The organism is Chryseobacterium sp. T20, from assembly GCF_047345655.1.
GTDB lineage: Bacteria > Bacteroidota > Bacteroidia > Flavobacteriales > Weeksellaceae > Chryseobacterium.
Genome location: NZ_JBLFDU010000002.1, coordinates 288,356 through 403,698, shown reverse-complemented (window position 1 = coordinate 403,698; position 115,343 = coordinate 288,356). Strand labels below are relative to the sequence as shown.

The 115,343-nt window shown below is 35.7% G+C and carries 108 protein-coding genes and 1 riboswitch (1 of these 109 cut by a window edge); of the genes, 64 read left to right on the top strand and 44 right to left on the bottom strand.

What is annotated here, in order from left to right; translation table 11 throughout:
* From ACMA47_RS07205 to namA, 4 genes are all read right to left on the bottom strand, one after another.
* Positions 1-374, bottom strand: partial view of a type VI secretion system Vgr family protein gene (locus ACMA47_RS07205; protein ID WP_413929255.1) — the 5' end (the start) only. It extends 1,558 nt beyond the left edge of the window; 374 of the gene's 1,932 nt are visible here — the first part of the coding sequence; its start codon is at positions 372-374; its stop codon lies off the left edge, out of view.
* Between the two features lie 147 nt (positions 375-521).
* Positions 522-926, bottom strand: a complete 405-nt coding sequence (gene tssD, locus ACMA47_RS07200) for a type VI secretion system tube protein TssD (RefSeq protein ID WP_034695070.1) — start codon at positions 924-926, stop codon at positions 522-524.
* Positions 927-1,216: 290 nt separating this feature from the next.
* The gene (locus ACMA47_RS07195) at positions 1,217-1,495 is read right to left on the bottom strand and encodes a DUF2752 domain-containing protein (RefSeq protein WP_413929254.1); all 279 of its coding nucleotides are present in this window, start codon (positions 1,493-1,495) and stop codon (positions 1,217-1,219) included.
* Positions 1,496-1,526: 31 nt separating this feature from the next.
* The gene (namA, locus tag ACMA47_RS07190; RefSeq protein WP_413929253.1) at positions 1,527-2,579 is read right to left on the bottom strand and encodes an NADPH dehydrogenase NamA; all 1,053 of its coding nucleotides are present in this window, start codon (positions 2,577-2,579) and stop codon (positions 1,527-1,529) included.
* A 100-nt stretch (positions 2,580-2,679) separates the two neighbouring features.
* Between namA and ACMA47_RS07185 the strand changes: the two genes are divergently transcribed.
* Positions 2,680-3,162, top strand: a complete 483-nt coding sequence (locus ACMA47_RS07185; RefSeq protein WP_413929252.1) for a cytidine deaminase — start codon at positions 2,680-2,682, stop codon at positions 3,160-3,162.
* Between the two features lie 498 nt (positions 3,163-3,660).
* Here the strand turns inward: ACMA47_RS07185 and ACMA47_RS07180 are convergent, their stop codons facing one another.
* The 9 genes from ACMA47_RS07180 to ACMA47_RS07140 all read right to left on the bottom strand — a co-directional run bounded on the left by ACMA47_RS07180 (position 3,661) and on the right by ACMA47_RS07140 (position 8,624).
* Positions 3,661-3,975: a barstar family protein gene (locus tag ACMA47_RS07180; protein WP_413929251.1), complete on the bottom strand. Its 315-nt coding sequence runs from the start codon at positions 3,973-3,975 to the stop codon at positions 3,661-3,663.
* The gene (locus ACMA47_RS07175; RefSeq protein ID WP_413929250.1) at positions 3,972-4,595 is read right to left on the bottom strand and encodes a Zn-dependent protease; all 624 of its coding nucleotides are present in this window, start codon (positions 4,593-4,595) and stop codon (positions 3,972-3,974) included. The genes ACMA47_RS07180 and ACMA47_RS07175 overlap by 4 nt, the downstream gene beginning before the upstream one ends.
* Positions 4,596-4,667: 72 nt before the next feature.
* Positions 4,668-4,976: a GIY-YIG nuclease family protein gene (locus ACMA47_RS07170; RefSeq protein WP_413929249.1), complete on the bottom strand. Its 309-nt coding sequence runs from the start codon at positions 4,974-4,976 to the stop codon at positions 4,668-4,670.
* A 51-nt stretch (positions 4,977-5,027) separates the two neighbouring features.
* The gene (locus ACMA47_RS07165; protein ID WP_413929248.1) at positions 5,028-5,531 is read right to left on the bottom strand and encodes a ribonuclease domain-containing protein; all 504 of its coding nucleotides are present in this window, start codon (positions 5,529-5,531) and stop codon (positions 5,028-5,030) included.
* 25 nt (positions 5,532-5,556) lie between these two features.
* Complete coding sequence (gene nadE / locus ACMA47_RS07160) at positions 5,557-6,348, bottom strand: NAD(+) synthase (RefSeq protein ID WP_413929247.1); 792 nt, start codon at positions 6,346-6,348, stop codon at positions 5,557-5,559.
* Positions 6,349-6,359: 11 nt separating this feature from the next.
* Positions 6,360-6,893: a GNAT family N-acetyltransferase gene (locus ACMA47_RS07155; RefSeq protein WP_413929246.1), complete on the bottom strand. Its 534-nt coding sequence runs from the start codon at positions 6,891-6,893 to the stop codon at positions 6,360-6,362.
* Positions 6,890-7,417, bottom strand: coding sequence for a GNAT family N-acetyltransferase (locus ACMA47_RS07150; protein WP_413929245.1), 528 nt, complete (start codon positions 7,415-7,417; stop codon positions 6,890-6,892). Before ACMA47_RS07150 ends, ACMA47_RS07155 begins: the two co-directional genes overlap by 4 nt.
* A gap of 34 nt (positions 7,418-7,451) precedes the next feature.
* Positions 7,452-7,976 (bottom strand): GNAT family N-acetyltransferase, encoded by a 525-nt coding sequence (locus tag ACMA47_RS07145; protein ID WP_413929244.1) that lies wholly within the window; start codon positions 7,974-7,976, stop codon positions 7,452-7,454.
* A 12-nt stretch (positions 7,977-7,988) separates the two neighbouring features.
* Entirely contained in the window at positions 7,989-8,624 is a 636-nt protein-coding gene (locus tag ACMA47_RS07140; protein WP_413929243.1) for a leucine-rich repeat domain-containing protein, read from the bottom strand.
* A 55-nt stretch (positions 8,625-8,679) separates the two neighbouring features.
* Between ACMA47_RS07140 and ACMA47_RS07135 the strand changes: the two genes are divergently transcribed.
* From ACMA47_RS07135 to ACMA47_RS07075, 13 genes are all read left to right on the top strand, one after another.
* The gene (locus ACMA47_RS07135; protein WP_413929242.1) at positions 8,680-9,663 is read left to right on the top strand and encodes a gliding motility protein GldB; all 984 of its coding nucleotides are present in this window, start codon (positions 8,680-8,682) and stop codon (positions 9,661-9,663) included.
* A 133-nt stretch (positions 9,664-9,796) separates the two neighbouring features.
* On the top strand, positions 9,797-10,699 hold the full coding sequence (locus tag ACMA47_RS07130; RefSeq protein WP_413929241.1) for an ABC transporter ATP-binding protein: 903 nt from the start codon (positions 9,797-9,799) through the stop codon (positions 10,697-10,699).
* A 9-nt stretch (positions 10,700-10,708) separates the two neighbouring features.
* Positions 10,709-12,910 (top strand): thioredoxin-like domain-containing protein, encoded by a 2,202-nt coding sequence (locus ACMA47_RS07125; RefSeq protein WP_413929240.1) that lies wholly within the window; start codon positions 10,709-10,711, stop codon positions 12,908-12,910.
* Positions 12,911-12,941: 31 nt separating this feature from the next.
* Positions 12,942-13,265, top strand: a complete 324-nt coding sequence (gldC, locus tag ACMA47_RS07120; protein WP_034695059.1) for a gliding motility protein GldC — start codon at positions 12,942-12,944, stop codon at positions 13,263-13,265.
* 128 nt (positions 13,266-13,393) lie between these two features.
* On the top strand, positions 13,394-14,533 hold the full coding sequence (locus ACMA47_RS07115) for a cystathionine gamma-synthase (RefSeq protein ID WP_034695058.1): 1,140 nt from the start codon (positions 13,394-13,396) through the stop codon (positions 14,531-14,533).
* A gap of 18 nt (positions 14,534-14,551) precedes the next feature.
* On the top strand, positions 14,552-15,028 hold the full coding sequence (locus ACMA47_RS07110) for a nuclear transport factor 2 family protein (protein ID WP_413929239.1): 477 nt from the start codon (positions 14,552-14,554) through the stop codon (positions 15,026-15,028).
* 6 nt (positions 15,029-15,034) lie between these two features.
* Positions 15,035-15,487 carry an N-acetyltransferase family protein gene (locus ACMA47_RS07105; protein ID WP_413929238.1) on the top strand — a complete coding sequence of 151 codons (453 nt, stop codon included), beginning with the start codon at positions 15,035-15,037 and terminating at the stop codon, positions 15,485-15,487.
* An 87-nt stretch (positions 15,488-15,574) separates the two neighbouring features.
* Entirely contained in the window at positions 15,575-16,087 is a 513-nt protein-coding gene (locus ACMA47_RS07100; RefSeq protein ID WP_051934297.1) for a DinB family protein, read from the top strand.
* A 237-nt stretch (positions 16,088-16,324) separates the two neighbouring features.
* On the top strand, positions 16,325-16,525 hold the full coding sequence (locus tag ACMA47_RS07095; RefSeq protein WP_413929237.1) for a hypothetical protein: 201 nt from the start codon (positions 16,325-16,327) through the stop codon (positions 16,523-16,525).
* Between the two features lie 6 nt (positions 16,526-16,531).
* Positions 16,532-17,128: a hypothetical protein gene (locus ACMA47_RS07090; protein WP_413929236.1), complete on the top strand. Its 597-nt coding sequence runs from the start codon at positions 16,532-16,534 to the stop codon at positions 17,126-17,128.
* A 112-nt stretch (positions 17,129-17,240) separates the two neighbouring features.
* The gene (locus ACMA47_RS07085; RefSeq protein WP_034695051.1) at positions 17,241-17,789 is read left to right on the top strand and encodes an L-threonylcarbamoyladenylate synthase; all 549 of its coding nucleotides are present in this window, start codon (positions 17,241-17,243) and stop codon (positions 17,787-17,789) included.
* 107 nt (positions 17,790-17,896) lie between these two features.
* A complete protein-coding gene (locus tag ACMA47_RS07080) occupies positions 17,897-18,241 on the top strand; it encodes a nuclear transport factor 2 family protein (protein WP_413929235.1) in 345 nt (114 codons plus the stop codon).
* A 37-nt stretch (positions 18,242-18,278) separates the two neighbouring features.
* Positions 18,279-19,697, top strand: coding sequence for a CCA tRNA nucleotidyltransferase (locus ACMA47_RS07075; protein ID WP_413929234.1), 1,419 nt, complete (start codon positions 18,279-18,281; stop codon positions 19,695-19,697).
* A 157-nt stretch (positions 19,698-19,854) separates the two neighbouring features.
* Here the strand turns inward: ACMA47_RS07075 and ACMA47_RS07070 are convergent, their stop codons facing one another.
* From ACMA47_RS07070 to ACMA47_RS07060, 3 genes are all read right to left on the bottom strand, one after another.
* A complete protein-coding gene (locus ACMA47_RS07070) occupies positions 19,855-20,907 on the bottom strand; it encodes a YncE family protein (RefSeq protein ID WP_413929233.1) in 1,053 nt (350 codons plus the stop codon).
* A 19-nt stretch (positions 20,908-20,926) separates the two neighbouring features.
* Positions 20,927-22,753 (bottom strand): TonB-dependent receptor plug domain-containing protein, encoded by a 1,827-nt coding sequence (locus ACMA47_RS07065; protein ID WP_413929232.1) that lies wholly within the window; start codon positions 22,751-22,753, stop codon positions 20,927-20,929.
* A 31-nt stretch (positions 22,754-22,784) separates the two neighbouring features.
* A riboswitch (cobalamin riboswitch) is annotated at positions 22,785-22,963 on the bottom strand.
* Between the two features lie 136 nt (positions 22,964-23,099).
* Positions 23,100-24,413 carry a T9SS type A sorting domain-containing protein gene (locus ACMA47_RS07060; RefSeq protein WP_413929231.1) on the bottom strand — a complete coding sequence of 438 codons (1,314 nt, stop codon included), beginning with the start codon at positions 24,411-24,413 and terminating at the stop codon, positions 23,100-23,102.
* Between the two features lie 154 nt (positions 24,414-24,567).
* Between ACMA47_RS07060 and ACMA47_RS07055 the strand changes: the two genes are divergently transcribed.
* Both ACMA47_RS07055 and ACMA47_RS07050 read left to right on the top strand, forming a co-directional pair.
* The gene (locus ACMA47_RS07055; RefSeq protein ID WP_413929230.1) at positions 24,568-26,184 is read left to right on the top strand and encodes a helix-turn-helix domain-containing protein; all 1,617 of its coding nucleotides are present in this window, start codon (positions 24,568-24,570) and stop codon (positions 26,182-26,184) included.
* On the top strand, positions 26,181-27,311 hold the full coding sequence (locus ACMA47_RS07050) for a tetratricopeptide repeat protein (protein WP_413929229.1): 1,131 nt from the start codon (positions 26,181-26,183) through the stop codon (positions 27,309-27,311). The genes ACMA47_RS07055 and ACMA47_RS07050 overlap by 4 nt, the downstream gene beginning before the upstream one ends.
* Positions 27,312-27,546: 235 nt before the next feature.
* Here the strand turns inward: ACMA47_RS07050 and pafA are convergent, their stop codons facing one another.
* Entirely contained in the window at positions 27,547-29,193 is a 1,647-nt protein-coding gene (gene pafA / locus ACMA47_RS07045) for an alkaline phosphatase PafA (RefSeq protein ID WP_079242831.1), read from the bottom strand.
* 101 nt (positions 29,194-29,294) lie between these two features.
* Between pafA and ACMA47_RS07040 the strand changes: the two genes are divergently transcribed.
* The 5 genes from ACMA47_RS07040 to ACMA47_RS07020 all read left to right on the top strand — a co-directional run bounded on the left by ACMA47_RS07040 (position 29,295) and on the right by ACMA47_RS07020 (position 32,027).
* Positions 29,295-30,080 carry a hypothetical protein gene (locus tag ACMA47_RS07040; protein WP_413929228.1) on the top strand — a complete coding sequence of 262 codons (786 nt, stop codon included), beginning with the start codon at positions 29,295-29,297 and terminating at the stop codon, positions 30,078-30,080.
* A 20-nt stretch (positions 30,081-30,100) separates the two neighbouring features.
* Complete coding sequence (locus ACMA47_RS07035) at positions 30,101-30,493, top strand: VOC family protein (protein ID WP_413929227.1); 393 nt, start codon at positions 30,101-30,103, stop codon at positions 30,491-30,493.
* Positions 30,494-30,510: 17 nt separating this feature from the next.
* A complete protein-coding gene (locus ACMA47_RS07030) occupies positions 30,511-31,047 on the top strand; it encodes a GNAT family N-acetyltransferase (RefSeq protein ID WP_413929226.1) in 537 nt (178 codons plus the stop codon).
* Positions 31,048-31,127: 80 nt separating this feature from the next.
* Positions 31,128-31,361, top strand: a complete 234-nt coding sequence (locus tag ACMA47_RS07025) for a hypothetical protein (protein ID WP_413929225.1) — start codon at positions 31,128-31,130, stop codon at positions 31,359-31,361.
* A 114-nt stretch (positions 31,362-31,475) separates the two neighbouring features.
* Positions 31,476-32,027, top strand: coding sequence for a putative glycolipid-binding domain-containing protein (locus ACMA47_RS07020; RefSeq protein WP_413929224.1), 552 nt, complete (start codon positions 31,476-31,478; stop codon positions 32,025-32,027).
* A gap of 104 nt (positions 32,028-32,131) precedes the next feature.
* Here the strand turns inward: ACMA47_RS07020 and ACMA47_RS07015 are convergent, their stop codons facing one another.
* The gene (locus ACMA47_RS07015) at positions 32,132-33,142 is read right to left on the bottom strand and encodes a zinc-dependent alcohol dehydrogenase family protein (RefSeq protein WP_413929223.1); all 1,011 of its coding nucleotides are present in this window, start codon (positions 33,140-33,142) and stop codon (positions 32,132-32,134) included.
* Between the two features lie 124 nt (positions 33,143-33,266).
* On the opposite strand from ACMA47_RS07015, the gene ACMA47_RS07010 reads away from it, so the two are divergent.
* From ACMA47_RS07010 to ACMA47_RS06995, 4 genes are all read left to right on the top strand, one after another.
* The gene (locus ACMA47_RS07010) at positions 33,267-33,650 is read left to right on the top strand and encodes a winged helix-turn-helix transcriptional regulator (protein WP_413929222.1); all 384 of its coding nucleotides are present in this window, start codon (positions 33,267-33,269) and stop codon (positions 33,648-33,650) included.
* Between the two features lie 89 nt (positions 33,651-33,739).
* On the top strand, positions 33,740-34,657 hold the full coding sequence (locus tag ACMA47_RS07005) for an alpha/beta fold hydrolase (RefSeq protein ID WP_413929221.1): 918 nt from the start codon (positions 33,740-33,742) through the stop codon (positions 34,655-34,657).
* 220 nt (positions 34,658-34,877) lie between these two features.
* Positions 34,878-35,675 (top strand): hypothetical protein, encoded by a 798-nt coding sequence (locus tag ACMA47_RS07000; protein WP_413929220.1) that lies wholly within the window; start codon positions 34,878-34,880, stop codon positions 35,673-35,675.
* The gene (locus tag ACMA47_RS06995) at positions 35,675-37,561 is read left to right on the top strand and encodes a S8 family serine peptidase (protein WP_413929219.1); all 1,887 of its coding nucleotides are present in this window, start codon (positions 35,675-35,677) and stop codon (positions 37,559-37,561) included. Before ACMA47_RS07000 ends, ACMA47_RS06995 begins: the two co-directional genes overlap by 1 nt.
* A gap of 139 nt (positions 37,562-37,700) precedes the next feature.
* On the opposite strand, the gene ACMA47_RS06990 is transcribed toward ACMA47_RS06995, so the two are convergent.
* From ACMA47_RS06990 to ACMA47_RS06980, 3 genes are all read right to left on the bottom strand, one after another.
* Complete coding sequence (locus ACMA47_RS06990; protein WP_002977420.1) at positions 37,701-38,627, bottom strand: malate dehydrogenase; 927 nt, start codon at positions 38,625-38,627, stop codon at positions 37,701-37,703.
* 118 nt (positions 38,628-38,745) lie between these two features.
* Positions 38,746-39,297, bottom strand: a complete 552-nt coding sequence (locus ACMA47_RS06985; RefSeq protein ID WP_413929218.1) for a biliverdin-producing heme oxygenase — start codon at positions 39,295-39,297, stop codon at positions 38,746-38,748.
* Between the two features lie 21 nt (positions 39,298-39,318).
* Positions 39,319-41,517, bottom strand: coding sequence for an ATP-binding protein (locus ACMA47_RS06980; RefSeq protein ID WP_413929217.1), 2,199 nt, complete (start codon positions 41,515-41,517; stop codon positions 39,319-39,321).
* 380 nt (positions 41,518-41,897) lie between these two features.
* Here ACMA47_RS06980 and ACMA47_RS06975 point away from each other — a divergent pair, with 380 nt between their 5' ends.
* The 6 genes from ACMA47_RS06975 (at position 41,898) to ACMA47_RS06950 (ending at position 49,081) form a co-directional block, all read left to right on the top strand.
* Positions 41,898-42,947: a linear amide C-N hydrolase gene (locus ACMA47_RS06975; RefSeq protein ID WP_413929216.1), complete on the top strand. Its 1,050-nt coding sequence runs from the start codon at positions 41,898-41,900 to the stop codon at positions 42,945-42,947.
* A 151-nt stretch (positions 42,948-43,098) separates the two neighbouring features.
* Complete coding sequence (locus ACMA47_RS06970; RefSeq protein ID WP_413929215.1) at positions 43,099-44,265, top strand: porin; 1,167 nt, start codon at positions 43,099-43,101, stop codon at positions 44,263-44,265.
* Between the two features lie 19 nt (positions 44,266-44,284).
* On the top strand, positions 44,285-45,715 hold the full coding sequence (locus ACMA47_RS06965; RefSeq protein ID WP_413929214.1) for an anion permease: 1,431 nt from the start codon (positions 44,285-44,287) through the stop codon (positions 45,713-45,715).
* A gap of 16 nt (positions 45,716-45,731) precedes the next feature.
* Positions 45,732-46,388: a succinate dehydrogenase cytochrome b subunit gene (locus ACMA47_RS06960; RefSeq protein WP_413929213.1), complete on the top strand. Its 657-nt coding sequence runs from the start codon at positions 45,732-45,734 to the stop codon at positions 46,386-46,388.
* 11 nt (positions 46,389-46,399) lie between these two features.
* A complete protein-coding gene (locus ACMA47_RS06955) occupies positions 46,400-48,316 on the top strand; it encodes a fumarate reductase/succinate dehydrogenase flavoprotein subunit (protein ID WP_413929212.1) in 1,917 nt (638 codons plus the stop codon).
* Positions 48,317-48,328: 12 nt separating this feature from the next.
* Positions 48,329-49,081 carry a succinate dehydrogenase/fumarate reductase iron-sulfur subunit gene (locus ACMA47_RS06950; protein WP_413929211.1) on the top strand — a complete coding sequence of 251 codons (753 nt, stop codon included), beginning with the start codon at positions 48,329-48,331 and terminating at the stop codon, positions 49,079-49,081.
* An 89-nt stretch (positions 49,082-49,170) separates the two neighbouring features.
* On the opposite strand, the gene ACMA47_RS06945 is transcribed toward ACMA47_RS06950, so the two are convergent.
* From ACMA47_RS06945 to ACMA47_RS06925, 5 genes are all read right to left on the bottom strand, one after another.
* On the bottom strand, positions 49,171-49,944 hold the full coding sequence (locus ACMA47_RS06945; RefSeq protein ID WP_034699331.1) for a cyclase family protein: 774 nt from the start codon (positions 49,942-49,944) through the stop codon (positions 49,171-49,173).
* A gap of 85 nt (positions 49,945-50,029) precedes the next feature.
* Positions 50,030-50,884, bottom strand: coding sequence for a GLPGLI family protein (locus ACMA47_RS06940; RefSeq protein ID WP_413929210.1), 855 nt, complete (start codon positions 50,882-50,884; stop codon positions 50,030-50,032).
* Between the two features lie 66 nt (positions 50,885-50,950).
* Entirely contained in the window at positions 50,951-51,154 is a 204-nt protein-coding gene (locus tag ACMA47_RS06935) for a bacteriocin-like protein (RefSeq protein WP_413929209.1), read from the bottom strand.
* Positions 51,155-51,443: 289 nt separating this feature from the next.
* Entirely contained in the window at positions 51,444-52,406 is a 963-nt protein-coding gene (locus tag ACMA47_RS06930; protein WP_413929208.1) for a hypothetical protein, read from the bottom strand.
* 61 nt (positions 52,407-52,467) lie between these two features.
* Complete coding sequence (locus tag ACMA47_RS06925) at positions 52,468-53,481, bottom strand: nucleoid-associated protein (protein ID WP_079242853.1); 1,014 nt, start codon at positions 53,479-53,481, stop codon at positions 52,468-52,470.
* 461 nt (positions 53,482-53,942) lie between these two features.
* On the opposite strand from ACMA47_RS06925, the gene ACMA47_RS06920 reads away from it, so the two are divergent.
* From ACMA47_RS06920 to ACMA47_RS06895, 6 genes are all read left to right on the top strand, one after another.
* Positions 53,943-54,107: a hypothetical protein gene (locus tag ACMA47_RS06920; RefSeq protein ID WP_253318223.1), complete on the top strand. Its 165-nt coding sequence runs from the start codon at positions 53,943-53,945 to the stop codon at positions 54,105-54,107.
* A gap of 11 nt (positions 54,108-54,118) precedes the next feature.
* On the top strand, positions 54,119-54,475 hold the full coding sequence (locus ACMA47_RS06915; RefSeq protein ID WP_105681162.1) for a hypothetical protein: 357 nt from the start codon (positions 54,119-54,121) through the stop codon (positions 54,473-54,475).
* A gap of 82 nt (positions 54,476-54,557) precedes the next feature.
* Positions 54,558-54,689 (top strand): hypothetical protein, encoded by a 132-nt coding sequence (locus tag ACMA47_RS06910; protein ID WP_262486817.1) that lies wholly within the window; start codon positions 54,558-54,560, stop codon positions 54,687-54,689.
* Positions 54,690-54,740: 51 nt separating this feature from the next.
* Positions 54,741-55,136: a hypothetical protein gene (locus tag ACMA47_RS06905; RefSeq protein ID WP_047434374.1), complete on the top strand. Its 396-nt coding sequence runs from the start codon at positions 54,741-54,743 to the stop codon at positions 55,134-55,136.
* Positions 55,137-55,273: 137 nt separating this feature from the next.
* Complete coding sequence (locus tag ACMA47_RS06900) at positions 55,274-55,876, top strand: hypothetical protein (protein WP_413929207.1); 603 nt, start codon at positions 55,274-55,276, stop codon at positions 55,874-55,876.
* Positions 55,877-56,001: 125 nt separating this feature from the next.
* Positions 56,002-56,631, top strand: coding sequence for a hypothetical protein (locus ACMA47_RS06895; RefSeq protein ID WP_413929206.1), 630 nt, complete (start codon positions 56,002-56,004; stop codon positions 56,629-56,631).
* A gap of 37 nt (positions 56,632-56,668) precedes the next feature.
* Here ACMA47_RS06895 and ACMA47_RS06890 read toward each other — a convergent pair whose 3' ends face one another.
* Complete coding sequence (locus tag ACMA47_RS06890; RefSeq protein WP_413929205.1) at positions 56,669-57,181, bottom strand: thioredoxin family protein; 513 nt, start codon at positions 57,179-57,181, stop codon at positions 56,669-56,671.
* Between the two features lie 164 nt (positions 57,182-57,345).
* Between ACMA47_RS06890 and ACMA47_RS06885 the strand changes: the two genes are divergently transcribed.
* From ACMA47_RS06885 to ACMA47_RS06875, 3 genes are all read left to right on the top strand, one after another.
* Positions 57,346-58,137, top strand: coding sequence for a helix-turn-helix domain-containing protein (locus tag ACMA47_RS06885; protein WP_413929204.1), 792 nt, complete (start codon positions 57,346-57,348; stop codon positions 58,135-58,137).
* A 167-nt stretch (positions 58,138-58,304) separates the two neighbouring features.
* Positions 58,305-58,724, top strand: a complete 420-nt coding sequence (locus ACMA47_RS06880) for a DoxX family membrane protein (protein ID WP_413929203.1) — start codon at positions 58,305-58,307, stop codon at positions 58,722-58,724.
* Between the two features lie 19 nt (positions 58,725-58,743).
* Complete coding sequence (locus ACMA47_RS06875) at positions 58,744-59,097, top strand: cupin domain-containing protein (protein ID WP_413929202.1); 354 nt, start codon at positions 58,744-58,746, stop codon at positions 59,095-59,097.
* Between the two features lie 76 nt (positions 59,098-59,173).
* Here the strand turns inward: ACMA47_RS06875 and ACMA47_RS06870 are convergent, their stop codons facing one another.
* The 3 genes from ACMA47_RS06870 to ACMA47_RS06860 form a co-directional block, all read right to left on the bottom strand.
* Entirely contained in the window at positions 59,174-60,283 is a 1,110-nt protein-coding gene (locus ACMA47_RS06870) for a heparan-alpha-glucosaminide N-acetyltransferase domain-containing protein (RefSeq protein ID WP_413929201.1), read from the bottom strand.
* 484 nt (positions 60,284-60,767) lie between these two features.
* Positions 60,768-61,814 carry a hypothetical protein gene (locus ACMA47_RS06865; RefSeq protein ID WP_413929200.1) on the bottom strand — a complete coding sequence of 349 codons (1,047 nt, stop codon included), beginning with the start codon at positions 61,812-61,814 and terminating at the stop codon, positions 60,768-60,770.
* 423 nt (positions 61,815-62,237) lie between these two features.
* Complete coding sequence (locus tag ACMA47_RS06860) at positions 62,238-63,695, bottom strand: tetratricopeptide repeat protein (RefSeq protein WP_413929199.1); 1,458 nt, start codon at positions 63,693-63,695, stop codon at positions 62,238-62,240.
* Positions 63,696-64,803: 1,108 nt separating this feature from the next.
* On the opposite strand from ACMA47_RS06860, the gene ACMA47_RS06855 reads away from it, so the two are divergent.
* The 3 genes from ACMA47_RS06855 to ACMA47_RS06845 all read left to right on the top strand — a co-directional run bounded on the left by ACMA47_RS06855 (position 64,804) and on the right by ACMA47_RS06845 (position 70,418).
* Positions 64,804-66,135 carry a hypothetical protein gene (locus ACMA47_RS06855; RefSeq protein WP_413929198.1) on the top strand — a complete coding sequence of 444 codons (1,332 nt, stop codon included), beginning with the start codon at positions 64,804-64,806 and terminating at the stop codon, positions 66,133-66,135.
* Between the two features lie 769 nt (positions 66,136-66,904).
* Positions 66,905-68,407 carry a hypothetical protein gene (locus tag ACMA47_RS06850; protein ID WP_413929197.1) on the top strand — a complete coding sequence of 501 codons (1,503 nt, stop codon included), beginning with the start codon at positions 66,905-66,907 and terminating at the stop codon, positions 68,405-68,407.
* A 421-nt stretch (positions 68,408-68,828) separates the two neighbouring features.
* Complete coding sequence (locus ACMA47_RS06845; protein ID WP_413929196.1) at positions 68,829-70,418, top strand: hypothetical protein; 1,590 nt, start codon at positions 68,829-68,831, stop codon at positions 70,416-70,418.
* A gap of 371 nt (positions 70,419-70,789) precedes the next feature.
* Here the strand turns inward: ACMA47_RS06845 and ACMA47_RS06840 are convergent, their stop codons facing one another.
* Both ACMA47_RS06840 and dnaK read right to left on the bottom strand, forming a co-directional pair.
* On the bottom strand, positions 70,790-72,076 hold the full coding sequence (locus ACMA47_RS06840) for a helix-turn-helix transcriptional regulator (RefSeq protein ID WP_413929195.1): 1,287 nt from the start codon (positions 72,074-72,076) through the stop codon (positions 70,790-70,792).
* 499 nt (positions 72,077-72,575) lie between these two features.
* Positions 72,576-74,471, bottom strand: a complete 1,896-nt coding sequence (dnaK, locus tag ACMA47_RS06835; RefSeq protein WP_413929194.1) for a molecular chaperone DnaK — start codon at positions 74,469-74,471, stop codon at positions 72,576-72,578.
* Between the two features lie 463 nt (positions 74,472-74,934).
* On the opposite strand from dnaK, the gene ppk1 reads away from it, so the two are divergent.
* The 13 genes from ppk1 (at position 74,935) to ACMA47_RS06770 (ending at position 91,012) form a co-directional block, all read left to right on the top strand.
* Entirely contained in the window at positions 74,935-77,007 is a 2,073-nt protein-coding gene (gene ppk1, locus ACMA47_RS06830; protein ID WP_413929193.1) for a polyphosphate kinase 1, read from the top strand.
* Positions 77,004-77,888 (top strand): exopolyphosphatase, encoded by an 885-nt coding sequence (locus tag ACMA47_RS06825; protein WP_079242867.1) that lies wholly within the window; start codon positions 77,004-77,006, stop codon positions 77,886-77,888. Before ppk1 ends, ACMA47_RS06825 begins: the two co-directional genes overlap by 4 nt.
* A gap of 343 nt (positions 77,889-78,231) precedes the next feature.
* Positions 78,232-78,885: an NAD-dependent epimerase/dehydratase family protein gene (locus tag ACMA47_RS06820; RefSeq protein ID WP_413929192.1), complete on the top strand. Its 654-nt coding sequence runs from the start codon at positions 78,232-78,234 to the stop codon at positions 78,883-78,885.
* Entirely contained in the window at positions 78,882-79,031 is a 150-nt protein-coding gene (locus ACMA47_RS06815; protein ID WP_156106575.1) for a hypothetical protein, read from the top strand. Before ACMA47_RS06820 ends, ACMA47_RS06815 begins: the two co-directional genes overlap by 4 nt.
* A 142-nt stretch (positions 79,032-79,173) precedes the next feature.
* Positions 79,174-82,212, top strand: coding sequence for a choice-of-anchor I family protein (locus ACMA47_RS06810; protein ID WP_413929191.1), 3,039 nt, complete (start codon positions 79,174-79,176; stop codon positions 82,210-82,212).
* A 91-nt stretch (positions 82,213-82,303) separates the two neighbouring features.
* Entirely contained in the window at positions 82,304-83,131 is an 828-nt protein-coding gene (locus ACMA47_RS06805) for an SIR2 family NAD-dependent protein deacylase (protein ID WP_413929190.1), read from the top strand.
* 93 nt (positions 83,132-83,224) lie between these two features.
* Complete coding sequence (locus ACMA47_RS06800; RefSeq protein ID WP_413929189.1) at positions 83,225-83,617, top strand: DUF3060 domain-containing protein; 393 nt, start codon at positions 83,225-83,227, stop codon at positions 83,615-83,617.
* A gap of 22 nt (positions 83,618-83,639) precedes the next feature.
* On the top strand, positions 83,640-84,347 hold the full coding sequence (locus tag ACMA47_RS06795) for a barstar family protein (RefSeq protein WP_413929188.1): 708 nt from the start codon (positions 83,640-83,642) through the stop codon (positions 84,345-84,347).
* 94 nt (positions 84,348-84,441) lie between these two features.
* Positions 84,442-84,849: an HYC_CC_PP family protein gene (locus ACMA47_RS06790; protein WP_413929187.1), complete on the top strand. Its 408-nt coding sequence runs from the start codon at positions 84,442-84,444 to the stop codon at positions 84,847-84,849.
* 70 nt (positions 84,850-84,919) lie between these two features.
* Complete coding sequence (locus tag ACMA47_RS06785) at positions 84,920-86,305, top strand: TolC family protein (RefSeq protein WP_413929186.1); 1,386 nt, start codon at positions 84,920-84,922, stop codon at positions 86,303-86,305.
* A gap of 14 nt (positions 86,306-86,319) precedes the next feature.
* Positions 86,320-89,472, top strand: a complete 3,153-nt coding sequence (locus tag ACMA47_RS06780; protein ID WP_413929185.1) for an efflux RND transporter permease subunit — start codon at positions 86,320-86,322, stop codon at positions 89,470-89,472.
* 12 nt (positions 89,473-89,484) lie between these two features.
* Entirely contained in the window at positions 89,485-90,570 is a 1,086-nt protein-coding gene (locus ACMA47_RS06775; protein WP_413929184.1) for an efflux RND transporter periplasmic adaptor subunit, read from the top strand.
* Between the two features lie 7 nt (positions 90,571-90,577).
* Positions 90,578-91,012, top strand: coding sequence for a hypothetical protein (locus tag ACMA47_RS06770; RefSeq protein WP_413929183.1), 435 nt, complete (start codon positions 90,578-90,580; stop codon positions 91,010-91,012).
* 149 nt (positions 91,013-91,161) lie between these two features.
* Here the strand turns inward: ACMA47_RS06770 and ACMA47_RS06765 are convergent, their stop codons facing one another.
* Both ACMA47_RS06765 and ACMA47_RS06760 read right to left on the bottom strand, forming a co-directional pair.
* Positions 91,162-91,410: a NifU family protein gene (locus ACMA47_RS06765; protein WP_002977212.1), complete on the bottom strand. Its 249-nt coding sequence runs from the start codon at positions 91,408-91,410 to the stop codon at positions 91,162-91,164.
* 47 nt (positions 91,411-91,457) lie between these two features.
* Positions 91,458-92,564: an Mrp/NBP35 family ATP-binding protein gene (locus tag ACMA47_RS06760; protein WP_034699248.1), complete on the bottom strand. Its 1,107-nt coding sequence runs from the start codon at positions 92,562-92,564 to the stop codon at positions 91,458-91,460.
* Positions 92,565-92,716: 152 nt separating this feature from the next.
* Between ACMA47_RS06760 and ACMA47_RS06755 the strand changes: the two genes are divergently transcribed.
* Positions 92,717-93,172, top strand: a complete 456-nt coding sequence (locus tag ACMA47_RS06755) for a hypothetical protein (protein WP_413929182.1) — start codon at positions 92,717-92,719, stop codon at positions 93,170-93,172.
* 123 nt (positions 93,173-93,295) lie between these two features.
* Here ACMA47_RS06755 and ACMA47_RS06750 read toward each other — a convergent pair whose 3' ends face one another.
* Entirely contained in the window at positions 93,296-95,638 is a 2,343-nt protein-coding gene (locus ACMA47_RS06750; protein WP_413929181.1) for a TonB-dependent receptor domain-containing protein, read from the bottom strand.
* Positions 95,639-95,731: 93 nt separating this feature from the next.
* Here ACMA47_RS06750 and ACMA47_RS06745 point away from each other — a divergent pair, with 93 nt between their 5' ends.
* Both ACMA47_RS06745 and ACMA47_RS06740 read left to right on the top strand, forming a co-directional pair.
* Entirely contained in the window at positions 95,732-98,533 is a 2,802-nt protein-coding gene (locus ACMA47_RS06745; RefSeq protein WP_413929180.1) for a GH92 family glycosyl hydrolase, read from the top strand.
* Positions 98,534-98,546: 13 nt separating this feature from the next.
* Positions 98,547-99,317, top strand: coding sequence for a hypothetical protein (locus tag ACMA47_RS06740; protein ID WP_413929179.1), 771 nt, complete (start codon positions 98,547-98,549; stop codon positions 99,315-99,317).
* A gap of 46 nt (positions 99,318-99,363) precedes the next feature.
* Here the strand turns inward: ACMA47_RS06740 and ACMA47_RS06735 are convergent, their stop codons facing one another.
* Positions 99,364-100,086, bottom strand: coding sequence for a phytanoyl-CoA dioxygenase family protein (locus tag ACMA47_RS06735; protein ID WP_413929178.1), 723 nt, complete (start codon positions 100,084-100,086; stop codon positions 99,364-99,366).
* A 6-nt stretch (positions 100,087-100,092) separates the two neighbouring features.
* Positions 100,093-101,343: a dicarboxylate/amino acid:cation symporter gene (locus ACMA47_RS06730; protein ID WP_413929177.1), complete on the bottom strand. Its 1,251-nt coding sequence runs from the start codon at positions 101,341-101,343 to the stop codon at positions 100,093-100,095.
* 220 nt (positions 101,344-101,563) lie between these two features.
* On the opposite strand from ACMA47_RS06730, the gene ACMA47_RS06725 reads away from it, so the two are divergent.
* From ACMA47_RS06725 to ACMA47_RS06710, 4 genes are all read left to right on the top strand, one after another.
* Entirely contained in the window at positions 101,564-102,052 is a 489-nt protein-coding gene (locus ACMA47_RS06725) for a BON domain-containing protein (RefSeq protein ID WP_413929176.1), read from the top strand.
* A gap of 6 nt (positions 102,053-102,058) precedes the next feature.
* Positions 102,059-102,478: an SH3 domain-containing protein gene (locus ACMA47_RS06720; RefSeq protein ID WP_413929175.1), complete on the top strand. Its 420-nt coding sequence runs from the start codon at positions 102,059-102,061 to the stop codon at positions 102,476-102,478.
* A gap of 96 nt (positions 102,479-102,574) precedes the next feature.
* Positions 102,575-105,343 (top strand): outer membrane beta-barrel protein, encoded by a 2,769-nt coding sequence (locus ACMA47_RS06715; protein WP_413929174.1) that lies wholly within the window; start codon positions 102,575-102,577, stop codon positions 105,341-105,343.
* A 280-nt stretch (positions 105,344-105,623) separates the two neighbouring features.
* Positions 105,624-107,483 carry a CocE/NonD family hydrolase gene (locus ACMA47_RS06710; RefSeq protein ID WP_413929173.1) on the top strand — a complete coding sequence of 620 codons (1,860 nt, stop codon included), beginning with the start codon at positions 105,624-105,626 and terminating at the stop codon, positions 107,481-107,483.
* A gap of 141 nt (positions 107,484-107,624) precedes the next feature.
* Here the strand turns inward: ACMA47_RS06710 and ACMA47_RS06705 are convergent, their stop codons facing one another.
* The 3 genes from ACMA47_RS06705 to speB all read right to left on the bottom strand — a co-directional run bounded on the left by ACMA47_RS06705 (position 107,625) and on the right by speB (position 110,396).
* The gene (locus tag ACMA47_RS06705) at positions 107,625-108,233 is read right to left on the bottom strand and encodes an alpha-ketoglutarate-dependent dioxygenase AlkB family protein (RefSeq protein WP_413929458.1); all 609 of its coding nucleotides are present in this window, start codon (positions 108,231-108,233) and stop codon (positions 107,625-107,627) included.
* A gap of 392 nt (positions 108,234-108,625) precedes the next feature.
* Positions 108,626-109,468 (bottom strand): bifunctional helix-turn-helix domain-containing protein/methylated-DNA--[protein]-cysteine S-methyltransferase, encoded by an 843-nt coding sequence (locus tag ACMA47_RS06700; RefSeq protein WP_413929457.1) that lies wholly within the window; start codon positions 109,466-109,468, stop codon positions 108,626-108,628.
* Positions 109,469-109,538: 70 nt separating this feature from the next.
* On the bottom strand, positions 109,539-110,396 hold the full coding sequence (speB, locus tag ACMA47_RS06695; protein ID WP_034699217.1) for an agmatinase: 858 nt from the start codon (positions 110,394-110,396) through the stop codon (positions 109,539-109,541).
* 212 nt (positions 110,397-110,608) lie between these two features.
* On the opposite strand from speB, the gene ACMA47_RS06690 reads away from it, so the two are divergent.
* Positions 110,609-111,268: an HAD family hydrolase gene (locus ACMA47_RS06690; protein ID WP_413929172.1), complete on the top strand. Its 660-nt coding sequence runs from the start codon at positions 110,609-110,611 to the stop codon at positions 111,266-111,268.
* A gap of 193 nt (positions 111,269-111,461) precedes the next feature.
* Here the strand turns inward: ACMA47_RS06690 and ACMA47_RS06685 are convergent, their stop codons facing one another.
* The 4 genes from ACMA47_RS06685 to ACMA47_RS06670 all read right to left on the bottom strand — a co-directional run bounded on the left by ACMA47_RS06685 (position 111,462) and on the right by ACMA47_RS06670 (position 115,245).
* The gene (locus ACMA47_RS06685; protein ID WP_034699213.1) at positions 111,462-112,856 is read right to left on the bottom strand and encodes a decarboxylase; all 1,395 of its coding nucleotides are present in this window, start codon (positions 112,854-112,856) and stop codon (positions 111,462-111,464) included.
* Between the two features lie 122 nt (positions 112,857-112,978).
* Positions 112,979-113,854 (bottom strand): tyrosine-protein phosphatase, encoded by an 876-nt coding sequence (locus tag ACMA47_RS06680; RefSeq protein ID WP_413929171.1) that lies wholly within the window; start codon positions 113,852-113,854, stop codon positions 112,979-112,981.
* Positions 113,855-114,038: 184 nt separating this feature from the next.
* A complete protein-coding gene (locus ACMA47_RS06675) occupies positions 114,039-114,686 on the bottom strand; it encodes a thiamine diphosphokinase (RefSeq protein ID WP_413929170.1) in 648 nt (215 codons plus the stop codon).
* Positions 114,676-115,245, bottom strand: coding sequence for a cob(I)yrinic acid a,c-diamide adenosyltransferase (locus ACMA47_RS06670; protein ID WP_034699206.1), 570 nt, complete (start codon positions 115,243-115,245; stop codon positions 114,676-114,678). Before ACMA47_RS06670 ends, ACMA47_RS06675 begins: the two co-directional genes overlap by 11 nt.
* Positions 115,246-115,343: the final 98 nt, after the last annotated feature.

Sequence of the window (115,343 nt, the reverse complement as noted above, 5' to 3'; positions counted from 1 at the left end):
CCTAAGCTCATATGTTCCTGACTGAATCCCACACCGGTAATTACTCCTACAAAAGTTCTCTCCGGACTGTTGTCAATATCTTTATAGGAAATAACGGCTGTAAGTCTTTTTCCAAGGAATTTGTTGGCTTCTTCCAAAGAATGAGTCTGTCTGTCTCCCAGTGTATCGTGTGCCAGTGTCAGCGTAAATTCGTGATGTCGTCTGGTACTTTGCTTAAGCTTGAAATGCTTATAGTACTTGATAATTTTCCCTTCTATGACAAGAGAAAGTTTTACCAGACGGTTGATACCTGTGTGATGGTTTTCGGAAATACCATCTGCATTCTGCGTCGGACGAAAAGACGTCGCTTGTGAGTTTCCAGGTGTATTTGACATATTTTTAGTGATTTGATTAGTTTTCTAAACGATTATTCAACAGAAAGAGAGTTTAAAAATAAAAACAAAAGATCCTGCAGAATATAGTCTTAGGTAAAAAAAGACCGTCTTATAAGGACAGTCTTTTATTTCTTACTCATGAAAGACTTAGCTCATTGGCCAAAGTCCGTCATAAGATGAATTTCCATACGTAATGCTTTCAGCACTTATTACAAAGCTGATCAGCATATTATTACTATCGATGGCATCGAAGTCTACTTCATGCTGGATTACATATCCGTTTTCCCACTTCAAAGAGATCAATGTTCCTTCTTCGTGAGATTTATTAAAGTTGATTTCTCCGCTTGTTGGTTTATATTTACTGTTTAATAAACTTTCTAACACATCAGATTTTTCTGTTGCTTCAATTGTTACTTTGATCAATGCGTTTGACGGGTCAGATGCTACACGTCCTGAAACATCTGTAGATCTTGACACGCTATAGTTAAGCTTTAACAACTTCTGACCTTCACCTCCATTGAATTTTAAGATTCCTCTTGAATTTCCTGCCATATTCTTAAATTTTAATCATTAACGACTCTTCCCTGATATAGGATTTATATAACAAAGATAGAGTTCATGTTCTAATTTAAAAAGTTTTTAGGGCACTGTTTCAGAAATTGTAGTAGTTCTACGACATTTTAAAATTCTATCCAACAAAATAATACAGGAATTTTAATCTAATAAATTTTATTTTATATTAAAATTTTTCTACATAAACTCCCATTAATCCATACAAAGCAGAAGACCAAAACACAAAACGATACTCACAACCAAACACTTAAACTCTTATCATTTAATAGTTAATAATGTTTATATATATACCCAACTACCATAATAATAAGATTAACGATCACTAAAATCATTAAAATATTACCGTATTTTCTTTTTTTATCGATGAAACTCGCGCCAAGGATCAAAAAGAATAACAATAAGGTGTATACAGCCGGATACATTTGAAAAGCTTCTGAAAACTTTCCTTCAAATACCAATACGATTGCTCTCTGCGCACCACATCCCAGGCATTCTATCCCAAGGAATTTTTTACTGGGACAGGTAAGCATAAAATCATTGATATCCATCTCTGTTGTCTTTACAGATTATTTGTGGTCATTAAGTAGAGATCTTGGCTCTGGTATACTGGTGTGGGAAAAAGCAGTCTTCTTTCATTTCAAAAGATCCCTGAACAGCAATATAAGGATTTCTCAGAATCTCTCTTGCTACAAAAATAAGGTCAGCATCTCCTTTCTGAAGAATTTCTTCAGCCTGTTCCACGCTGGTAATCAAACCTACCGCTCCTGTCTTCACTCCAGCCTCATTTCTTACCTGTGAAGAAAAAGGAACCTGATACCCATCGAAAACTGAAATTTTCGCTCCATGAATATTTCCACCACTGGATACATCTACAAGATCTACGGAATGTTCTTTTAAAATTTTTGCCAGTTCTACGCTGCTATGAATATCCCAGCCATTTTCTGCATATTCCGTTCCTGAAATTCTTACAAAAAGGGCTGTATTTTCATCCAGTTCTTCGTTAACGGCATCTACAATTTCGATCAGAAATCTGATTCTGTTTTCAAAGCTTCCTCCATATTCATCTGTTCTGATATTGGAAAGCGGTGATAAAAACTGGTGGATCAGATATCCGTGAGCTCCATGAATTTCGATGATGTCAAAACCTGCTTTTACGGCTCTTCGGGCAGCTTTTTTAAAATTCAGAATGATGTCCTTCACCTCATCCGTACTCAATACATGCGGAATTCTTTCCGTAGGATGATAAGGAATAGGGCTTGGTGCAACAGTTTCCCAACCTTCTTCCACAGGAATCTGTATATTATTCCATGTTGCCCCTTTTCTTCCGGCATGAGCCAGCTGAATTCCTATTTTACTTTCTGAATTTTTATGGACAAATTCTACAATTCTTTGCAGTTTCTCTGCCTGTTCATCATTCCAGATTCCCATGCAGTGATTGGTAATTCGTCCTTTAGGTTCTACTCCTGTAGCTTCCACTATCAAAAGACCTGTACCGCCCTGAGATCTGCTTCCGTAGTGTACAAAATGGAAGTCGTTAGCCTCTCCGTTTTCACATGAGTACATACACATAGGTGACATGACCCATCTGTTTTTCAACTCTATATTCCTGAATTTTATTGGTGTGTATAACATTTTTAGTCTTAAAAAAATTGAACTTTTTGCCGGGAGAATAAAATATTGCCCACTTCATGAAAAAGAAGTAATTTTACCCCCCTTTTTTAGTTGACAATATATGAAAAAAGACTTACAGATCAGTTACGAATATTTTAAAAATAGCAGCGAACTGAGCGATATAGAGAATACATTATTTGAAAGAGCCAAAGAAGCTCGTGAGAACGCTTATGCACCTTATTCACAATTTTTGGTAGGGTGTTCCGTATTACTGGAAAACGGAGAAATCTATTCCGGAAACAACCAGGAGAATGCAGCTTATCCGTCCGGACTCTGTGCAGAAAGAACGACTCTTTTTTGGGTCGCAGCCAATTTTCCGGATGTGAAAATAAAAAAGATTTTCGTTGTGGGTGGACCTAAAGAATTCCATGAGAAAAACCCACCAATTCCCCCTTGTGGAGCATGCCGTCAGAGTCTGATTGAATACGAGACCAAGCAGAATGAAAATATCGACCTTTATTTTTCAAGTATGAATGAAGAGGTTGTAAAAGTAAGTGCAGTAAAAGATCTGCTTCCTTTTTATTTTGATTCTACGTTTTTGTAAGAAAAAGCAAAAAGAATGCTACGACAAAAAACACAAATCTATTTTTAGACTTTATGGCTTGATCTTAAGTTTGTATTTTCTATTGCCAGATTTGTATAATAATATTTAGTTTAAAACCTACAGTAATTCTGTAGGTTTTTTTATTGCTTTTTGTTGGAAATACGCAAGGACGCAAGGCTTTTTTTGAATTCTAAGTATTTTTAAGGCGCGAGAAAATCAGAGATTTTCAGTAGGGTAAAAGTAATTTTCATTACAATAGAAAATGTATTTCTAAATTTTATCGAAGATAAAATCTTTGCGCCTCTCAACATCATATATTTTAAAAATTTTGCGTCCTTGCGTTTTACCAACATTAAACTATTTAACTTCAACACTCGGAGATTATACAGGTCTTCTAAACCCTGCCCAAGTTTGAAACCTTGACTAGTGGAAAAGTAACAAGCTTCACATTTCAGCATAAAAAAGGCTGTCTCCTTTATTGGGACAGCCCTTATTTTTTTATTCTTCTTCAGATTCTACATCCTCATCGTCTTCATCTTCGTACTGCTCAAGATAGTAGCTAAAGCTAAAATCTTCGACCTCTTCTTCCGCATCTTCCAGCGTGGTCAGCAAGTCTTCGAAAATCTCAAGCTGATCTACAGTCATGTTAACGAATTCTAAGTGGAGTGGCATTTCCAGATTACCGGTAATGGTATCAAAAAGTGCATCAAGATTATCACCAAACTGCTCAGGAAGCTGAATTTTTTCCTTTAGCTGGGTGTAAAAATCTTCATAGTCACCTATGTCTGTAAAATCTATATATACTGTCTTCATATTGAATTAAATTTCCAATTTTTATTAATTAAAAAAGTTTTGCATTTTTTGCAGAAATCCGTTTCTTCATTGGTTGGATTCTTACCTTCTGCATCTCTCATAAAACACATTTTTTCCGGGCAATGTGGCAGCCCTTGTGTATGTCCCAGCTCATGAATGGCTATTTTGTAAAACTGCTCATCCCGGTTTTCTTTGCTCAGTCTGAAATTTGAAGCCACGCAAGCTTTTCCTGGTCTATACCCCAACCCCATGATTCCAAAGTCTTTGATCTTTCCTTTGGTAGCACTGATATCCTTCACTGTCAGACCAATTGTCACAAAGCCTTCTTTTGTTTCTTTATTCAAAAATTTAATGATTGAATCGGCTCTATATCGGTTTCTCTCTTTATAATAAGTATTTTCAGGAAAGTCTATCGCATCCAGAACTTTTACATTTGGATACACGTTTTTTATTCCATCAGTTACTTTTGCTACAGTTTCCGGTTTAATATCCTTAAATGGCTGTATGAGTATTGTTACGGCTGGTTTTGCTGCTTTTTCATTTATCCTATTCTTCTTTTCCGAACATGAAAGCATCAGAAATAAGATGATGGTAAAGTAAAAAAGGCTATAATTTTTCAAAATTAAGATTTATAATAATTACAATGCAAATTATACATAGGTCATTGCAAGGAGCTCCGCGACAAAGCAATCTCAAAAAACATCCATAATACTTTCAATATCTCCTGTGAGATCTTTCCAATCAGGATTTATACTATTGATTAAATCCAGTTTCTTTTGTCTGGAACCTGCTTTTATCTGTTTTTCTCTACATATAGCATCCCCTATTTCCTGAAAGGATTCCCAATACACAAGTAGATACAAATTATATCTTGAGGTAAAGCTTTGAGAATAATAGGACTCCTTATGCTGTTGAACACGTTTGGGCAGGTTTGAAGTCACTCCTGTATAAAGAGTCGTATGGTTTTTATTGGTCATGATGTAGACAAAACCTGCTTTCACCTGTGTTTCTTTTATAGAGATTGCTTCGTCACTCCGTTCCTCGCAATGACGTTATTTCTTTTCAAAACTTTTATAATGGTTTTTAGTAAGATATACATCCCCATTTTGAGTATAGATGATACGGTCAGCATTTCTTCCACCACAATGATAGTTTACATCTGCTTCAAAGTATCGTTCTCCATCCGGCAAACGTCCTTCCCTGTTTCCGAATTTATCACCACCAATAGCTTTTCCGGGAAGTACATCACAAAGATTTCCTTTGGAAGGATTCCAGCCCTGTTTTCTTGCTTCATTTTTGGTGATATAATAATCCGGAAGCTTATGATTTTGCTTTACATAGCTGATTACCGTTTTCTCTTCTGTAAGTTCATCTATAGAAATCTGAGCAGATGAATTCCCCTCCGAAGAGGTACTTCCATAACTCACCGTTTCCTTTTTTGCGGAACCTGACTGATCTTTTTTATCTTCAATAAAGTTCCTGTAGACGTACATCACAGACATTCCGAAAAGAAGCCCCAGACATATAAAAAACACAGATCTTATTTTACCGTTCATAGTTATTATTTAATGTAACACTATTTTAAGCTCTCCATTCTTCAGGAATATCACAAACCGGAATAGGATCCATTTTATGTTTCGCAGCTTTATGCATTCTGTCGAAGATCAGGAATACTTCCTTATCTCTTCCTTCATAGTCATCAGCCGTTTTAGTTCCATATTCTTTCTGAATTTTTTCCAGTTCCGGATACGTAGCTCCAATCTGCTGCTCATCAGTTCTGTCTACATCCCAAAGTCCATCCGTAGGAATAGCTTCCTGAATGCTTTTAATTAAATTCAGTCCTGTGGCAAGTTTATATACTTCAGTTTTATAAAGGTCTGCAATTGGAGAAACATCTACTCCACCATCACCATATTTTGTATAAAAACCAATCCCGAAATCCTCCACTTTATTTCCTGTTCCGCAAACCAGAAGTCCGTTCAGCTGTCCGTAATAATACAGGGTAAGCATTCTCAAACGGGCTCTTGTATTGGCAAAAGCTAATTTTTCATTAGGATAAAGATCATCATTTACATCAAAGGTTTTGTACAATTCCTCAAAAGCAGGTGTCAAATCTACTGACATGGTTTCTACATTGGGAAATCTGGCTTTAAGGTCATTCATATGATCTACCGCACGACCTACCTGATCGGCTTTCTGACGGATCGGCATTTCGATCAATAATGTTTTCAGCCCGGTCATTGCTGCCAGTGTAGAAACTACTCCGGAATCTACTCCTCCGGAAACTCCAATTACATATCCATTCACTTTTGCTTTTGCTGCATAATCTTTTAACCAGCTTACAATATGATCTATCACTTTTTGTGTCTGCATCGTTTATTTTTTTAGTCTATTCCAAATTCCTGAGGGTATTTCACCACTCCTTTTTTATCTCTTAATCCGTCTTTTATCAATTCTATTGCCATTCCGTTTTCTTCCGGAATATCGAATGGAAAAGATATCCCAAAATTACTTGTTTTTTTGTAACCAAAGCGTGGATAATATTTTTCGTGCCCAATCAATATCACCGATTCATATCCCAATTCTTCCGCAATTCGATGTCCTTCAAGAATCAGTTTCGCTCCGATTCCCTGGTTCTGAAACTCAGGTTTTACGGAAACAGGTGCCAAGGCAAGAGAATCAAACGATTTTTCTTCGTTGACAATTTTAATTTTAGTAAACAAAATATGCCCGGCAATTGTACCCTTTTCATCTTCCGCTACTAATGACAATTCCGGGATAAAGGCGTCAGATTTTCTCAATTTTTCTACCAGAAACTGTTCCTGATGATCACTGTGTTCCATTTCCCTGAAAGCTTCTTCCGTAAGCTGAAAGACCTGTTGATGATCTTTTTTTTCTTCCCTTCGTATTTTTATCATTTTTTACTGTATTTTTCACGCTTCAGCTCATACCAGAAACATATTACCCCATCTTCATCAAACTCTCCGGTTTTTTCAAAACCTAATTTTCCAAGGATATACTTTGAACCTGCATTTTCAGAATCAGCATAAGCATAAATAGCATTTGCATTTAATTCATTAAAGCCATATTCAAGTATTCTTTCTGCAGCCTCAGTAGCATACCCTTTTCCCCAAAATTCCGGAATAAAACGATAACCCAAATCCAGAGTATTGACATACCCATTGATTGGGCTTGTCAATAATTTTAGTCCACACCATCCTATCAGCAAGCCACTTTCTTTTTCAATAACAGCAAGCCTTCCGACTCCATTTTCTTCATACTGCTTCTGAATCATTTTAATTACTTCCTTTGATTCTTCCTTTGTTGCCACAGGTTCCCCCAGATATTTCATTACTTCAGGATCGGAATCCATCAGAAACATACGTTCAAAATCTGTCTCTTCAAGTTTTCTTAGAATCAATCTTTCGGTTTCTAATACCATTGTTTTTTGTTTATTTTTTTTCAAAAGGAATCTCTTACATATAGTTCTCACGCTTCAGTTCGTACCAGAAGCAAATTCCATCCGGTTCTTCAAATTCGCTGGTTTTTTCAAATCCTAATTTTCTTAGAATATGATTGGAAGCATCATGTTCAGAATGGGCATAGGCATAAATGACTTCTGCATTCAAATCATTAAAACCGTAACTCAGAGAAGCTTTTCCTGACTCCACAGCATAGCCTTTTCCCCAAGATTCAGGAAGGAAACGATATCCCAGTTCCAATACATTTTTGTAACCATTCGTTTCATGAGTCAATAATTTTAATCCGCTCCATCCTATCAAAAGTCCGCTTTCCTTTTCAACAACGCCCAGTCTTCCCACTCCATTTTCCTCATACTGTTTCTGAATCATGCTGATAACCTTTTTTGACTCATTGATCTCTGTTAAAACCGGAACGCCAATATATTTCATGACTTCAGGATTGGAATCCAGCAGAAATACACGTTCAAAATCTTCATCTTCCAGTTTTCTTAAAATCAGTCGTTCTGTTTCTATTTTCATAATCATTAGTTTTTATTCTTCAGCACCAAAAATAGTGACGTCTGTTTTTGTGCCTTTCTTTACATCTGTTTCTTTTATCTTATTTCCCATTATATTAAGGGTTTGTAAGGCCAGATTACCGGAAATATCAATTTTTTGAAGCTTGTTATGTTCCAGATTCAGTTTTCTTAAAGTTTTCAACTGAAGCAAGTCTATTTTTTTTAATTGATTTAAAGATAATGTTAATTGGTCAATTTTTGGAATTCCTGCCAGCGAAATGTTTTCCAACAGATTATTATCCAGATATAACGCAGTTAAATTCTTAAGATTCTCCGCTTTGAATGAAGAGATTTTGCATCCTGTACACGAAAACAATTCTAGCTGATCCAGATTGTTTACCAGAATATTTGAAATTACATTATCATCCAGAACAATCATTTTTACATTTTTAAAAAGGTGTAGATCTTCCGTGGAAGTAATTCCTTTCTGAACAAGGAACAGATTGGTAACCATTCCGGCTTCCTGAGCTTCAAGTATTCCGTTTTTATTCAGATCAAAATTTTCCAGTACTGCTTTTTCAAAGTTTTTGTCTTCAAACTCAAGCTTTTGTCCGAAGAAAAGAGAAAGTCCCAAAATAATAAAGATAACTGTAAATATTTTAGTTTTCATTATGAATTGTGTATTTAATCCTTATTTTTGTCAACTTAAATTCCATGTAAAAATAATGAAGATTTTTAGATATATTGCACTTTCTTCTCTTCTGGCTGCCGGACTTATTTCCTGCAAAAAAGAACCTGAAAATCAATGGAAGGTAGAAGTTAAACAAACTGCCGAAAAAGTTGACATCACAGATATTTCCAAAGAATTCTACAATCCGAATGTTCCATTGGATCAGTTTAAAGCTCAATTTCCATGGTTTCAGGGAAGTGTTTCCGATGCCGATTTCGGAAAAAGAAGAGCGGACGCTGAAGAGATAAAAATCTACAAGGAAGCTATTGGAAAAATAGATCAGGCAAAGCTTCAAAAGGAACTACAAAGCCTATTTTCGCATATTAAATATTACTTTCCGCAGTTTAAAAATCCAAAAGTATATTTATTCTCATCCGCTTTACAGATGGTTCAGGATCCCATATTTTATGATGAAAAGGGTAATCTTTTATTCATAGATGTTACCGGTTTTATGGGAGACGGAAATGCCAATTATAAAGGATTGGAACTGTATTTCCAGAAGTCGATGAACCCACAGAATATTGTTCCGAAGGTATCACAGCTTTTTGCAGAAAATATTGTCACAGAATCTCCTGATCACCAGAAATTTATTGATCAGATTATTCTGAACGGAAAAGTAATGATTCTTCAGGATGCTTTTCTTCCGGATACACCCGATTATCTGAAAATGAATTATACTCAGAAGCAGTATGAGTGGGCAACAAGTAATGAGGCCAATATCTGGAATTATTTTGTAGAAAGTAATCTGATCTTCGGAGATGATCCAAGATTGGGAGAACGTTTTATTTCACCAGGCCCATTCTCGAAGTTTTATACAGAAATTGACAATGAATCTTCACCACAAATCGGAATTTTTACAGGATGGCAGATCTGTAAGGCATATCTGAAGGAAAAACCTGAAACGAAATTAACAGAGTTCCTGAAAATGGATGCCACCACGATTTTTAATCAATCAGGATACAAACCAAAGTTAAAATAATTCTATAAAATTAATATTTAAATCCTTTAGCGTAAGCTAAAGGATCTTTTTTAAGCAGAATTTAAACATCAATACTACTTTGTATTGCATGCTACTATTTTATTACATACTTTTGTTTCAAATACAAACATACATGAAAAACATTATTGAAATTCGAAACTTAAACTATGGATTTTCAAGGGATAAGAAAATTCTGAAAAATCTCAGCATTTCTATACCCAAGGGTAGCATTTTTGGCTTTCTGGGTGCTAACGGAGCAGGAAAATCCACAACAATGAAGTTACTTATCGGAGGGATACCCGATGAAACAAACAGTATACAAATTTTTGGTAAAAACCTTTCCGGGTTTTATCCGGATGGGTTTGGTAAAATCGGAAGTCTTATTGACAGTGCAGCATTTTATGACCATCTGTCCGGCTGGGAAAATCTGATCATCATTTCTAAATTAAGAAATCTTCCGAAAACAGAATGTGAAAGGGTATTGAATCTGGTAGATTTATGGGAAAACAGAAATCTGAAAATGAAGAAATATTCTTTAGGAATGAAGCAAAGACTTTCCATTGCAATGACTCTTTTGGGGAAACCAGAACTCCTGATTCTGGATGAACCGGTAAATGGTTTAGACCCTAATGGAATGCTGGAAATCCGTGAATTATTGATAAAGCTTAACCAAGAAGAAGGTGTAACAATATTGATTTCAAGTCATTTATTGCAGGAAATTGAAAAAATGATTACTCATCTTGCTATTATTTCGCATGGAGAAATAAAATTTACAGGAAGCATAAAAGAATTGAATGAGTTGTACCGATACAATCACATCAAAATTGGATTGAATCATGCTCATACGCATATGAGTGAAATTCCGGAGAATTATTCCCCGAAATTAATTGATGAGAATACAATAGAAATTACTTCCAAATCAAAGGAGGATATTATTGACCTGGTGAAAAAACTGGTTTTAAACCATGCTGAGATTTTTGAAATCAAAAGCAGCGCAGGTTTGGAAGAATGGTTTATGGAAATTACAAAAAATTAAATTACACAAATGAAAAAATTAATCACTGCCATCAATATAGAATGGCTAAAAATAAAAGGTTTAGGGCTGATTTATACGGCTATTATCTTAGGAGTTTTAGTACCACTCATCAATTTTATTCAGGCTTTTTTTAATCCGGACCCCATTACTAAAGAATCACTTAAATATTCCATTTTTGAAGAAGCCATAAGTGGAAGTAATTTGAAATATTTCACATTTTTCATTCTGCTTTTATTTCTGATCATTGCAGCGAACAGAATTGCACAAACTGATCATAAAAATAACGGATGGCAACTGATGGAAACACAGCCTGTCAATAAATTTCAGCTTTATATTTCGAAATATATTATTTTACTATCCCTGAGCTTTATTTGTATTTTCTCCTATTTTACATTTAATATAATTTTATCACTAACAGAATATTATATTCACCCAAATCCTGCAAAGTTATTGACTTTTGATGTATTATGGATGCTCAAGACCTATGCAAGAATTGTCGCTGCTATCCTGGGAATTGCGGCTTTACAGCTATGTTTCTCTGTAGTTTTCCAGGGGTTTATATGGTCATTTCTTATTGGTATATTAGGATTGGGTTCCAATATTTTTTCAATAGTGGAAAAAAAGAGTTTCTTCTTTAATCCATACAGTTCGTTATATACATTCTGGAATGCTCCTGAAATAAGGGATCTTAATCATTTTATTTCTCACTCAGAGTATATGAGCTTTTTCTGGATGGTTGTTTTCCTGGTTATCGGATATTTCTGGTACAGTAAAAAAGGGTTTAAAAATGCTTTCCTTAAAAATAAAAAACAAATTGTCATTTCAACGGTTCTGTTAATTGCAGGAACAGGTCTACTCTATTTTATACAAAAACCAAAACCTTATACAAGCGTTGGATCAGGAACTTCTATTACAGGAACATTGGAAACGGATCTTAAAATTGATTCTGTGAAAATTGTTTCAAAGGAATTTCATAAAAAAATTGGAGCGGTTGCAGTTAAAAATAATACTTTCAACTGGTCTACCTCTCAAAATCTTCCTTTAGATGAGTATATTCTTGAAATTGGCAATAAAAAACTTGAGATTGTGATGGGAAATGGTGACTGGTTTGATTTTGACATTAAATTAAATAACACCAAAATGACATTTAACTTAAAGTCTAACAGAAAATCTGATCAGGTTTATAATAAGACGATGAGTTCTTTCGGAATAGAATTCTGGCTCGCACTGGAAAATCAGAATTTAAATAATAACCCTGAAAAATTTTATGAATTAGCTCTATCTGACTGGGATGACAATAAAAAAAAATTAGATCATTATGCAGATGTAGAAAACAATGGCCTTTCAGAAGATTATAAGGCATATAGAAAACAGCTGATGGCAGTTCACTATCTTAATGAAATAAATAATTACAGAGGAATGACCTCATGGTCTGATCCTAAATTTGCTGCTCCAAAACTATTTCTGAATGAGCTCAATGAAAATATTTTGAAACCCACTCCACTTTTAAGTAAAAATGATGATTATCTGCAATATAAACTGGATCAGATGCTTACAAATGATGATCAGCGTTCTAATCCGGACAGTATTTTATTCACTAAAATCAATTTACTTCCACAAGGAAAAACGAAAGATCAGCTATTATCAAAACATCTATTAAAAAGTATTGAAATACAAACAGACAGTGCAATCAGAAACAAGCTTTTTGTGGCTGAGATTAGCAAAGTAAACGGTACTGATTATAAAAAAATGCTTTATTCAAAGCTTGAACAGATCAATATTTCACAGAAAGGATCACCTTTCCCAGAGCTGAAACTTCTGCAGGATGATGGAAGTTCTCAAAATCTTTCAAAATATAAAGGAAAATATATTGTAGTAGATTTCTGGGCAACTTGGTGTGGTCCCTGCAAGCAAATTCGTCCTGTATTTGAAACAAGAAGTTATCAATATAGAAATGACAGAAATATCCAGTTTATTTCAATCAGTTTAGACCAGGAAAAATCAAAATGGCTGAATTATCTCAAAACAAAACCATCCAATATTCCACAATACTGGCTTGAAAATGCAGAGCAGCTCATGAATAAGTACAAAATACAATCTATTCCAAGATTTATCATTATAGATCCTGAAGGTAAAATTTTTAACTTTAATAGTCCATTTCCTGATGAAGATAATTTTGTAGAAGCCTTGGATAAGCTGAAGAAGTATTAACTTTGCACGAAATTAGAAACAAAAGAAAGTTATGAGAAAGACTCAGATTACGATAGATGTAGAGCTTGATGAAAATCACGTACCGGAAAATATTACATGGAATGCTCAGGATGGAGGTATTGACAAACAAGATACCAAAGCAACCATGATTTCTGTTTGGGATGATAAAACAAGAGAAGCGTTAAGAATTGATCTTTGGACCAAAGAAATGCCTGTAGATCAGATGAAGATGTTTATCCACCAGATTTTAATATCTTTAGGAAGCACTTATCAGAGAGCAACAGGTGAAGAGGATGTGGCGCAGTGGATGGAAGAAATCGCAGAAGAATTTGCGGTAAAATCTGCTATTAAGTAAAAAAATACAATTGCAATAAGCTATAGGCACTAAGCGGTAAGCTTTTTGTACTCAGCTAGAGCAAATTTTAATAAAAACAATGAACATTGAACTAACGTGCTTAATGTTCAAGCTTAAAGCAAAAAATTATGAATTTTAATACAAAAGTAATTCACGGAGGGCAGCACCACGAGTCTGCAACAGGTTCTGTAAATGTACCTGTATTTTTGACCTCTACATTTGCACAGAAAAGCCCGGGAGTACATTCCGGATATGAATATTCAAGAGCCGCTAATCCTACAAGACAGGCATTAGAGGATTCTTTGGCAAGTATTGAAAACGGAGCGAGAGGGTTAGCTTTCGGTTCTGGTCTTGCTGCCATCGACTGTGTTTTAAAATTATTAAACCCAGGTGATGAAGTGATTGCTGTAGATGATCTTTACGGAGGTACTTACAGAATGTTCACAAGACTTTTCGAAAAATATCAGCTGAAGTTTACGTTCGTGAATTTTGATGATGTTTCTAAAATTGCTGATGTTATCACAGATAAAACCAAGCTGATCTGGGTAGAAACTCCTACTAACCCATTGATGAAATTAGTTGATATCAAAGCTGTTGTAGACATTGCTAAAGGAAAAGATATTTTAGTAGCAGTAGACAATACTTTTGCAACTCCTTATATCCAGAGACCTATTGATTTGGGTGCTGATATCGTGATGCACTCTGCTACAAAATATTTAGGCGGACACTCTGATGTAATTGCAGGAGCTCTTATTGCTAAAGATGCGGAACTGGGGGATAAACTTCACTTTATTCAGTTTGCGAGTGGTGGTATTTTAGGACCTCACGATTCTTACCTTGTATTGAGAGGAATCAAAACACTGGCATTAAGAATGCAGAGACACTCTGATAACGGTCTTGCCGTAGCAAAATATTTGGAGACTCATCCAGCGGTAGATAAAGTAATTTATCCAGGATTGGAATCTCACCCTCAATATGCATTGGCAAAATCTCAGATGAAGGAATCTGGAGGAATGGTTTCATTTACTTTTAAATCAGGAAAGAAAGAAGATGCTATCAAATTCTTAGAAAAAGTGAGAGTATTTACGCTTGCAGAATCTTTAGGAGGAGTAGAATCTTTGGCTAACCACCCTGCTTTGATGACACATGCTTCAATTCCTGCAGAAAAACGTGCTGAATTGGGAATTACAGATGACCTTGTTCGTTTAAGCGTAGGTATTGAGGATGCTGAAGATCTTATTGCAGATTTAGAGAAAGCTTTTTCTTAAAACTATAAAATAAAAATAATGAGAAGGGCTTATATTCTTATATTTCTAAGCCTTTTCAGTCAATTGGTCTATTCCCAGGTTAAAAATACTGATGAATTATTCCTGACTGCAAAGAAATTGGATAGTTTGATATTCCATGAGGGGTTTAATCAATGTAATCCTTCTCATTATAACACCATCATCAGTGATGATATTGAATTTTATCATGATCTGGGAGGCATCACCAAAGGGAAAGAAGCTTTTGTTTCGTCCATAAAAAACAATATCTGCAGTAACCCAGGAAAAGTAAAACGTGAACTGGTTCCTAACAGCATGAAAGTTTTTCCAATGTACAGTAATAAAACGTTGTACGGTTTTATTCAGGAAGGCGATCATGAGTTCTTCGAAAATAACAACGGAAAATGGGATAAGGTAGGAAAAGCCAAATTTACCCACCTGTGGATCTCCGAAAATAACCAATGGAAACTTAAACGTGTTCTCAGCTACGATCACTAAATAAATATGAAAAATACAAGAAAAGCCATTCTTTCTGACTTACCTCAAATCGCAGAATTATTTGATCAGTACAGAATATTTTATCATAAAACATCGGATATTCCTGCAGCGACCAATTTTCTTCAGGAAAGGCTTGAAAATAAAGATTCTGAAATTTTTGTTGCAGAAGAAAATGGAATATTAACAGGTTTCGTACAATTATATCCTATTTTTTCATCTACAAGAATGCAGCGCTACTGGCTGCTGAACGATCTGTACGTGAATGACAACCACAGAGGAAAAGGCTATTCTAAAGAACTGATTGAACAATCTAAAGAACTCTGCCGTTCATCAAAAGCCTGTGGTATTCTTTTAGAAACAGGAAAAAGCAATGACATCGGAAATCAGCTTTATCCAGCCTGCGGATTTGAACTTTATGACTCCGTGAATTTCTACGAGTGGACTAATCATGAGCAATGAGCAATGGATAATGAGTAATTTATACATTACAATCACCATCCCGAATCTCAAAACCTCGAAAACCCGTACCCAAAAACAAAAAATGATATGACCGAATTTCAAAAATACATTCAAAGATATTTAGATCAGATTCCATCAGGAAACTGGATCAACGAACTGCAGATATCAGCAGACAAAACCATCGGAATTTATTCCAACCTTACCGAAGAACAGTCTAATTTTGCTTACGCAGAAGGAAAATGGACTTTGAAAGGTCTTCTACTCCACTTATCTGATACGGAAAGAGTGTTCCAATACAGAATATTAGCTTTCGCCAGAGGAGAGAAAAACAACCTTCCGGGGTTTGATGAAAACGAATATGCCGACCAATCTTTTGCCAGTGAAAGAACACTTGAGTCTCTTTTAGATGAGTACAAACTGGTGAGAAAATCTTCTCAGATTCTATTAGAAACGCTTCATCCTTCAGCTTTACAGAATACAGGTACAGCAAATGGTCATGAAATTACTGTAGAAACCATCGGAAAACTAATTGTAGGACACAATTACCACCACCTGAATATTATTGAGGAAAGGTATTTATCGAAATTGGGATGGATGTAAGAAAACGTATTCCCCTCATCAGCCTGTTAATTTTTGTAGTCTCTCTTTTCTTTACCGCTTTTAAAGTTGAAGATATGGGAGAGATTAAAAATTATAAATCATTTGAAACTTTTCTTATAGGTCCGATTAGCTTTTTAGGCGGGGGGGTTATTTGAATTTCTCGTATGGACAGCTAATATTTGGTTCTCTATTGCAGTGATATTCTGTTATAAAAAATATTTTTCAATTTCTTTGATATTGGCTACAATAGCTTTTTTAATTGCAGGAACGTTTTTTTTCTGGAAGGAAATTCTGGCTGCAGAAAATGGAAGAATGGGAAGAATATACAGCTTGGAAACAGGTTATTTTTTGTGGATAGCTTCTATTACATTTTTAATAGTTGGCTCATTATATTTATCCATAAAATCTAAACTTAACAACCCTAAAATATCCTCCTAATTTCCAATGAGATCACTAAAAAACTTAAAGATCACAGAGAGTATTCAATCTAAAAAATTAGTTTTTGAAGAAAGTTCATACGATAAGTTTGATACCATCTCGATCTATTTTGGATTTTCAGCATTGGCAGGAGCTTCTCTGCTGTTATTAAAAGAAGTAGATCTTTCTCTTAATAACAGCTTCGGGTGTGCAATTCTTATAAGTTTATTTATCCTTAGCATATATGTGCTGTATTGTAAATACACCGAAAAACATTTAAAAGAAATTAAATTTGAAATTCCCAAAGAAGAAGCTAAAAGCAGAATCATTGCGTATGGAAAAAAACATCATCATAGAATTTCAATGATTTCAGGTAACCTGATTTTCCTTAATGAACCGACTGATCTCTACAGTTTGGGTAAAGATTATGAACAGACAACCATTGTATTTTTTAAAAACAATGCTATCCTTTATACTTTAATTAAAGAAGGTTCAAAATCAAATTTCCCTGTCTTGATTTCACAACATCTTACCAAAAAAGATTTCAAAAAAATACTGCATCCTGATTATATTGAGCCTATTAAGCGTACAACTTATTTTAATTCATTTTTTCACGGATTATAATCTTTGTATTTTGTTATAATCATCAAACTGACAAACCACATTTACACCCCATTTTTTTGCCCAAAATTCTTATATTCTCTACCTTTATCCATTCTTTGAATTCACTACAATTATGGAACATATTATCGAAATATTAAAATCCGGCGGAACAATTCTTTACCCTACCGATACCATTTGGGGAATTGGTTGTGATGCGACCAATATAGAAGCTGTCAATAAAATTTTTGACATCAAAAAGCGCGAAAAAAACAAATCCATGATCATCCTTGTGGAGTCTGAGAAAAGACTTCAGGAATTGGTCGATGTTCCAGAAATGGCATGGGAAATTATTGATCTTAGCGAAAAGCCGGTAACAATCGTTTATGAAAACCCAAGAGGTTTGCCTAAAGAATTGCTTGCAGAAGATGGAAGCATCGGAATCCGATTGGTAAAAAATGATTTCTGTAAAAAACTGATTACAAAATTGAACAAACCTTTAGTATCTACTTCTGCCAACTTCAGTGGTGAAAAAAGTCCATTGAAATTCTCTGATATTTCTGAGGAAATGATCAGCCTTGTAGATTACGCTGTGGAGGAAGACAGAGAAAAGGTTTCAAAATACTCAGGTTCATCCGTAATCAAAATATGGAATGACAACAGAATAAAAGTTCTTAGGGAATAAGAATTCTGAACTTTTATGTTTATTTTTTAGAGTCTTGTCAGTTCATATCGGCAGGATTTCTTTTTTTTAATTCTATCTTTGCAAACTCAACTCATAAACTATTTGCTATGAACCATCACGAATTTGCTCAAATATGGATCAATGCGTGGAATTCTCATGATTTGGAGGATATACTTTCCCATTATTCGGATGATATTGAGATTACAACTCCTATGATCGCACTGGCTACTGGCGGTAAAGAAAGCTCTTTAAAAGGAAAAGAGGCTGTTCGTGAATATTGGAAAAAGGCATTGGATAAGTTTCCGGATCTTCATTTTGATCTGGTACATTCCACAGCAGGAGTAGATTCAGTAGCATTATTTTATAAGTCGATTATGGATAAACATGCTGTTGAAGTCATGTTTTTTAATGAAGAGGGAAAAATTAGTAGAATGTATGCTCATTATGACTAATGGGTAACATACGTAGAAATTGTCACTATTATTAACGATGAAAATTAATCTTAATCAAAATAAGAATTTAAAACTATTTAAAATCATTTCTGAAGCAGCAGAAAGGAATAACCAGTCCGTATATATTGTGGGCGGTTATGTACGAGACCTTCTGATGAACAGAAAAGCTTCTACAGATATAGACTTTGTAACGGAACAAAGCGGTATTGAGCTTGCTCAAAATGTAGCTCAGGATATAGATCCTAAATTAAAGGTTTCCGTATTCAAAACGTATGGAACGGCTATGATCAAGTATAAAGAACTTGAACTTGAATTTGTGGGAGCAAGAAAGGAAAGCTATACAGAAAACAGCCGAAAGCCGGAAGTGGAAGGTGGAAGCCTGGAAGATGACCAGAAAAGAAGAGATTTTACCATCAATGCGATGGCTATTTCTTTAAATAAAGATAACTTCGGAGAGCTTATTGATCCGTTCAATGGAATCGAAGATCTTGAAAAAGGAATTTTAAGAACACCGTTAGAACCTGCTCAAACTTATTCTGATGATCCATTGAGGATGATGAGGGCGGTGCGTTTTGCTTCAACTTTAAATTTTAACATTGAGGAAAATTCTTTGAAAGCGATCCAGCAGGAAGCAGAAAGAATCAAGATTGTTTCTATGGAAAGAATCATGGTAGAATTCAATAAAATTATGCTTTCTGAAAAACCGTCTATAGGACTGAGGCTGATGGAACAAACCGGCCTTATGAAGCTGATTATTCCTGAACTGATCGAACTGAAAGGAGTGGAAGAAGTGGAAGGACAAACCCATAAGGACAACTTTTACCACACCTTAGAAGTGGTAGATAATATTTCTGTGAATACCGATAATCTTTGGCTTCGTTGGTCTGCCCTGCTCCATGATATTGGAAAAGCTCCAACAAAAAAGTTTGTAGAAGGAACAGGATGGACATTTCACGGACATGAATTTTTGGGTTCAAAAATGGTAAAAACACTTTTCCAAAGATTAAAACTGCCTTTGGGAAGTGATATGAAATATGTTCAGAAGATGGTGAAACTTTCATCAAGACCTATTGCACTGATCACAGATGATGCTTCAGATTCTGCATTAAGAAGACTTTTATTTGATGCCGGAGAAAATCTTGAAGATCTTTTCACGCTTTGCAAGGCAGACATTACCACTAAAAACTCTAAAAAGCAGGAGAAATTCAAAAGAAATTTTGAATATGTAGCGGTAAAGATCAAAGAAGTGGAAGAAAAAGATCAGGTAAGAAACTTTCAACCCCCAATTACCGGTGAAGAGATTATGGTAATGTTTAACCTTAAGCCAGGCCGTGAAATCGGAATTCTAAAAGAGAAGGTGAAAGAAGCTATTCTTGAAGGTGAAATTCCTAATGAAAAAGAAGAAGCAACAAAATTTGTGATTGCTGAAGCTGAAAAACTGGGATTAAGCCTATAATTCAATTGATATAAAATATAAACCCGGCGGGATGTTCCATCCCGCCGGGTTTTTTGTTTCCCTAAGGAAACAAAGCCGGCCGGTTTCTTTGAAACCGGCCGGAAAAAAACACAAATGATGAAAAAATAAAAAATTATTTTTTATATGTTGTAATGCATTACGGATTCAGGTATGTTCCATTAGCACCAAGTCCTCCTGTTTTAAAGGTGAGGATCTTATTACCTGTCGCTGCTGAATATACTACCATTTCACTATCTTGTGTGAACTGCTTAACATCAGATGCAAATATCTTTCCATCCATCACATTAAATCCATAAAGTGTAAAGTAAGGACCACCATCTGCAGCTGTTAACAATGGACTAGCAGGAACTGTTGGTGTAGCTAAGCCTGTTGTATACACTTTATTTGCAGAGCTGAAGTAGATCCTATCGTTATCAATCTGAAGGTTTGTAGCACTAGGAATTCCAGTCAGTGTAATTACTGGTGTAAGCGCTCCGGTACTTGAAATTTTATAGATATAAGAATCTGTAGCTGTTGAAGAAATAGTATAAACATTAGATTTATATGATATTGTATTTCCTATCTGCCCATTTGGAACAGTAATTTCAGTTTTAGTATCGTTAGAAGTATTGATATAAGTAATCTTATTTCCATACCCTGATGAAGCATTCTGTACAAATACATTTCCTCCTGCTTCTACTGCTTTATCAGAAACTTCAGTTGTGCTGATTTTGCTTACAAATGAATAGTCAGAAGCTTTATATTTTGTTATACTTTGAGTATGTGCAACGAAGTTTGTATTGGATACATAAATGAAATTGTTAGCAAAAGTAATTCCTCTTGGATTATCAAGCTGATCTGTAATGACTCCTAACTTTTTGAATGTATAACGGTCTACTACAACAATTTTATTCGAGTTGTTGATTACAAGATAAGCTTTATTCCCGTTAAGGCCAATCGTCTGAAGAACATCTCCAAGGATCTCATTGTTATTATAGCCATACACGTCGTCCTGTTTCAGGCTTAAATCTCTTGTTACAAAGGTTACCTTAGCTCCCTGACTGTTATAATTTCCTTCATTAGAGATAAAATATCCGTTCTGATAAGTGATCGGAGAAACTTCAATCTCGTCAGAACCATTTGTACATGAAGAAATGTTAAACAATAACACTACTGCAAATAATACAGTTAAAAGTTTAGTTATTTTCATATTTACTCAATTTTAATTTTTAAAAATTTATTGCCGCATACACACTATAATTTCTTTTGGGTAAAGGATAGAAAGAAACAGTTTTATAGTATGTATTGGTTAGATTATTCACTTTGAACCCTAAGGTATATTTTTTTGCTAAAGTGGCAGAAACACCCATATTTAAAAGAAAATAAGGATCTATGGCATCTGATCTTTTTTCGTCACTTGTAGTATACGTAACTCCATTAAGCTGTCCCTGTGCGAAAAGTTTAAAGAAACCATATTCATAATCTATATTGGCAGTTCCTCTGTGCATAGGGACGTAAGGTCTCTGCATCTTCGTCTCTTTATCAATAGATTTGGCATAATAATATCCTGCATTGGCTCTTATTTTATGATTTCCCAACTGCTTACTGAAAGACAGTTGAGATTCCAGCCCGTAAGATTCAGATTTATTCACATTGTATGCCTGCCAGTAACCTAAAGCAGTTGGAAGCCAGACAATAAGATCGGTCACATTCATATAGTATGGAGATAAAGTCAGTTTAAAATCTCCCACTTTGAACTCATTGGTCATGTCTACCTGAGTAGAGGTTTCAGGTCTCAGATCTTTATTTCCTCCCGGTTCATAATAAATATCATTGAAGGACGGAAATCTGAAATTTTTTGATACATTAAAGCTTACATCATACCATTTTGCAGCATTCCATTTTCCTGAGAATGAGTACATCAACGGAGACTTCACATCTTCCACAAAATCTTTCTTGAATCCACCCTCAAAACGAAGGTTTTTGGTTGCAAAATATCTTAATAATCCTGAAACAGAACCAATATTTCTGCTGACGCTGGATATTCCGTTTTGATATCCTTCTCCTTTATTAACCTGAAACTCTCCGATGATATTAAAATTCCACTTTGAATTCAGGAAATAATTGAAGTCATTTTTAAAGATATAATTTTTCCCGGTTCCTCCACTTGATTTAGGCTGATTTAACGAACCAAAAAATTGAAAATTCTCTTCTGTATAAGCTGCTTTAAGGGAATTACTGAACTTTGTTTTGTTCCAGTCCCAGGAAAGAAGACTTCTTACACTTTGAGTTTTATATTTCGTTTTTGTTCCCGTTTCTTCATACACAGGAAAGCGTTGTGAAGAATCAAAAAACTGACTCTGCCACGAAATTTTATGATCGTTTGTAATTTTATAGGATGCTCCTACATTAAATGTTGTATTGTAATAACTCCCGTTTCTGTTGATATAGTTCAGATCGCTTACTTTATAATCATTTTCGCTTACAGAATAATTTCCGGAAGCTTTAAAGCTGAACTTATCATTGCTGTAAGAACCTTTTATAAAGTTATTATAGGTATTAAAAGAAGCCACTTCAGAAAATAAAGAGCCATGGAAGCCTTTATTAAAATCTAGCGTATTATTCAGGTGAATACTTCCTCCAATGGCACCACTTCCATACACTACACTTCCACCACCTGCTTTTATACCAATCTGATCATAGCCGAACAATGCAATATTATTGATATCTCCCTGTCCCAGAAAATTGGAATTGATATTAATTCCATTCCATACAAATGCAGTCTGCTGAGCGGTAGTTCCTCTGAAAGAAGGTGAAGAAACAGCACCACGGCCATTTTCTTTGATAAAAACCTGTGATTGAAATCTCAGAAGTTCAGAAAGATTACTGGAGTTTTTCTCGGCATCTTCCGCCGAAATTATTTTTACGGGATGAAAAAGCTTCACCCTATTCATCTGATTGTCGAAGACATAAACAGTATCGATGGCCTTCTCTTGTCCAAAAAGAAAACAGCCATAAGATGAAAAAAGCAGTACTAAAGATCTTTTTATATCCATACTTTTTTACTTTTCCTCCGAAAGCAATATGTTTTTTAATTATAATTCCGGCAGGTCTCCTGACTTTCGCATTCTGCTCCTTCCCGTTATTAAACAGTGGTTTTTTGCAGAAACTTGAGTTGCGATTTACAGTTGCGGGGACAGTCCGGGAGTTACACCCGATTCCCTTTTCATTCCAAAATACTGGAAACCAAAATTTTTGCAAAGATAGTTTTTTATATGTATTCGCCAAAAACCAGCCTTTTCAATGCAAACATGCTATCCTTTTGTTATATACACAAAAAAGAACGGCCGCTTTCAATATTGAAAACAGCCATTCATCCCACTACTTTACTATTTATATATGTTATTTTTTAATAAACTTATATCCCTCCTTTTTTACTCCTTTTACAGAGTATTGTAAAATATAATCTCCTTTTGACAGGGATGAAACATCGATCTGCCCTTCTACCGAATCAAATGATTTTACCTTTTGGCCAACCATATTATAAATTTCGGCTTTCTCTATTTTTCCTGTTCCTTTAAAATATAGGATATCAGTCACAGGATTAGGATAGATTCCTATACTGTTTCTCTCTTTCACGGCATCATTCACCGATAAAAATTGAGAAGTATCCAGATAAAAAGCGATCATCTGCCCTGAAGCATTCGTCCCCGTTCCTGCAATTTTCTTTCCGTCTTGTGAAATGGCCAAAGGAAGCCCCATGGTTACTCCATTCGTTGCAATTCCCAATGATACCGCATAATCATTCAGATTAACTCTTCCGCTAGAAGAAGTCCAGATAAAGCCTTCCCCTGACATAGGAGGTGCTCCAAATGCTCTGTAATACCCAATTACTTTTTTTCCATCAGCAGAAATTCCTGTTGCTCCTCCTTTGAAGCTGAAAGAAGCATTCGGATGTGTTATATAAGTAAGCCCACTTACCGCATTCCAGACATAAGGATTAGGATTTGCTGAGCCTATGATTGTATTTCCATCTGCAGAAATTCCTCCTGCTTCTCCTACATTGTTCCCATTATTATCTGTAATAAAACTTTCTACTCCATCCTGCCATTTTGCCCCACTTCTTGTTCCTGTTGGTTCATCCTGCCAACCTACAATTACTGTTCCTGCCGCATTGATTGCATTGGCTCTGGAGCTTCGTCCGGGAACCATACTTCCCAAATCTACCATTCCGCTTACCGCATCCCATTTCACAGCATGTGCATTAGCTGCAGTAAGAAACCCTAAACCTACGATCGTACTTCCATTGGTCGTCATGCCCCAGGTTGAACTTACACTGCCATCCCATCCTGTAGGAACAAGCCCGCCTCTGTTTACCCAGGTGGAACTCGCTACATCATAAGTAGATATTTCATTAAATCCCGTTGCTGCATTTGTTATCGAGGACGAAATTTTGGTTCCATCATTCGAAACAACAGTTCTACCCGCTGCCGGATAACCGTTTGATATAGCACCAATCTGTACAAGACCTCCCGCTGCATTCCATTTATATATTCCTCCTGCACTTGTATGCATGCTTACAACTCCATTGTCCGAGACTGCTCCTACATTATAATTTCCCAAACCTATTACAGTAAGCTGAGCTTCTGCAAAACCAAATTTCAGAAAAAGACAAGCCGTCAATATTTTCATTGATACTCTGTAAAAATTTTTCATATTTTATTATATTTAGCGTTTCGAATTGGTGAAAACAATATTAATACAATATTTACCTCATCAAAAGAAATTGGCTTTCATAATTCGTGAATTTTAAAAGAACTTAATTTTTAAAAAACTAATAACCAAACAGATACAAAACAATATTTTGAATATGGATTTTACCAGAACTATTCAAAAAAACACAAAAAACAAATTACCAAGACAAAAATTATTTCAGACTTTACTGTTTATTTTCATTTTCTGCTCCCTTACCACTAAAGGGCAGTCCGGTCCGGACTTTACTATTCTAGCCGATAAGGCATTTCTGAAGCTTTATCAGAATTCTGACGAATGCATCAGCTATACCCAGGGAATTCTTGTGAGTGATCAAAATGCGGAACACAAAATTGTACTTCAAAATATTATTTCACAAGCTTTTGCCATGAAGGGGGAATATGTACAATCTGTCAATATTTTCGCTCAAAAAGAAGAGCCTGATCAGAAAAACGATCTTTCTTATTTTATGCAGGTCTTCAGTGATTATAATCTTGCAGATCAGTATCAGAATCTGGGTTTGTACAATCAATCGAAAAGAATTATTTCCCATCTCTTGTCTGACCAGAAGCTTCTTAAAAGCAATAATCCGGCATTAAGAATCACTACTGCAAAACTGTATCAACTTCAGGCATTGAACTCAGGAATTAACAGAAACTATCCTGAGGCTCTAAAAAATCTTGATCAGAGTAATCAATACCTCGGCGATTATAATGAAGAGAATAGAATTTTAAAAATTGAAAACAGAATTTTCAGATCTTCTTATCTCCTGAAAACAAATCAACAATATGAATATAAAACCCTTATAGGCAGCATCATTGCAGATCTTGAACATCAGAAAAACCAGCCTTTTCTCTTAGGACTGGCCTATGAAAACCTCTCCCAGTATTATTTTCTGAAACAGGATTATACAATGGCTATAAAAAAACTGGAAGCAGGGCTTCAATTGATAGAAAATCTTCCTTTTAATAATTTAAAAATTAAAATCTACGAATCACTTTCCCGTAATTATTACGCGCTACATAATGATGTAAAATACCATCAGTACAATAAACTTTACAATGATTTAAAAACAAAAACAGATTCCAGTTCAAAAGAAGGAATACGATATCTTGTGAAGCTTGTGGAAACCAATCAAAATAAAAATATTGAATTTCAGAAACATCTGCTTCTAAGATCTTCCTGGTCTTTAATCCTGATTTTATCTTTGATCATTTTGGGCTTGCTTACTTATTTTTTACTCATAAGAAGTAAAAATAAAGACTTAAAAAAACAGTTTGATTTCTTTGAAAAACAGATCAGCCAAAAATCTCAACCCATCATTTTAAACAAAACAACTCCAGCGGCAAAAGATTCGGGCACAACAAAAATATCCAGGGAAAAAGAAGATGAAATTCTCCAAAAGTTGGAGGAATTTGAAAAATCCAACCGGTTTTTGAATAAAAACATGTCTCTGTCTCTGCTTTCCTCTCAAATGGAAATCAATACAAAATACCTTTCGGAAATTATTAATAATAAGGAAAAAAACTTCAACGGATACATTAACAAACTTAGAATCAACCATATTGTACAGTTGCTAAGAACTGATTCTACTTTTCTTAATTATAAAGTAAGTTATCTGGCAGAATATTCAGGATTCTCATCACACAGTGCATTCACTACTGTTTTTAAATCAGTTACGGGAATGTCTCCCAATGCCTATATTCAGGAAATCAGTAAAACAAAAGCCTTATGAAATCAATTGTAAAAATAATCCTGTTGCTGGCTACCTTTTGTAATTTTATGAAAGCACAAAAGACACCTGACAGTGTCTTAATAAAAAAAGCGAAGCTTGAAATTTATGACAATCCGGATAACACGATCAAAATCGGAGAACAATTATTAAAAAGATCTCATGATATCAAAACTTCCATTAATCTTTATATGCTGCTTTCAACGGCCAATATTGCCAAAAGAAATTTTGAAGAATCTTTACAATATATTCTAAAAGCAAAAGAACTGTCTCAGAAAACCAATGATCCCAGAAGCCAGGCAGGCGTTCTCATCTCCGTTGCGATCCAATATCAGCAAATGGAACTTTTCAACAAATGCTTAGAAACACTGAATGAGGCAGAACAGTATATTGCAAAAATTCCTGAAAAAAATCCCGAGAAATATATTGAAACGGCCGCAAGCTACGCAATAAGAGGAATGGTATATAAAAGTCAGTCTAATTCAGAAATTGCTTTGGAAAAATTCCTGATTTCTATACGAAATTATGAAAAGGTTCCCATAAAAAAAACCACTTATTCTAATATGAGTGTGGTGTATTACAATATTGGGTACTGTTATCTTAATCTCAATCAAATTGATAAAGCGCAGGAGGCTTTCCTACAGTCTATCAACTATGCCCGGAAGAATTATGCGAAAAGTCTGGAAGCATTCGCTTTGAAAGGAATTGCTGAAATACACAAACAAAGACATGAAAATCAAGCTGCAATAAACCTTTTACTAAAAGCTGAGGATCTTTCTAAAAACACCGGAGATATTATCCTGAACGAAGGACTTTACAAAGAATTGGCTGAGAATTATCTTGCTATGGGACATCAGAATCTCTACCAACAGTTTAATAAAAAACACATGGAAATGAGATTTAAAAGAAAGCAGAATGAACTGAAATCCATTAATCAGGTGATCGATAACCACAATAAGGAAACAGCATTGAAAAGTGAGAAACTGAAATCTGATTATCGTTATATTAAAATAGGTTCTGTTTTCATTGGATGTATTTTGATCGTTCTGCTTTTATATTTTATTATCAAAATCAGAAAACAGAATAAGAAGTTTCATAAAGAGATACAGCAAATGATAAGAACATCATAAGTTGTGAAAATAAAAAACATCCCAAATTGGGATGTTTTTTTATACTGTAACTGTTTAAACTTATCAAAAAATTTCGATGAACCATTAAGGGTCATTTAAGAAATAAAGTATAGCTAAGATAAATCATTCTGATTTTTAAGCTTAAAGCGAAGCTCATCTTAATACTCTCAACACCTTAATACAATCTTAATGTTTCAAAAAATAAACTTTTAAACAGATTAGTTCTATAATTAATTTATTTACCAATAACTTCAGTAATCGGATTTCCTACATTTCCACTTGGGAACTGGATTTTCAATAAAGAAGATACCGTAGGAGCAATATCTGTCATGTGATATTCTTTATTGCTTTCTCCCTGTTTCACTCCCCATCCCATAAAGATTAATGGAATGTGAGAATCATAAGAATTCCATACACTGTGTGTAGTTCCTGTTTTAGAATATGGCGGAAGCATAGAATCATGAGAAATTAACTGGATATCTCCACTTCTCTGTCTGTTGATTCCATTAATAATTCTTTGTTTGATAGGCTCCGGGATGCTTGCCTCCTGAACTTTGTCTACAGAAACAGCATATAAAACAGTAGGATCTTTCTCAATTTCTTTTACAGCAAAGTTTCTTACATCATCCAATTCAAGCTTGTTGTCTGCCAATACTTTTCTGTCGAAATAAACCTGATAGTTATCAATGGCATTAACCAATTTATCTGCTCCGAATTTATCTTTCAATTTCTGGTTAAGATTCTTTTCTGCATCTTCACCGAAGAAACCAGTTGGGATTTTATGTTCTTTAAGAAATCCTACAGAGTGTGCGCCACCGTGGTCAGCAGAAAGGAAAACAGTGTACTCCCCTTTTCCTACTTTTGAATCAAGATATTTGAAAAACTCTGCCAAATCCTGATCTAATCTGATATAAACATCTTCTACTTCAATAGAATTCGGTCCGAATTTATGTCCTGCATAATCTGTAGACGCAAGGTTGATCGCTAAGAAGTCTGTGATATTATCTCCACCCAGTTTTTCACCTTCTACAGAAGCTTCTGCCAATTTTAAAGTCAAAGTATTTCCAAATGGTGTATAACGGATATTGTCTTTTTTAGTCTGGTAGTCTTTTGCTAAATTACTGTAAGGGAAAGTAGGTGTTTTTGCACTTCCCAACAGACCTTCCCAAGGAGAATTGTCTGGTGCACTTTCAGTATATTCATTAATTGGAAGTAAAGTATTCCATCCGTTAGCTACTAATTTTTCAGGAAGGTTCTGCGAGTTAAATGATTTTACCCACTGAGGAAGATCATTCATATACCAAGTACTGGTAATGAAATTCCCTGTACTATCATCAAACCAGAAAGCTCCGTTTGGAGTATGTCCTGCAGGAAGAATAGAAGCACGATCTTTCAAAGAAACACCAACAACTTTTCCCTGGAAGTTCGTTGCCAGTCTCAATTCGTCAGTTACTGTTGTAGACCAAAGATTCTTCGGAGAGTGGCTTCCTGTTTTTGTATTGGTAGTTCCTACTGGCTGAACACTCTCATCTGCAGTACAATAAACTCCTTTACCTGTTTCTTTATCCGTCCAGTCGTTTCCTGCAATTCCATGAATAGCCGGTACAGATCCTGTATAGATACATGTATGACCCAAAGCCGTAATAGTAGGAACATAAGGAATATGTACATTATTCAAAGAATATCCTGTATTCAAAAGTCTTTTAAAACCATCATTCCCATACTTACCGTAAAAACGGTACAAATAGTCCCAACGCATCTGGTCTACTACCAGACCTACAACTAATTTGGGCCTTTCCAGTTGAGTATTTCTGTTCTTCTGTGCATTGATTGTAACTACGGACAATAAAGTAGCTGCCGCAATTGAAATGTTCCTAAGCATCCAAGTAAATTTTTATTGACAACAAATTTAAGGGTTTTGAAAGTTTTGGAGTATGAAATTTTATTTAAATTTGATTATTGTACAATTATCAATAATCTTCTATGATTTTAGGTGTATACTGGTATTTCAAATTTCCAGATCAATTATATGACTTTCAGTTTTTCAAATTTTATCCCGGATATGGAGGACATGCCGATAATCCTCCTGAACTGACAGCAAGAATTCAGGTTGAAAATACAGATGATTTTATCCATAAACTGGAAGCGCTAAAATCAGATTTCAAGAAAACATATCTACACCTGAATATCGATGGAAATCAAATAATAATCAATATTGGAGACTATATGCTTTTTGATTTTCATTTTCAGTTTGCCAAAGAGGTTGAAGAGCTATTGATCCGTGAAAATGTAGTATTATTGGATGCAAGTCTTCCTTTTACCATTCAATCCAGCCAAAACTATCCTCCGGAAAGAGAGGAATTTAAAACTATACAGCATTGTTTCATTCAGATGGTCGGTTCTGACTTCAAAAAAAATAATGCAGAAAATTATGCAGCAAGAATAGATTGTAATCTGCCTTTACAGCATAAAAAAGAATTGATTGATGACCTGACCCACATTTGCAGAGAAGAAAACATCGATGTATTTTATTATAATGATTTTGATTTTAAAGATCATTGTAACCTGATGCTTTTTTTCACCAACGGCAGACAGAAAAAAGAAGCCATTCAAAAGGTTGACATCAATTCTTTTGGCAACAAAGTAAGACAGCTGACTCAGAAATACGCTCTTCATTTCGGTCATTTCGGAAGTTTCAAAGAGTATCCTCTACATGGCCCTCATATAAAACTGATGAGAGATGAAGAATATATTATCACCAAGAAATAAAACCATTTAAATTCAATCATATGATCAAATTCAAGTATGTCATTCTCTATGTAGAAGATGTAGAAATGTCTATGAACTTTTATAAAAATACCTTTGGCTCTAAAATAAAATTCATCACCCCCGAAAAAGATTATGGTGAACTCCTGACCGGAGAAACAAGTCTCTCATTCGCCTCTGTGAGCCTGGCTAATTCCAATATTAAAAAAGGATTTATAACAGCCAAAAACGAAGACCAACCTTTCGGAATGGAACTGGGGTTTACAACAGATAATGTAGAGGCTTTGGTAGAAAAAGCAATAAAAAACGGAGCTGTCCTTTATGAAGACATTGCTATAAAACCATGGGGACAAAAAACGGCTTATATTAAAGATCCCAACAATTATCTGGTAGAAATTTGTACTGAAATTCAATAAAATAAAAATATACAAGGGTGGAAATAAAAAAATTACAAAAACTAACCTCTAATCCAAGTCTGGATTGGGGACATAACGGGTATACAACGGATGTAAGATATGTGGTTTCCTCTATTGAGTTTGGAGGTTCTTTTGAGTTTATTTTAAAAGAGAAGTCTTTGCCTTACCACAAAATATGGGAAACGACTTCTGAAGATCTTGAAGAATTGAATACCATCATTGAACAGGGAAATTCTTTCGGTGCTTTTGTTAATGAAGAATTGGCAGGCTGGATTATCTGTGAACAAAGAACATGGAACAACAGTTTTTATATTGAAAATATCCTGATCAACGAAAAATACAGAAGACAGGGAATCGGAATTATGTTGATTAAAAGTGCCATTAAAGAAGCCAGGAAATTGAATTGCAGAGTGATTGAACTGGAAACACAAAATACAAATTATCCTGCGATACAGTTTTACAGAAGAATAGGATTTAATATTACCGGACTGAATACAAGATTGTACGAAAATGCAGAAGAAATTGCTCTTTTTATGACCTTAGATATAGAGTAATTTTATCATATTCATTAAAACACTTGCTGGTGTGTTAATAATTTTATACATTAGTAATCAACAAATTAAAAATGATTACTATGAAAAATTTTAAAAAATTAAAGAGAAATCAGCTTGTGTTAATCAGCGGTGGAGACACTCCTTATGCCATATGTGATATGGATGGAAATTGTCCACCAACTGTAGGATCATATTATTGCAGTGATGGTACATGCTACAGAGTTTCCGGGGGTGGCGGTAGCAACCCGGGATGTAATGAACCGATGCGCCTTTGCCAGGAATGGGAAACAGGATGCGGATGTGTTTATATGTAAAAAATATTTGTTAGATAAAATTTTGTTGAGGGCGGTTTTTACCGCTCTTTTTTTGTAATAAGCCATGGCTTTCATTACCTTGCATCTCGTAATATTACATCAAAGAATATCATTATGAAAACATTGATCTGGAAAGGAATATTTTATCAATCTCTTGAATATTTTAATTTACAATCCGATGATAAAAACTATACGGTAGAATCAAAGATCATCGGTTGCCTTAAAAATAAAATATATAATGTAGAATATAAAATTCGCATTGATAAAGACTGGATCATCCAGGGTTTTTTGATCGAATCGGAGATCGATAGGGTAAAAAGAACACTTGCCGGAAAAAAAATTCAGGATCAATGGGAAATTAATAATGTTATAAATCCGGAATTCAATAATTTTAAATTTATAGATATTTCTCTGACACCATTTACCAACACTTTACCGATCAACAATTTAAAACTTTCAGAAAACAGTTCTCAGAAAATTGATGTCATCTATATTGATGTCTTAAACCATCATATCAGACCTGTACAGCAGCAATATACCCGGACATCTGTTAATCAATACCTGTATGAAAATATAGAAAATGATTTTAAAGCAGAGATTTCAATTGATGAAACGGGATTAGTAACGGTTTATCCTAAGCTGTTTGAAAAGATGGCAGAACTTTGAAAAGCTGAAATGAGTCCAACTCATATTCTTAAATAAAAATAAAAAATCACTGTTTTTCCAGTGATTTTTTTGTTGATATCAACAAGTCCTTTTCGAAATAAAACCTAATACTTTATCACAATTTTCCCTGTTGCACCCTTTTCAAGATGAGAGAAAGCAGATTTTGCATCTTCAAATGGATATACATGATCAATGATCGGATGTATCTGATGTGCTGCCAAAGCTTCATTCATATGACTAAACATTTCTTTAGAACCCACTTCAATTCCTTGCAGTCTGATTTGTCTGGACATAATTTTCGCTGTATCCAGCTCAGCACTTAATCCTCCCATCAGACCAATAACAGCAATGGTTCCATCAAGGACAATTACATTCATGGATCTGATGATATTACTGCCTCCTACCACTTCTACGATATGGTCGACTCCTCTTCCACTGGTAATATCCATGACATTTTTTTCCCACTCGGGAATTTGGCGGTAATTAATAAGATGATTAATTCCCATTTTTTCAGCCAAAGCCAATTTTTCATCACTGCTTGATAACAAAATCACTTCAGCCCCAGCCATCAAAGCAAATTGAGCAGAAAACAGAGAAACACCTCCTGTACCCTGGATGAGAACTGTACTCCCTGATTTAATATCACCTTTTTCAATCACGCCATGCCAGGCCGTCAGTCCGGCGCAAGGTAACGTTGCAGCCTCTTCATCACTTAAAAAATCGGGAACTTTAATGACTTCATTCTGATCAAATATGGCATATTCCTGTAGCAGACCATCTGTTTTAGCACCGCCAAGAGAACCGCCTATTTTTTCATCTGTCAGTTTTCCATCGATCCATTTAGGTAAAAATAATCCGGCAACACGATCATTTAAAGCCAAGGTCGTTACTTCACTTCCTTTTTCAACAATGATACCTACTCCATCAGAAACCGGTATTCTTCCTACGGGAGGCTGCCACGAAGAATAGCCTGTTACGACCATAAGATCTCTGTAATTAAGAGAATTGGCTTTCATTTTCACCAATACTTCGTTGGGTAAAAGCTTTGGATAGGATTTATCCACCAGCTCAAGAGAAGATATACTGTACTCTTTACTTACCTGATATGCTTTCATTTTACTTATTTTAAAATTATTAAACTATAGACTAAAAACCGTAATTTTATAAGACAAATGTATGCTGAAAAAATCACTGGGAATCACTTACAGCCCATTGTGAGCTACTAATAAATAAATGAGTATGAGTAAAAAGAAGCTGAGTTCTACCAATTCAATAAATGAACATTATCTGGACGACAGATGTACCCTGAATAAAGTCCTAAAGATTATTGGTAAGCGATGGGTAGCAGAGGTTTTATTATTAATCACCCATGATGTCTCCCGATTCTCCCAACTGAAAGAAGCCTTGGTTGGAATCTCAGATAATGTATTATCTTCCGTACTCAATGAATTGGTTAAATCAAACCTGATTACCAAGAAAATATTCAATGAAGTTCCTTTAAAAGTTGAATATCATATTACACCCAGCGGATCAGAATTGACAAAAGTGATGCACCAGCTCTGCAGCTGGGGAAAACAGAATATTCCCTATGAAGTTAGAATTCTTCCGGGATCTATGAAATAAAAATATATTCTTACCACCCTAATTGGGACAAGGCAAAAAGAATATAATTTTTTGAGTAATAAACACCTCATTACAATTGTTATAATAATATGAAAACAATTGCTCTCTTACTCTTTTTTTTCGTTTCCCTGACACTCATTTCAGCTCAGAATCGTCCCTCTGAAGGCTTTTATGAAACCTCAGATCATGTAAAGATCAAATACAAAGTCTCCGGAAAAGGAGAAGCATGTTTTTATATTCCTGGTGGTCCCGGACAGGGATATCCCTCCTTTGAACTGATGGGTGGGAACAATCTGGAAAAAAATATGCAGATGGTTTATATGGATCAGCGGGGTTCTGGTGAATCCGGGACTTCTGAAAACTACCATCTTGATCAAATGATTCAGGATATTGAAGAACTGAGACAATATCTTAAATTGAAAAAGATCTTCCTTTTGGCTCATTCTTTTGGAGGAATTATAGCTGTGAACTACGCAAAAAAATATCCCGAACATACCAAAGGGCTTATCCTTGCCAATGTCACACTCCATTTCCTGAATGATGAATCTGTCAAAGAACAGATTGAATACGGAAACAGCCTTTTAGAAGTAAAAAACAGAGTGATTCCTAAAGACAGCCTTTCTTCAGAACTTTCAAAAGTCAGCAGCGCTTTAAGAAAGAAAAGAATCGGATATAAATTTCTGACCGAAGATATTGAAACCATAAAAGAATCCGATAAGATTGATTCCCTTCACCCCAGAATTATCGACTTCGGAATGGCAGTTATTTCAAAACCTAAAGATTTTCCGGAATATTACGCTGATTATGCTCCTATCACAAAAGATATCAAAGTTCCTGTACTTGTCATCACCGGAAAGAAGGATAAAGCAGTGGGAACTCAGCATTATAAGACCTTCAGGTTTCCTAATCAAAAAGTAGTTGCTATTGATGGCGGGCATCTTCTGTATTATGAGAAAAATAGTGAGTTTGTGAGTGCTGTTGAAAATTTTGAGAGTAAAATAAAATAGAAATCATTAAAAAATTACATCCTGAGATTTTTATAAAAGTTATATAAGGCCATCCTATTCCAATAAATACAACGTAAACATTTCAATAATAACCTTTTAAAAGATTAATAATTTGATTTAGCTTATTGTAGGTACAGTAATATGATTCATAAATCAAAAAAATAATCACAGCCCGTTGATATATTTAGTATATTTATCACGAAACAAAAACTAATTACACATGAAAAAAACAATCACTCTGGCAGCTATTGTCATAGCAGCATTTTCCAACGCACAAACATGGAACCTGACAGGAAATACCGGTACTGATCCCGCTGTCAATTTTTTAGGTACCTCAGACGCAAAAGATCTGGTAATAAAGACAGGTAATAAAGAAAGAATACAGATCAATTCTGTGGGAAACATCGGGATAGGGACAGCTCCTGACCCGAACCGGACTCTTAATCTTTTAGGAAATGCTACATTTGTAGCCAGTAACCCAGCATCAGATGGGTATCATTTTTTCAGTGCCGGTCAGAATAATATTAAAGACAGCGACTTAATGTGGCTAAGTTATAATAACCATCAGACTAATGATGTTGGTATTTTAACCTTATCGGCACCACCCACTCCGGGGAACTGGTCACAACCCGTTTTTTCTGTGAGAGCTAATGGCAAGGTTTTAATTGGGGTGAACTGGAACAATCTTGAACAAACAGGATGTTCAGACTGTAACAATTATAAACTATTTGTCCGCCAAGGGATAAAAACAGAAAAGGTAAAAGTTGAAGTTGCTGCTGAAAACGGTTGGGCAGATTATGTTTTTGAGGATAATTATAAACTCATGGACCTGAAGACACTGGAAAATTATATTAAAGAAAATAAACATCTTCCAGAGGTTCCAACAACAGCAGAAGCAATTAAAGAAGGTATTGAACTGAAAGAAATGAATATTCTTTTACTAAAAAAAATAGAAGAACTTACCCTTCACGTTATTGATCTTAACAAGAAAATAGAAACCCTACAAAATTCAAAATAATGAAAACAAAAAGTTACTTTTTGGGATTTTTATTTTTGAATGCATTTTGTTTTTCACAACAAACCAGGTTTTTATATTATGTAGAATTTAAAGATCCTTCCAATAAGCCCCAGGCGGTTATTGGAGAAAACAGACAATTAAAAACTTTATCTTTTAACAACCAAAAATTAGAAGTTGTACAGTATGAAGAAGCTTTTTCTGATTTTTCTTCTCAAAAGTTAAAGAATACATCATTAATAGAATTTAAAACCGAAAGAGATTATAATGATTTTATGGTCACTCACAAAGCTGGCATTGTAAAATCTGAGAAAATAGACATCCGTAATGAAGAGATTTCATTACTTAAACCAGGCACAGAAAATAAAATCTTCCCACAGTTTAAAACCATTTCTCCCCTTGTATATAACTATACTCCTAATGACTATTATTTGATACCGGAAGATATCTCACATACTCATCTGGATCTGATTAATGCCCGGGAAGCATGGGACTATTCCAAAGGTGACGGAGTTATAGTGGGAATTTCAGACACCGGATTTAGATTAACACACAAAGAGTTTGAAAATAAAATCTCAACACTTCCCGGACAAACCGTAGGCAATGAAGTTCATGGAAATGTTGTTGCAGGTCTGGCAGGTTCCAATACGGATAATAATTTTGGAATATCTTCTATAGGTTTTAATAATAAATTACTGGTAACCAGCCAAATGGGTTATGGCAGCTGGAACACACTGAAACAACTGTCTCAAAACGGAGCCAGAATTATCAGTATGAGCTGGTTGTCAACATGCAGTTTTTCGCAGACAGAGCAGGATGCTGTAAATGAAATATATAATAATGGAACAATTCTCGTTGCAGCAGCCGGAAATGGAAGCTGTGGAAGTACATATGCCCAGGTATTTCCGGCATCGTACAAAAATGTCATCGCTGTGAGTGGTGTAGGCCATCTTAATGATCTCAATTCTGCCAACACAACCAATGTTAAGGATATTCATTATTTTAATTATGCGACTCAGATGAACGGCACTCAAAATAACGAAGATGTTGATGTTGTAGCCCCTTCTTATGAAATGTTTGGACTGCCCTATCCTGAATGTGATGAATGTCTAGGAAAGGTATGGACAGGAACTTCCCTTGCAGCTCCATTAGTTTCAGGTACTTTATCTTTATTATTTTCATCCAATAGCTGCTTATCACCTGCTGAAGCTGAAACAATTATAAAACTGACTTCTGCTAATATTGATCATCTTCCTCCTAATCAAACTTTTGCCGGACTGTTAGGAGCAGGTAGATTAGATGCAGGAAAGGCCAATAAGATGGCATGGCAAATGAATTCTCAAAATGGCGGAGAAATTATCATTGAAAACAAAAAATTTAATCGCTGGAATTTTGAACTTCTTAATGCTCCTGAATTCATTAAGATCAAAAATGAAAGTTTCACACAAAATGCTAATGTAAATTTTAAGGCAAAAAAAGGAATTACTTTGGATGCTGGTACATACTTAGAACCCGGAACAGGGAAAAGTCATTTTCTGCATGTAGAAAATACAAATACCTGCTATACATTCTCCCCTGTATCCAAGTCTGCCAGTGATAAAGCCTCAAAGAAAAATAATGAAACTTCCAAAATATCTCCATCTGTAAATAATGATATAAATGTTTATCCTATCCCAGCCAAGGACATTTTATTTATTAAAACAGATAAAGAATTTAAAAAGGGGATTATTAAAATTTTAGATCTGAATCAAAGACAGATTCTTCAAACGAATGTTATGTCCTCGAATAATCCGATTTCCGTAGATGTTTCATCTTTAGTGAAAGGAGTTTATTTTATTGACATTACCCTTGATAACTCCCATTACAATAAAAAAATTGTGAAGGAGTAAAAGAATATAATGACAACAATTGTATCGGGGCAGCCTTCGGCCGCCCCGATACTGTTTTTAATAAAAACAAAACAGACCGCTTCAAAATGAAACGATCTGTTTTTATTTATAAATTCTGGCAGAAAGCCAGCTCTGTAAATTAGAATTTCAAATCTCCATTCACCTCTCTTACTGCATTAGCAGCTTCAGCGAATTTCAATTGCTCTTCAGCAGTCAAAGTTACGTTTACAATAGATTCTACTCCGTTTGCTCCAATGATAGCAGGAACACCAAGGCAGATATCATTTTGTCCGTATTCTCCTTCAAGCATTAAAGAACAAGGGATCATTTTCTTCTGGTCACATGCAATTGCCTGAACCATTACAGAAACAGCAGCACCTGGAGCATACCAAGCTGAAGTTCCTAATAATTTCGTAAGCGTAGCTCCTCCTACTTTAGTTTCTTCGATGACATACTTTTGTTGTTCATCACTTAAGAACTCAGTTACAGGAACTCCATTTCTTGTAGCTTTGCTTAATAATGGAAGCATACCTGTATCACTGTGAGCAGCGATTACCATTCCGTCTACATCAGAAATTGGAGCTTCTAATGCTTCAGCCAATCTGTATTTGAATCTTGCAGAATCTAATGCACCACCCATTCCGATGATTTTGTGCTTAGGAAGACCTGAAGTTTTGTGAACAAGGTAAGCCATAGTATCCATTGGGTTAGAAACCACGATGATGATTACTTCCGGAGAATGTTTTACTAAGTTTTCAGTAACGTCTTTCACGATACCAGCATTGATACCGATCAATTCTTCTCTTGTCATTCCAGGTTTTCTTGGAATCCCTGAAGTGATTACTGCTACATGAGAACCTGCAGTTTTGCTGTAATCTCCTGTTGTACCCGTAATTTTTGTATCAAATCCGTTAAGAGATGCTGTCTGCATCAAATCCATTGCTTTTCCTTCAGCAAACCCTTCTTTAATGTCTACCAAAACTACTTCTGAACAGAAGTTCTTCATTGCGATGTATTCTGCACAGCTTGCTCCTACAGCGCCTGCACCTACTACAGTTACTTTCATATTGTTACTTTTTAAAAATTATTTTTTGTTAGTTAAGTTTAAATTTGAAACTCCCCAAATTTAACAATTCCTGAAAAATTGAGCAATTTTTCAGGAATTTAATTAGAATTAAAATAAATTAGTTGACGTTCAGTAAAAACGTATATAGTTTTTTCGCACCGGAAAGCACTTCATTATAGTTTTCTTCAGCAACTTCTGTATCCAGAACTTCCTTGAAATTTTTCCACATTGGCCCTGTATTCTCCTGATAGCATCCGAAAAAGTTGAAAGTAACCTCATCAAAACCTTCCGTTTTGGAAAGTTGCTTTGCAATTACATTTCCACCAAGGGTAGAACCTTCAATCACATACATCGCTCCCAGTGCTTCATGTTCGTTATTGAACTCAAGAGGATGAGAAACTTCCTGGTTTTCCAGGGAAAGACTTTTGAGGTCTTTTTCAATAAGTGAAAGCTTCTTTCTTGCATCAAGCTGAAGTTTTTCTGCATACTTATCAGAAAGGCTGCTGAATATTTTATCTTCACTATGAAGAAGCATCAGGTAATTGGTATGAATGATTTTTTTATAATCTTCTAAAGTGAAAGTTTTGTTGAAAATCTTTTCAGAATTAAAAAGCTTTTCTGCTGCATCGTGATAATCCGCTGTATTCTGTTTTAGATATTCTGATACCATAAATAACGTTTTAAAAGTTTCTCAAATATAAGGCTTTTTGAACGTTAAAATAAAGGAAGTCCCCTCACTATTACTTTCAAAATCTACATTTCCTCCCAATCTTTTCATGATGCGGTGTACAATAGACAGCCCTACTCCGTTTCCTTTAAACTTCTTGGCATTATCCATCCGGTTGAAGATTTTAAACATTTTGTGCTTCTCTTCCACAGGAATACCGATACCGTTGTCCGAGATTCTGTAAATAATGGTCTGTCCGTCCTCTGACCCTTCAATTTCCACTTTCGGAAGATCTTTATGGGAAGAGTATTTCACAGCATTGTTGATGATATTCAGAAATACCTGATGAAGCATGGTTTTATCAGCCAATACATCAGGGCATTCTTTAATGATAATTTCACTATTCGGACTGCCATAGGTCATCTTGGCATTTTCGGAAATTTTCTCAATTGTATGAGCTGTTTTCAGGCTTTCAAGCTGTATTTCGCTGTGCTTGGCACGGCTTAACTGCAACACATCATGCATCATTTCCGCCATATTGTCGATTTCCTCGATAATTGAATTGATTTTGGTTTTACTTTTTTCAGCATCAGCTGCAAGATTTCCCAAAAGCATCTGTGCATTCAGTTTCATTACGGTCAGAGGAGTACCCAGGTCATGAGAGATGGTGTAAGAAAAACTGTCAAGTTCTTCATTTACTTTTTTAAGCTCATCATTAAGCCTTTTGATGGCGTTGTAATTTTTATGGGAAGTTTCTAAAATTAAATCCCTTACAGCCTGTACAGCACTTATATTTCTGGAATTCCATCTTTTAGAATACCCCTTGATATTTTCTGTAAAAATACGGAATGAAGTTCTCGGTGATATCATGTGCTTTTCCTCTCCATTCTGAGAAAACACCTCTACTTTCTTCTCGGGATTTCCGGCCCAGTTGATATGTTCATCAAACTCTTTTCTGAACCAGATCAGCATTTCATTTTTATCTCTTTCAATAAAATAGATGGCAATTCCTGCCGCATTTTCGGTCAATTCAAGTTCTTTACCGTGATCTTTAAGGAAGCTTCTGCTTACATAGATACGCTCATCAGTATTCCCAAGAGCCCATTGCGCAATTCTTCCTACTGTATCAAGATCAGGTGTATTGCCGTCTGTAATTATATTTTCATCCGAAATAATAGCAAGTCCGTCTGCTTCAGGTAAATTTCTGATCTCTTTTTTACATTCAATAAGAGAATCAAAGAGATGATTATGTTTTAAGAATTCCGTTTTCAGCTGAGATGTTTTCTCATTCAGTTCCAAACGGTAATTCAGTTCACTTTTTGATTTAAAAGATGAATAAGCATTGGCAGCAAGTGTTGTAAAAATTCCGGCCTGTACCCTGTCTTCAAGATCAATATGTTTGGGTTCTACATTCTGGCAGGTAACCAATCCCCAAAGATGGTCATCAATAATAATGGAAACACTGAAACTTGAAGCTGCTCCCGAATTTTTAAGATACTGCCCGTGAATAGGTGACATCCCTCTTGATGCTGAAAAAGTGAGATCAATACTCTCTGCTTTTTTGCTTAAAATAGGAACGGTATCCGCATATACATTACTGAAAATTCTTTTTCTTTTTTTAAGGTAAAGATCCCTTGCCTGCTTTGGAATATCAGACTCCGGGTAATGAAGCCCGAGGAAACTTTCCATGTTTTCATTCTTCTTTTCGGCAATTACTTTTCCGGAACCGTCCATCATGAATTTATAGACCATCATCCGATCATAGTTGATCACCTTCGAAAGCGTTTCCAGAAGATGATTCCAGAGTTCCTTTTCATTATCAATGATGTAAAAGTTATCATATTTATTGGAGATCCGTTTATTGGGATTAATGATCACTTCTTCAAACTCCAGAAAGATATAAAGCTCACTTCTGAAAACAGAAAAATGATACTCTTTATCATTGATAAAAACCTTATCGAAATAGGTTTCATTTTTACGTCTGGTAAACTTGTCCAATGAAGTATAGATTTCTGAATCAATAATGCTCTGAAAACTTTCAGGAAAGTCGGTAATCTTTCTTCCGAACAGCTCTTCTGAACTTCCGACTTTAAATAAATCCGCAATATTCCTGCTAAAAAAAGTAATGGTATGGGATTCTGCATCAATGCCAATCAAATAACCAAAACTCTGAATAGAACCCGGAATATGGATAGGTTCTTCATGGCACTCTATAAAATTCATATATCTTTTCAGTCTATCTATCAAATATACTGTTTTTTCAAACAGCTTTCTTCTTTGTGGTATCTAATTTTAAAGCCTGCTCCACCAAGTATTTATGGGTGATTTCCGGCAAAAAAAGAAGCAAAAACACATTAAAATATTCTTTATTTTTTCCCCTTTTTCATGTCAAATATCTAAAATATACGAAAAAAAATCCAATAATCAGGTTATGCACTCTTTAATCATGATTCATAACATGGATTACACATTATTAACCTCAATAATTGTTTTATTTAAACAAATTTCGCTAAATTTATATCACCAAATAATGAATATGGCAAAAATTCATTGAATTATTCTCAATGAATTCTCTATAAAATTTAAATTCAAATAATACTATTATGAAAAAGTTCCCATTAATTTTATTTTCTCTGGTCCTCTCTATAGGATTATGGAATCCTTCAGAAGCCTGTACAAGGGTAGTTTACAAAGGTCCCCAGAATACCGTTATTACAGCCCGTTCTATGGATTGGCGTGACGAAATTCCCGCCAACTTATGGGTGCTGCCAAAAGGAATAGACCGCAACGGACAAGTAGGCTCTAAATCTGTAAAATGGACCGCAAAGTACGGAAGCCTCATCAGCTCTTCATGGGATATTGCATCTGCAGATGGAATGAATGAAAAGGGACTGGTAGCCAACCTGCTTTGGTTAGGAGAATCTCAATATCCTAAATTCGATGGAAAAGGAAGTAAAAAGGGAATTGCCATTTCATTATGGGCACAATATTATCTTGATAATTTCGCCACAGTAAAAGAAGCCGTAGAATTCTCCCGCAAAGAACCTTTCGTTATTGTGAGTGATTATATTCCGGGAACAGAAAGATTTACAACGGTTCATCTTTCTATTTCTGACGCTTCAGGAGACAATGCGGTATTCGAATATATTGACGGAAAACTGGTTATTCATCATGATCCATCTTATACGGTAATGACCAACTCTCCGGTTTTTGAAGAACAGCTTGCTCTTAACAATTACTGGAAGGGCATTCCGGGAACGGTTATGCTTCCGGGAACCAACCGTGCTGCAGACCGCTTTGTAAGAGCTTCTTACTATATCAATGCAATTCCTCAGACTGCAGATACCCGTACAGCAGTGGCCAGTGTTTTCAGTGTGATCAGAAACTGCTCTGTTCCTTATGGAATCACTTCTGCAACAGAACCTAATATTTCGTCAACAAGATGGCGTTCTGTTTCGGATCAGAAAAACCTGGTGTATTATTTTGAAACGGTTTTCACTCCCAACACTTTTTGGGTAGATCTTAAAGATTTTGACCTAAGCTCTAAAGGGAAAGTGATGAAACTGGATCTTAGTAACAACCGCACTTATAACGGAAAATCCAATGCAGAATTTAAAGAATCTGCACCGTTCACCTTCTTAGGATTAAAATAGATATTTCACCACAAAAAATGCTCGTGCTTAGTAGACAATATCCTAAGTATGCCCCTTTATGATTAGACGAAATACTGAAAATCAAAAATTTAACGGGATAAGTAAGCAGTTGTGGTAAAATAGAGTTCACAATAAAAAAACAAAAATAGATATGGCCTTTTTTTCGATTAAAAAGAAAAGCCTGATCCTGTGCATGCTGGCCTGTGGGTTATCAGCTTATGCGCAAAATCAGGATTCTCTGAAGACCACTCCTCCTCCACAGGAAGAAGACAATGTAAAATATCCGCAACTGCAGATCAAAGGCCTTTTTCAGGCACGTTACCTTGTAGGAATGAGTAAAGATGTAGATGTTAACGGACTTCATCACACCGACGGTTCCGGAACTGATAATAATTTCATGCTCAAATACATGAGAGTTCAGGTTCGGGCACAGATCAGTAAACGTACAGAGGTTGTTGTTTTGGCCAACCTTGCTGATTTTAAAAATGATCCTAAAAGCAGAGTTCTTGAAAATGCTTACCTGAAGTATACTTTCAACCCCAAATTAGCGATTACCGTAGGACAGTTCAGACCCTGGTTCGGTATTGAAGAGACCTATCCTATTGACATTATTAAATCTCTGGATTGGTCCAATCAGTATACGGAATTTGGAAAACTGGGCTGGACAAGCTTCCAGATCGGGATGTCTGCTACAGGACAGCTTCAACTGGGAGAAATTCCTTTCCAATATGCTGTTTCGGTAGTGAATGGGAATGGAAAAAATCAGATCAATGATAATGACAACGGAAAACAGTATTCTACCCGTCTGGTTTTCGGATTATCAAAAAAATACCACTTCAATGTAGGTCTGAATGGAGGTACCGGAGAAGTTTTCAGCAAAAAAGTATATGCGCTGGGCGTAGATCTAAGTTCATTGATTGAGTTTGATCCAAAATGGAGCCTTGATATGCAGCTGGAAGCCAAACAGGCAACCAATCACGTTCTGTACAATTCTATTGCCCCTGAATTACGTCCCGATAATCCTGACCAATATCTGATCCGCGGGGCTTATTTCCTTCCCAATCTAAGATATGAGATCAACCACAAAAATCTCAGTGCCTTCGAATTGTCATGCCGTTACGAATACCTTGACACCAATTTCAGAATGGCTTCCAACCCAAGACAAACGATTACCCCAATGTTCGGATTGGAATTCCTGAAAAATTACGGCGCAAGAATTCAGCTGGGAGTACAGTTTGACCGCTACAAACATCAGGTAGAAAACACATCACAATACAATAACAATCTATTCATTGTACAGGTACAAAGTAGATTTTAACGATTAAATAGTTAGTATCATGAAAGAAATTAATATCAGAAACGTAGCGATCACATTTGTTGTTGCGTTAATCATATGGTTCATTCCTGCTCCGGAGGGTGTAGCCGAGAATGCCTGGCATCTGTTTGCCATCTTTGCGGCAACTATTTTAGGAATCATTCTAAAAGCGGCTCCAATGGGAACAATGTGTATGATGGCCATTGGATTTACAGCCCTTACGCAGGTAGTTGCTCCTGGGGATGCAGGAAAATCTATTACCAAAGCGCTTTCCGGTTTTGGAGATAAAGTAATCTGGCTGATCGGAATTTCATTCTTTATTGCCAGAGGATTTATCAAAACAGGATTGGGAAATCGTATCGCCTTTTTATTCATCAGAGTTTTTGGTAAAAGCTCACTGGGATTGGCTTACGGATTAGGTCTTGCCGATGTTTGTCTTGCGCCTGCTATTCCAAGTAATACAGCAAGAGGTGGTGGGATTATCTACCCGATCATGAAATCTATGGCAATAAGCTTTGATTCCGTACCTGAAAAGCCGGAAACCCACAGAAAATTAGGCTCATTCCTGACTTTGAACAGTTATTACATGAACCTGATCGCTTCTTCTATGTTCCTTACCGGGACAGCCAGTAACCCAATGTGTCAGAAATTTGCCGCTAACCTTGGTATTGATATTACCTGGATGTCTTGGGCAGCAGCAGGTTTTATTCCTGGTGCAGTAGCATTCTTTGTTGTTCCTTTGGTATTGTACAAATTATATCCACCTGAATTGAAAAAAACAGGGGATGCTCCGAAAATGGCTGCTCAGAAATTAAAAGAAATGGGACCTATTTCCAGAAATGAATGGCTGATGCTATTGGCATTCTTCATTCTGTTAGCCCTTTGGATATTTGGTGGAGCTCTTTCTATTGATGCTACTACTACAGCCTTTATTGGATTAACATTATTACTACTAACCTCAGTATTAACGTGGGAAGATGTAAAAGGAGAAAAAGGAGCATGGGATACGATCGTTTGGTTTGCAGTACTGGTGATGATGGCAAGTTCTTTAAATGAATTAGGTTTCATTGGATGGTTCAGTAACCTTATCAAAGTACAGATTGGAGGTTTGAGCTGGCAGGTAGCCTTCCCGGTTATTATCGTAGTGTATTTCTTCAGTCACTATATTTTCGCAAGTGCTACCGCTCACGTAGCTGCTATGTATGCTGCCTTGCTGGGTGTAGGTGTTTCTTTGGGAATTCCTCCAATGTTATTGGCAATGATGCTTGGTTTCATGGGTTCTATTTACGGAGTACTTACTCATTACGGTCACGGTCCGGCTCCGGTATTCTTCGGAAGTGGATATGTGGATCTGAAAGCCTGGTGGGTAAGAGGTCTTGAAATAGGAATCGTTCTACTGATCATCTATATGGTTGTAGGAGGATTGTGGATGAAAGTCTTAGGATATTATTAATCAATAAATCAAAAATATGTTATCAACACTGTCAAGAAAAATGCTGATGTGCCTTACAGGACTCTTTTTGGGATTCTTCCTGTTGATTCATTTCCTTGGAAATCTTCAGCTTTTTCTTCCACAAGAACAGGCACACCTGCAATTTAATGCCTATTCGCATTTTTTATCAGGAAATATCATTATCAAAATAGTTTCCTACGTTTTGTATGCCAGTATTATTCTGCATGCGGTAGACGGGCTTATTATTACTTTAAAAAATAAAAAGTCAGGAGGCGGTTATCAAACAGATGGACGGGGAAGAGCCAGCAAATGGGCTTCCAGAAACATGGGAATCCTTGGAACATTAATTCTGATTTTCCTGGTGATCCATTTCCAGAACTTCTGGTATATCTATAAATTCGGAAATCCTCCTTTGGATGAAAACGGAAATAAAGACCTCTACATTCTGGTAGTGAATGTCTTTAAAGAATGGTGGTACGTTATCATTTACGTTTTATCAATGATCGCTTTATGTTATCACCTGATTCATGGGATCCATAGTGCTGTAAGAACTCTGGGATTATATCACCCTAAGTTCGTACAATGGTTCAAAACTATCGGGATTGCCTATTCAATCATTATCTGTGTAGGTTTTGCATTGATGCCGGTGTATGTATTCTTTACTTATCATTAAAAGGAACGATCATGATTTTAGATTCAAAAATACCACAAGGCCCATTAGCACATAAATGGGAAAATTATAAAAAGAAAGCAAGACTCGTAAACCCTGCCAACCGAAAAAAACTGGATGTGATTGTGGTAGGAACAGGGCTGGCGGGAAGCTCAATCGCAGCTTCTTTAGGAGAAATGGGATATAATGTCAAATCATTCTGTTTTCAGGACAGCCCGAGAAGAGCTCACTCCGTGGCAGCACAAGGAGGTGTGAATGCTGCCAAAAACTATAAAAACGATGGTGACAGCGTGTACAGAATGTTTGTAGACACTCTGAAAGGAGGAGACTTCAGAGCCCGTGAAGCCAATGTATACCGAATGGCAGAGTGTTCTCTGAACCTCATCGATCAGGCTGTAGCACAAGGTGTACCTTTCGGGCGGGAATATGGTGGATATCTGAACAACCGATCCTTCGGAGGAGTTCAGGTAAGCCGTACTTTCTATGCAAGAGGACAAACGGGACAGCAGCTTCTTCTTGGTGCCTATCAGGCTTTAATGCGACAGGTCGGAAAAGGTTCTGTACAATTATTTTCAAGACATGAAATGCTGGATCTGGTTACTGTTGATGGTAAAGCCAGGGGAATTATTGTAAGGAATTTAGATACCGGAGACATTGAAAGACACGCAGCACATGCTGTAATATTGGCAACAGGAGGTTACGGAAAAATCTATTATCTGTCTACCCTTGCTATGGGATGTAACGGTTCTGCAATCTGGAGAGCTCATAAAAAAGGAGCATTAATGGCTTCCCCAAGCTGGATTCAGGTACACCCTACTTCCCTTCCACAGTCCGGAGACTATCAGTCAAAACTGACCTTAATGTCTGAATCATTGCGTAATGACGGAAGAATCTGGGTTCCTTTAAAAGAAGGGGAAAACAGACCACCGAATGATATTCCGGAAAATGAAAGAGATTATTATCTTGAAAGAAGGTATCCTGCATTCGGAAACCTTGCTCCAAGGGATATTTCTTCCCGTGCCGCCAAGGAAAGAATTGATGCAGGTTTCGGAATCGGACCTTTGAAAAATGCAGTATATCTTGATTTTTCCAAAGCAATACAGGAACAGGGAAAAGATAAGATTAAAGAAAAATATGGAAACTTATTCGATATGTATCTTAAAATAACAGGATACGATGCGTATAAAGAACCTATGATGATCTCTCCTTCTGCCCATTTTTCAATGGGTGGACTTTGGGTAGATTATGAGCTGATGACTACTGTTCCGGGATTGTTCGCGTTGGGTGAAGCTAATTTTGCCGATCACGGTGCCAACAGATTAGGAGCCAACTCTCTTTTACAGGCGTCTGTAGACGGATATTTCATCGCTCCTTACACGATTGCCAATTATCTGGCAGATGAAATTCACACCGGAAAAATTTCACCGGATACTCCTGAATTTGAACAGGCTGAAAAGGCCGTTAAAGATCAAATTAATGACTTCATCAATATCAAAGGAACCAAAACCGTTGATTACTTCCACAAAACATTAGGAAAGCTCCTGTATGATTATTGTGGACTGGCAAGAAATGAAGAAGGATTAAAATATGCCATTCAGGAAATCCGAAAACTGAAACAGGAATTTTACAAAGACGTAAGAGTTTCCGGGCAGGGAGATAAAATGAATACCGAGCTGGAGAAAGCAGGCCGTGTAGCCGATTATTTTGAAATAGGAGAACTGATGTGCTATGATGCCTTAACCCGTAATGAATCCTGTGGTGCTCACTTCAGAGAAGAATTCCAGACTCCGGATGGAGAAGCCATGAGAAATGATACGGAATACCAATTTATTTCTGCCTGGGCATGGACAGGTGAAAATGGAGAACCTGAACTGATTAAGGAACCTCTGATCTTTGAAGAGATTCAGCCAACGGTAAGAAGTTACAAATAAAAAGCAAAAATTATGGATTTACATCTTAAGATATGGAGACAGAAAGACAGAAAAAGTGAAGGAAAGCTTGTGAGCTATGACCTGAAAGGATTAAATTCCCATATGTCTTTCTTAGAAATGCTGGATACCCTGAATGAAAAACTGATCATTGAAGGGGATGAGCCTGTAGAATTTGATCACGACTGCCGTGAAGGAATCTGCGGACAATGTGGGATGATGATTAACGGTATTGCCCATGGTCCTTTGAAAAATACAACTACCTGCCAGCTTCATTTACGTTCCTTTAAAGATGGGGAAACGATTCTGATAGAGCCATTCCGGGCCGGAGCATTTCCGGTGAAAAAAGATTTAAAGGTAGACCGTTCTGCTTTTGACAGAATTATATCTTCAGGAGGTTTTGTATCTGTCAATACAGGTCAGGCTCCTGATGCTACGGCTATTCCGGTGACTCACCAGACAGCTGAAGAAGCTTTTGATTCCGCGGCTTGTATTGGCTGTGGAGCTTGTGTTGCCACTTGTAAAAACGGAAGCGCAGCTTTGTTTACCTCTGCAAAAATCACTCACATGGCGCTTCTTCCTCAGGGAAAAGAAGAACGAAGCAAAAGAGTGCTGGATATGATTGCCCAAATGGATACGGAATTATTCGGGCACTGTTCCAATACAGAAGCCTGTGAGGTGGAATGTCCTCAGGGAATTTCGGTCCTGAATATTGCCAGAATGAATTTTGAGTATAACAGAGCTTTGTTTTTCAGGAAGAAGAATTAACCTGAGAAAATAAAGATAATACATGTAAAAGGACGAATTTGAATCTTCAAATTCGTCCTTTTATTTTTGTCAGAGATAATTTTTGCTTTCTATACATCCATCATTGCTACTACTCTCGCCGGAGCTGCAGAACCTCCCACAATTTTTAATGGGAACACACAGATTTTAAATCCGGATGGAGGTAATGCACTTAGATTCGTAAGCTGTTCGATATGCAGATATTCTTTTTCAATTCCTACACGGTGACCTTCCCAGAAGAATTCAGGATCATTGAGTTCTTTAGCTTTCTGAGCCATATATTTTAACGGAAGATCCCAGCCCCATTGGTCGATTCCCATTACTTTTACGCCTTGGTCAATCAGCCATTCTGTAGCTTCTTTACTCATCCCCGTTCCTTTTTCAACGAAATCCGGAGTGCCCATCATTTTATCACGATCGGTTCTGATCAGTACGATATTTCCTTCCTGTATGGTAATTCCGTTTTTATCGAGATCTTTTTTCAGATCGTCTATCGTGATGGCAACAAAATCTTCTTTATGAGTACAGTCGATCACAATTCCGTCACCATAGCACCACTCCAATGGAATCTGATCTATCGTTTTAGCGGGTTTCCCTTCTACAACAGGTCCATAATGCCATGGTGCATCAATGTGAGTGGTGGCATGAAGTCCCATATTTTTAATCGTATCATCTGCCCAGCCTATCCAGTTTTTAGGAAAAAGCCTTGACGGAAGCCTCAACGCCAAACGAATCAACCAATGTGATTTTCTATGTGCTTTATGTTTGATTTTCACCCTCATGAACCATGGGTCTCCTGCATTATACTGAATGGGTTTTGTTAAATCGACAAGTGTTGTTTTCATATGATTTAGGTTAAGGAGGTCAAAGATAATGAATAACGTAAAAAGACGAATAGATATTAGCAAACGAAAAAAAGATTAGCCATTACTAATCTTTTTCTAATTCTATCGGGTTTTCATATTTTTTGTTTTCTTCTCTTTCTTTTTGTCTTTGCCTTATTATTTCTTGACCTTGTATAATGGTTGTTCCATAACTTGCGAGTACAGCAGCGGCATTGGCTTCATTATTTCTAACTGCTTGCTTTAATTTTTGTTGTGTGGTTTCTATCGCTTCTGTATATCTGCTTTTTTTAATGGTAATTAATTTACCTTTTAATTTAGATGCAGATATAGATTTTACCAGTTCAAAATCAAAATCTCCTTTATCATCGGTTATTTTGACAATCAGTCCTGGTAATCCGCTAAATTTATATGGACCGTAAGGCAACGGAATTTCAGGAGAATACCATGCTATCCAGTTCCTGCCTTTAAAAGTAACTTCTGCTTTTTTACAAATAATTGTATTGATTACTTTGGTCTCATCCACAAGACTCCAATTCTTTATTATTGGTTCTTTATACGTAAGTAAAGACATTCCAGCTGATCTAAAATATTGTATATTTTCGTTGGATTGAATTATGGTAAAAGATAAACCTGTTTTTGGAATCACTACCCCTTTTTTCCAGCCAAGAGTTATACTACCATCAGCATTCTTTGTGCTTGTTCCTGAAGTGGCCATTACCGAATCACCTTTTAGCGATATAACACTTGCAAAAAATGCACGGTTATCTCCTATCTGTAATGAGAATTGTTCTTCATGCCGATAATCAGTTCGTGTATCGAATTTTGCTTTTAATTGATAGGTAAATTCCCCACGCAGAGTATCCTGTTTGTATGATTGTGTATAAAATAAAACACTATAAAATAAAATGAATATTTGTATTAGTTTTTTATGGTAATGCATAAGAGATATTTTCATTATAAATTGCATTTATAGTATTTACTTTTACTATAAATGCATTTACATTAATTAGGCTAGATTATTACTAGGTCCATAGTGAGAAGCTGGCTTACAATAATTTGCTTCAAGAGCTTCAGCCCAAGCATTTGCTTGCTCTGCTGTCCAATCTTGAGTGGTTGTAGCTTGTACTCCACAAGAAGTTTCAGTATACCAAACTTGACCTGCCTTTACAGTTTTAAGCTCTTCACGAGTCATTTTTTTAATTTTTTTCATAAATATATTTTTTAATTAGTTCTTAAATATATAGAACTAACTCAAACCTATAGAATGTTTTTTATTATGTTAATCAGTTGTTTATCTGGGAAAAACATATTTTTCAATTAAAATTTTTTGGATAAAATTGATTTTATTTAATCACATTACTTAACCAAAAAAACATTGATGAAAAAATTGCTTTTTGTTATTTTTTTATATGTTAAATAATTAATTTCAAACAGAGATTTTTATATGTAAAGTTTAATTATTCTGATGCATTTTTATCTTTTTGCTTTTTGCTTTTTCTCTAAATTCCTTTAGGAATCATAATTTTCTTCGGATCATTTTCGTCATACATAATCTCAATAGTTCCTTGTTTAGGAATGGAAGAAAGCTTCAAAAGGCTGACAATTTTCTTATAAATAGCAATATGTTCAGTGCCTCTGAAATCCTTGAAACTTACCTGAAACATGATTTGTGGTTGATCATTCACTGTAAGACCTGTCTGGCTTACACTGATGATATGAGCTTCAGCATTTCTTCCTGAAAAGAGGATACGTTCTTCTTTTTTATTTTTAAAAAACTTACTGAAGATAAGTTGAAAAATCAACACATAAATAATGGTCATCACTCCACTGAAAATAATCGGGTGCATGAATGTCATAAACCTCCAGCCAAAATCAAAGGACTCTCTCCAATAAAAATAAGAGTATAAACCAACTACATAAGCGATCAGCAATACAAGAAATGCAATTCTTAACATCATCCCTGATGTATTAAAGCCCACTTTCTGATCACTTAGGATAAAGTAAGGCTCCTGTGATACTTTGGGATTGAGTAAAACTTTGACTTTGTTTCCGACATCAAATCTCTTTTCCTGTGGTTTGGAGTCGTGAAACATCATTTCATGTTCTATCAAAGTATTGCTGAGATTGGGAAATGAAAGTACAATCTGAATGACATTCATATGGGTTTCCGGAATGTATTTCAGAAGTTTATAATCAATGATTTTAGCTTCTCTTGGAATTCCGTTCCGCAAGATGGACTGAATGGTATTCTTCTCTTTAAAAGTTGTAATGAAAAGCTTATTGATAAAGAAAATAATCACATATCCCCATATTAACAAAGAAAAACCGAGAAATCCATAGCTTACCGCTAATGAATTTCTCGGTTCTGTTGCGAGCTCCTCCGCCATCATATAAATAAGAATCGGAAAAGGAACACAGAAAAAGAAGAGAAAAGCTCCCCAGAAAATGATCATCAATTTCATAACTGCTATTTTGTAATCAGGAATAAAGTTATGATATTATTATGAATGGGAGACTTCTTTTTTATACCTCTTTTTCGAAATAAAGTCTGTAGTATTTTCCTTTATCATCTTCACCCATTTCGATTTTTTGTCTGTCCCCATGGATGTAGATGTGGAAGTTTTTATCTAGCTTAATGATACTTTTAAAGTGTCTCTGCGTCTTTTTTACTGCCGCTTCACTGATCGGGAATTCTTCAGCGATATTCACCTGCATGTCCTGCTCGTAGTCTGTTTTAAAGTTCACAAAGCTTTCAATCACATGTTCGTCGCCCAGTACTTCACTGGCAAATTCATCCAGTTTAAATTCTTCTTTTTCTTTGAAGAAATTGATAGACTTATTCAGGAAATCTGCCTGATCTGCTTTGGAAACTTCAAATTCCTGAGGAAGCTGTTTTGTGATATAGTCTTTATACACCATCAAAGCTTCCTGCGTGTGAAAATATTCATCATCACGCTGTTTCACTTTCAGGAAATCTTCGAACCAGTAATACATATCTCCGTTTTTGTTGTTGTCAACCACAGAAAGTACATATCCTGTTTCTTTATTGTTGTTGTAGATCAAAGCCGCTTTATCAATTTTAGATAACCCGATTCCCTGATCCTTTTCAATATCAAATGTTTCTTCAGCAGGATTAATTTTCAGGAAAGATTCTCTCTTTTCTGTTTTAAAAATCCCGATTTTATCCACTTTATCAGGACGGTCGCTTTCGTCTTCAAAAAGAACAATGAAAAGTTCCCCACTCTGAACTCTTGGATTTTCTGCCGCTTCAAAAAGATGTTTTGCAATATTCTCAGATTCCCAGATGAACTTTGCTTTGTCATCAAAAATTTCTGATACAGCACTGTACACCGGATTATTGACCAGATAAGTGTCACTATAAAAATGGAAGGTTTCTTCCGATTTAAAAGAACCTAAAAAGTAGTCTTCAAGCATTTCTGCCATTCCTTCTTCCAGCTTCAATTCCTCCTGGGAAAGTGTCAGCGAATCTCCGTTGATCTTATTTCCGACTCTGTGTACTATTATTTTTGAAAACATTTTTCTGAATATTTGGACTGCAAAGATATTCATTCTTATCCTTACTGCGAAACTTAAAAATAATATTGATTTTGAGATAATATAAACTTTCTTTTTAACCACAAAAGGCACAAAAGTTCTTATTTTAAATCCTTTAGCACATTTTAGAAAAGTAATGATAAGCACTAAAAAAGTTCACTAAAGGTGAAAATCTTAGATTTTCAAAACTTCTGAGTACTTCGTATCCATAAAGTTGATAACCTTAAATAATGTAACAGTTCAACTCTTTTGTGACTTTGTGGTGAGTTTTAAGGCAAGTCATTTATTTTTTCTCCCATTTTGATAAAAACCTTATCATTTTGACAGGCTTTTTTGTTAAAAAAACTTGACCACAAATTCATAACAAACTAAATACCAATACTTTATTTACATATTGTTTTCAACGGAATATCATTGGCATCATCATTTGAAAACATAGAAAAATGGACTTAAAAACATTAAACAGAATTGACAAGCTCAGAAGATTAAAAAGCAGAGGACCAGCGACTCCAAAGTGGCTTAAGCCTTACCATATGCTCTTTCTCGCTTTTTTAACCATTTTCATCTTTGGTGCTATTATCAAAATACTTGAACACAATCACAATTAAAATATATTATTATGAACTATCTACAAGCGGTAAAGGAAATCACAGATGTGGTTCCCGATTTTGAAAAAGAAGTAAAAGAAATTAAAATTCAAAACTCATACAGCATCATCCGGACGTTTACGGAACGTATTAAAAATATGATCCGCCAGAATGACAGAAATCTACTGTTCAGAAGTTTACAGAAAATGGACAAAATTTATACTGACGGAGACACAGTACTGAAGAATGCTATTGAAACTACTTTTATCTATTCTCTGGACAATTGTACCGCTTTCTGCAGTGAAGAATACAGAAAAGTGATTTTTAGTCACATTTCTGCCAACCTTCAGAAGGTGTATTCAAGACAAATTTACAGCCACGGCATATAAAGGTTTTATTACATTTTTTATCCGTTTCATTACAAAGTGTTTAAATTAAACAAAAATCAAAATAACTCACAATCAATAGATTATGAAAAATAAAATCAGAAGGATTTCAGATTGGAAAACCTGGAAAACCACGACTAACAGACACAATGCAGAGATATTACTCACTCACATCGCTGTGATCGTCGGTGTATTTATTTTTGCAGCCTGTCTTTAAATTTTGGTATACATTTCGCTGCAATATAAAGTGTTTGAAAAATTCTTAATTATGATGAAAGTACAAATGCAAACTATTAATCAAAAAATAGCTGTTGAATACTTAAAATTTTTCTATCCGCCACTTCGCAATGAGATCACACAGTTGTCTGTACAGGACAATTTCGCTGGGGTCATGCAGGCTACCGTGAATTATCTGAAGAACCTGTTGCAGGAATCTAAGATCAATATCATTGCCCATCATATCAAGCTGATGGACTGGATCTACAGAAACGGGAATTCTTATGTAAGAACCATGATTGAAAACCTTTTTGTAAGATCTTTCGAAAGTTTTAAAAAACATGCAAAAATCCAACATTGGAAACTTCTTTACCAATATATGCCTGTAAGCTTCCAGATCATTTATAATGAGCAACAGAAGCAGGATCAGATGTATTTTGGAAAATAAATGAAATTAAAAGACGAAAAGGTGAATTCATACATTTGCTCTTTCGTCTTTTTACTTTTTAGCCCTATTACAGGGAAGTTTCATCCTATTCTATTTCACCAGTCCGTGCAAAAGGCCTATTTTTGCAAAAAGTACCGATGAAATACCCATTTTATATTGCGATGCTATCGTTATCGATGATCTCATGTGAGAATAATGACAGTACGATTGATGATCCGAGACCTGTTGATAAAAATGTTTACCAGTTTCAATTTAAAAGCTATGCTGTAAAAAATACAGTTTTGTATCAGGGGTCAAAAGGAGAAAAATCTACTCCGGATGAATCTTATCTCAACAATTATTGGAGTCTGTATCAGGAACCTGCCTGGGAAAAAATAAGCCTTGATCTTAAAAACAAGACCATCAAGTTGCTATCAGAAACCTCAACTACTGATTTTACTTACAGTTTTACCATCGTGAATGACTCTGTATTGATCCAAGAGAATAATAATAGTAAGCCAACTTACATTGGTGATTTCCATAAAGACACTTCTTCATTCACTTTAAAAAGAACGTACAGATACGTTAAAAAAGTTCCCAGAGATGATCATGACGCCCTATTGATTACTAAAAGCGCTCATTTTGGAACCACCCAATACGAAAATATTTTTGTCAATATATTTTCCACTCCTTCTGAAATGATCAAAACAGGAGATCAGGTTTTATGGACCAATATTGAATATTCTTATAAAGAATTGTAATTACACCCTCATTTCTTAATTATTAAACTAAAAAAACTTCCTGTCTCATTAAGATTCGGGAAGTTTTCATTGATAAACCTTCTATAATAACATAGGTCAAAAATCGTTTAGTGATAAACTATACCATGAAAATAAAATTTTCGCTATTCTTTCTGTTTTCAATATACCTACTCAATGCTCAGATTTCCGGCCAGCTAAAAGAACTCATCGACCCTATTGATAAAGAATATTTTGACTTAACGATTAAAGAGGATTATAATACAGAAAGGTATTCCAAATTATCCGAAATGTATAATGAGGTTGATAAAACAGCAACCAATGATGAACTGTTTTATTTGGCATTTAACGGAAGTACTTTCATAAGAATCAATGCAATATCTTCTCTTATAGATAGAAATGACAAAAGGGTTGTAGATTTATATCGTTATTATTCTAAGTTTACCTTGATCTATTATCAGAAAATGGGATGCGTGGTTACAGCTCAGGATATGGCATTAAGCAATATACGGGAAAAGATTATGAATAAAATTAAATATTATGAACTGTATAAGCATATGAAAACGCAAAAAAATTGGGAACTCCTTTTTTCCAATGAAGAAATTGAATACAATGAAAAATTCAATGTGAGCGATTTTAAATCGTATGTAAAAGCATTTGATGAAATCGACAAAAAATTTATTCCCGAAAGAATAGAAACCAATGATTCTATCAAAGAAATATGGAAAGATAACAAACTTCAGGTATCTTCATTATAAAAATAAATCCCAGGTAATATTCCCGGGATCTTAATTTTTATTTCTTCACAAAAACTTTCTCTATAATTTGTGACTCTTCATTACTTAGTTTTGAGGCTTTCCCCATCTTGGCAATAAAAGTGGTTACTTCTTCCGGTGTCGCTGGTGATCCAAGATTTTCTCCTTTAGCATCAAAAGAATCTGCCAATACTTCTCCTTTTGGATTGAGAATCACCCAGAAAGGAAGTCCGGCATTTCCGCCTTTATATTTATTCATCAGCTCTTGTCCGCCAGGGTTTTCGAGGCTCTTCTTATCACCTCTTTCCTGAACGTCTACGTATGCAGTGACAAATCTTTTATCAAAAATAGGTTTGGTTTCAGGGAGATCCATATTTTTTTCCATGGTCTTGCACCATTTGCACCATGAAGCATGGAACACCAGTAAAACATTTTTCTTTCCTGCTTTAGCTTCCGTAAAAGCCTTATTTAAGACAACATCTGCTTTTTCCTGCGCTGCTCCCAACTGGAACAGTAACAGGGTTACCACGATAATAATTTTAGAGTATTTCATTCTGAATTTTTGTTTAAAACTTACACGAATTTAGGTATTTTCATCAATAATATAATTTTAATTTTCCATCATTTTAGTTAAACATTTTGTAATTTCGTCCATAACAAAGAAATTTCTTTCACAGTATAAAAATAGAAGTACCCAATCTCTAACAGATCTGCAAAATGATTGAAATAAAAAAATATTCTCATCAGTCTGGGCATTCTGAGCCAAGAAGAGTCATTAGATATACTTTATTCTGGTGTCATCACGGAAGCGCTGAAATTCTGATTGACGAAAATATTTTTATTCTAAAAACCAGTCAAGTTGTAACGATTACTTCGGGACAGTTTCATCAGTTAAAATCAGTGGAAGGAGAAGTGACTGCATTGGAGTTCACACTGGATTATTTCTGCAAAAGTGATAGTGATATTGAACTTATTTTCCACAACGGACTTTTCTGTCATTTTGGAATGAATGAAATGATCACCGTACAACATCCTGCATTTTTTACTGAAACACTGAATGTTATTGAAAAAGAAATCCAGGAACAGCCTTACCAGTATCTGATCTCTACACATTCTATGGTTGAATTGCTATTGGTGGAAATCAACCGCAGTAAAATTGCCAATGGTGATGAAATCTGGAAACCGGATGCTTTATTTTTAAAATTCCTTGAAAGTGTAAGAGATCATTTTCGGGACAATTATCAGGTCTCCCATTTTGCCAATCTTCTTGGAACGACTGAAGCCAAACTGAATGAGGTTTCAAAACTTCATACCAACAAAACAGCCCAGAATGTGATCTACAGTCTGACCATTTCCGAAGCCAAAAGGCTTTTGCTCTACGAAAAACTTACCGTAAAAGAAATTGCTTACCAGCTTGGGTTTAATGATCCTTTCTATTTTTCAAACTTCTTTAAAAAACATACTTCCCATTCTCCAAAAGAGTATCAGAAAGTGGTAAAGGAAATGTAAAAAAAGGAGTTTTAGTCTGAAGAAAAAATTAACAGCCTCTTATTAACTCCCATCCTCCAGCTTCCCTCTTCCATCAGATATTATATGCTTTTTCTGGAATTGTCTATTCTTTTGGCAACGGCTTTCGCTGAACTTTGTACTGTAATTAAAACCTAAAAATTATACGTATGAAAACGCAACAGGATGCCGCCGTTTTTTTATTAAGAATTGCTCTGGCTGTCGGATTTTTATCAGCAGTGGCAAGCAGACTGAATCTTTGGGGAGCACAATCTTCTGGTTGGAAAAATTTTGTTCATTATACCGCGGAAACCAATTCATTTTTACCACAATCGTGGGCAGCCATTCTTGCAGTATTATCTACCATTGCTGAACTGTCAATCGGCATTCTGCTTCTTCTGGGTTTTCAGATAAAAAGAACGGCAACGTACGCCTCTATTCTCACTTTATTTTTTGCAATAGCCATGAGCATTTCTTTTGGAATTAAAGAACCTCTGGACTATTCAGTTTTTGTATTCAGTGCCGGAGCTTTTCTCCTGAGTACCTTTTCCCGTTACGAATGGAGTTTAGACCAATTTTTACGTCAATAACAATTAAAATTTACATATTATGAACACCAACATCCACAATTACATCGTAAAAACAGAACAGAAAGAATGGCAGCCTTTAATTGAAAAAGGGATTCATTATGAAGGAATTTTTGTAAAATCTTTGAAATTTGATCCTGAAAAAAACCGTTCTACCAGTATTCTTTTAAAATTTGAACCGGGAGCCAGCTATCCTTATCACAATCATCCTGCTGGTGAGGAATTGTTTATCATGGAAGGTGAGGCAACTATTGCAGGAGCCAGCTTGGAAAAAGGAGATTATTTGTATACTCCACCTAATTTTAAACATTCAGTGAAGTCAGAACAGGGATGTACTATTCTTTTTATTGTACCGGAAGAAGTGGAAATACTTTAAGGCACCATAAAACAAAACCACAGTAAAAAATTTTACTGTGGTTTCTTATAATTCAAAAAAAATAGGGTTGGAGTTTTTATTTCAAAGCTGTTTTGTCCGGTGATAGCGGACTGAAGTCTATTAACTTTTTTTTCTTTCTTATGATATCGATCAAAGTCTGTACTGAAAATGTGAGAATGATATAAAGTATGATAAGTACTGATACATAGCCAATTTCGTGCTGTCTATATCCGAAAATCCCTTTTCCCCATGAGATCAGAATCCATTGGATCATATACATTGAAGTTAAATTTTTACTGCAGTATTTCAGAACACGCATAAAGCCATTTTCCTTAACATTGGCTGTAATAGTATTGATCAACCATAAAAACAGCAATGTCCAACCTGCAAAATAAATAACGCCTCCAGGTCCCATATGATAGAAACCATTGTAGTTATAATCACCATACAGAAAAACCAATGGTGCTCCTATAGCAATGAATAACAGCCCTACATACAGCATTTTTCTAAATATGAGTTTCGTATCGTAGTTCAGTTCCTGAAACCATTTTCCGAAAAACATTCCGATGATGATAAAAGCCATCCATGGAAAAACAGGGAAATAGACATAGGCAGGATAATCGGTATTGAAAAGAAGATCCAGAACATAATTGATCACAGGATAATCAAGATTAAGTCCGCTTACCTCTCTGGATATCAATGCAACGAATAAACCTATAGCCAGCATGATATATTTATTTTTCACATATTCTCTGATAAACCCGACGAATAATAAAGACATCCCCGCCAGCTGTAAAATATCCCCTAACTGTACAAGATATACATACTGCTGCTCTATAGGCGCATGCCATCCGTATTTCTGAATAAAATTATCGGGAGCAAAATTAAAAATCACAGGAATCATAAACTTCATAAAGTTCATAAACAGACCTGCAAACACCAATAAAACACCTCGCTTTAAAGCACTTTTAAGACTTTGATGGCTGGAAGTCATGAAGGTGATTCCCATACAGATCAGGAAAATGGAAGTTCCCCTTCCAAGAAAGACAATAAAACTACCGAGGGCTGTTTCATATTGTGATTTTACATTGGCATACACCAATAAGGTATGGATAATGATCATTCCAATGACACTTATCCCTTTTATTAAATCCAGAGTAAGGATTCTTTTGTTTTGTTGTTCCATAGTTTTTTAGTGGAAATTGTGGATTAGATGGATAAAATTGTTTTCATTAAATATTTTTAAAACTATATTTTTATTTATTCTAAATAAAAATCAAATATACAAATTAAATCTACTCCTTATAATGCATTAATAAATTTTCATAAAATATTAATAATTAAACACTTAATCCGGAATTAAAGAACAAGTAGGACAAAATTCTCAGCGTAAATTTTGTTCTTATTATTCACTATCAAAAAATAAGCTATACCAAAAAGTATAGCTTATTTTTTACATTATGACAATTTTTCAAGTTTCAAATAGGGTCAAATACTGATCTGATTCTTTAAAATTCTATGTTGAAGATTTTCAGTAAATAAGAAATTCCTATCTTCTATATTTTAATAATTTATAGATTTAAGAAAATTATACTCAGTTTTCTATAAACCATACTAAACATATGTTAGATCTGGTATTTCTAAATCATTTGAACAATATATACCACCTTTTATTTTCCCAAATAAACAAACATATTGACACTTAAACTTTGAGGCTGTACATTGATGGATTGTTGCGCTACACCACCATTTACACTATTCGTGTTAAATGAATGGGAATGTGGTTTCTGGTGCAATACATTAGTATTAACATGATCAAGATTCCTGGTACCTGTACCGATTTTTCCAGCTAAGAAGGTATAGGAAAATGTATCAGTTGCAGATCTACCATTATTATTAATTATATCATACATCATAGTAGGCTCTACTGAATTAGTTGTACCTGATAATTGAAAATTAGGTAATTGAGTCCTTGATATTGTCCGGAAATTATTACTATTGATACTTCCCAGTCTTTTACCGTCTTGTACTAAGTAGGAGTCGTTGGCATTAGGAATATATGATGTAAAGCCTAAAGAATTTGCAGCGGCTCTTTGAGTACTGGTCAGACCACCTACTGGTCTTCCATCCAGTTTTATCCATCCACTATGATCAGAAACCGAAAAGCTTGCCTTAATATCTCCAATATTAGATGAGCTTCCCCCAATACTACCTCCATCGGTAGATCTCCAGTATGAATTACTGAAAACATATTCCAATGCTTTACCATTAGGAACAGTAACCCCATCCAGTGTTGCTCCAAATCCTCCCGAAGTATTGTTAAATACAATAAGTCTCTGACCAGCATTAGGCGCTGCAAATGCATTAATGGTAATTGTTCCTGTAGCAGTACCGGTAAGCTGAACCTGGCTCACATTAGCTGGAACCGTAACGTTATTACTGGAAACAGCTAATACTGTTTCACGATTGGTGATCGCTCCATTCACATCCAATGTAGTACCGGGAGTAATTGTACCAATCCCCAGATTACCTTTGGGGGACATCATCAAATCATCTTTAGTCTGAGCTACAGTAGGTACTCCTGTGGGCGGATTATTTTTTAAACCATCAACGCTAAATATTCCCTGAGGATTAGCTGTATTAATCCCCACTTGTGATTTGGCCAATAGGGAAAAGACAACAAACATACTTGTTAGTAATAAATTTTTTTTCATCATTTGTGAATTAATTTTAAAAATTAGTTAGTATTTAAAAAAATCATTTGTGTGTGAATAATACTGATGCAATATTAAAACACTTGAAATAAAATTCAAAATATAACCCTACATCATCCATGCATTTCAGATACATCAATTATGCATTATAATCAAGATATTCTAAAACCCATATAAGCAAAAACCAATAACACGCTCGTAATCAATACGATTTAAAAACCTAATATTTCTCTGACAATAGAATTCCTATTATCTGATTACAGAAGCAATCCTTAAAAATTTAAAAAATTCAATAAGTACTCATACTGCTTACAATTAATAGTGTCTAAATCAGAAACTCCAAAGCAAACATTCATAATATCTCCTCACTTAATAGAAGCAGTACAAAATTCCCCAGAAGAAATTACACGAATCTGAACAATATTTCTAACGGGTAGAAATAGATCTGAAAAAATAATACAGATCAGTCTCGTTTTCCAGATTTAGTTTTTTTCGGATCCTGTACTTTTTGGTCTGTACAGATCTGTGTTCCATAGATGTACACTGAGCAATTTCCTTTGACGAAAAGCCAATCCATATCATAGCGCAAAAGGATAAGTCAGACTTGGAAAGATTAGAATTAATTTTTAATAACTCTTTACATAATTCCGGGTATACTTCCTGAAATTTTGGAAAAAAATCAATCTTTCTATCTTTGGCAAGCAGAATGATATTTTCATTGAGCTTTCTTTTTAAATCTTTTGTTTCTTTTTCAATTTCAAGAATTATTTTTTCACTTTCAGTGAGCTTTTTTTTCTTTTTTCTTATTCGCCGATAAAAGTAAATGGTAATTAAAATAATCAACAGCATTGAGATACCACCGTACCATAAAGTGATATGATATTGACTTTCAAGTTGAACTTTTTTATTTTCTCTATCTTCATTCAATCTGTTAATAGATTGATCTACAGCCTGGTTTTGGCTGGCATCAACGCTATCTTGTAATGAGATCACTTTATTCAGGTATTCATTTTCTTTATCAGGGTTACCCTCTTTTCTATAAAGTGCACACAACTCCTTATAATTACCAAGAATAAGCGTCGGTCTATTAACCTTCCTTGCAAGCTCAATTGACATTTTAATTGTATCAATGGCATGACTATTTTTCCCCTGACTGTGCAGAAATAGTCCATAATTCTGTAAAACAACAGCTCTCTGATATCTGTTATGTTTGAAATTCTTAGTTTCTAAAATTTCAAAAGCCTTTTGAAAGTAATATTTAGCAGAATCAGGCCTTACCTCAAATAAAGTATAGTGTCTTCCAATATTAGCCAGATCGAGAGGATTTACATCTATTTTTAATGATTTATGAAGATAAATAATTGCAGAATCTGGTTGATTAACAGTATACATATATACAGATCTGGTTGAATAGACATACCGTAAAAACAGGCGACAGTCACGATTATCTTTTCTCAACTTCAAACCATAGTCCATAGCTTTTGAATTATATTCCAAAGCTAACTTACGTACATTCATTTTATTATAAACTTGTGCATACTCCTGGCTTATTTTACCAAAAAGAAAATCATTATTGCTTTTCTTAGATATATCTTCAGCTTTGTTTAAATATTCTAAAGCCTTTTTTAAATCTCCTTTAAATACACATCGGTTGGCAATATTGGTATATCCCATTGCCTCCCCTTCCCGGTAGCCAATTTGAATGGCTGTTTTTATAATTCCATTATTCCAACGGATAAGATCATCATCAGAAATCCTTGTCCGGAGTACCTCGTTTGTTCTTATCAATAGAGAATCAATATTTTTTTTCGTATACTGCTGTGAGAATAACTTCATACAACACACTATGAAATAAAATAAAATTATTTTTTTTAAAAAAAACATAATAACCAGTAATTACTTATCATAACAAAGTATTGACAAGTGTCTCAATAAAATTTATTATTCCTTTTTGAACGTTACTTTTATTTACAATGATTACAAGCTTTGGAACAACATAAAAAATTTCCTGCCTCCAATTTTCACTTGATACCAGTAAATAAATTCACCTGCTTAGTTTTTTTCAGTTTTAGTGGAATTATTTTGGCCACCATACAGCTTTTGAATCTAAAAGAACTAGTAAATTTTCCTTTGAAAAAAAAATAATGGTGTTGATTTTTTACTCTCACCCATAACTGCATTATCAAAAACCCTGTTAAATTTGTCCTTTGTGCTTATAACTTTTTCTACAAAATCAAGAATCTTGCAATTGCTTTTTACAAAATAATGATGTGCAGTTTTATAAGGTAGTATTGAAGTAGTATTATTTCTACTAGTCTGACAAGAAATAATAATAAATAAAAAGAAATAATTTTTCATACACTTGTGAAATGTTTATCATCGGCAAGGTTAAGAAAAAAAACACAAAACACACACAACAACACATACATCAAACATACGTCATATTGTATTAATACAACAAAAAGAAGGATTTTCAGGTAACAATTTCTTATTGCCAATGTTTTTATCACCAATATAAAAAACTTATCTGTCGGGATCAGAAAAAATCTACTTCTCAATAGAATCCCATCGGTAAAGCCATTATAGTAAAATACATGACCTTTTATTGTTATACTCCTTCACGACGAATAAGATAGTCAAAATCACCTTTGTAACTATTTTCTTGTTCTAATATTTTCAACCAAGTCTTCAGACATGCAATGAGACCACAGAGCAATACAATATTTTTAATTATAATTCACCGTAAAGTGGTTTAATTTATCAATAATTTCATCATATCTCTATTGTTTTTTTAACGAAACATGTATATAAGATGTACATACAATGCACTTATGATGTATCTGAAATACAGATAATTAAACCCAAAAACAGTTAATTTTACAACATGATATAAAGCATCAGAAGCGATAAATAATAATGCATAAGTGCATTAATAGAAACGGAGATCTGGTCTCTATATAGAAACTATATACAGAAAAAAAATTATTTATTTATGAAAAAAAAATTACTCCTAACAGGTTTGCTTACCATCTTTTCATTGGTAGCAAAATCACAGATGGGTATAAACACTGCATCTCCCACTGCAACTCTTGACGTGACAGCAAAAAACAGCACGGGTACAGGTTCAGCAGTAGAAGGAATTCTTATACCCAGGGTAGACAGGCAAAAAGCCCAAAGTATGACCGGAGTTCCGGTATCCACATTGATCTATGTGAACAATATCACTACAGGTACCACTACGGGTACTGCAGTGAATATTGATGCTGTTGGCTATTATTATTACAGTGGTACAGAATGGACAAAGCTGAACAACCCGGTTAATATTTATAATGCGGATGGTACCCTAACCGGTAACAGGACAGTAACACAAGGGACCAATACCCTTGCATTTACAGGAACACAGACCAATGCATTTTCTGTAGATGGAAGTACCTTATCAGTGGATGCTGCCAATGATCGTGTAGGTCTCGGCACCGCTACCCCTGATACAAAACTTACCATCAGCACCCCTGATAACAGTTTTGGTTTAAATCATACCAATGGTACTATAAATTTGAAAACATATATCGGATCAGGAGTAGCTTCCCTGGGAACCACTACAGCCAATGATCTGAGATTTATGACTAATAATACTCAAAAAATGTCTATTACTTCAACTGGGGATGTAGGTATAGGTACTGTAACCCCTCAAAAGAAACTGCATGTTAGCGGATCACTTCAGCTTGACAATGATCTTAATGTGGGAGGTACCGCCACTACTGCCGGATCTCCAGGTACAAATGGACAATTTTTAATCTCTAAAGGGCCTGGAATTGCTCCGCAATGGACTTCAGTTTCCATACCTATACCAGCACCAGGCACCTACAACTTAAGAGGGGTTTATAATTTTGACTTAAATGATGTTTTTACCAATACTAATGGCAACTATTTAACACTAGGAAGTTTTAATAATATAAAAGTAGACACTGGTAACAATTTAGTAGTGATAGAATTCCAAACTTCAACCTCTGTTCTTACTTTAAACAGCGGAGAAACAATGTCATACAGATATAGATTATCTGGAAACAATGGCATCAGCACGCTTCAATCCCCATTTTTTTATATACTTCCCAGCGGTTTTAATCCTATGAATAATCTTACATCTTATAAATTTTATTTAAAAGACGTACCACTCAACACTTATAATCTGACATTAGAAGCATCCAGACAGAACACACAAGGAGCTGCCACTGCTTCAAAATATATACATTTTAATAGAACATATTCCGACCCTACCAACTTTATTACTGATGGGAAAGCGATTATTTATGTTTATGAACTATAATTTTATGATTGGCTATTTTTAATTTTGGCTCAATTTCTATATAATTGAAATGTCAAATAGTATAAAAAAATGAACACTTTGCTTATTTAAGTTTATGCAAAATCTTTAAATCATTAGATTTAAATGAGCAATTGAAACGTATCTCAAAATAAAATACTCTTCAAAATATTTTGAAGAGTATTTTTATTCTATCTAAAAACCTTTGAACAGAATTAAATCTTTTTAAAATACAGCTTTATAAGACTTAAACATGAAAAGAGAAAAGGCATAATAAGTTGATTATTTCACTCAAAACCGATAAAAAAAAGTACAAAATACAGAATATTTCAAATTCGATGTATATATAATGTAGCATAATACATACGTGATGTATATTCGCTATATCTGCAAAATATACTACAAACTACAATAACTTTTAATTTTGCTCAATCAATCAGAAAAAAATAATATTCAGTATGGCCTGGCTTCTCATTTAAACAATTGGAAGAATAACCAGCTATACAGATTCATTTAATCAAGTTCCGAAATATATTTTATTCTTTTCAGTATAGCTACAGGTCTTGGTGATTTTTTTAAGCTTAAAAAATTTCATTTCATATGATCACACACATCTTAAACATTAATTTATAACCTCTATATAATAGTACTGATTAAAACTATTACCTATCCCCTTTATTAGAAAATAAATCAGAAGGATACTCTGTAGCTATTATAGAGACTCTGATAAAAGAAGATTTTACATTTAATTTAAATTCAATTATTATCACTAATGAAAAAAAAATTATTACTAGCAGGCCTGCTCACCACCTTTTCTCTGGTGGCCAAATCACAAGTGGGAATTAACACTACAACCCCAACCGCAACCCTTGACGTAATAGCTAAAAATAGCACAGGTACAGCTTCAGGAGTAGATGGACTACTCATTCCCAGGGTAGACAGGCAAAGAGCTCAAAGTATGACCGGAGTTCCAGTATCAACATTGATCTATGTAAACAGCATCTCTACAGGTACTGCTACAGGCACCGCTTTGAACATTGATACTGTTGGCTATTATTATTACAGTGGTACCGCATGGACAAAGCTGAACCTTCCTGTTAATATTTATAATGCAGATGGTACCCTTACAGGAAACAGAACAGTAGCACAGGGAGCCAATACCTTAGCATTTACAGGAACACAACCCAATGCATTTTCTGTAGACGGAAGTACCTTATCTGTGGATGCAGCCAATGATCGTGTAGGCCTTGGCACTACTACACCTGATACCAAACTCACCATCAGCACACCTGATAACAGCTTCGGTTTGAATCACACCAATGGTACTGTTAATCTGAAAACGTTTATCGGAGGAGGTGTAGTCTCTGTGGGAACCACCACGGCTAATGACCTGAGATTTACGACGAACAATACCCAAAAAATGACTATTACTTCAGCCGGAGATGTAGGAATAGGCACCACTACACCTGATGCTAAACTTACTATCCTTGCTCCTGACAACAGTTTCGGGTTACATCACACTAATGGTTTAGTAAGTTTGAAATCTTATATCGGAGGAGGAGCAAGTTACATAGGAACCACTACTTCAAATAATCTGAATCTGATGGCTAATAATAATGCAAAAATGGTAATTACCCCTGCAGGGAATGTAGGTATAGGAACAAACGCACCGGACAGTTCTGCTTTACTGGACATAAATGCCAGCAATAAAGGACTTCTATTACCCAGAGTCTCTTTAGCATCTACTACGGATACCAGCACTGTTCCTTCCCCGGCTACCGGGCTAATGGTGTATAATAACAATGCATCAATGTCACCTCAGGGTACAGGAATCTACTATAACGGAGGTACACCAGCAGCACCGGATTGGGGTAAAATAGGTCCGGTTTCAAAAATGTATTTTAAGTATTATACCTTTGCAAACCCGAACGGAGATTTCATCTCTAATTTCGACACAAAAATACCTGTTTCTTCATATACTGCTATTGTTGTGGGATTCGATACTAATAATCATGGTGATATCAATGCCGGCTTTAAAGGCAATGGCTCTACTAATTTTGATTTTCAGATACCAGATATCTATACCTTTCAACAGAATGGAACCTGGAGGATTTATGCAGATGTTCCTAATGCGAATACTTCATCAGGAAGTTCATTTGTATGGGGAATCAGATTACTGATCATTTCTAACGAACAAATGACCAATCTGAGTATTGGCAATTATAACCTTGGAGGTAGCAGTATTGGAGCAGCAACAGCATCACCTGTTCCATAGCAGTAATAAATAAATCTACTGGAATAACCTCTAATTAATCCTCTTCAATAAATATTTTGAAGAGGATTTTATTCTATCTAAAAACTTTTGAATAGAATTAAATCATTTTAGAAATACAGTTTTATAAAATTTAAACATGAAAAGAAAAAAGACATGATAAGTTAATTATTTCACTAAATACTGATAAAAAAAAGCATAAAATACAGGAAATTCTAAATTTGATGTAGACGTGATGTAGCACGATATATACACGATGTACGTATGTTGTATGTGTAAAATATACTACAAACCACAATAGCTCTTAACTTCGCTCAATAAATCAGAGTAGAAAAATTACCATAAAACACCAGAACGACTCTGTAGCTATTATAGAGCCCTTGATAAAAGAAGATTCTCTATTTTAATTCAATTATTATACATTATGAAAAAAAATTTATTACTAGCAGGCTTGCTCACCACTTTTTCTCTGGTGGCAAAATCACAAGTGGGGATTAACACAACTAATCCTCAGGGAGTATTTAATATTGACGGGTTAAAAAACAACCCGACAACCGGAGTACCTACTGCAGCCCAGGCAAAAGATGACCTGGTGACGACTTCTAATGGTAATCTGGGGCTGGGTGTTATCAATCCCGGTACCACATTGGATGTGAACGGAGCCATTACCAACCGTGAAACCGCTTTAGCTATCTCAGGTAATGCCGTTACAATTCCAGCTAATGTAAGTTTAGTAAAGCTTACCGGTGCTGCGACAGGCAATGTAGCTATTTCTGCATTTGCTGCCCCTAACCCTGGACAGCGTCTTATTGTTTATAATAATACGACAGGAGGATTTGGAGCTACACTGGATGGCGTTACTATTCCTAATAATACAACAATGGAATTTGTTTTCACTAATTCATTCTGGAGATCTATAGATGGAGGGATGCTAATAGCTGGTCCGACTAACATTTATACTGCAAATGGTACTCTTGCCGGGAACAGAGTTGTTACTACACAAGGGAATTTGCTTTCTTTCAACAATGTAGCCAATACAGTATCTATTGGAACAGGGGGCAATGAGACGATCGTGAGGGCAAATGGTTTTTCAAGAGGATCATATATAGCCACCGGGGGCAACGCTAATTTAAATATGTATGTAGATGATAATGGGAAAGCAACCCTTACCACATCAGGAAACAATACCGGTATGGATATAGGTGCAGCCACAGCAGATCCTGTCAATATTCTTACCAATAACACGCAAAGAGTTATTGTAACCGGTACCGGAAATATAGGGGTAAATATTCCTGCCCCTGACGCTTCTGCTATACTGGATATCAATGGGATTAACAGGGGAATCCTGCTACCCAGGGTATTACTGAATTCAATAACAGATGGTAGCACCGTTCCCAATCCAGCTAATGGACTTGTAGTCTATAATAATAATGCTTCAATGGCACCCTATAAGACCGGGATTTATTATAATTCAGGAACACCAGCAGCTCCTTACTGGTTAAAACTGGCCCCTCAGACAACTGATTATCAACTTTTAGACGTTTTTACAGATGTTGCAACATTTCCGGTAGATTGGGCAGCAGTAGGTAGTGGTAATATTGTAGATAATATAGATCTTGGCTTATCTGTTTTTGTTACAATTCCAGCTAACAGTACAGTTAAAATTGTTATAGATTATAATGTTCCAATGGGTACTTCAACTCAGGGCGCAAATGGTCAACGTGGTTACTATGGAGTGCGATTTCTAAGAAATGGGGCAGAAGCGCCAGAAGGCTCGAGAAAATTTACAGTTCCTGAAGGGCCGACTGGTTCTGAAATGATTTCCCTCTCTGGAAAATTTGCCGAGACCTATACCAATACCAATGCTTTTCCACTTACAGCAACCTATACTTTAAATGGATATGTTGAATCTACAACTTATCCAACTAGGTTTAATATGTGGTCAGCCTCAGGAGCGAACTTTAACTGGGGTAAAGCTTCAATGGTTGCTACAGTTTTTGCTAAAGATAATTAACATAAAAAAGATTAATAATTACAATAAAGATCTTTTGAAGGAAACTTCAAGAGGTCTTTTTATTTTATAGATTCAATAAATATAGTATTTTAACTTTATTGATTTATTCCTTTAATTAATACCAGAGGTCAACAAAGGTTTTCATATTAATAGCCCTTCTACAGACTCAGGGGTGACAACCCAATTACCAACCAAATTTTTAAGCGTTGTCAGGCTGAACTTGTCGGAGTTATAATTACTTAATAAAAAGGATAGATCAATAACTTTATATAGGAGGGTATTTAGTTTTACTTCTGGGTATAAATTTAGATCAAATCCCCTTTAAAAGGATAAAAGCCAATATAATATGATTAAAACCAAATATGATTTAATTAATTATCTACAAGAGACTTAAGGAATTGATAAAGGTCCACATCTGATCCGAGGTTAAGTTTTTTTCTCAATCTGCTTTTCTTTATCTGTACGGATCTGTGTTGCATAAAAGTAAACTCAGCAATGTCTTTGGAAGAGAATCCTAACCAGATTAAAGCACAGAATGCCAGATTATCCTTGGTTAAATCCGGATTGATTGCCAACAGCTTTTGAGAAACATCAGGATAAACTTCATGAAACTTTTCCAAAAAACTAATATCATTATTTTTAGCCAATTGAATTAAATCTTCATGTACTCCTGAGATTCTTCTCTCCAATACTTTGGTTTCATCTTCTTTTCTGGAAATGATTTCTTTGCTTTCTAAGATCACTTTCTTTTTTTTATGATTCTGATAATATAAATAAGCCAGTAATAACAAACTCAAAGCAACTACAATACTGCTATAAATAAATATCTTTTTTTTGAGTGTTTTATTTTCTTCTGTTTTTTCTTTTTCTATGGTTTTTATAGACAGCTCCACACCTTTGGTTTGTGAGTTTTCCAGACTGTCTTTTAATTTTATATAATATTCCAGATATTCTTTCTCCTTTTCTAAATTACCCGAATTTTTATAACATGATATTAAAAGCTTGTATATATTTTTAGTGTGCTCAACGGTTGTTAATTTTTTATTGTATTCAAGAGCTTTATCTAAATATACTATTGCCTTTTCATAATTTTTTTCCTTAAAAAAATATTGTGCATAGTAATAGTAAAAAACAGATATCTGATAACTATTGGGATCATGTTTCTTTTTGCTTATGATATCCATTCCCTGGTCAAGATAGACTTTAGCAGAATCTTGGCTGGGTTGATATTCGATATAATGATTAGCAATTTTAGAGGTAGCATTTAAGCTTTCATATAATAGAGAGGATTGTTTTAAATAATAGAGCGCCGAATCCAGGTCTTTTTTTTCGTAAAGAAAGTTTGCTCTTGTAATATACAAGTAAGACAAAAATTTACCCCTTCTATCCTTATCTTTAATTTTATTTCCATAATACCCTCCTTTAGAGTTGTACTTCAGGCCTGTATCGTACAGCTTCATGATATAATAAGCCTGCGAATATTCCTGATAGAGCTTAGCAATTGTAAAAAAATCTATCTCGCTTTCGTTTTTACGCAACAGGCTCTCTGCTATATTTAGATTTTTTATACTTTCTTCTCCATTTCCTAAATTCCAGCATTGATTGGCAATATTGATATGAGCCCAAATTATTCCTCTTGCATAATTTTCTTTTTTCATTTTTTCTAACATCACCTTATTCCAAAGAATAATTTTTTCTCTGGGAATATTTTTTTTTCCCATTTCTTTAGGTGTATTCAAAAGAATTGAATCATACTCTTTATATTTAAGATCTTGGGAAAACAGGAGTCCAGATGAGAAAAAAGACCCAACTGTAAATAAAAATTGAAATAAATATTTAAAGCATTTCATTATATGCTAAAATAAAAATATTTTTATAAAATAGTATTAAATTAATTAAATAAGAAACATATTTAATATATCCCAATTTTTTCCTAAATCATATTGCTTTTCATCTACATCTTTTTAATTTGTTCTTCGGGAAAATAATTATCCTGCTTCATTCATTGCATTGAAAATAAGAAATCTCCTGAAGAGTTATACATAATATAATGAGAAAGGTTATAAAAAAATGAATTGAAAAGTATATGCATAAAAAACCCGCTTTAAACATTCGTTTAAAGCGGGTTTAGATTATTTATTATTATTAAATCAATAATTATTTTACTTCTTCGAAGTCTGCATCCTGTACATCTTCAGCTCCGGCGTTTCCACCTGCATTCTGAGCACTTGCTGCATCAGCACCTGGCTGTTGACCAGCTGCATATAATTCTTCAGAAGCGGCCATCCAAGCTGCATCTAACGCTTCAGTTTTAGCTTTTACGTCATCAGCATTTTTAGCTTCGAAAGCTGTTTTTAATTCTGCATGAGCTGCTTCGATTGCTGCTTTTTTGTCAGCAGAAAGCTTCTCACCGAATTCTTTCAATTGCTTTTCAGTCTGGAAGATTAATCCGTCAGCTTTGTTGAAGATTTCAACTTCTTCTTTTCTCTTAGCATCTGCTGCAGAGTTTTCCTGAGCTTCTTTCTTCATTCTTTCGATTTCTTCGTCAGAAAGACCTGAAGAAGCCTGGATTTTGATAGACTGCTCTTTACCAGTTCCTTTATCTTTAGCAGATACACTTAGAATACCGTTAGCATCAATATCGAATGTTACTTCAATTTGAGGAACTCCTCTTGGTGCTGGCGGGATATCCTGAAGATCGAATCTACCGATTTCCTTGTTATCGTTGAACATTGATCTTTCACCCTGTCCTACTCTGATGCTTACAGCTGGCTGGTTGTCAGAAGCTGTAGAGAATACTTCAGATTTCTTAGTTGGAATCGTAGTGTTCGCTTCAATTAATTTCGTGAATACAGAACCCATTGTTTCGATACCTAAAGAAAGTGGAGTAACGTCAAGTAATAATACATCTTTTACATCACCTGTCAATACACCTCCCTGGATTGCTGCACCAATAGCTACAACTTCATCCGGGTTTACTCCTTTAGATGGTTTTTTACCGAAGAATTTTTCTACTTCTTCCTGGATGATTGGGATTCTTGTAGAACCACCTACCAGGATTACTTCGTCGATATCAGATGTAGATAAACCAGCATCTTTTAATGCTTTAGCAACAGGCTCCATAGATCTTCTTACAAGATCAGCAGATAATTGCTCGAATTTAGCTTTTGTTAAAGTCTTCACTAAGTGTTTAGGACCTGTAGCAGTAGCAGTGATATAAGGTAAGTTGATCTCAGTCTGAGGAGAAGAAGATAATTCAATTTTAGCTTTTTCAGCAGCTTCTTTCAATCTTTGAAGAGCAATAGCGTCAGCTTTTAAATCTACACCTTCTTCAGCTTTGAACTCGTCAGCCATCCAGTTGATGATCACATCATCAAAGTCATCACCTCCTAAGTGTGTATCTCCGTTTGTAGATAATACTTCGAATACACCGTCTCCTAAATCAAGGATAGAGATATCGAAAGTACCACCTCCAAGGTCATACACTGCGATTTTCTGATCTTTATGGTTTTTATCAAGACCGTAAGCTAACGCTGCAGCTGTAGGCTCGTTGATAATTCTTTCTACTTTAAGACCTGCAATTTCTCCTGCTTCTTTAGTAGCTTGTCTTTGTGCATCGTTGAAGTATGCAGGAACAGTAATTACCGCTCTTGTTACTTCCTGTCCAAGATAATCTTCAGCAGTCTTCTTCATTTTCTGAAGCGTCATTGCAGAAATTTCCTGTGGAGTATATTCTCTATCGTCGATTTTTACTTTTACTGTATCGTTTGGTCCAGCAACTACTTTATAAGGTACTCTTGTGATTTCAGAAGCATCATCTTTAAAGTGAGTTCCGATAAATCTTTTGATAGAGTAAACAGTTTTTGTTGGATTCGTTACAGCCTGTCTTTTTGCAGGATCACCTACTTTTCTTTCTCCATCTTCTGTAAAAGCTACAATAGAAGGAGTAGTTCTCTTACCTTCTGCGTTAGGAATAACAACAGGGTCTTTACCCTCCATTACAGCAACACAAGAGTTGGTTGTTCCTAAGTCAATTCCAATTATTTTACTCATAATATTTTATATTTTTTCTATTTTTAATTTAATTTACACTCTCAATTTCTCAATATCTGTACCATTCGAAGAATTATGACAAAATGACACAATAAAAATAAAAACCTCGATAAAATGGGGTTTTATATGGTTTAATATGGAAATTTTTTCCTACAAGTTTTTATCAGAATGCCATCAATAAGCTTTCCAGGATTTTCAATAACTATTTTGAGATTTTTTCTGGTAAGTTTCTATAGTACCACAATAAACTGTCATGACTGATCAGATATATTCTATCATTTTTCTTCATAAAAAGAAGATTTGATCAATATCAATACTCTAAAAACACATTGATTATCAATATGATGATTATTAATCCAACAGATTAATTCACCAATCTTTAAAAATTAATCAAAGTTTAACCTAAGAAATAGAGGAAGAGTCTTTACGAATGATTATTTTTGATAAAATATACACATTTAGAATGTCAATACACTTTAATCCACGAGATATTACATGGCTTGCCTTTAATGAAAGAGTTTTGCAGGAAGCCATGGATGAAAAAGTTCCCTTACATTTAAGAATACGTTTTCTAGGAATTTTCTCCAACAATTTAGATGAATTTTTCAGAGTACGTGTTGCCGGATTAAAGCGTGCCATGGATTTTAAGGAAAAAGTGATTGCCGAGTCTTTCTACCAGCCGCCAACCAAAATCCTTCAGCGAATCAATGAAGTGGTGATGAGACAACAGCTGAATTTCGATAAAACCTGGAAAAAGATCCAGACCGAAATGGCTGATCATAAAGTTTTCATTAAAAATGCCAAAAACCTGACTGCAAAACAAAAAGAATTTGTCAGACAATATTTCGATGAAGTGGTAGAATCCAATGTGATTCCGATTCTTCTTCATGAAAATACTCCTATGCCTTACCTGAGAGACAAAAGTCTTTATCTGGGAGTAGCCATGAGAAAAAAAGACTGGCAGTATTCCAGCAATTATGCCATTATTGAAATTCCTTCCCGTTTTGTGGGAAGATTCGTATTGCTACCAACGGAAGATCCGGAAGAAAAAAATGTCATGTTACTGGAAGATGTGATTACCTTTAACCTTCCGCACATTTTCTCTTATTTCGGATATGATGAATTTGCAGCCAATGCATTTAAAGTAACAAAAGATGCTGAACTGGATCTGGATAATGATATCAGAACCAACTTTGCAGAAAAAATAGAAAAAGGTCTTAAAAACAGAAGAAAAGGGAAGCCTACCCGTTTTGTTTTTGATAAAGATATGGATAAAGCTCTGCTGGAACTCCTTATCAGAAAACTGAACTTAACGAAGAAAGACAGCATCATCCCTGGAGGAAAAATTCATAATTTCAAGCATTTCATGGATTTTCCAGATGTTTTTGAAAAGTATGAGAGACCTGTCGAAAGAACTTCTTTTACGCATCAGGCATTTGAACATGGGGAAAGGGTGACTGATGTAATTTTAAAAGAAGATGTACTCCTTACCTTCCCTTACCACAAGTACAATCCGGTGATTGATCTTCTTCGTGAAGCCGCTATGGATCCGGATGTAAAATCCATACAAATCACCGCTTACCGTCTGGCAAGCAGCTCAAAAATCATCAATGCTCTGATCTACGCAGCCAGAAATGGTAAAGAAGTAACTGTAATGCTTGAGCTCCAGGCAAGATTTGATGAAGAATCCAATCTTGAATGGAAAGACATGCTGGAGCCTGAAGGAATTACTGTTCTTGTAGGGATTCCTAACAAAAAAGTACACGCCAAACTTTGTGTCATCAAGAAAAGAGCGCACAACAAAACCATTCAGTACGGCTTTGTAAGTACCGGAAATTTCAACGAAAAAACAGCCAGAATATATGGTGATCACTTGCTGCTGACTGCGGACCGTGGCATTATGGCGGATATCAATAAAGTCTTCAATGTGTTGAAAAAACCGAAAGATGACTTTATTCCTATTTTGAAAACTTGTAAAAATTTATTAGTTTGCCCTCAGTTTATGCGTGAAAAGATTGTTCACCATATCGATAAAGAAATCGAAGAAGCTAAGGCAGGAAGAAGAGCAGAGATTATTGTCAAAGTGAACTCAATGAGTGATCGTGCTTTGATTGAAAAAATATATGAAGCTGCCAAAGCCGGAGTGGTGACCAGAATGATCGTAAGAGGGATCTATTGTGCCGTCAATCAAAAGGAGTTCAAAGAAAAAATAAAAGCCATCAGCATTGTAGACGAATACCTGGAACATGCCAGAGTCATGTATTTTTACAATAAAGGGGCTGAAGATATGTACATTTCTTCCGCAGACTGGATGACCAGAAACCTGGATTACAGAATTGAAGCAGCCGCTAAAATCACTGATAAGAACCTTAAGAAGGAATTAAAAGATATTCTGGATATCCAACTTAAAGATAACGTAAAGGCAAGGATTTTAGACAAAAAACTGAGCAATGAATACGTAAGAAATGATAAACACGAATGCCGATCACAAATAGAAACCTATAAATATTTAAAAGCTAAAACAAGCAAGAAATGAAGATAGCAGCGATAGACATAGGGAGTAATGCAGCCCGCCTTCTTATCAATGAAGTAAAGATCAACAACAGAAAGCCTGAATTCATCAAGCTCAACCTTCTCAGAATTCCTCTGAGACTGGGAATGGATGTTTTTACCATCGGAAAAATAGGTCCGGAAAGAGAAAAAATGGTCATTGATTCCATGAAAATCTTCAGTGACCTGATGAAAATATATAAAGTAGATCATTACAGAGCCTGTGCTACCAGTGCCATGCGTGATGCTGCCAACGGTAATGATATCATCAATCTGGTAAAAAATACATCGGGAATCAATATTGAAATTATTTCCGGTGATGAGGAAGCTACCCTGATTTATGAAAATCATGTTGCAGAAGGTCTTGACAAAGAATTTGCCTATCTATATATTGACGTTGGTGGAGGTTCTACAGAGCTTACCTTTTACGAAAATGGTAAAATGGTCTATGAAAAATCTTTCAATATCGGAACGATCCGTCTTCTCAATAATCTTGTGACGATGGACAACTGGAAAGAAATGAAGGATGAGATCAAGAAAAATATTGTCAGCAAAAAACCCATTGTTGCCATTGGTTCCGGAGGAAACATCAACAAAGTATTCTCTATGAGTAAAACCAAAGACGGAAAACCGATGTCTTTGTCTCATCTGAAAAAGGTGTACAAAGAATTTAATGAACTGTCTGTAGAAGAAAGAATGACGAATTACAACCTGAGAGAAGACCGTGCCGATGTACTGGTACATGCTCTGGGCATCTTCAACAATGTGATGTCGTGGTCTGATATCAACAAAATTTTTGTTCCAAAGATTTCCGTAGCAGACGGATTGATCCATAACATTTACAGTCAGCTGCAACATAAAAAATAACAGCCACCAATACCATTGAAAGCCAGCCATTTTTGCGCTGGCTTTTTTATTTTAAACACCTTTCCCTCATGTGTCATTGCGAAGAGCAACGCGATGAAGCAATCTCTATTATTAAGTTTTGGCTAAAGCCAATAGAAGGTGGCTCATTTTTTAAGGCGGGCTAAAGCCCACCTCTATTGAATTATTGAATCCAGACATTTAAGACAACATCTTTTTACTTTTTACTTTTTACTTTTTACTTTTTACTTTTTACTTTTTACTTTTTACTTTTAATTAAAAAAAAATCCTAATTTTAAAGTAAAACCTCCTCCTCATCCGTCTTACCCATATCAATAGCAAAGCAATGAACCCAATCAAAATAATTCTTACAGGAGCAACAGGAATGGTAGGCGAAGGTGTTTTAATGGAATGTCTTGAAAATCCAAATGTCTCTGAAATCCTGAGTATAAGCCGAAAACCTTCTGGAAAAACACATCCCAAGCTGAAAGAATACCTTGTCTCTGACTTCCTTTCAATAGATCTTCATGATGAAAAACTGAAAGGATACGATGCCTGTTTTTTCTGTGCAGGAATCAGCAGTGTAGGCATGAAGGAAGAAGAATACACCAAAATCACTTACGATACAACCCTTCACTTTGCCAAAGCTGCTTTGAACCAAAATCCGGACATGGTGTTCAGCTATGTTTCCGGGGCAAGTACAGACAGTACGGAGAGTGGAAAACTAATGTGGGCAAGGGTAAAAGGCAGAACAGAAAATGATTTGAAAAGAATGGGTTTCAGAGGAGCTTATAATTTCCGTCCCGGATTCATGAAACCTGTTGAGGGTCAAATCAATGTAAAATGGTTTTTTAAACCTTTTATTTGGATTTTTCCTATTTTTTTTCAGTCAAAATCATTAACTTTACACGAAGTGGGTAGAGCAATGATCAATGTAACACAAAATGGATACCCTACATCTACTTTAGAAATTAGAGACATTAAAAATTTAGCGCTATGAGAGACATGTTAAAAAGAATTGTTCTGGTTATTTTTGTACTCTTGCTTGTGACTGCTGTTTCAGGATATTTTTATATGCAGAAACATCCTCTGGAAGGAAATAAATCAGGAACAATTTTAAACTTCTCCGGAAAATCAGGAAAATAATTTCATTCTAAAGTTTCTCATTCGAATATCATTTTATCTTTTATCGAAAAACAAACCTATTTTTTAAACATTTCTTAAAATTCCATTAAAATAGTTGCGAAACATAAAGTTCATTTTTGCATGTATCTAATTGAAGCAAAAAATGATCAACAACTACCTATTAAAAGGGTCTGTGATTGCCGCATTCTTTTTTCAGAGCGGTCTTTTCGGGCAGACACTTATCCATTACTGGAATTTTAACGATAATACTTCTGCAGCTACAGTTACTACACCTACTTCTACGATGGTGAACGGTTCTCTTGCCGCTATAGCCGGAGGAACAAGTGTGATTGATTTTGCCGGAGGTACCGGACAGAATTTTAGTCTGCAAAATTTAAATGCCAGAAACGGTGATGGTTCCGGCACCCATTTAAGATTCAATAATCCGATTGGAGGAGCTTTACAGTTTAATCTGCCTACAACTGGATACAATAATATCATTGTTAAATTCACTACCAGAAGATCCGGTCAGGGAGCAGGAACACAGACGTGGTCTTATTCCACAGATGGAACTACTTTTATGCAGTTCCAGACGGTGAATCCTCAGGATGCCGATCCGCAATTGGTTACATTGGATTTTTCCACTATACAGGGAGCCAATAACAACCCTAATTTTAAATTAAAAGTAGAATTTTCCGCAACGGGAGGCGGAACAGGAGGAAATAACCGTTTTGACAACTTTACAGTAGATGCCACTCCCGCAGGAAATGTTGATACGACTCCACCAACAGTCACTTACCTACCTGCCAATAATACCAATAACGCTTCAACGACTGTAAATCCAACATTATCTTTCAATGAAAATGTAAGATTAACAGATAATTCTGCGATCAACAATTCCAATGCACAAAACCTTATTGAATTCCGTCTTGGAAATGCTACAGGTACACAAGTTCCGTTCACTACAACTTTCATCAACAATACAATTACTGTAATCCCAACTTCCGGACTTGTGCCAGGGCAGACTTATTATGTAGCCCTTAAACCCAATATGGTAGAAGATTTCAGTGATAATGGGATAACAGCTGTTACTTCGAGTACTTTTACCACTGCCGGAACAGCAATTTCTTTAGAGAAGAATTTCATCAAAGTGAATGAAAATGCAGGAAACCTTGCATTAAAAATCAATGTTACCAATCCTTCGACCTCTACGGTAAATCTTGTTGTAAAACCAGCACCTTTCAGCACTGCTGACAGCAATGATTTTACCTTAGCCAATCAGACGATTAATATTACTCCGTCTACAACAAGTTATACCGTCAATATTCCGATTATTGATGACACAGTGGCAGAACAGCAGGCAGAATATTTTGTGGTAAGTCTTGAAAATCCTGTTGGAGCAACTATTTCAGGAGACAATTCTGCAACTGTTTATATTGTAGACAATGATAAACCGGCTCCGGTTCCTTCCCATCAGATCCAGCTGAATTATCTCTTAAGTTTTGATCCTTCAGGAAATAATAACAGTTCTACAGAAATTGTAGTTCATGATCCGTCAACACAACGTTTATTTACAATCAGCTCGATTACGGATGTTTTTGATATTATTGATTTTAGTAATCCTTCAATACCTTCAGTCATAAAAACAGTCAACATGGCTTCTTATGGTGGGATCACAAGTATTGCTGTGAAAAACGGAATCATTGCAGCCGCCTCTCCTAATACTGATCCTCAGCAAAATGGATCTGTCGTATTTTTTGATATCAATGGAAATTTCCTGAAACAGGTAACTGTTGGAGCTTTGCCGGATATGGTAACATTCTCTCCTGATGGAACAAAAGTAGTTACTGCGAATGAAGGCGAGCCGAACGATGCCTATACAGTAGACCCTGAAGGAACCATCAGTATTATAGATATTTCCGGAGGTGTTGGAAATCTTACCCAAAGTAATGTAACGACTCTTAATTTCAATAGTTTTGATTCTCAGGTAGCAGCATTAACAGCAACTGGTTTAAGAAAAGTAAGAACAAATAATACCCTTTCTCAGGATCTGGAACCAGAATATGTAACCATTAGTGCCGACAGTCAGAAAGCATGGGTTACCCTTCAGGAAAACAATGCGATTGCTGAGATTAACCTGGCAACAAAAACCATCACAGGAATCTGGGGATTGGGCAAAAAAGACATGAGTCTTCCGGGTAACGGATTTGATGCTTCAGACAATAACGGAGAGGTTTTAATTGCCAACTGGCCAGTAAAAGCGTATTATGTACCGGATGCAGTACAAAATTATAAGGTAGGAAACACCAACTATATCGTAACGGCTAATGAAGGTGACGAAAAGGATCTTTCTGGATTTAGCGAAAGAACTACTGTGGGTGCAAATACTTATATTTTAGATCCTGTATTGTTCCCGAATGCCAATATTTTAAAAGCTTCTTATAACCTTGGAAGATTCAGGGTTTCATCTGCTACAGGAAATACGGATGGTGATACCGAATTTGAAGAAATGGCAGCTTTAGGAGCCCGTTCGTTCTCTATTTTCAATGCTGATACTAAACAGATTGTGTATGACAGCGGAGATCAGTTTGAACGATATATTGCCGCTAATCATCCATTAATTTTCAATGCGGATAATGAATCCAACGGTGCTAAAAACAGAAGCCGTGCCAAAGGTCCTGAACCGGAAGGAGTAGCATTAGGAAAGATCAACGGGCAGACATATGCTTTCATTACCTTAGAAAGAACTGGCGGTGTCATGGCTTACAATATCACAGATCCTAACAACCCTACGTTTACAGATTACAAACATTCCCGTTCTACTTCAGCATATGGAGGTGATAATGGCCCTGAAGGAATCATCTACATCGCTCCTGAAAATACTACAACCAATAAAGGCTACGTGATTATCGCCAATGAAATCAGCGGAACTTTATCCATGTATGAAGTAGCCACGCCTGCAACGCTTGGAACAGGTGAAGTAAAAACTGAACAGGCCACCTTTACTATATTCCCAAATCCTGTCAACAAAGGAAATACTCTTTATTTTAACAGAAAACAGGATTATGAATTGTACGATATGTCCGGAAAATTGATCGGGAAAGAAAAGAATGCTTTAACCATAAGCACTGCTAATCTTTCTACAGGAGTTTATCTTGTAAAAACTTCGGAAGGACAAATCAAAAGAGTCATTGTAAGATAAAATATAATATTTAGTTGATTGAAAAGGCTTCGGATTTTCCGGGGCTTTTTTGTTACTGGAAAATTTATTAGTTTTAAACTTTAATAACACAATGAAAAATCAATTAGAGAATATTATTCAACAAGTCTGGCATAAAGAAAAAAGAAACCTCTTTACTTTTCTTACCGGTGCAGGAATCTCATCAGACAGTGGCATTCCTACTTATCGTGGAATAGATGGAATTTGGGTGAAAGGAACTCAGTTTCACAAGCCTGAAGAATTTGGAACATTACGCTATTTCAGACAACATCCGGAAGAAGTTTTGCAATATTCTCTTTTCAGAAAAAAGATGTTTGAAAATGCTTCTCCCAACGAAAGTCATTTTGAATTGGTAGATATTGAAACTCAACTTGAGGACAGGTTTCATCTGCTTACCCAAAACATTGACAATCTTCACCGTCGTTCCGGAAGCCAAAGAATCTATGAAATCCATGGGAATAACCGGGAGATCAAATGCTCAAACGGATGCAAAGAAATTATGGACCTGCCTGTGGACATACAAAGCAAAGATCTGGATGAAGATCTTACCGCCAGAGACAAGGAACTTTTAACCTGTGCTCATTGCGGGCATTGGATGCGTCCGAATATTTTATGGTTTGATGAATATTATGATGAAAAAACCAATAAGAAATTCAGTGCCCTTAAAATTGCTAAAAATAGTGGAGTTCTCTTTATTGTCGGAACTTCCGGAGCAACAAGTCTTCCGATTGCTATTGCAGAAACAGCACTCAAATATGGAGCCTTCATCGTAGACATCAATACAGAAGATAATCATTTCACAGATCTGATCAGAAATAAAAAGAATGCTTTAATCATCCGGGAAAAATCTACTGAAGTATTAAAGGTGATTAAAGAAATCATAGCAAAAACAGTCTCCTAAATCAACCTTATTATTTAAGATGATTTAACTTTTAAAATTCTTGAAAAAATCATTTTATATCTATATTTACCTTCAACAAAAACCCAATTCACAATGAAAAATATTAAAACCGCAGGAATTCTTGCTTTCCTGCTGCTGGGAACAGCTACTGCTTTTTCACAATCAAGAAAAACAGAATCTACAAAAGGCGTAGAAAAAACAGACGGAAATAAGATGGTACATGTAGAAGGCGTAGGCCATACGCTCAACTATGCTCTCAACGGAGGAACTGTTGAGGTAGAAGGTGGTGATAATACATTAACGATCAAAGGAAGTGCAAAAAAGATTGAGGTCTCAGGAACAGGTAATAAAGTATACGTTGATAAAGTGGACAAAATCTCTATGGAAGGTGGTGATAATATAGTGTATTACCGAACTTCCGGAACAAAATCCGGAAAACCGGATGTTTCTATTACGGGAGTAGGAAATAAAGTTGTAAAACAATAATTTTTTTTAAAAGACTAATTGCATGTTTGGATTTGCATTAGATACAGGGGATGATCCTGAAATCATTACACTCATAGATGAGGTAAAAAATATTGAAGGATCTAATCCTATTACTTATAAAAAAATAAGGCTGGTACATGTTCATAACATTCCCGGCCTTATTTCTGCTATAAAAAATGCCACTAAAATTTATCAGAACAATGGTTTCATTTACAACCTTGATCAGGAAAATAATATTATATCAGGTACTTTTATCAGCAATATAAAAATAAGCAAATCAAGAAAAAATATCATTCTAACTGGTTTTGCATGGACCAGCCCTAAAGGGTATCAAAAAGCCATGGATATGCAACTCAATAATGAAATGATTGAAAAAAATATCTGGAAAAGCTTTAGAAAAGACGAACTTCAGGGATGGCTTGTGTATGCTTTACATTCTTGTAAACCTGAAATAATCAGAGAAAACATTCAGATTCAGATTGATGGAAACGAATTTTACAGCTTAGATGGCTTTTTCTGTACATTGGGTGAGGAAATACATGGAGTTTCAGGATATTTCGGACGTAATATATACTCTTTGGATGATTGTCTCCGTGGAGATTTCGGGGTAAAGTCCATCTCAGAACTGAATTGGCTTAATCATGAAAGGAGTAAAAAATTATTGAAAACTAAATTCACAGAAATACTGAAAGTTTTCAAAGATTACAATGTTAAAGTTTTACTGAATTGATTTCATAAAAATTTAAATTCTCCTTTAAAATATAAACTTCCTCCATAATTCTATAACACCGCAGCGGATATTCATTCTAATTTTATCCCGCGAAATGAAAAAAATCTTTCACATACTGTTTATCCTCCTATACATCGTAGTTTCCTCAGGGTTTACGACCAGCAGACATGTATGTAAAGAAAATTCCAGTGAGATCCACGTAGGACTGAAAAAACTCTCTGATCTGGATTGTCCGAAATGCAAGACCAACAAACAGAAAAACCACAACGGATGCTGTAAACTGGAAATAAAAAAAATCTGCAAAGAAGATAATCTCCCACATTCTTATAAAAATTCTCCGGTTAAGTTTTTATCTGCTTCCATTCCGTATTACAATTTAGGAACGGTCTTTGAGCAGGCAACCATTCTTGATCCTGAAAACCATACCTTTTATTTTGATCCTTCAAAATACCATCTCAATTACCCTTCCCTTTTCATTCTTCACTGCGTTTATAGAATTTAGAATAGATTGAATCATACGATGATCCCGATCGGGACAATTATTTTTCAATTTTTAATTCTAAATAAATCCTATGAATTTATCATTCAGAGCACTCATCTTATGGCTGGGCTGCCCTGCCCTATCCTTTGCCCAGATCACGGGTTTAGAAGAGGTATTATTAAGGGCCGAAAAAAATTACCAGTCCATCAAAAAAAAGGAAATCAATATCAAAGCATCACAGGAAAGGCTTCAGCTTCAGAAGACGTATTATCTTCCGGAAGTTACCGTGATGGCTCAGCAAAATTTTGGAACCATCAATGCACAAAACGGTCCGATGTACAGTCAGGGCGGACTTGGAGTAGCCTCCACCTCTATGCCGCTGGCAGAACAAAACTGGAATGCAGCGTTCGGAAGTTTATATCTTGCTAACGTCAACTGGAATGTCTACACTTTCGGAAAACTTAAAACCAAAGAAAATGTAGAATCAGCTGATGTAGAAGTTCAAAAGGCAGACCTGAATCAGGAGATTTTTCAGCATCAGATCAAAACAGCAGCAGCTTATTTCAATCTTCTGGTAAGCCAGCGTCTGGAAAATGTACAACATGAAAATCACAAACGTTCCGAAGTCATCTATACCATTGCCAAAGCAAGAGCAGAAAGTGGCTTAATCCCTGAAGTAGATGCTTCCCTGGCAAAAGCAGAAATGTCCAGCGCACAGACTGCCATCATCAATGCCAATGATCATGTCCTGGAATACAATAAAAATCTATCTGATCTTTTGGTCGAAAACTTTACAGAATATCAGCTGGATCATTATTTCAGTCAAAACCAACCTTCTTTACCTACAGAAACCTCATCTTTTGAAAATCATCCCAATACTCTTTTTATAACAGAGAAAATTAACAAGAGTAAACTGCAGGAAGCATATTTACATACCACAGGACTTCCTTCTCTTTCTCTTTTCGGAGTATTTCAGGGACGTGGATCCGGTTTTGGATGGAATTATGTTCAGGACAATTCCGCTTTTTCACAATCTTATGTAAAAGGAATTGGAGTAGACAGGATGAATTATATTGTAGGCTTTAATCTCAGCTGGAATCTTACTGATTTTTATAGAAGCCAGTCCAAAGTCAATGAACAGAAACTCATGACAAAAGCATTGGATTTTGATTACCAGCAACTGCAGCAAGAACTTTATAATCAACAGAATTTTTCTGAACTGAAATATAAAAATGCATTGACAAAAGTCACTGAGTCTAAAATCCAGATGGATGCTGCCACCGAAGCTTTTAATCAACAGAAAGCGTTGTATGAAAATGGGTTGACAACGATTGTAGATTTCACTCAGGCACTCTATCTGCTGAACCGTGCAGAAATCAATTATGAGATTGCACAAAATAACTCCTGGCAGGCAGTCGTACTCATTGCTGCTTCCAAAGGAGATATTTCAATGATTACCAAAGCCATTACCCACTAACCAAAAATTTAAACATGAATCTTATAAAGTTTGCATTACGCAGACCGATATCTGTAATGGTATTGGTATTGGGGTTGTTGTTTTTCGGAATCAAAGCAGCCAAAGATGTCAAAGTAGATATTCTTCCCGAAATGAATCTTCCTGTAGTATATGTTGCCCATTCTTTCAATGGATATACTCCTCAGCAGATGGAAGGCTATTTTACGAAAATGTATGTGAATATGCTTTTGTTTACCAATGGTATTAAAAGTATTGAATCTAAAAATACTCAGGGACTCACTCTGATGAAAGTGAATTTCTATGAAGGAACCAATATGGGTGAAGCTATTGCGCAGATTAATGCGCTTTCTACCCGTTCACAGGTATTTTTACCACCCGGAGCACCTCCTCCGTTTATTATCCGGTTTGATTCTTCATCACAGCCTGTAGGACAATTGGTTTTCCGAAGTAGTTCAAAAACCAATAATGAGCTTCAGGATATTGCCAATTTCAATGCGCGTCCTTTCCTGATCGCTATTCCGGGGCTTACCACTGCTCCGCCATTCGGAGGAAGCCCGCGTACGATAGAAATCAATGTAGATCCTGTTAAACTCCGTGCCCATCATATGTCTCCGGAACAGGTTGTAGAAGCTATAAGCCGTAATAATATTACCTCACCTTCAGGAAACGTATATATCGGAGAGACCAACTATCTTACTCCTACCAACAATACGGTAAAAAAAGTAGAAGAACTCGGAGATATTCCCCTTTTCAAAGGAACAGCGGATAATGTCTATATCCGGGATGTAGCAACAGTAAAAGACGGAGCAGATATTGCAACCGGATATGCACTGATAGATGGTAAGCGGTCTGTTTACATTAATATTGCTAAGGCCAGTAACGCTTCCACTCTGGAAGTAGTGAATAAATTGAAAAAATCATTACCGAAAATCCAGCGAAACATGCCGGATGATGTACAGATTTCCTATGAATTTGACCAGTCGGTTTATATTTCAAATGCTTTAAAAAGCTTGGCTGTTGAAGGAATTCTTGGGGCTTTACTTACCGGACTTATGGTGATGCTTTTCCTGAATGACCGCCGTGCAGCACTCATTGTCATTATGACCATTCCTATTTCTATTATTTCAGGCGTATTATTTCTGAAATTATTCGGGCAGTCTATTAATATTATGTCTTTATCAGGGCTTGCTCTGGCCATTGGAATTCTGGTAGATGAAAGTACGGTGACTATTGAAAACATCCATCAGCATTTTGCTATGGGTAAAACACGGGCACAGGCAATATGGGATGCCTGTCAGGAGATTGCCTTTCCAAAACTTCTGATTATGCTTTGTATTCTGGCGGTATTTGCACCAGCCTTTATGATGAGCGGAATTCCGGGATCATTATTTATGCCTCTGGCTATGGCCATCGGTTTTTCTATGATTGTTTCTTTTATCCTCTCACAGACTTTTGTTCCGGTAATGGCCAACTGGATGATGAAACATGATCCTAAAACCTGTGAAAACCATAAACCCAATTGGTTTACCCACTTCCGTGATCGCTTCACCGGATTTTTATCCTCATTGATGAAAAGAAGAAAAATAATTGTAAGCCTGAGTCTTGCATTGGTTGTATGTATTGGAGCAGGGCTTTATCAGATCACGGGAAAAGATGTTCTGCCTTCAGTTAATTCACGACAGTTTCAGGTTCGTATAAAAGCGACAGAAGGAACCCGAATTGAAGTTACCGAAATAAAAGTCAAAAAGTTTCTGGAGCATCTGAAAGAAAAAGTAGGGAAAGATAATATCGCTATTTCATCAGTATTTATCGGACAACACCCTTCTACATTCGCGGTGAGCCCTATCTATCTTTACAATGCAGGTCCTCATGAGGCTTTGATGCAGGTTGCTTTAAAAGAGTTCAATGGTAATTCTGATGAACTCAAAGATGAACTGCGAAAGTATTATAAAGAAAAGATGCCTGATCTTCAGATCTCTTTTGAACCTATCGAACTGACAGAAAAAATTCTGAGCCAGGGAACAAATAATCCTGTAGAAATAAGAGTTTCAGGGATGATGAAAAAGATGAACCGTATGTATGCAGAAAAACTTTTAACCAAGCTGAAAGAAATTGAATATATGCGTGATCAACAGATTCCTCAATCGATGAGCTATCCTGCCCTGCAGATCAATATAGACAGAACGCGTGCGGCTCAATTGGGACTGGATGCTCAGGATATTGCAAAATCCTTGGTAACCGCTACTGCTTCTACCCGCTACACCAACAAAAACTTTTGGGTAGGAGGAATGATGGGAATTGCTTACGATGTACAGGTACAGACTCCTCAAAATATACTGAACAGCAAAGAGGAACTGGCCAGTCTTCCTTTGTCTAAAAATTCTGACAGACCTGTTTTAGGAGATGTTGCCACCATTACTCCAACAAAAGAATTGGGAGAAAGTTATAACCTGGGAACTATGGGCTATACTACCGTAACCGCCAATATCCATAAAACCGATCTGGAACAGGCTTCCAAAGATGTAAAAAAAGCAATTGAATCATTGGGTGAACTACCAAAAGGAATCAATATTGAAGTTTCCGGAATGTCACCTGTATTGGATGAAACGATGAACAGTCTTTCATCAGGATTGCTTATTGCTGCAGCTGTTATTTTTCTCATGCTGGCTGCAACTTTCCAGTCCTTCAGAGTTTCACTGGTTATTCTCACAACAGTTCCTTTTGTGATTGTAGGATCTTTAGCGCTGCTAAAAATTACGGGTTCTACTTTAAATCTTCAGTCGTATATGGGACTGATCATGTCGGTAGGAGTTTCAATTGCTAATGCTGTTCTATTGATCAGTAATGCAGAAACCATCAGAAAATCTACTGGAAATGCTGCAGAAGCAGGTATTGAAGCGGCAAGGCTGCGTATCCGTCCTATCATTATGACTACCTTGGCCATGGCTGCCGGAATGCTTCCTATGGCAATAGGTTTTGGGGAAGGCGGAGATCAGGTTTCCCCACTCGGCAGGGCAGTGATCGGAGGACTTATTTTCTCCACGTTTTCTGTTCTGGTCATTCTTCCTCTTGTTTTTGGATGGATGCAAAACAAAGCCAGCATTATTTCTCCTTCGTTAGACCCTGAAGATGAGGAAAGTATTCATTATTCTAATCCCAACCTTTAATTTTTACATTCAATGAAAAATATTTTATATACAGCCGCTATTGTAAGTCTTCTTGCTATTCAGGTTTCCTGTAGTCAGGAAAAAGAAACTCCCAAACAGGAAATGAAACCTATGATGATGATGAACAACATGGAAACTGTAATCATTAAAAAAAGCAATCCTAAAGTGGATCTGAAACTTCCGGGTGAACTGATTCCGGATCAGGAAACGGCATTATTTGCCAAAGTACAGAGCTACGTCAAAAAAATCAATGTGGATATAGGTTCTTATGTAAGTGCCGGACAAGTTCTTATGATTCTTGAAGCTCCTGAAATACAGTCTCAGGCCGCCAATGCAAAAGCAAAATGGCAGGCACAGGAAGCAATTTACGCGGCTACAAAATCCAACTACGACAGAACCTACAGAGCCAACGAAACCAAAGGCGCCATAGCTAAAGATGCCCTGGATCAGATCACCGCCAGAAAACTTTCTGACCAGGCACAGCTCAATGCAGCAAAATCTGCTTATCATGAGATTCAGGATATCAACCGGTATCTGGTGATCCGTGCTCCTTTCAGCGGAGTGATTACAGAAAGAAATGTAGATCTGGGTGCTTATGTAGGGCCTATGGGCGGAACTCCGCTGATGGTTATACAGAACACCTCCAAACTCCGTCTCAGCTTATCTATTCCTGAAGCCAATGTTCCTTATATGAATATTGGAGATACCATTTCATTCAGGATCAATGCACTTCCTGAAAAAAGTTTTAAGGCCAGAATATCCAGAAAGTCCGGCTCTTTAGATCTAAAACTGCGTTCCGAGAAAATAGAGGCCGATTTTATCAATCACTCCAAAGAATTAAAGCCTTTCATGATCGCAGAATCTATGATTCCTTTACAGAATAATGAACCCACATTTTTTATTCCAAGGTCAGCTTTGGTAGAAAGTAATATGGGCATTTACATCATTAAAAAAGAAAATGGAAAAGCCCGGTTTATTCCGGTAAAAAAAGGAAGAATCTTCAATGAAACAATTGAAGTCTTTGGTGACCTGTCGGAAGGAGATGCCATTATTAAAAAAGGAAATGAGGAAATTTTAGAAGGAAGTTTAATTAAATAACATCACAATGATAACAACATTCATCAGAAACACATTCATTATTATCTTCAGTGCAGCGGCTTTGTCTGCCTGCACTCAGGAAAAGTCTAAGAAAACCGTCACGGAAAAACCAACCATGGCAGAGCAAATGAAACCTGCAGCTTCCGGAAAGTTTGCAAAAGGTGACAGAGTTCCCAATGAAACGGTATGCATGGTCAATAACGCCTACATGGGTAAAAAACAAATAGAAGTTCCTCATGATGGCAAAATCTACTACGGCTGCTGCGAAATGTGTGTAGAAAGAATTCCAAAGGATAAGACAGCAAGAGAAGCCATAGATCCATTTACCGGAAAAACGATAGATAAAGCAGATGCTTATATTGTCATGATCAGTGATGAAGGTGAAGTGGCTTATTTTGAAAATGAGGAAAATTATAAAAAGTTCCTGGCTCAGAATTCATAATGAATATGTTCTGATACGTCTTTTTATGATCAGAAACCTCACAGGTTTTGAAAACCTGTGAGGTTTGATTTTATATTCTTTCATTTATTATAAACAAAAAAGACAGACCTTAAAAAAGCCTGTCTTTTAAAAATATCTCAGATATAATTTTACTCTACGTTGATTACCTTTTCGATTTCCGGAGCATGTTGTTTGATTGTATTTTCAACCCCTAATTTTAAGGTTGAAAAATTCAATGAACACCCGGAACAGTTACCTAAAAGTTTCACAAACACCTGATTATCTTTCACATCAATAAGCTCAATATCACCTCCATCTTTATTCAAAAACGGTCTGATGCTTTCCAGAGCTTCCATTACTCTTGTTACTGTATCTTCGTGCGTTATGTTTGTTTCCATATTTTTTCAGTTCAATTCGGTTTTTTCAAATTTTATTGAAATTATTATTATTTTGCTTTTGGCGAACATCCTGCCATTGTAGAGATCTTCACCGCTTCAGTAGGAGGAAGACTTTTATTTCTTTCCACTAAGCTTTCCACCATTTTTCTGGCAGTTTCTGTGTAAATATCTGCAATTTTAGATCCTTCCTGAAGCGCAGCCGGTCTTCCAACATCTCCTGCCTCTCTGATGCTTTGGATCAAAGGAATTTCTCCCAATACAGGAATTCCAAGATCTTCAGCTAAATATTGTGCTCCCTGGTTTCCAAAGATATAATATTTATTGTCAGGAAGTTCTTCCGGTGTAAAATACGCCATATTTTCAATTAATCCAAGAACCGGAATGTTAATACTTTCCATCTGGAACATTGCAATACCTTTTCTTACATCTGCCAATGCAACATGCTGAGGTGTACTTACAATCACAGCACCTGTTACCGGTACTTCCTGAATAATTGATAAGTGAATATCTCCTGTTCCCGGAGGAAGGTCAATTAATAAGAAATCCAGTTCTCCCCATGCAGCATCTCTGATCATCTGGTTCAAAGCTTTTGAAGCCATAGGACCTCTCCATACTACAGCCTGATTAGCTCCTGAGAAGTATCCTATTGAAAGCATTTTTACACCATAATTCTCGATAGGTTTCATAAGATTCTTACCATTCACTTCCACAGAAATTGGCTTTTGCCCTTCTGTATCGAACATGGTAGGAACTGAAGGACCATAGATATCAGCATCCAGTAATCCTACTTTAAAGCCCATTTTTGCTAATGTTACTGCCATATTTGCAGAAACGGTAGATTTTCCTACTCCTCCTTTACCGGAAGCAATAGCGATAATATTTTGAATTCCCGGAATTTGTTTTCCTTTGATCTGACTTTGCTGAATTTCACTAGGCTCCGGAGAAACGATTTTAAGTTTTAAATGAATGTCTTCTCCAAACTCACTGGCAAAAGCCTGTTTCATAGCAGCCTCCAGTTTTTTCTTTTCGTGCATTGCAGGCGAATGAGCAGTCATGTCAATATAAACATCGTTACCCATAATCTGAAGATTATTCACCAAATCATCTACTTCTATTTCTTTAAGGAATTCCTGAACCTTTTCTTTCGTCAACATATAAATATAAATTGTTTACAAATTTACGGATTTTTTCGGTAATTTAGAATCAATAAAATCTATAATATCAGGTGATAAATCAGATCGTTAAAAATTTCTTATTTCTGATTTTTTCATTCTGATACCACGACCAATCCCAGAAAGCAATTGATATGAAAACGACTTCCTATCCTTCCAAATACGCACAGCCAAAAGGAATCTTTACCGTTGGAAAGACAAAATTCAAATGGTATGACCTCGCCAGTGATCCTTCAGAAGTTTCCCAACAGGATATTGATAATGCACAATTGTGTATTGAAAATGCTGAAGAAAATTTTAAAAACATCGATGATCTCGGATTCGTTATTATGCATCGTTGTGGAAAAAACTATCTTCTGTTAGTCTGCACATGGCGAAGTGAAAATGAATTGTGGGAAAGCGTGTATTATGATGGTTCCGGAAAATTTGAAATATGGGACCGAAACAAAACCCATCTTCCGACTTACTGTGTCTGGGAAATGGGCATTGTCTATCATGAATCTCAGTCCTGGAAAAAATTTCTTGGTTCCGGACGAGAAGAAAAAGACAAAGAGGAATATCTCAATGATTTCTTTGAGGGGGAAGTGTAGAAATTTTCTGTATTGTCATTGCCCTTGCTGAATTTCCGGTTTCTGACGAAGGAAGAGATTCTTCATTCCACTCCGTTTCATTCAGAATGACATGAATCATAAAAACGATTTAACTCCAGAGTATTAATTCGCTCTGTTTTTTTCATCAAACCTTACATTACGATCCATTCCTTTTACTTTTTTGTTTCCAAAAGTATAGGTTGCAGATACGGTAAGTCTTCTGGCGTCGTAGTAATTATTATAGGAATGCGTTCCTGTAGTATAATAAATTTCTCCCAGACTTTTGCCTTGCTTTAAGATATCTGAAACAAATATATTCAGCTGAAGGCTTTTTTCCATAAGATTCAGTTTCACCCCTGAAGTAAGATTTCCTGCAAACTTCATATAGGAATTTCCGGAATTGGAAGGCAGACGGAACCAGTAATTCAGAATCAGCTGCACTGTTTTACTTGAGTTAAGTGATATATTATTCTGAAAATCGAAATCATAACTGTTTCCTTTTCTGGCAAGAGCATCGGTTGCAAAAACATCCGTATTCATATAAGAATAATTGGCCGAGTAATTGGCTTCCCATTTTTTGAAAAAAGTATCAGAGTAATTAAGCGAAACTCCCATGCTGTTCTGGTTGTAATAATTTTCAAAAGTACTTACCCTGTTTTCTCCTTTCAGAGTTGCCAACTGACTAAATGCTTCCTCGGTTCTCTGAAAATAAGCTGATGCCGATAATTTTCCTTTATACACATAGGAAAGTTCAAAATTATGATTGATAGAAGGCTTCAGGAAAGGATTTCCGGTAAAATAAGAATTGATATTGATATACCAGCGGTAGGGATTGATCGCCCGAAATCCTGGTCGGTTGATTCTTTTGGAATAATTCAGGTTGAAAGTATGATTTTCATCGCTTTTATAGCTGATATAGGCCGTTGGGAAAAATTTTCCGTACGAATTTTCAGTCTGCTGTCCTGAAGTTAAAGAGTTTCCGTTGACCACCGAATATTCGTAGCGTAAACCTGCTTTTGCGGACCATTTTTCGTTGAATGATTTTTCAAAACTGATATAAGCTGCATAATTTTTCTCGTTATATTCAAATTCATTGCTTTTCAAAGGATCTGTAATATATTCTCCATTTGTCAGGTTCTGATAAAATATACTGGAATTATTATCAAAATTCGTGAATTTGACACCCGCTTCTGTTTTTGCAAACTGATAAGGCAATGTAAGATCTGCCTGTCCGGAATAAATTTTATAATCTACCATAGACGGTGATTTTACAACAAATCTATCACCCGAACTCTCTGTAGTTGTAAAATCAATCGTTGTTTCCGGAGTATTGGAAAAATAATTTCCTGTGATACTCAGCTTATTATCCTGTTTTCCGAATTTCAGATCATAATAAGCACTGGCTGTATGTTGTCTTCCTGTAGCTCTATGCTCTGCATCGGTGAGAAGTGTATTGGTATAAATCCCATTCTGGAAATAGTTTGAAGTATTCCTGATATCCATATTGGAATGTCCGAATCCGAAATCATAAATAAACCCGATACTGGACTTCTTACTCAACTGATAATCCAGACTTAAATTGGCACCAAGTCCATCTCCGAAATCCCTTCTGTTGTCATTACTTTTAAGACCGTCTGCTCCTTCTATCCAATAGTTTTCATAGGAATGTTTTTCATTTTTATTTTGTCTCAGCTTTAACGAAGAGCGTAGTTTTTCATTCTGATAATTGACCGTTACACTGTTTGAATTCCCGGTATAGGTCTGCTGCTGAAGACTACTGGTAAAACTTCCACTCCATCCCAGATTCTGATTTTTCTTTAAAACAATATTGATCAGTCCACTGTTTCCCTGCGCTTCATATTTGGCAGGAGGAGCTGTAATGACTTCAATTTTTTCTATATTTTCAGATCTGAGACTTTTCAGATAGGTAACCAGTTCTGCATCTGACAAATTCAGAATTCTGTCGTTGATCATGACCGCTACGCCACTTTTTCCAACAATGGAAACGCCTGTATTATCATCTACTTTCACTAATGGTGTTGTGGCAAGAGCATCCACAGCATCCATACCCTGTGAGGCAACAGAATTAGAAACATTAAATATGAGTCTGTCTGCTTTTCTCTCAATCAGTTTTTTTCTGGCAGTAAGTGTTACCCCTTCAATCTGTTTTTCTTTCTTTTTTTCAACAAAAAAATCCTGTTTTACATCTCCGTTGATGGTAATACTTTTATTGGATATTTCAATGCCATCCTGTATAAGTGTAATAGTATAATTCCCATTTTCTGAAAGCTTCAGTGAGTAATTTCCTTTTTCATCTGAAATAGCAGAGTGCTTCTTCTGATCTTTTACTGCGATCACCTCAACGTAAGCAGCGGTATTTCCGGTTTGGGTGATCTTTCCTGCTATACTTTGAGCCAATACAACAGTGGGCAACAGCATGATTACGGCTAGAACTATCTTCTTCATGAATTATATCGTTTTTAATAAGACAAGCCGTAGTCTTCTTTTATTACATCTCTTTTCCTGTTTTTCAATATCTTCGTTCTTTAAAATCAAAACATGAAAAAAGGGCTTATTGCATTTTCCATCTATATTACTCAGATCATTTCTGCACAGAATTATTCTCAATATGTCAATCCAATGATAGGAACCGGAGGCCATGGCCACACTTTTCCGGGGGCAATCGTCCCTTTTGGAATGGTACAGCTTTCTCCCGATACCAGAATTGACGGAAGTTGGGACGGATGCAGCGGATACCATTATTCGGATTCTGTCATCTATGGTTTTTCTCATACGCATTTAAACGGTACAGGAGTTTCGGATTATGGAGATATCATGCTGATGCCCACAATGGGAAACCCAAGCCTGAGCAGCAAAGACTATTCTTCAAAATTTTCGCATAAAAATGAAAAAGCAACCGCAGGATTCTATGCTGTCAAATTAGATAAAAATAATATTGATGTTCGCCTTACAACCACAAAAAGAGTCGGTTATCATGAATACACTTTCAACAATGCAGGAAATGCCAATATCATTTTAGACCTCAACCACAGAGATAAACTTCTGGAGGGTGAAGTGAAAATCATTGATGATAAAACCATTGAGGTTTTCAGACGAAGTGAAGCATGGGCAACCAACCAATACATCTACGCGAGGATTGAGTTTTCAAAGCCTATGAAAATTTCAAAAAAAGAGACCAATGGAAAAGAAGAAGACAATCTTTTTACGGGGACAAAACTTGCACTGGCATTTTCAGCTAACGTTAAAAAAGGAGAAAAGATCAATGTAAAGGTTTCTATTTCTCCCACTGGCTATGAAGGAGCAGGAAAGAATATGCTGGCAGAAGGAACATCTAGTGATTTTGAAGCAGTAAAAAAACAGGCAGAAACGAATTGGGATAAAGAACTTTCCAAAATTGAGGTGAAATCTGATGATAAAAACAAATTAGCCATTTTTTATACCGCTCTTTATCATGTTTTCACACAACCCAACATTAATATGGATGTTGATGGAAAATACCGAGGCAGGGATAACAAGCTTTATACTACCAATGGTTTTGATTATTATACCGTATTCTCACTTTGGGACACTTTCAGAGGCGCTCATCCGCTGATGACTTTAATTGACAGAAAAAGAACTTCCGATTTTATCAATACCTTCATTAAACAATACGAACAGGGAGGAAAACTTCCGGTATGGGAACTGGCTTCCAATGAAACGGAATGTATGATTGGTTACCACTCTGTTTCTGTAATTGCGGATGCAATGGCGAAAGGAATTCAGGGGTTTGATTATGAAAAAGCATTTCAGGCTGCGAAAGGTTCTGCCATGCAGGATATTTTCGGATTGAATGCTTATAAACAGAATAATTACATCAGCATAGATGACGAGCATGAAAGTGTTTCCAAAACCGTAGAATATGCCTATGACGACTGGTGTATTGCTCAGATGGCAAAAATTTTAGGCAAAAAAGATGATTATCAGTATTTCATGAAACGTTCTCAGAACTGGAAAAACCTTTACAATTCTAAAACAGGCTTTATGCAGCCGAGAAAAAACGGAAACTGGTATGAACCTTTTGATCCGAGAGAAGTCAACAACAATTATACAGAAGGAAACTCATGGCATTATTCTTATTCCGTACAGCAGGATATTCCGGGGCTTATTGCAGCGCATGGAGGGAAAGAAAAATTTGAACAATTCATTGATGCTATTTTTACCGCTCCTGATAAAACAACAGGAAGAGAACAAGTGGATATCACAGGATTGATGGGACAATACGCCCAGGGAAATGAACCAAGCCATCATATTGCCTATCTATACAATTTCGTAGATAAGCCAGAAAAAACAGATGTCAAAATCAAATACATCCTTGATAACTTCTATAAAAATACTCCTGACGGATTGATCGGAAATGAAGACTGTGGCCAGATGAGTGCATGGTATGTTTTAAGCTCAATGGGAATTTATTCTGTAACTCCGGGATTACCGGAATGGGAAACAACAACGCCCTATTTTGATGAAATTAAAATTCATCTTGAAGACGGTACTACAAGAACGATTACCAAAAATACCAGCAAAGCTGAACTTAAAAAACTGGGGTTCGAAAATGTAAAACCTGTTAAAGATTTTAAATATGCTGAACAAACCGCTTCACCGGTAATTGCCGCTGACAGAATCTTTGATTTTTCTACCAAAGTAGAAATCACACCACTGAATGCCAATGACAAAGTGTATTACATGACGATGGATGAAAGTGACAGCAATAAAAGAAAGACGTTCTCAACTTATAAAGGACCATTCTCCATCACCAAAACCACTCAGGTAATGGCTTATGCTGAAAAAAACGGAGAAAAAAGTTCTGTAACCACAGCTCATTTCAACAGAAGACCTAATTACTGGGATATTAATATTCTGTCAAAAGTGACTCCACAGTACAGTGCTACCGGAAACCTGGCTCTTATTGACGGAATCAGAGGAGATGTGAATTGGAGAAAGGGTGAATGGCACGGATATCAGGGACAAAATTTTGAAGCTATTATTGATTTTAAATCCCCTCGGAACATAAAATCATTATCTTCCACTTACCTTCAGGACAGCAGAGCATGGATTCTGATGCCTAAAAAAGTAGAATATTATGCCTCCATGAATGGAAAAGATTTTGTTCTTCTGAAAACGGTTGACAATGATATTGATCCTAAGGACGAGAAAGTACAGATCAAAGACTTTTCTACGGAAATTCTTCCTACTGAAGCCCGATATATTAAAGTAAAAGCTTACTATTTCGGAAAACTTCCGGAATGGCATCAGGGAGCGGGCGGTGATGCTTATGTCTTTATTGATGAAATTGCTGTGAAATAAAAAAACAACACCTATGAAAAAATTATCATTACTACTCTTTTTACTTTTAAGTATTATAAAAGTTTCAGCTTGTAAATGTGTATATGAAACCTTAGCACACAATTATCAAAATTCTGAATTTGTAGGTATTATCAAAATTTTGAAAGTATATGACGAAAATACTGAGCAAAGAACCTATAAAGCAGATATTGAAATTGAAAAAGTATATAAGGGAGCTAAAACATTCAAAACAATGAATGTGAGAGGACTCATTGGAAATTCCTATTCCGGAGCTTGTGAAATTGATGTCCTGCCCAATGAAAGATATCTGATCTTTTTAAACCAATACAATAACACCTATTCCATTTCATCCTGTACTCCAAAATCAAAACTGGAAAATAAACCAACAAAAGTTGAAAAATCGTGGCTTAAAAATCTGGAAAAAGCCTTTACTTATTTAAATAATAATTCATTCAGGTTTATAGGCTTACAATTTACCCGTTGCTATGATGAATTCCAAACTGAATATAGATCTGATTTATCAAAGATCAGTGGATTCAAGCCTAAACAGCCTTTTGCCATCTATAAAGTAAAAATAGATGATACATCAAAAATTCAGGAAATTACTCCTGTCACAACTTTTGGAAGTAAGGATAATATGATCGAAAATATACTGAAAACAAAGATGAAAGTCTCCACACCGACATCTTTCTGGGATCCCAACCCAAAAGAAGGCCTGCTATTTCTCTCCTATCATAAAGAAAATATAGACAAGCCGTATGGTGAAATCATCTCCTGTGATTAATACTAAAATAAACCCTTCTTCAGAATTTTGAAGAAGGGTTTATTTTTCAATTCATTCTTTCCGACCATTGCAGGACTTCCGGAAGTTCGATATCAGAAAATTCGATGTGAATGACTCTTCTTTTCTTTCCGTTCGTTGTTCGGTTAGAGCCGTGAAGCGTTAAAGGTTTTATCAGCATAATTCCACCTTTTTCTACGTTGCAGATTTCTTCGGTTTCCACGGTCCAGTCGATGGTTTCCGGTCTGTAAATACCTTTTGCATGAGATTTGGGAACTACTTTCAATGCTCCGTTATTTTCATCGGTATCATCCAGGTGAATTCTAATGGTGTAGATATTTTCCAAAACGTTGAGTGGAGGCTGTACTGCAAACTGATTTTGTTTGGTGGTCCACGGTCCGAAATTTTCCAATTCAAGCTTTTTATCTACAGAAATCGTCAGATCCTGATGATAGGCCACATACCAATTGGAGGTTTCAGGCTTATCAAAATAGATACTTTTAACCACAAAATATTTTTCTCCAAAGATTTCCTTTATCACTTTCCTGATGTTTTCATTAAACACAAGATCTTTGATTTCCGGAACTTCCTTTAAAAACTGTCTGATGGCAAAAAGGTCTTCAGACTTTCTAAAATTTTCTTTTGAAGTGTCTATATTATGCAGAACAACATTAATGTCTTCCAGTTCTTTCTGTGAAAACACATCATTGATAACAGCAAAGCCATATTCTTCAATATGGCTTTTATGATTTTCTAAGTTATGTAAACTCATCAATATTTAAATTTTGTCTAATGGTTCAGTTAACTGTCCTTCCCATTTTGAAACCGCGGTGGTTGCCAGCGTATTTCCAAGTACGTTCGTCATACTTCTACCCATATCACAGAAATGGTCAATTGGTAAAATCAAAGCAATACCTTCCGGCGGAATACCAAACATTGAACATGTTGCCACAATAATTACCAGAGAAGCTCTCGGAACTCCGGCAATTCCTTTTGAAGTAAGCATTAATACCAAAAGCATGGTGATCTGCTGCCCCAGAGTCATTTCGATTCCGTAGATCTGTGCAATGAAGATTGAAGCAAATGTCATGTACATCATACTTCCATCCAGGTTGAATGAATATCCTAATGGTAAAATAAAAGATACTACTCTGCTGTTACACCCGAATTTCTCTAGTTCTTCCACCAATTTAGGGAATACCGCTTCTGAACTTGTAGTAGAGAAAGCTATCAACAATGGTTCTTTAATTCTTTTTAAAAGATCAAAAAGACGGTTTCCTAAGATGAAATATCCTACCAGTAAAAGCACCAGCCAAAGAACTCCTATAGCAAAGAAGAAGTCTCTTAAATAAATAGCATATACTTTAAAGATTTCAAAACCATTGGTTGCTACTACCGCTGCAATAGCTCCTAGTACTCCAAGTGGAGCAAACCACATGATATACCCTACCATTTTAAGAATAGCATGAGCAATAATATCAAATAGTTTCACAACAGGTTTAGCATATTCTTCTCCAAGATTAGCCAAAGCAACCCCAAACATTACTGCAAATACAACAATCTGCAATACTTCGTTGGTAGCAAAGGCTTCAAATAAACTTTTAGGAATCATGTGTTTTACGAAGTCTTCCATGGAAAAACTTTTGCTGCTTTTAAGAAGTTCATCAGCAGAAGCAACATCCTGAATCGGTAATTTTGTAACATGTCCCGGCTCCAGCCAGTTAACAAGGATTAACCCGATAAAAAGAGAAATCAGAGAAGCGGAAATAAACCAAAGCATTGCTTTTGTTCCTACTCTCCCGATCATTTTGATATCACTCATTTTGGCAATCCCTACTACTAATGTCGTAAAAACCAATGGAGCAATAATCATCTGTACCAATCTGATAAAAACTGTTCCCAACAGTTTTATATTTTTAGAAAATGGTTCTGCACTATCCGGATAGCTTATGTGTACAATACCTCCAATTCCTACTCCCAGAAGAAGTGCAATGATAATTGCTATAAAAAGTTTATTCTGTCCTTTCATATATATAGTTCAATTTGCGCAAATATAATGGTTTTTCAATTGGCAGAAGATTTTCTTCTATAGAGTTGAATTTTACATTAAGTTTTTAATCCCTGAAAATTAAAACCCTGGTTTAGAAAATATTGTAAAAAAATTAAGAAACATTTATTGAATTTTTATTCTTTTGGTACAAATTTTATTATTACATTTGAGTGTATAACAACATTAATAAATATACAATATGAAAAAAACTATTGCAATGGCTGCATTAGCTGTAGCTGTATCTTTCGGTGCTATTTCTTGTAAAAAGAAAGTTTCTGATGCCGACCTTCAGACTCAGGCTACAACTATAGTAACTTCTAATCCCAATGCTTCTGTTGAAGTAAAAGAAGGTGTAGCTCACTTAAGCGGTACTTTCGCAGATCAACAGTCTAAAGACGCAATGATTGCCAAATTAAAATCAATCAGCGGAGTAAAAGATGTAATGGATATGTCTACTATAGCTGCTCCTGCACCTGCAGCACCAGTGGAAACAGCTTCTGCTGTAGATCCTGCTGTTCAGAAAAAAGTTCAGGATGCGGTGAAGGATTTCCCTTCTGTAAAAGTAGAAGTTGTAAACGGACAGCTTACTCTTACAGGAAATGTTTCCGGCTTACAGGCTAGAAAAATCAAAGAATCTGTAGATGCTTTGAAAATCGGAAAGTATAACAACAACCTAATCGTAAAATAATTTAAGATGAGCGAATTACAAGATAAATATTCAAGCGTAGTTTCAGCGGCACAGTCTGCAGGGATCTCCAATCTTCAGGTTCAGGAGCAGGACGGAATTCTTTATGTTTCCGGAAGTGCTTCCAATACTGCGGCTAAAGATGCTGTATGGAATGCTCTGGGAGCTATTGATTCTACTTATTCTGCTTCAGATATCAATATTGATGTACAGGTTGCAGGTTTGGTTTCAGGTGCTTCTTTAACAGTGGCTACTGAAGAATCTAATCTTAACATCAGACAGGAACCTTCTACTGAAGCTGCCGTTGTAGGTAAAGCTGCCAAAGGTTCTTCTGTAACTCTTATTGAGCAAACTTCTGATGACTGGTGGAAAGTAAAAAATGCTGACGGCCAGGAAGGATATGCTTACTCAAGATATTTAAGAGCATAATTTTTATTAAAAAATAATAAATTTTCACAAAAAAAGCATAGAGACATCCCAACTTTGGGATGTTTTTATATTTTTACGGCTCCGAAAAAAAAACTAATGAAGAAAACTCTGTTGCTATTGACTTTGATGTTCACAGTCATTATTCTGCACGCCCAAAAGTTACACATTGACGGAAAAATATCCGATTCTGAAAAGAAAGCGATAGAAAATGCCACCGTCTATCTTTTGAAACAAAAAGATTCATCCATTATCAATTATACGGCAACCAATAGGGAAGGGAAATTCTCGCTGAAGATTGATGATATGAAAGAACCTTCCATTCTTAAAATTGATGCTGATAAATTATCTTCCTATTCAAAAAAATTTGAGAAAATAGATCAGTCGCTATCTCTGGGAGATATTCAGCTTGAGAAACAAGGTATTGTGAATAAAATTGATGAAGTAAAAATCACCGTTTCTCCGGTAAAAATTAAAAAAGATACTATTGAATTTAGTGCAGCCGCTATCAAAGTACGACCTGACAGTAAAATTGAAGAGCTTCTGAAGCAGATTCCCGGTGTAGAAATAAGCAATGAAGGAAAGATTACCGTGAATGGCAAAGAAGTAGACCAAATCATGATTAATGGTAAGCCTTTCTTTGATAAAGACGGTAAAATTGCCCTTCAGAATTTACCTGCAGATATCATCAAAAATATTCAGTTTACGACCACCAAAACAAAGGAAGAAGAACTCAGCGGAAAAACAGCCAAATCTCAGAATACTACCATCAACTTTAATATTGATGAAAAGAAAAATAAAGGGTTACTAACCAGACTTACGGTCGGTTATGGATCAGACAAGCGATATGAAGCAAGCGGACTGGCGAGTTATTTTAAAGGGGATACGAAAATAAGTTTATTGGCTTCTTCCAATAACATCAATTCACAGGGATTTTCGAGAGATGAGGTTTTTGACAGCATGGGAAATGGCAGGAATGCCTGGATGATGCAGGGAGGATCTGTTTCCACGGTAGGAAATGTGACTTACTATAACCAGGGAGGTGGCACGAAAGGAATTCAAAGGTCTACAACAATCGGGTTAAACTACAGTGACAAGCTGGGAAAAGATGCCGATCTGGATTCCTTCAGTCTGATGCATTCTGACTCCAATACGGAAACAAGGTCTAAAGTTTCAAGATCTACTCTACTCCCTACTTACACGCTTCAGACCAATTCTGAAAGCAATGGAGAAAATGAGTCCAAACAATACAGCTTTGATACTTCGGCTAAAATCAAGCTGGATTCTATGACAAGTATCTACCTTTCTCCAAGATTTACTAAAAACAGCAGTTTTAATTTTAATAATTCACGTTCATCTACTTTAAATAATGGCAAACTTGTGAATGAAAGTAATGCTTATTCAAGTAATGATTCGGAAAGCAATTCATTTAATCCATACCTCTATTTTTCTAAAAAATTCAAGAAAAAAGGTCGTTCGATTTCAGCCAATATGAACAGCTCTATATCAGAATCCAGAAGGGATAACCTGAACCAGTCTCAAAACACATTCTATCAATCCAATGGAACATCAACAGACAACAGGGATCAATTAGCCAAAAATAAAAATCAGAACAGCAGTTTCAATTTCAATGCCGGATATACAGAACCTATTTCCGATTCGTCCAGTGTAAGTTTTGAGGTAAAATATGAAACCCGATCTTCCAGAGATTTGAGAAATGTAAATGATTTTGATAATACGACAGGAGATTATACTAAATTCAATCAGCTTTTATCCAATAATATGAAGCAGAGAATCAACCAGATCTCTCCTGAGTTCACTTACCAGCTTAGCAAAAAGAAACTGAATTTCTGGGCTTCCATGAATCTTGATATTTCGGATATGAAAGTAAACTCAATCTATAACGGTCAGCAATATGACCTGCAGAAAAATTTTGTACTTCCCCAATATAATGTGAACCTTTACTATCAACTGTCAGAAGGAAAAACCTTAAACTTTTACAACTATTCCAACTTCACCATTCCGACAGCAGAACAACTGACTCCTTATAAAGATGAATCCAATCCTTTGATTACCTATCAGGGAAACCCTGACTTAAAAAATACCTGGACCAACAATCTTTATGTGTATTTCAATAATTATAATAAAGTGAAAGAGCTCAGCTACTATTTCAATATTGGTTTTACGTACAGAAATAATGATATCATCAATTTTTCCACCTATGATAATGCAGGAAAACAGGTGATCACTTATGACAACGTAAGCGGAAATAAAAGCATCAATGCCGGCGGAGGTTTCAGTAAAGTATTGAAATGGAAGAATAATAAACTTATTATCAATCCAAGATTCACCATGAATTATGCTTACAATAACGGTTTTATTGATGGACAATCTTTCACCAGCAATTCTTATAATCTAAACCCAGGTCTTAATCTTACCTATGAAATCAAGGATAAAATGACGATTAAGCCCTCTTACAGACTTGGATATAGCTTCTCCAATTATACTAATTACAATGTAACCAATGTAAATACAGCGAATCAGTCATTAAAACTTGAACTGACGAATTATATGCTTAAAGGCAGATTGGTGTTTGGAAACGATTTTGAATATAATACCAATTCGAATATTGCTCCTGGCTTTAAAAAGGATTTCTACTTCTGGAATACCAGCCTTGGATATTCATTCTACAAAAAACAGTTTACAGCAAAAGTAAAGGTATATGACGTTTTAAATCAGAATCAAAGCGTGAGAAGAACCATCACAGATTCTTACTTCGAAGACCGTGAAGACCTTATCCTGAAACGATACATCATGTTCTCCATCAGCATGAAACTGAATAAGTTTGCAGGTAAAAAAATGCAATAAAGCAACACCATACTTTTATATATATTTTGATAATGGCCGGATCTTTCCGGCTATTTCTATGAATAAACTGAGACTCAACCCTGAACTCCATTACAACTGAAGACGTAATATTCCCCTCCTCCGGAGGGGTGGCGAAAATTCAAAGAATTTTTGACGGGGTGGTTTACAACGAAATATTATCATCATACTCATCCAGATAAATACTGACAACAACAACCTTTTAAACAAGATTGATCAATAAACCTGTTTTTATTTTTAAATTAGCGGTAAATTTTTTTTTATGAAAATCCATATTTCAGTATTATGTATTCTTTTTTTCATTCTTGGAAAAGCTCAGAAAACGGAACAGAAAGATAATTTCGTTAAAGACAATTTCACCAAGAAAGAATTTTATATTCCCATGCGTGATGGAGTGAAGCTTTTCACAGCCGTATATATCCCGAAAGATATATCCAACAAAAGCAAATATCCATTTCTGATGCAGAGAACCTGTTACAGCATTGCTCCTTACGGAGAGAATGAATATAAAACTAAAGTAGGTCCCAATACCTATCTTATGAAAGACAAGTATATTTTCGTATATCAGGATGTGCGTGGAAGATACATGAGTGAAGGCACTTTTACCAATATGACTCCGCAGGTGGAGCGCAAAACCAAAAAAGATGTGGATGAAAGTACAGACACCTATGATACCATCGAATGGCTTTTGAAAAATGTGAAAGATAACAATGGTAAAGTCGGCCAGTTTGGAACATCATACCCAGGATTCTATACTGCTGTAGGAACTTTGTCACAGCATCCGGCTTTGGTAGCTTCTTCGCCTCAGGCTCCTATTTCTGATTTCTGGAATGACGACTTCCTTCACAACGGAAGATTTATGCTAGGCTATTTCAGAACATTTCCTGTTTTTGGGGTTCAGAAAACACAACCGGAAAAGCAGGCATGGTATATGGATTCTTTCATCAAGCAGACTTCTGAAGATGGATTAAAATTCTACAGAGATATGGGTACTCTGAAAGATGGGTATGAAAAATATTACAAGAATAATTTCTTCATGACAGAAATTATGAATCATACCAACTACGATGAATTCTGGCAAAAAAGAGGTCTTCTTCCTCACCTGAAGAATATCAACCATGCTGTAATGACAGTGGGCGGATGGTTTGATGCTGAAGATCTTTCTGGTCCTCTGAATATTTATAAAACTATCGAAAAAACTAGCCCTAAGGCCAAAAATACAATCGTAATGGGACCTTTCTCCCATGGCGGCTGGTCTCAGGAGCAGGGAAAACATTTCCACAGTGAAACATATTTTGGAGACAGTATTGCTACTTACTACCAAAAAAATATTGAAACCAGATTCTTTAATCATTATCTGAAAGGCAATACCAAAGAAGATGCAGGACTTCCTGAAGCACTGATGTATGACACAGGAGCTAAAGAATGGAAAGAATTTGCTTCTTACCCACCGAAAAATGCACAGAAAGTGAATTTCTATCTGGCAGATAAAACCTTGAAAAAATCATCAGGACAAGGCTATTCTGAATATTACAGTGATCCTAACAATCCTGTGTTGAGTTCAGATCACTTAAAAGATTTTAATGGATTCACTCCAAAAAACTATATGTCGGAAGATCAGAGATTTGCTGTCGGAAGACCAGATGTGTTAACGTTTACTACCGATGTATTAACTGATGATATTACATTTGCCGGAGAGATCATGGCTAAACTGAATATTGCATCCACTTCTACAGATGCTGATTTTGCAGTAAAATTAATTGATGTTTACCCTGAAGATTTTAAACCTACTGAAAAGAAAGACGGTGTTATCTATGGCAACTACCACCAGATGGTAAGAAGTGAGATTATGCCTGCAAGATTCAGAAATACCAAAGAAAAGGGTGAAGCTTTGGTTCCTAACCAGAAAACGGCTGTTAATTTCAGACTTCAGGATGTGGTTCATACGTTCAAAAAAGGACACAAAATCCAGATTCAGATCAGCAGTACGTGGTTCCCGCTTTTCGCAATCAACCCTCAGAAATTTATGGATAATCCGAATTTTGCCAATAAAGAGGATTACACCAAGGCATTTATTAAAGTATATAATGACAGCTCTATTGAAGCTGAAGTTTTAAAATAAATTGAAAAAGCTGTTCAAATGAACAGCTTTTTATTTTTGAATATTTACAGTTTATTTTTTAGGTTTTGGCTAAAGCCAGATGAATTTGTTGTTTTTGTTCAAGTGGGCTAAAGCCCACTTCTATTGATGGAGATGATAAGCTTATTCTTCAATGGTTCTGAAAGTCAGGTTCACTCTTGGTGTCTTCACTTTTGTGGTGGGAGGAAGCCTGTGAAGCCAGTTGTCTTGTGTAGTTCCCTTCATAATTAATAAGCTTCCGTTTTCAAGAAATATTTCTACCTTTTCTTTGGTCGTTTTATGCTTGAATAGAAACTTTCTTTCCGCTCCAAAGGTCAAAGAGGCAATAGCTCCATGTTTCTTCAGATCCGTTTCGCCATCGCTGTGATAAGCCATTCCTTCACTTCCGTCATGGTATAAATTGAGTAAACATGAATTGTAGGTCTCTCCTGAAACTTCTTCGCATTTTTTCTTCAGTTCCAATAATTCCGGAGTCCAGAATTGGGCATATTTTGTTCGTTTCGAATAGGTATATTCAAAAGCTTTCACTCCAAACCAGGCTACTTTCCTTTTGGTTAAAATCAGTTTTCCAAAAATTAATGCTTCATCATTTTCCCACGGAATCTGGTTGAGCAGATAATCATAGTAAAAATCTGATTGTTCTTTTGAGAAAACCTTGCCGTAGTAATGAACGGTTCCGTCGTGTGGAAGGATATTGAGAGGATAATCTGATATTTCTTCGAAGAGGCTCATCATAGTTTTTTAATTAAATGCTTTATTTTGTAAAAAGTACAATGTAAAATGTATTGATGACTTTTATATTTAAACACAAATAACACCAATGTTTTTCACAAATGACACGAATTTTTATATCAATAGGAATGGGCTTTAGTCCGTTTAATAGAATGATTCAACAATCCATTGGCTTTAGCCACAATTTAAATTTAATATTTTTCAACCGCAAAAGTCACAAAAGATTCTTTCATTAAACACAAATGACACCAATGTTTTTCACTAATGACACAAATTGTTATATCAATAGAGATGGGCTTTAGCCCATTTAACAAAAAAATAATATAATCCATTGGCTTTAGCCAAAACTTAATAATTGTAGAAGCCTTTTGTACCTTTTGTAGTAAAATATTTTACGAGTAAATATGTGATCCTTCCCAACCTACAATCAGCTGTTTCCTATCACTTCCCCAGCGATAGCCACCAAGATGCCCTGTAGACTGAATCACACGGTGACATGGAATAAGAAATGCAACCGGATTACTTCCAATAGCCGTTCCAACAGCTCTGGATGCTTTAGGATTTCCAATTTTTTCTGCCAGGCTGCCATACGTAGACAGTTTTCCCATCGGAATGGTCAATAGACTTTCCCATACTTTCAACTGAAAATCGGTTCCTTTTAAGTGTAATTTTATTGTGTTGAGTTTTGTCCAGTCTTTATCGAATATGGACAGTGCATTCTTTTGAAGAGCATCCTGTTTTTCAATAAAAGAAGCATTAGGGAACTTTTGTTTCAGTTCCCCGAATGCTCTTTCTTTATCGTCTTCAAAAGCCATATAGCAGATTCCTTTTTCTGTAGAAGCTACTAAAATATTTCCGAAAGGACTTTCAGAAAAACTGTAATGAATACTGAGGCTTTTTCCTCCGTTTTTATATTCTGCCGGAGACATTCCTTCAATCTTTACAAACAGATCATGAAGCCTGCTGGTACTGGAAAGTCCTGTCTCATAAGCGGTATCAAACAAACTTGCTTTTTCTTCCTTCAATAAATTTTTAGCATGTTCAAGACTGATGAACTGTAAAAATTTTTTCGGACTTGTTCCTGCCCAATCTGTAAAGATCTTCTGAAAATGAGCCGGACTCAAGTGAATATTCTCTGCCACTTCCTCCAAACTTGGCTGAAGCCTGAAATTGCTCTGGATATATTCTATCGCTTTGGCAATTCTGTTATAATCTATCTGACTTTGTGTGGACATCATATTATTGTTTTTACCTCACAAATTTCCAAAGAATATACGGCAGAAAAAATCCGATTCTTGCGGAATATTAGTTGTTGTTATAAATATCGTAGTAAGCAAGCATTTTGTAATATAGCTTAGCAGAAAGGAAAGCCGTTGGCTTAGCCATTGGAGAATCCATTAACTCTACAATATCAAATGCTACTACATTACATTTTTCAAATACTTTTCTTAATAATTCCAGCGTTGGATACCATTGTAACCCACCTGGCTCAGGAGTTCCTGTAGATGGTGCAATAGAAGGATCGAAAGCATCTAAATCAATCGTGATATACACATTTCCTGATACTTTTTCCAATACATCATTGATCCAGTTTTCGTTGTTTGCGATTTCGTGAGCGAAAAATACTCTTCCTTCCGGTAAATATTCAACTTCTTCAACATCCATAGAACGGATTCCCACCTGTACTAAGTTATGCTTCTGATTAGCCTCAAAAACTGCACAAGCATGGTTGGAAGTAGAACCGTGGAACTCAGGACGTAAGTCTGTGTGAGCATCAAACTGAAGAACAGTAAGGTTTTCGAACTTCTCTCCTACCGCACGGATAGAACCGATAGAAACAGAGTGCTCTCCCCCAAAAAGAGTAAATAATTTACCATCATTGTTCAAAAGTTCTTTTGTTTTCTGATAAACGGCTTCTGTCATTGCTTCCGGTGAAGAATTTTCAGAAACTTCTCCTGCTAAGTAAACTCCCTGTAGATAAGGTTCTGTTTGAGTTTCAATATCGTAAAGCTCCATGTTTTCAGAAGCGTTTAAGAATAATTCCGGACCTTTATCAGCTCCTTTACCCCATGTTGAAGTTCCATCATAAGGAACAGTTACCAACATTACTTTCGAATTCTCTAACGTTGCGTTTTCCTCGGGAATTCCTGCGTATGTTCTCATGCTTTATTTAAAAATTTTAATGTTTTAAAATTGAAATATTGACCACAAAGATACGAAGAGTTTATGAGTTGGAGAGTAAGAGTGTAGGAGAGTTTATGAGCATCAGAATTTACCACTCGTAGTGTATTATCTGCTACCTAAAACCTATTATCTGTTACCTCTTCCCTTTCCACTCTCAACTCAAATAGCTATTTTTGTACAAAACTCATTATATGCCTTTAAAAGCTGTACTTTTCGATATGGATGGTGTAATTGTAGATACGGAACCATTGCATAGAAAAGCTTATTTCAAAACGTTTGATGAATTGGAAATTGCCGTTTCCGAAGAGTTATACACCTCTTTTACCGGAGCATCAACCAAAAGAGTCTCTGAAACTTTGATTAATGAATTTAATTTAAATCAAACTTATGAAGACATTGCTGGAATCAAAAGATCTCATTTCAAAGATTATTTTTATAATGATGATGAGTTTGACTTAATTCCCGGAGTAAGAAAACTGATTGAGCATTATCACGAAAGTGGAGTTAAACTGATTCTTGCTTCTTCTGCAACAATGGTAACCATCAATATGGTTTTTGAAAAGTTCGGACTGGAGCAATATTTCAGTGGAAAGATCAGCGGCGCCGATTTAAAAGAATCAAAACCTCATCCTGAAGTTTTCTTACTGGCAGCAGAAATGGCAGGAGAACCTGTTGAAAACTGTATGGTGATTGAGGATTCCACCAACGGAATTCTGGCAGCCCACAGAGCAAAAATTTTCTGTGCTGCATACAGAAGTCCACATTCCAAAAATCAGGATTACACGTTGGCAGACACTGTGGTTTCTGATTATGAAGATCTCGAAATTGATAAAGTTTCAAAATATTTTTAAATAAAAAAGCTCTCAGATTCTGAGAGCTTTTGTTTTGTATGTACTTTGTCATCTGAACGAAGTGAAGATTCTTAACTTGGCTTAACTCTTAATCAAAAACTTAATGGTTAAATTTTAAAACATTAAGTTTTATTCAGTGGTTAAGATGATTAAGATGAGATTGCTTTGTCACTTTCGTTCTTCGCAATGACTCTTATTTATAACCAAGAAGTTTCAAGATATCTTCAGGTTCCTGTTTTTCACGGAAAATTTCGTATTGCAACTCACCGTTTTCATCTTTCTGGATCAGGACGTGTCTTGGCTGAGGCATCAGACAGTGGTGTACTCCACCATATCCTCCGATCGTTTCCTGATATGCTCCTGTGTGGAAAAATCCGATGTACAGAGGTTTAGTATCACTGAAGACCGGTAAATAAATTGCGTTGGTATGCTGTTCCGAGTTATAATAATCATCTGAGTCACAAGTCAGTCCACCTAAGAACACTCTCTCATACGTATCTTCCCAACGGTTAAGCGGAAGCATAATAAAGTGTCTTGAGATTGCCCAGGTATCAGGAAGAGTAGTCATGAAAGAAGAATCAATCATATTCCATTTTTCTCTGTCGTTCTGACGTTTCTGAGAAATAATTTTATAAAGATTTGCTCCACTTTCTCCTACGGTAAAGCTTCCGAACTCAGTATAAATATTAGGTTCTTCTACACCTTCCTCTTCACAGAATTTCTTGATCTGAGAAACGATTTCTTCCACCATATACTGATAGTCATAATCAAAGTTCAAAGAAGTTTTGATTGGGAAACCACCTCCGATGTTCAATGAATCTACTTCAGGAGCAATTTTCTTCAAACGTGCATATACACGAAGACATTTGTACAATTCATTCCAATAATAAGAAGTATCTTTAATCCCGGTATTGATGAAGAAGTGAAGCATTTTCAATCTTGCATTCGGGTGTTCAGCGATCTTCTGACTATAGTAAGGAATGATATCTTTATATCCGATTCCTAGTCTTGAGGTATAGAATTCGAACTTCGGTTCTTCCTCTGATGCAATTCTGATTCCGATATTAAAGGTAGAATCGATGCTTTCCGTAAGTTTATCCAATTCTCTGTAGTTGTCAAGAATCGGAGTAATATTTTCAAAACCGCTGTTGATCATATCTGAAATCTTTGTCAGATAATCATCCGTTTTAAAACCATTACAGATTACTTCAATGTTTTTATCTACCTTCTCTTTTTCGTAAAGAGATTTTACAATATCCATATCATAAGCAGACGATGTTTCTATCGAAATATCATTCTTCAGAGCTTCTTCCAATACGAAATTGAAATGACTGGATTTTGTGCAATAGCAATAGGTATAATTCTTTTTATATTCGGTTTTCTCAAAAGCTTCTTTAAACCAGCCTTTCGCTTTCTGAATATTTTGAGAAATTCTCGGCAGGTAGCTAATCTTTAGCGGAGTGCCAAATTGTTCAACCACATCCATCAATGGAATATCGTGAAACAACAAATTGTTCTCAGAAACATTAAATTCCTCCGTAGGAAAATATAATGTCTGATCAATAAGTTCCGAGTACTTTATTTTCATTTCTAAACAAGTGAATTAAGAAATGCAAAATTGCTAAAAAAGTTTCATTTTTAGGTGTTAAAATTATTATAATTTTAAATAAACCCCCAATATTAAATCTTATAGAAATTTATCTCTGATAATCAATACGTAAACTTTTGGATGTATTCATTCCTTTTGGCGTCTGAAATCCCCAATACCTGCTGAATATAGACATCTGTAGAACCATACTTTTTATTAATCTCCTCAAAAGCCGCATCAAGATATCTTTTTTCTACCCAGCTCAGTTTTTCCAGCACCTGTAAATCCATTTTAGGATAAAGGAAATGTAAGGTATTGGCAAGACGAAGTCTCTTCTGAACGAGGTCTTTTCTGTAATTATTGGATAAAAGGTATTCGTTGTAAATAGTCTCTTTTTCAAATTTCAGAATGGTAAGAATTAATGCGGTGGTAATTCCGGTTCTGTCTTTTCCTGCGGTACAGTGATAAAGAATCGGATCTTTGGATTCCAGAATTTCTGTAATAATCTTTTTTATCGTTTCCGGGTTTTCTGTCACATACTCACGATAGAAATCGATCATCCTCTTATCTGCATCGGAAGCGTTTACTTTACCTTTAAGAACAAGTTTCTTGGCCTGAGCTAATTGATCTCCTTCATCTTCAAACGCTGAATATTTTTTATAAACAGTTTCTGAAGGCAGCTGATCAGGTTTCTCAGCAATTTCTTTTGAATTTCTAAGATCAATAATTTCTTTGATTCCTAGTTTTTCAAAATCTTCAAAAGATTTCTTTTTAAGCTTATGAAGATGGGCACTTCTGTAGAATTTTCCTTCTTTTAAGGTTTTTCCATCTGCATTTTTGATATTTCCTACCGTACGGAAATTGGTTACTTTCTTGATATGAATTACTTTTTCAGTTTCATTTTTCCCATATTCCGGTGTTTCAAAATGCTGTGTTTTGCATGAGAAAATACAGCATAATGAAATGGTAAAAACTGATATTTTGATTAGTTTATTCAATATTTTAATAAGTTTTGGCTAAAGCCAATGGATGTATTTATATTTATTAAACGGGCTGAAGCCCGTTTCTATTGATGTAAAAATTCGTGCCATTTGTGAAAAACATTGGTGTAATTTGTGTTTAATGACAGTCTCTTTTTTAAATGGGTAAGGCCAGTTTCTATTGATATATAATTAGATCCTTTTAATAGATTGCAGGATATTCTATCTCCTTCATCCCTACAAAAAACAAAACATCTCCTGATTCGTATTCCACGGAAACCTCATCTTCAACAGCAAAATTCCGGGTTCCTATTCTTGAAGTAATGCTTAAACTTTCATTGGTTAAAGGCCAGTTGAGTCCTTTGGTTGTAATATTATTTACTGATGGAAATGGATAAAGAGAGATCATTCTGTTTTTCACTCCTTTCAGTGTAAAATGATTGGGAATAAAATAATACTCTGAAAACTCATCATAAAATGTAATATTCATTCTATCCTTAAAGCTATAAGCAACGGTAAGATTTCCCAGAAAATGATCCTGTTCGCCTCCACTTCCTCCAAAAACATCAACTTCTGAAAAACCTCTTTCCTGAATAATTTCCAATGCTTTATGAAAATCTGTTTTTTCCTGATCTAACGTAAGGATAAATTTGCCTTCATACATATCTTCATCTGATCCGGAGTGAGAATCAAAATCACCGGATATAAAATCCAGCTTATCCAAAGGAAATCCCATTCTTTTCAAATAATGGAAAGCACCGTCTGTACAGGCAATCAAACCATAGTTTTCCGGATGGGGTAATGATTTTGGAGCATCTCCGTTGATGAAAAGTAATGCTTTATCTCTCATTCGGATTCCAGTATTCTTCCGGTTCGTTGTTCAGTTTTGAAATATATCTGGCCAATACAAAAAGATAATCTGAAAGCCTGTTTAAATATTTAATCAATTCAGGACGTACTTCCTCCGATTCATTCAAAAATACCAATGAACGTTCTGCTCTTCTGCAGATGGTTCTTGCCGCGTGTAAAAAAGTCGCCGATTTTCCTCCACCTGGAAGGATAAAATACTGAAGCGGTTCCAGCTTTTCATCAAAAGCATCCATCCATTGTTCCAGTTCTTCAATTTCTGTTTCTGAAATAATGATCGGAAGACGTGATTTTCCGTTGGCCAACATCAACTTATCCACAGGGGTTGCCGCTTCTGAACCTACGGTGAATAAATCAAACTGGATTTTCTTCAACTGTCTCAACACTTCTTCATCTTCGATATGACTTTTTGCAATCCCGATGAATGAATTCAACTCGTCTATATTTCCATAACTGTCTACTCTTGCACTGGCTTTGGAAACTCTTGTTCCACCGTATAATGCAGTCTGACCTTTATCTCCTGTCTTTGTATAAATTTTCATAGTACTAAAATACCTTTTTTTATACAATGTAAAAAGTAAAATGTAGTAATAACGTCCTATTCTATCTGAAAAAAAATTACCTGACATTCATTAACGTC

Bases quoted from the DNA above. Each gene is read 5' to 3' on its own strand.
- ACMA47_RS06815 (WP_156106575.1), top strand. From the start codon at position 78,882: ATGAGAGACATGTTAAAAAGAATTGTTCTGGTTATTTTTGTACTCTTG.
- ACMA47_RS06755 (WP_413929182.1), top strand. From the start codon at position 92,717: ATGAAAACGACTTCCTATCCTTCCAAATACGCACAGCCAAAAGGAATC.
- ACMA47_RS06825 (WP_079242867.1), top strand. From the start codon at position 77,004: ATGAAGATAGCAGCGATAGACATAGGGAGTAATGCAGCCCGCCTTCTT.
- ACMA47_RS06915 (WP_105681162.1), top strand. From the start codon at position 54,119: ATGAACTATCTACAAGCGGTAAAGGAAATCACAGATGTGGTTCCCGAT.
- ACMA47_RS06865 (WP_413929200.1), bottom strand. From the start codon at position 61,814: ATGATGAAAAAAAATTTATTACTAACAAGTATGTTTGTTGTCTTTTCC.
- ACMA47_RS06925 (WP_079242853.1), bottom strand. From the start codon at position 53,481: ATGTTTTCAAAAATAATAGTACACAGAGTCGGAAATAAGATCAACGGA.
- ACMA47_RS06880 (WP_413929203.1), top strand. From the start codon at position 58,305: ATGAAAACGCAACAGGATGCCGCCGTTTTTTTATTAAGAATTGCTCTG.
- tssD (WP_034695070.1), bottom strand. From the start codon at position 926: ATGGCAGGAAATTCAAGAGGAATCTTAAAATTCAATGGAGGTGAAGGT.
- ACMA47_RS07040 (WP_413929228.1), top strand. From the start codon at position 29,295: ATGATTTTAGGTGTATACTGGTATTTCAAATTTCCAGATCAATTATAT.
- ACMA47_RS06705 (WP_413929458.1), bottom strand. From the start codon at position 108,233: ATGAGCCTCTTCGAAGAAATATCAGATTATCCTCTCAATATCCTTCCA.
- ACMA47_RS06975 (WP_413929216.1), top strand. From the start codon at position 41,898: ATGAAAAAGTTCCCATTAATTTTATTTTCTCTGGTCCTCTCTATAGGA.
- ACMA47_RS06980 (WP_413929217.1), bottom strand. From the start codon at position 41,517: ATGAATTTTATAGAGTGCCATGAAGAACCTATCCATATTCCGGGTTCT.
- ACMA47_RS07025 (WP_413929225.1), top strand. From the start codon at position 31,128: ATGAAAAATTTTAAAAAATTAAAGAGAAATCAGCTTGTGTTAATCAGC.
- speB (WP_034699217.1), bottom strand. From the start codon at position 110,396: ATGAGAACATACGCAGGAATTCCCGAGGAAAACGCAACGTTAGAGAAT.
- ACMA47_RS07010 (WP_413929222.1), top strand. From the start codon at position 33,267: ATGAGTAAAAAGAAGCTGAGTTCTACCAATTCAATAAATGAACATTAT.
- ACMA47_RS06670 (WP_034699206.1), bottom strand. From the start codon at position 115,245: ATGAAAATTTATACAAAGACAGGAGATAAAGGTCAGACTGCATTATAC.
- ACMA47_RS07135 (WP_413929242.1), top strand. From the start codon at position 8,680: ATGAAGATTTTTAGATATATTGCACTTTCTTCTCTTCTGGCTGCCGGA.
- ACMA47_RS07055 (WP_413929230.1), top strand. From the start codon at position 24,568: ATGGATTTTACCAGAACTATTCAAAAAAACACAAAAAACAAATTACCA.
- ACMA47_RS06810 (WP_413929191.1), top strand. From the start codon at position 79,174: ATGATCAACAACTACCTATTAAAAGGGTCTGTGATTGCCGCATTCTTT.
- ACMA47_RS06730 (WP_413929177.1), bottom strand. From the start codon at position 101,343: ATGAAAGGACAGAATAAACTTTTTATAGCAATTATCATTGCACTTCTT.
- ACMA47_RS06910 (WP_262486817.1), top strand. From the start codon at position 54,558: ATGAAAAATAAAATCAGAAGGATTTCAGATTGGAAAACCTGGAAAACC.
- ACMA47_RS06955 (WP_413929212.1), top strand. From the start codon at position 46,400: ATGATTTTAGATTCAAAAATACCACAAGGCCCATTAGCACATAAATGG.
- ACMA47_RS06715 (WP_413929174.1), top strand. From the start codon at position 102,575: ATGAAGAAAACTCTGTTGCTATTGACTTTGATGTTCACAGTCATTATT.
- ACMA47_RS07115 (WP_034695058.1), top strand. From the start codon at position 13,394: ATGAATTTTAATACAAAAGTAATTCACGGAGGGCAGCACCACGAGTCT.
- ACMA47_RS06780 (WP_413929185.1), top strand. From the start codon at position 86,320: ATGAATCTTATAAAGTTTGCATTACGCAGACCGATATCTGTAATGGTA.
- ACMA47_RS06820 (WP_413929192.1), top strand. From the start codon at position 78,232: ATGAACCCAATCAAAATAATTCTTACAGGAGCAACAGGAATGGTAGGC.
- ACMA47_RS07195 (WP_413929254.1), bottom strand. From the start codon at position 1,495: ATGGATATCAATGATTTTATGCTTACCTGTCCCAGTAAAAAATTCCTT.
- ACMA47_RS06805 (WP_413929190.1), top strand. From the start codon at position 82,304: ATGAAAAATCAATTAGAGAATATTATTCAACAAGTCTGGCATAAAGAA.
- ACMA47_RS06750 (WP_413929181.1), bottom strand. From the start codon at position 95,638: ATGAAGAAGATAGTTCTAGCCGTAATCATGCTGTTGCCCACTGTTGTA.
- ACMA47_RS06725 (WP_413929176.1), top strand. From the start codon at position 101,564: ATGAAAAAAACTATTGCAATGGCTGCATTAGCTGTAGCTGTATCTTTC.
- ACMA47_RS06765 (WP_002977212.1), bottom strand. From the start codon at position 91,410: ATGGAAACAAACATAACGCACGAAGATACAGTAACAAGAGTAATGGAA.
- ACMA47_RS07180 (WP_413929251.1), bottom strand. From the start codon at position 3,975: ATGAAGACAGTATATATAGATTTTACAGACATAGGTGACTATGAAGAT.
- ACMA47_RS07015 (WP_413929223.1), bottom strand. From the start codon at position 33,142: ATGAAAGCATATCAGGTAAGTAAAGAGTACAGTATATCTTCTCTTGAG.
- ACMA47_RS07125 (WP_413929240.1), top strand. From the start codon at position 10,709: ATGAAAAAATTAATCACTGCCATCAATATAGAATGGCTAAAAATAAAA.
- ppk1 (WP_413929193.1), top strand. From the start codon at position 74,935: ATGTCAATACACTTTAATCCACGAGATATTACATGGCTTGCCTTTAAT.
- ACMA47_RS06775 (WP_413929184.1), top strand. From the start codon at position 89,485: ATGAAAAATATTTTATATACAGCCGCTATTGTAAGTCTTCTTGCTATT.
- ACMA47_RS06800 (WP_413929189.1), top strand. From the start codon at position 83,225: ATGAAAAATATTAAAACCGCAGGAATTCTTGCTTTCCTGCTGCTGGGA.
- ACMA47_RS07145 (WP_413929244.1), bottom strand. From the start codon at position 7,976: ATGAAAATAGAAACAGAACGACTGATTTTAAGAAAACTGGAAGATGAA.
- ACMA47_RS06735 (WP_413929178.1), bottom strand. From the start codon at position 100,086: ATGAGTTTACATAACTTAGAAAATCATAAAAGCCATATTGAAGAATAT.
- nadE (WP_413929247.1), bottom strand. From the start codon at position 6,348: ATGCAGACACAAAAAGTGATAGATCATATTGTAAGCTGGTTAAAAGAT.
- ACMA47_RS07060 (WP_413929231.1), bottom strand. From the start codon at position 24,413: ATGAAAAATTTTTACAGAGTATCAATGAAAATATTGACGGCTTGTCTT.
- ACMA47_RS07075 (WP_413929234.1), top strand. From the start codon at position 18,279: ATGAAAATTAATCTTAATCAAAATAAGAATTTAAAACTATTTAAAATC.
- ACMA47_RS06870 (WP_413929201.1), bottom strand. From the start codon at position 60,283: ATGGAACAACAAAACAAAAGAATCCTTACTCTGGATTTAATAAAAGGG.
- ACMA47_RS06770 (WP_413929183.1), top strand. From the start codon at position 90,578: ATGATAACAACATTCATCAGAAACACATTCATTATTATCTTCAGTGCA.
- ACMA47_RS07140 (WP_413929243.1), bottom strand. From the start codon at position 8,624: ATGAAAACTAAAATATTTACAGTTATCTTTATTATTTTGGGACTTTCT.
- ACMA47_RS06785 (WP_413929186.1), top strand. From the start codon at position 84,920: ATGAATTTATCATTCAGAGCACTCATCTTATGGCTGGGCTGCCCTGCC.
- ACMA47_RS06875 (WP_413929202.1), top strand. From the start codon at position 58,744: ATGAACACCAACATCCACAATTACATCGTAAAAACAGAACAGAAAGAA.
- ACMA47_RS07165 (WP_413929248.1), bottom strand. From the start codon at position 5,531: ATGAACGGTAAAATAAGATCTGTGTTTTTTATATGTCTGGGGCTTCTT.
- ACMA47_RS06930 (WP_413929208.1), bottom strand. From the start codon at position 52,406: ATGAAATTGATGATCATTTTCTGGGGAGCTTTTCTCTTCTTTTTCTGT.
- ACMA47_RS06745 (WP_413929180.1), top strand. From the start codon at position 95,732: ATGAAAAAAGGGCTTATTGCATTTTCCATCTATATTACTCAGATCATT.
- ACMA47_RS07110 (WP_413929239.1), top strand. From the start codon at position 14,552: ATGAGAAGGGCTTATATTCTTATATTTCTAAGCCTTTTCAGTCAATTG.
- ACMA47_RS06685 (WP_034699213.1), bottom strand. From the start codon at position 112,856: ATGAAAATAAAGTACTCGGAACTTATTGATCAGACATTATATTTTCCT.
- ACMA47_RS06840 (WP_413929195.1), bottom strand. From the start codon at position 72,076: ATGAAAAAAGAAAATTATGCAAGAGGAATAATTTGGGCTCATATCAAT.
- ACMA47_RS07070 (WP_413929233.1), bottom strand. From the start codon at position 20,907: ATGAAAATAACTAAACTTTTAACTGTATTATTTGCAGTAGTGTTATTG.
- ACMA47_RS07085 (WP_034695051.1), top strand. From the start codon at position 17,241: ATGGAACATATTATCGAAATATTAAAATCCGGCGGAACAATTCTTTAC.
- ACMA47_RS07005 (WP_413929221.1), top strand. From the start codon at position 33,740: ATGAAAACAATTGCTCTCTTACTCTTTTTTTTCGTTTCCCTGACACTC.
- pafA (WP_079242831.1), bottom strand. From the start codon at position 29,193: ATGCTTAGGAACATTTCAATTGCGGCAGCTACTTTATTGTCCGTAGTT.
- ACMA47_RS06945 (WP_034699331.1), bottom strand. From the start codon at position 49,944: ATGAAAACAACACTTGTCGATTTAACAAAACCCATTCAGTATAATGCA.
- ACMA47_RS06850 (WP_413929197.1), top strand. From the start codon at position 66,905: ATGAAAAAAAAATTATTACTAGCAGGCCTGCTCACCACCTTTTCTCTG.
- ACMA47_RS07185 (WP_413929252.1), top strand. From the start codon at position 2,680: ATGAAAAAAGACTTACAGATCAGTTACGAATATTTTAAAAATAGCAGC.
- namA (WP_413929253.1), bottom strand. From the start codon at position 2,579: ATGTTATACACACCAATAAAATTCAGGAATATAGAGTTGAAAAACAGA.
- ACMA47_RS06950 (WP_413929211.1), top strand. From the start codon at position 48,329: ATGGATTTACATCTTAAGATATGGAGACAGAAAGACAGAAAAAGTGAA.
- ACMA47_RS07090 (WP_413929236.1), top strand. From the start codon at position 16,532: ATGAGATCACTAAAAAACTTAAAGATCACAGAGAGTATTCAATCTAAA.
- ACMA47_RS07020 (WP_413929224.1), top strand. From the start codon at position 31,476: ATGAAAACATTGATCTGGAAAGGAATATTTTATCAATCTCTTGAATAT.
- ACMA47_RS06790 (WP_413929187.1), top strand. From the start codon at position 84,442: ATGAAAAAAATCTTTCACATACTGTTTATCCTCCTATACATCGTAGTT.
- ACMA47_RS06860 (WP_413929199.1), bottom strand. From the start codon at position 63,695: ATGTTTTTTTTAAAAAAAATAATTTTATTTTATTTCATAGTGTGTTGT.
- ACMA47_RS06900 (WP_413929207.1), top strand. From the start codon at position 55,274: ATGAAATACCCATTTTATATTGCGATGCTATCGTTATCGATGATCTCA.
- ACMA47_RS07080 (WP_413929235.1), top strand. From the start codon at position 17,897: ATGAACCATCACGAATTTGCTCAAATATGGATCAATGCGTGGAATTCT.
- ACMA47_RS06970 (WP_413929215.1), top strand. From the start codon at position 43,099: ATGGCCTTTTTTTCGATTAAAAAGAAAAGCCTGATCCTGTGCATGCTG.
- ACMA47_RS06965 (WP_413929214.1), top strand. From the start codon at position 44,285: ATGAAAGAAATTAATATCAGAAACGTAGCGATCACATTTGTTGTTGCG.
- ACMA47_RS06845 (WP_413929196.1), top strand. From the start codon at position 68,829: ATGAAAAAAAATTTATTACTAGCAGGCTTGCTCACCACTTTTTCTCTG.
- ACMA47_RS06905 (WP_047434374.1), top strand. From the start codon at position 54,741: ATGATGAAAGTACAAATGCAAACTATTAATCAAAAAATAGCTGTTGAA.
- ACMA47_RS07050 (WP_413929229.1), top strand. From the start codon at position 26,181: ATGAAATCAATTGTAAAAATAATCCTGTTGCTGGCTACCTTTTGTAAT.
- ACMA47_RS06985 (WP_413929218.1), bottom strand. From the start codon at position 39,297: ATGGTATCAGAATATCTAAAACAGAATACAGCGGATTATCACGATGCA.
- ACMA47_RS06710 (WP_413929173.1), top strand. From the start codon at position 105,624: ATGAAAATCCATATTTCAGTATTATGTATTCTTTTTTTCATTCTTGGA.
- ACMA47_RS06700 (WP_413929457.1), bottom strand. From the start codon at position 109,468: ATGTCCACACAAAGTCAGATAGATTATAACAGAATTGCCAAAGCGATA.
- ACMA47_RS06885 (WP_413929204.1), top strand. From the start codon at position 57,346: ATGATTGAAATAAAAAAATATTCTCATCAGTCTGGGCATTCTGAGCCA.
- ACMA47_RS07035 (WP_413929227.1), top strand. From the start codon at position 30,101: ATGATCAAATTCAAGTATGTCATTCTCTATGTAGAAGATGTAGAAATG.
- dnaK (WP_413929194.1), bottom strand. From the start codon at position 74,471: ATGAGTAAAATAATTGGAATTGACTTAGGAACAACCAACTCTTGTGTT.
- ACMA47_RS07155 (WP_413929246.1), bottom strand. From the start codon at position 6,893: ATGATAAAAATACGAAGGGAAGAAAAAAAAGATCATCAACAGGTCTTT.
- ACMA47_RS06990 (WP_002977420.1), bottom strand. From the start codon at position 38,627: ATGAAAGTAACTGTAGTAGGTGCAGGCGCTGTAGGAGCAAGCTGTGCA.
- ACMA47_RS06935 (WP_413929209.1), bottom strand. From the start codon at position 51,154: ATGAAAAAAATTAAAAAAATGACTCGTGAAGAGCTTAAAACTGTAAAG.
- ACMA47_RS07100 (WP_051934297.1), top strand. From the start codon at position 15,575: ATGACCGAATTTCAAAAATACATTCAAAGATATTTAGATCAGATTCCA.
- ACMA47_RS06890 (WP_413929205.1), bottom strand. From the start codon at position 57,181: ATGAAATACTCTAAAATTATTATCGTGGTAACCCTGTTACTGTTCCAG.
- ACMA47_RS06720 (WP_413929175.1), top strand. From the start codon at position 102,059: ATGAGCGAATTACAAGATAAATATTCAAGCGTAGTTTCAGCGGCACAG.
- ACMA47_RS07105 (WP_413929238.1), top strand. From the start codon at position 15,035: ATGAAAAATACAAGAAAAGCCATTCTTTCTGACTTACCTCAAATCGCA.
- ACMA47_RS06760 (WP_034699248.1), bottom strand. From the start codon at position 92,564: ATGTTGACGAAAGAAAAGGTTCAGGAATTCCTTAAAGAAATAGAAGTA.
- ACMA47_RS07130 (WP_413929241.1), top strand. From the start codon at position 9,797: ATGAAAAACATTATTGAAATTCGAAACTTAAACTATGGATTTTCAAGG.
- ACMA47_RS07000 (WP_413929220.1), top strand. From the start codon at position 34,878: ATGAAAAAAACAATCACTCTGGCAGCTATTGTCATAGCAGCATTTTCC.
- ACMA47_RS06855 (WP_413929198.1), top strand. From the start codon at position 64,804: ATGAAAAAAAAATTACTCCTAACAGGTTTGCTTACCATCTTTTCATTG.
- ACMA47_RS07150 (WP_413929245.1), bottom strand. From the start codon at position 7,417: ATGGTATTAGAAACCGAAAGATTGATTCTAAGAAAACTTGAAGAGACA.
- ACMA47_RS06795 (WP_413929188.1), top strand. From the start codon at position 83,640: ATGTTTGGATTTGCATTAGATACAGGGGATGATCCTGAAATCATTACA.
- ACMA47_RS06960 (WP_413929213.1), top strand. From the start codon at position 45,732: ATGTTATCAACACTGTCAAGAAAAATGCTGATGTGCCTTACAGGACTC.
- ACMA47_RS06895 (WP_413929206.1), top strand. From the start codon at position 56,002: ATGAAAATAAAATTTTCGCTATTCTTTCTGTTTTCAATATACCTACTC.
- ACMA47_RS07065 (WP_413929232.1), bottom strand. From the start codon at position 22,753: ATGGATATAAAAAGATCTTTAGTACTGCTTTTTTCATCTTATGGCTGT.
- ACMA47_RS06675 (WP_413929170.1), bottom strand. From the start codon at position 114,686: ATGAGAGATAAAGCATTACTTTTCATCAACGGAGATGCTCCAAAATCA.
- gldC (WP_034695059.1), top strand. From the start codon at position 12,942: ATGAGAAAGACTCAGATTACGATAGATGTAGAGCTTGATGAAAATCAC.
- ACMA47_RS06740 (WP_413929179.1), top strand. From the start codon at position 98,547: ATGAAAAAATTATCATTACTACTCTTTTTACTTTTAAGTATTATAAAA.
- ACMA47_RS06690 (WP_413929172.1), top strand. From the start codon at position 110,609: ATGCCTTTAAAAGCTGTACTTTTCGATATGGATGGTGTAATTGTAGAT.
- ACMA47_RS06995 (WP_413929219.1), top strand. From the start codon at position 35,675: ATGAAAACAAAAAGTTACTTTTTGGGATTTTTATTTTTGAATGCATTT.
- ACMA47_RS06920 (WP_253318223.1), top strand. From the start codon at position 53,943: ATGGACTTAAAAACATTAAACAGAATTGACAAGCTCAGAAGATTAAAA.
- ACMA47_RS06940 (WP_413929210.1), bottom strand. From the start codon at position 50,884: ATGCATTACCATAAAAAACTAATACAAATATTCATTTTATTTTATAGT.